The 81,627-nt window shown below is 42.6% G+C and carries 70 protein-coding genes and 5 pseudogenes (1 of these 75 cut by a window edge); 9 read left to right on the top strand and 66 right to left on the bottom strand.

Annotated elements, in window-relative coordinates; all coding sequences use genetic code 11:
• Positions 1–396: 396 nt before the first annotated feature.
• Positions 397–753 carry a DUF1516 family protein gene (locus ACE4RR_RS11075; protein ID WP_375535482.1) on the top strand — a complete coding sequence of 119 codons (357 nt, stop codon included), beginning with the start codon at positions 397–399 and terminating at the stop codon, positions 751–753.
• Positions 754–758: 5 nt separating this feature from the next.
• Here ACE4RR_RS11075 and ACE4RR_RS11070 read toward each other — a convergent pair.
• The 4 genes and pseudogenes from ACE4RR_RS11070 to xylA all read right to left on the bottom strand — a co-directional run.
• A pseudogene (locus tag ACE4RR_RS11070) lies at positions 759–878 on the bottom strand (carbohydrate ABC transporter permease); the annotation flags it as partial.
• Positions 879–1,091: 213 nt separating this feature from the next.
• Positions 1,092–1,796 carry an SDR family NAD(P)-dependent oxidoreductase gene (locus ACE4RR_RS11065; RefSeq protein WP_375535481.1) on the bottom strand — a complete coding sequence of 235 codons (705 nt, stop codon included), beginning with the start codon at positions 1,794–1,796 and terminating at the stop codon, positions 1,092–1,094.
• Between the two features lie 23 nt (positions 1,797–1,819).
• Positions 1,820–3,316, bottom strand: a complete 1,497-nt coding sequence (gene xylB / locus ACE4RR_RS11060; RefSeq protein ID WP_375535480.1) for a xylulokinase — start codon at positions 3,314–3,316, stop codon at positions 1,820–1,822.
• A gap of 65 nt (positions 3,317–3,381) precedes the next feature.
• A complete protein-coding gene (gene xylA / locus ACE4RR_RS11055) occupies positions 3,382–4,710 on the bottom strand; it encodes a xylose isomerase (protein WP_375535479.1) in 1,329 nt (442 codons plus the stop codon).
• A gap of 273 nt (positions 4,711–4,983) precedes the next feature.
• Between xylA and ACE4RR_RS11050 the strand changes: the two genes are divergently transcribed.
• The 5 genes from ACE4RR_RS11050 (at position 4,984) to ACE4RR_RS11030 (ending at position 12,313) form a co-directional block, all read left to right on the top strand.
• The gene (locus tag ACE4RR_RS11050) at positions 4,984–6,156 is read left to right on the top strand and encodes an ROK family protein (RefSeq protein ID WP_375535478.1); all 1,173 of its coding nucleotides are present in this window, start codon (positions 4,984–4,986) and stop codon (positions 6,154–6,156) included.
• A 1,379-nt stretch (positions 6,157–7,535) separates the two neighbouring features.
• On the top strand, positions 7,536–8,846 hold the full coding sequence (locus tag ACE4RR_RS11045; protein WP_375535477.1) for an extracellular solute-binding protein: 1,311 nt from the start codon (positions 7,536–7,538) through the stop codon (positions 8,844–8,846).
• A gap of 67 nt (positions 8,847–8,913) precedes the next feature.
• The gene (locus ACE4RR_RS11040; RefSeq protein WP_375535476.1) at positions 8,914–9,867 is read left to right on the top strand and encodes a carbohydrate ABC transporter permease; all 954 of its coding nucleotides are present in this window, start codon (positions 8,914–8,916) and stop codon (positions 9,865–9,867) included.
• A 1-nt stretch (position 9,868) separates the two neighbouring features.
• Complete coding sequence (locus ACE4RR_RS11035) at positions 9,869–10,699, top strand: carbohydrate ABC transporter permease (protein ID WP_375535475.1); 831 nt, start codon at positions 9,869–9,871, stop codon at positions 10,697–10,699.
• A 42-nt stretch (positions 10,700–10,741) separates the two neighbouring features.
• Positions 10,742–12,313, top strand: coding sequence for a glycoside hydrolase family 43 protein (locus ACE4RR_RS11030; RefSeq protein ID WP_375535474.1), 1,572 nt, complete (start codon positions 10,742–10,744; stop codon positions 12,311–12,313).
• 496 nt (positions 12,314–12,809) lie between these two features.
• Here the strand turns inward: ACE4RR_RS11030 and ACE4RR_RS11025 are convergent, their stop codons facing one another.
• The 33 genes and pseudogenes from ACE4RR_RS11025 to ACE4RR_RS10865 form a co-directional block, all read right to left on the bottom strand.
• Positions 12,810–13,856 (bottom strand): NAD(P)-dependent alcohol dehydrogenase, encoded by a 1,047-nt coding sequence (locus ACE4RR_RS11025; RefSeq protein ID WP_375535473.1) that lies wholly within the window; start codon positions 13,854–13,856, stop codon positions 12,810–12,812.
• 169 nt (positions 13,857–14,025) lie between these two features.
• Positions 14,026–16,107 (bottom strand): annotated as a pseudogene (locus ACE4RR_RS11020) (alpha-glucuronidase family glycosyl hydrolase).
• A 74-nt stretch (positions 16,108–16,181) separates the two neighbouring features.
• Positions 16,182–18,301, bottom strand: a pseudogene (locus tag ACE4RR_RS11015) (glycoside hydrolase family 52 protein).
• An 8-nt stretch (positions 18,302–18,309) separates the two neighbouring features.
• Positions 18,310–19,203, bottom strand: a complete 894-nt coding sequence (locus ACE4RR_RS11010) for a carbohydrate ABC transporter permease (RefSeq protein ID WP_375535472.1) — start codon at positions 19,201–19,203, stop codon at positions 18,310–18,312.
• 18 nt (positions 19,204–19,221) lie between these two features.
• Positions 19,222–20,151 carry an ABC transporter permease gene (locus ACE4RR_RS11005; protein ID WP_375535488.1) on the bottom strand — a complete coding sequence of 310 codons (930 nt, stop codon included), beginning with the start codon at positions 20,149–20,151 and terminating at the stop codon, positions 19,222–19,224.
• 162 nt (positions 20,152–20,313) lie between these two features.
• Positions 20,314–21,981 (bottom strand): extracellular solute-binding protein, encoded by a 1,668-nt coding sequence (locus ACE4RR_RS11000; protein ID WP_375535471.1) that lies wholly within the window; start codon positions 21,979–21,981, stop codon positions 20,314–20,316.
• Between the two features lie 86 nt (positions 21,982–22,067).
• Positions 22,068–22,757, bottom strand: coding sequence for a GntR family transcriptional regulator (locus ACE4RR_RS10995; RefSeq protein ID WP_375535470.1), 690 nt, complete (start codon positions 22,755–22,757; stop codon positions 22,068–22,070).
• A gap of 63 nt (positions 22,758–22,820) precedes the next feature.
• A complete protein-coding gene (locus ACE4RR_RS10990) occupies positions 22,821–23,453 on the bottom strand; it encodes a YesL family protein (RefSeq protein WP_375535469.1) in 633 nt (210 codons plus the stop codon).
• Between the two features lie 419 nt (positions 23,454–23,872).
• Positions 23,873–24,075 (bottom strand): annotated as a pseudogene (locus ACE4RR_RS10985) (mannonate dehydratase); the annotation flags it as partial.
• Between the two features lie 15 nt (positions 24,076–24,090).
• Entirely contained in the window at positions 24,091–25,167 is a 1,077-nt protein-coding gene (locus ACE4RR_RS10980) for a Gfo/Idh/MocA family protein (protein WP_375535468.1), read from the bottom strand.
• A gap of 28 nt (positions 25,168–25,195) precedes the next feature.
• Positions 25,196–26,350 carry a Gfo/Idh/MocA family protein gene (locus ACE4RR_RS10975; protein WP_375535467.1) on the bottom strand — a complete coding sequence of 385 codons (1,155 nt, stop codon included), beginning with the start codon at positions 26,348–26,350 and terminating at the stop codon, positions 25,196–25,198.
• 38 nt (positions 26,351–26,388) lie between these two features.
• Positions 26,389–27,243, bottom strand: a complete 855-nt coding sequence (locus ACE4RR_RS10970; RefSeq protein WP_375535466.1) for a carbohydrate ABC transporter permease — start codon at positions 27,241–27,243, stop codon at positions 26,389–26,391.
• 15 nt (positions 27,244–27,258) lie between these two features.
• Complete coding sequence (locus ACE4RR_RS10965; protein ID WP_375535465.1) at positions 27,259–28,125, bottom strand: carbohydrate ABC transporter permease; 867 nt, start codon at positions 28,123–28,125, stop codon at positions 27,259–27,261.
• A 66-nt stretch (positions 28,126–28,191) separates the two neighbouring features.
• Positions 28,192–29,502, bottom strand: coding sequence for an ABC transporter substrate-binding protein (locus ACE4RR_RS10960; protein ID WP_375535464.1), 1,311 nt, complete (start codon positions 29,500–29,502; stop codon positions 28,192–28,194).
• A gap of 486 nt (positions 29,503–29,988) precedes the next feature.
• Positions 29,989–30,603, bottom strand: coding sequence for a YesL family protein (locus tag ACE4RR_RS10955; RefSeq protein WP_375535463.1), 615 nt, complete (start codon positions 30,601–30,603; stop codon positions 29,989–29,991).
• A gap of 424 nt (positions 30,604–31,027) precedes the next feature.
• A complete protein-coding gene (locus ACE4RR_RS10950; protein WP_375535462.1) occupies positions 31,028–31,858 on the bottom strand; it encodes a sugar phosphate isomerase/epimerase family protein in 831 nt (276 codons plus the stop codon).
• Positions 31,859–31,873: 15 nt separating this feature from the next.
• The gene (locus ACE4RR_RS10945; RefSeq protein WP_375535461.1) at positions 31,874–32,950 is read right to left on the bottom strand and encodes a Gfo/Idh/MocA family protein; all 1,077 of its coding nucleotides are present in this window, start codon (positions 32,948–32,950) and stop codon (positions 31,874–31,876) included.
• A 2-nt stretch (positions 32,951–32,952) separates the two neighbouring features.
• Complete coding sequence (locus ACE4RR_RS10940) at positions 32,953–34,116, bottom strand: Gfo/Idh/MocA family protein (RefSeq protein WP_375535460.1); 1,164 nt, start codon at positions 34,114–34,116, stop codon at positions 32,953–32,955.
• 20 nt (positions 34,117–34,136) lie between these two features.
• Positions 34,137–35,141: a LacI family DNA-binding transcriptional regulator gene (locus tag ACE4RR_RS10935; RefSeq protein ID WP_375535459.1), complete on the bottom strand. Its 1,005-nt coding sequence runs from the start codon at positions 35,139–35,141 to the stop codon at positions 34,137–34,139.
• Between the two features lie 116 nt (positions 35,142–35,257).
• Positions 35,258–36,211: a C40 family peptidase gene (locus tag ACE4RR_RS10930; RefSeq protein WP_375535458.1), complete on the bottom strand. Its 954-nt coding sequence runs from the start codon at positions 36,209–36,211 to the stop codon at positions 35,258–35,260.
• Between the two features lie 441 nt (positions 36,212–36,652).
• Positions 36,653–37,303, bottom strand: a complete 651-nt coding sequence (locus ACE4RR_RS10925; protein WP_375535457.1) for a hypothetical protein — start codon at positions 37,301–37,303, stop codon at positions 36,653–36,655.
• 216 nt (positions 37,304–37,519) lie between these two features.
• On the bottom strand, positions 37,520–37,693 hold the full coding sequence (locus tag ACE4RR_RS10920; protein ID WP_375535456.1) for a hypothetical protein: 174 nt from the start codon (positions 37,691–37,693) through the stop codon (positions 37,520–37,522).
• 145 nt (positions 37,694–37,838) lie between these two features.
• On the bottom strand, positions 37,839–38,216 hold the full coding sequence (locus ACE4RR_RS10915; protein WP_375535487.1) for a Na-translocating system protein MpsC family protein: 378 nt from the start codon (positions 38,214–38,216) through the stop codon (positions 37,839–37,841).
• Positions 38,217–38,255: 39 nt separating this feature from the next.
• Positions 38,256–38,470 (bottom strand): annotated as a pseudogene (locus ACE4RR_RS10910) (Na-translocating system protein MpsC family protein); the annotation flags it as partial.
• Between the two features lie 467 nt (positions 38,471–38,937).
• Positions 38,938–39,672: a glucosamine-6-phosphate deaminase gene (nagB, locus tag ACE4RR_RS10905; RefSeq protein WP_375535455.1), complete on the bottom strand. Its 735-nt coding sequence runs from the start codon at positions 39,670–39,672 to the stop codon at positions 38,938–38,940.
• Between the two features lie 13 nt (positions 39,673–39,685).
• Complete coding sequence (gene nagA, locus ACE4RR_RS10900; RefSeq protein WP_375535454.1) at positions 39,686–40,882, bottom strand: N-acetylglucosamine-6-phosphate deacetylase; 1,197 nt, start codon at positions 40,880–40,882, stop codon at positions 39,686–39,688.
• 13 nt (positions 40,883–40,895) lie between these two features.
• On the bottom strand, positions 40,896–41,222 hold the full coding sequence (locus ACE4RR_RS10895) for an ROK family protein (protein ID WP_375535453.1): 327 nt from the start codon (positions 41,220–41,222) through the stop codon (positions 40,896–40,898).
• A gap of 38 nt (positions 41,223–41,260) precedes the next feature.
• The gene (locus ACE4RR_RS10890; protein ID WP_375535452.1) at positions 41,261–42,238 is read right to left on the bottom strand and encodes a Gfo/Idh/MocA family protein; all 978 of its coding nucleotides are present in this window, start codon (positions 42,236–42,238) and stop codon (positions 41,261–41,263) included.
• Positions 42,235–43,236, bottom strand: coding sequence for a Gfo/Idh/MocA family protein (locus ACE4RR_RS10885; RefSeq protein ID WP_375535451.1), 1,002 nt, complete (start codon positions 43,234–43,236; stop codon positions 42,235–42,237). The genes ACE4RR_RS10890 and ACE4RR_RS10885 overlap by 4 nt, the downstream gene beginning before the upstream one ends.
• A 27-nt stretch (positions 43,237–43,263) precedes the next feature.
• Entirely contained in the window at positions 43,264–44,097 is an 834-nt protein-coding gene (locus ACE4RR_RS10880) for a carbohydrate ABC transporter permease (RefSeq protein WP_375535450.1), read from the bottom strand.
• 21 nt (positions 44,098–44,118) lie between these two features.
• On the bottom strand, positions 44,119–45,018 hold the full coding sequence (locus tag ACE4RR_RS10875) for a carbohydrate ABC transporter permease (RefSeq protein ID WP_375535449.1): 900 nt from the start codon (positions 45,016–45,018) through the stop codon (positions 44,119–44,121).
• Between the two features lie 157 nt (positions 45,019–45,175).
• Positions 45,176–46,450 carry an ABC transporter substrate-binding protein gene (locus ACE4RR_RS10870; protein ID WP_375535448.1) on the bottom strand — a complete coding sequence of 425 codons (1,275 nt, stop codon included), beginning with the start codon at positions 46,448–46,450 and terminating at the stop codon, positions 45,176–45,178.
• A 77-nt stretch (positions 46,451–46,527) separates the two neighbouring features.
• Positions 46,528–47,739, bottom strand: a complete 1,212-nt coding sequence (locus ACE4RR_RS10865) for an ROK family transcriptional regulator (RefSeq protein ID WP_375535447.1) — start codon at positions 47,737–47,739, stop codon at positions 46,528–46,530.
• 201 nt (positions 47,740–47,940) lie between these two features.
• On the opposite strand from ACE4RR_RS10865, the gene larC2 reads away from it, so the two are divergent.
• Positions 47,941–48,408, top strand: coding sequence for a nickel pincer cofactor biosynthesis protein LarC2 (gene larC2, locus ACE4RR_RS10860; protein ID WP_375535446.1), 468 nt, complete (start codon positions 47,941–47,943; stop codon positions 48,406–48,408).
• Between the two features lie 35 nt (positions 48,409–48,443).
• On the opposite strand, the gene larC is transcribed toward larC2, so the two are convergent.
• The 3 genes from larC to ACE4RR_RS10845 form a co-directional block, all read right to left on the bottom strand.
• Positions 48,444–49,175 (bottom strand): nickel pincer cofactor biosynthesis protein LarC, encoded by a 732-nt coding sequence (gene larC / locus ACE4RR_RS10855; protein WP_375535445.1) that lies wholly within the window; start codon positions 49,173–49,175, stop codon positions 48,444–48,446.
• Positions 49,172–49,930, bottom strand: coding sequence for a nickel pincer cofactor biosynthesis protein LarB (larB, locus tag ACE4RR_RS10850; protein ID WP_375535444.1), 759 nt, complete (start codon positions 49,928–49,930; stop codon positions 49,172–49,174). The genes larC and larB overlap by 4 nt, the downstream gene beginning before the upstream one ends.
• Before the next feature lie 63 nt (positions 49,931–49,993).
• On the bottom strand, positions 49,994–50,881 hold the full coding sequence (locus ACE4RR_RS10845) for an AraC family transcriptional regulator (protein WP_375535443.1): 888 nt from the start codon (positions 50,879–50,881) through the stop codon (positions 49,994–49,996).
• Positions 50,882–50,997: 116 nt separating this feature from the next.
• Here ACE4RR_RS10845 and melA point away from each other — a divergent pair, with 116 nt between their 5' ends.
• A complete protein-coding gene (gene melA, locus ACE4RR_RS10840; RefSeq protein ID WP_375535442.1) occupies positions 50,998–52,299 on the top strand; it encodes an alpha-glucosidase/alpha-galactosidase in 1,302 nt (433 codons plus the stop codon).
• 96 nt (positions 52,300–52,395) lie between these two features.
• On the opposite strand, the gene ACE4RR_RS10835 is transcribed toward melA, so the two are convergent.
• The 9 genes from ACE4RR_RS10835 to ACE4RR_RS10795 form a co-directional block, all read right to left on the bottom strand.
• Positions 52,396–53,241 carry a carbohydrate ABC transporter permease gene (locus ACE4RR_RS10835; protein WP_375535441.1) on the bottom strand — a complete coding sequence of 282 codons (846 nt, stop codon included), beginning with the start codon at positions 53,239–53,241 and terminating at the stop codon, positions 52,396–52,398.
• Entirely contained in the window at positions 53,231–54,103 is an 873-nt protein-coding gene (locus ACE4RR_RS10830) for a carbohydrate ABC transporter permease (RefSeq protein WP_375535440.1), read from the bottom strand. Before ACE4RR_RS10830 ends, ACE4RR_RS10835 begins: the two co-directional genes overlap by 11 nt.
• 51 nt (positions 54,104–54,154) lie before the next feature.
• Positions 54,155–55,468: an ABC transporter substrate-binding protein gene (locus tag ACE4RR_RS10825; RefSeq protein WP_375535439.1), complete on the bottom strand. Its 1,314-nt coding sequence runs from the start codon at positions 55,466–55,468 to the stop codon at positions 54,155–54,157.
• Between the two features lie 166 nt (positions 55,469–55,634).
• Positions 55,635–56,675, bottom strand: a complete 1,041-nt coding sequence (locus ACE4RR_RS10820; protein WP_375535438.1) for a LacI family DNA-binding transcriptional regulator — start codon at positions 56,673–56,675, stop codon at positions 55,635–55,637.
• 458 nt (positions 56,676–57,133) lie between these two features.
• Positions 57,134–59,335: an alpha-galactosidase gene (locus ACE4RR_RS10815; RefSeq protein WP_375535437.1), complete on the bottom strand. Its 2,202-nt coding sequence runs from the start codon at positions 59,333–59,335 to the stop codon at positions 57,134–57,136.
• Positions 59,336–59,353: 18 nt separating this feature from the next.
• A complete protein-coding gene (locus ACE4RR_RS10810; protein WP_375535486.1) occupies positions 59,354–60,166 on the bottom strand; it encodes a carbohydrate ABC transporter permease in 813 nt (270 codons plus the stop codon).
• Between the two features lie 14 nt (positions 60,167–60,180).
• Positions 60,181–61,107, bottom strand: coding sequence for a carbohydrate ABC transporter permease (locus tag ACE4RR_RS10805; protein WP_375535436.1), 927 nt, complete (start codon positions 61,105–61,107; stop codon positions 60,181–60,183).
• 79 nt (positions 61,108–61,186) lie between these two features.
• The gene (locus ACE4RR_RS10800) at positions 61,187–62,494 is read right to left on the bottom strand and encodes an ABC transporter substrate-binding protein (protein WP_375535435.1); all 1,308 of its coding nucleotides are present in this window, start codon (positions 62,492–62,494) and stop codon (positions 61,187–61,189) included.
• A gap of 100 nt (positions 62,495–62,594) precedes the next feature.
• On the bottom strand, positions 62,595–63,635 hold the full coding sequence (locus tag ACE4RR_RS10795; protein WP_375535434.1) for a LacI family DNA-binding transcriptional regulator: 1,041 nt from the start codon (positions 63,633–63,635) through the stop codon (positions 62,595–62,597).
• 310 nt (positions 63,636–63,945) lie between these two features.
• Between ACE4RR_RS10795 and ACE4RR_RS10790 the strand changes: the two genes are divergently transcribed.
• Complete coding sequence (locus ACE4RR_RS10790; protein WP_375535433.1) at positions 63,946–64,077, top strand: hypothetical protein; 132 nt, start codon at positions 63,946–63,948, stop codon at positions 64,075–64,077.
• Between the two features lie 140 nt (positions 64,078–64,217).
• Here the strand turns inward: ACE4RR_RS10790 and ACE4RR_RS10785 are convergent, their stop codons facing one another.
• The 17 genes from ACE4RR_RS10785 to gucD form a co-directional block, all read right to left on the bottom strand.
• Complete coding sequence (locus ACE4RR_RS10785) at positions 64,218–65,420, bottom strand: iron-containing alcohol dehydrogenase (RefSeq protein WP_375535432.1); 1,203 nt, start codon at positions 65,418–65,420, stop codon at positions 64,218–64,220.
• A 17-nt stretch (positions 65,421–65,437) separates the two neighbouring features.
• Positions 65,438–66,874, bottom strand: a complete 1,437-nt coding sequence (locus ACE4RR_RS10780; protein ID WP_375535431.1) for an aldehyde dehydrogenase family protein — start codon at positions 66,872–66,874, stop codon at positions 65,438–65,440.
• A 36-nt stretch (positions 66,875–66,910) separates the two neighbouring features.
• A complete protein-coding gene (locus ACE4RR_RS10775) occupies positions 66,911–68,413 on the bottom strand; it encodes a tripartite tricarboxylate transporter permease (RefSeq protein WP_375535430.1) in 1,503 nt (500 codons plus the stop codon).
• A 28-nt stretch (positions 68,414–68,441) separates the two neighbouring features.
• Positions 68,442–68,981, bottom strand: coding sequence for a tripartite tricarboxylate transporter TctB family protein (locus ACE4RR_RS10770; protein ID WP_375535429.1), 540 nt, complete (start codon positions 68,979–68,981; stop codon positions 68,442–68,444).
• A gap of 61 nt (positions 68,982–69,042) precedes the next feature.
• The gene (locus tag ACE4RR_RS10765) at positions 69,043–70,095 is read right to left on the bottom strand and encodes a tripartite tricarboxylate transporter substrate binding protein (protein WP_375535428.1); all 1,053 of its coding nucleotides are present in this window, start codon (positions 70,093–70,095) and stop codon (positions 69,043–69,045) included.
• Between the two features lies 1 nt (position 70,096).
• Positions 70,097–71,110, bottom strand: a complete 1,014-nt coding sequence (locus tag ACE4RR_RS10760) for a 4-hydroxythreonine-4-phosphate dehydrogenase PdxA (RefSeq protein WP_375535427.1) — start codon at positions 71,108–71,110, stop codon at positions 70,097–70,099.
• A 149-nt stretch (positions 71,111–71,259) separates the two neighbouring features.
• The gene (locus ACE4RR_RS10755) at positions 71,260–72,444 is read right to left on the bottom strand and encodes a CaiB/BaiF CoA transferase family protein (protein ID WP_375535426.1); all 1,185 of its coding nucleotides are present in this window, start codon (positions 72,442–72,444) and stop codon (positions 71,260–71,262) included.
• A 26-nt stretch (positions 72,445–72,470) separates the two neighbouring features.
• Positions 72,471–72,983, bottom strand: coding sequence for a gamma carbonic anhydrase family protein (locus ACE4RR_RS10750; protein WP_375535425.1), 513 nt, complete (start codon positions 72,981–72,983; stop codon positions 72,471–72,473).
• Positions 72,984–72,997: 14 nt separating this feature from the next.
• Entirely contained in the window at positions 72,998–73,795 is a 798-nt protein-coding gene (locus tag ACE4RR_RS10745) for an enoyl-CoA hydratase-related protein (protein WP_375535424.1), read from the bottom strand.
• A 12-nt stretch (positions 73,796–73,807) separates the two neighbouring features.
• Positions 73,808–74,992, bottom strand: coding sequence for a CaiB/BaiF CoA transferase family protein (locus ACE4RR_RS10740; RefSeq protein ID WP_375535423.1), 1,185 nt, complete (start codon positions 74,990–74,992; stop codon positions 73,808–73,810).
• A 19-nt stretch (positions 74,993–75,011) separates the two neighbouring features.
• Entirely contained in the window at positions 75,012–75,671 is a 660-nt protein-coding gene (locus ACE4RR_RS10735) for a GntR family transcriptional regulator (RefSeq protein WP_375535422.1), read from the bottom strand.
• Between the two features lie 663 nt (positions 75,672–76,334).
• Entirely contained in the window at positions 76,335–76,976 is a 642-nt protein-coding gene (locus ACE4RR_RS10730) for a bifunctional 4-hydroxy-2-oxoglutarate aldolase/2-dehydro-3-deoxy-phosphogluconate aldolase (protein ID WP_375535421.1), read from the bottom strand.
• A 22-nt stretch (positions 76,977–76,998) separates the two neighbouring features.
• Entirely contained in the window at positions 76,999–77,949 is a 951-nt protein-coding gene (locus ACE4RR_RS10725) for a sugar kinase (protein ID WP_375535420.1), read from the bottom strand.
• Between the two features lie 162 nt (positions 77,950–78,111).
• Positions 78,112–79,188: a TRAP transporter substrate-binding protein gene (locus ACE4RR_RS10720; protein WP_375535419.1), complete on the bottom strand. Its 1,077-nt coding sequence runs from the start codon at positions 79,186–79,188 to the stop codon at positions 78,112–78,114.
• 90 nt (positions 79,189–79,278) lie between these two features.
• Positions 79,279–79,440 (bottom strand): hypothetical protein, encoded by a 162-nt coding sequence (locus ACE4RR_RS10715; protein WP_375535418.1) that lies wholly within the window; start codon positions 79,438–79,440, stop codon positions 79,279–79,281.
• Between the two features lie 133 nt (positions 79,441–79,573).
• Positions 79,574–80,455, bottom strand: a complete 882-nt coding sequence (locus ACE4RR_RS10710; RefSeq protein WP_375535417.1) for a fumarylacetoacetate hydrolase family protein — start codon at positions 80,453–80,455, stop codon at positions 79,574–79,576.
• Positions 80,456–80,518: 63 nt separating this feature from the next.
• Positions 80,519–81,627 carry the 3' portion of an alpha-ketoglutaric semialdehyde dehydrogenase GucD gene (gucD, locus tag ACE4RR_RS10705; protein ID WP_375535416.1) on the bottom strand. It continues 340 nt past the right edge of the window, so the window shows 1,109 of its 1,449 coding nt (coding positions 341–1,449); the start codon falls outside the window, past its right edge; it ends in the stop codon at positions 80,519–80,521.

Genomic DNA, 81,627 nt, shown 5'->3' with positions numbered 1-81,627 from the left:
CGGGCTGGGCTTGACGCTTCTGCGAGATCATCTACGATTGAAACATAGGGAAGAATGATCTGTAGCTGTCACCATCGCATCATTCCTATTCTGTTAAAGGGTGTCCACTTTCTTGACAGAGGTCCATGAGATCCGTTATTCTATCAAAATATGTTATTTTCGAGAGGTTGGCGGACATCAGATACCCTACTTGCCTGAATCACTTGTAATTTGGTCTGCTTTTCGGCCGATAACGGAATCGGTGTCCGGAGAAATGGCCGCGGCTGGCTTGCCGCAGCTCAACACAACTAAGGTGAAGATGTAAGAAGGTGCGGCAACTGTCCGCAGCCTTCTTTTTTTACTTCGGCTTTTCTCGTAAAATAAAAGTACGCCATAATACTAAGCCGGGGGAAAGTTATGATTATTCAGTTACATCTATACGCCATTATCGCAGCAATTCTTCTGTTTCTCACCGTAATTCTTCTAAAAAAATATCGAATAAAAATAGCAGCAATCATCTATCACCAATTGCTGCGGCTGCTGTATTTATTTATTGCATTGACGGGAGTCATGCTGCTTGGCTTAGTGCCGGTCAACCTGGGTGGGCTTTTTAAGATAGTCCTTGGAATCTCTACCATTGCAGTGATGGAAATATATTTTGTTCAGCAATCAAAGCACCATGTTCCTGCCTATATGAAAATTATCGCCTTTTCCATGATCGGCTTGACCGTAGTAACCGGTCTGCTGCTCCCACAGGGGATATCATTACCATAAAATTATTATTCTTTCACCGAACCAAGCGTTATTCCATGTATAAAGAAACGCTGTAAAAAAGGATATACCACTAATACTGGAATCATCGCAATAAATAGTTTGGCAGCATCAAGAGTTCTATTGGACTTTTGTTGATGGAATGGACGATCGTGACATTCCGGTGTAAAAATTTTATTGAATAATCCTATTTCCAGGTATACCATCACTTTATAATAACTAAGGAGGCGCTTCAAAAGCTCTAACTCAACCCCCCGCTCTAAATGATAGAGTGGGGGTTCCCTAGTTTTATTGATTCAAAATAGTTATAAGAAAGAACCCTTTTTCATTTCTGTTATTAATTAAAGGTCCATATGTTCTCCTCGATGATTAACTAATATATGTGCAATGTCATGCACTATCCCTTTTTCAATTAATTTATATATGGATGAGGCTGCTTCCTGGGGATCCATGGCAGCTTCACTCCCCCCCATATCCGTTCTCATCCAGCCGGGATGAACCGCAAGTACACTAATCCCTTCGTTTTGCAGCTCTTTTCTTAATTTGATTGTAAACATATTGAGAGCAGACTTTGAGATGCCATAAGGGTAGTCTCTATCAAACGGCTTAGATAAACTCGCCGCATCTGAAGAAATATTTATTATTGATGATTGGCCGCTATCTTTATTTAATAAAGGCAAAAAATATTTGACCACACGCATTGGCCCGAAAGTATTTACATTAACTATGGTTTCAAGGTCTTCAATGATGAGGTCGGTAATGCTGCTTTCTCTTCCCTTAATTGCACCAGCGTTATTTATAATACAATCAAGTTTAATATGCAGTCCGGCCAGCTTTGCGGAAGCCTTCTTTACTAATTCCTCATCCTTCACATCTATGTGGAGGATGTTTAATGTTTCTGGATAGTTTTCTTGAAGATTGACTAACTCTTGATTTTTTTCTTCCACATTCCTGATTGAAACAAACACGCGGTGACCAGCTTTTAATACAATATCCACAAGGCATAATCCCAGGCCCCGGTTCCCTCCGGTGATAAGATAGTTCATTGACTGCCCCCCTCCCTATTTATCTACCTGAATTGACTCAGAGCTTCCGTTATATCTTTCGTCTGCTGATAAACATTTTTATATAATGGAAAAAGCTTTTGATAGACTTCAACATTTTCCTCGATAGGCTTTACGCCATCACCAGTTTCCACGAAAGCCCGGGCTGCCTCTTGAAGAGAGGAAAACCAGCCGCAGCCGTATGCTGCAATAATCGCTGCTCCCATGGCAGGACCCTGCTCGTTTTTCAGGCTGATTACTTCTTTTCCGAAGATGTCAGCTTGAAGCTGTAGCCACTCTCTGGATTTGGCTCCCCCTCCAATAGCGATGACAGTATCCACCGCCATCCCATTTTCTTCAATAATGTCAAGGGATTCCTTCAAGGAAAAAGTTATACCTTCCATGACGGCTTTCACAAAATCTGCTGCTGTATGCGAAGCATCCATGCCGATAAAAGAGCCCCTGGCGAAGGCATCACTGTGAGGCGTTCTTTCGCCGGCAATGTACGGTGTAAATAACAGTCCGCGGGACCCAGCCGGCACCTCTGTTACTGATTTGATCATTTCATCGAATTTTTTATCTTTTAAAAAAGTATCCTTGAACCATTGCAGACTGTAACCCGCTGCCAGCGTAACTCCCATGGCGTAATACGTATTATCAGCCGCATGATTGAAAAAATGAAGCTTCCCATCAAAATGACGTTTCTGGTCTCCGGCATAAGTAAGCATGACACCAGATGTGCCGATGCTGCACATCGTCTTTCCCTGTTCAAGGATGCCTGCCCCCACAGCGCCGCATGCATTATCAGCGCCTCCTGCAAATACTTTGGTTTCAGCGGGACAGCCGGTTTCTTCAGCGACTTCATTCAACAGCGTTCCGCAGGCTTTTGTTGCTGGAAAAACTGGGGGACATATGTCGAGGGGCACGCCGCACGTCTCTAGAATTTCCTCGCTCCATTCATTATTGTTTAAATCAAGCATTAATGTTCCAGCGGCATCGGAAAAGTCTATTCCAATATGCCCGGTCAACCGGTAGCGTACATAGTCCTTGGGAAGTAAGAATACGTCAGCTTTTTCAAAGGTTGCTGGTTCATGCTTTTTCACCCACAAAACCTTGGGCAGCGTGAAGCCTTCCAACGGATTGTTTTTTGTGATCTCCCATACTCTTTCCAGACCAGCGGCTTCTGCAATATCTTTCGTTTCTGTGCTGGTTCTTGTATCATTCCATAGAATCGCTCTTCGCAGCGGCAATTTCTCTTTATCCAGCAGTACGAGTCCGTGCATCTGTCCGGAAAAGCTGATCCCTTTTATATTTGCTTTATCTAAATTGTCCTTATGAGCGATTTTTGAAAGTACAGCTTTTGTCTGGCGCACCCAGTCCTCCGGGTCCTGTTCGCTGTACCCGTTCTCATCATGATAAATTGGATAGCTCTCTGCAGCCTCATCTGCCACACGTCCGTTTCTATCGATAAGCAGTGCTTTCACTCCGCTTGTCCCAAGATCGATTCCGATGATATATTCCATTGATCTGCCTCTCCTTCGCTTATTGTTAAAAAGGGACTGCTCATTCAAGCAGTCCCTCCACTGTATTACACTCTCGCTGTTACTCCCGCTCCTAAAATATATTGATTCAATATTCCTTTGATCATTTCCTGGCGCCCGGATTCAACTTTGATCGTATTTTCTTTTGCATATGCTTCGAGCTCACGGAAAGAAGTTTTTCCTTCAATAATTGCCTGGCCGATACCGGAATTGTAGCTCTCATAACGTTTTTCAACGATATCTTCAAGGACACGGTCCTCAATCATCCGCTGAGCTGCCCTGCAGCCGAGAGCAAAAGTGTCCATGCCGACAATATGGCCGTGTACGAGGTCAATCGGCTCAAAGGACGGCCGGCGCACCTTCGCGTCAAAGTTCAAGCCTCCTTTTTCCAGTCCGCCATTTTTCAATATTTCATACATCGCCAGTGTGGCATTATAGATGTCAGATGGAAATTCATCAGTGTCCCAGCCGAGAAGCATATCCCCCTGGTTGGCATCGACAGAACCAAGAATTCCGTGCTCTCTTGCATAGCGGAGCTCATGCTCAAACGTGTGGCCGGCAAGTGTTGCATGGTTGGCTTCAATATTCACTTTAAAGTGATCAGCAAGATCATAATTCTGTAAAAAAGCATAAGTAGTAGCTGTATCAAAATCATATTGATGCTTAGTCGGCTCCTTAGGCTTTGGCTCAATTAAGAATTGACCGTCGAACCCAATTTCCTTTGCGTAGTCAAGTGCCATATGGTAAAAACGGGCAAGATTATCAAGCTCAAGCTTCGTATCGGTGTAAAGAAGTGATTCATAGCCTTCACGTCCGCCCCAGAACACATAGTTGGAAGCATTGAGTTCCTTTGCGATTACCAGCTGTTTCTTCACCTTCGCTGCTGCATGAGCAAACACATCGGCATTGTTGGAGGTCGCCGCGCCGAACATAAAACGAGGATGATGGAACATATTCGAGGTATTCCATAGTAAGGAAACGTTTTGGGCCTGCATATGTTTTTTCAGCCTTGCTACAATATCATCAAGGTTATCACTGTACTCCTGCAGATTATTTCCTTCCGGAGCAATGTCAACATCATGAAAAGCAAAATAATCCAGACCGAGCTTATCTATAAATTCAAAGTTTGCTTCTACTCTGGCACGTGCCTGCTCCATCCCTGCATACTGATCCCACGGCCGTTCCATTGTCGGAAGACCGAACGGATCGGAACCATCCATTGTAAACGTGTGCCAGTAGGCTACAGAAAATTTCATCCAGTCCCGTAGAGATTTCCCTCCGATTGTTTCATCAGCATTGTAATATTTAAATGCCAGCGGATTGCGGCTGTCACTTCCTTCATATTTAATTTTTTCAACACCCGTAAAATATGCCATTCCCACTCCACCTTTTCTTCAGAATTAAATGATTGCGCTTTCATAAGTCAACTGATTAAATTTTCTTTCCTTCAATAATTCGCCTTTCATGACTCAATGTCATAGAATTTTAATGAATCTTAGTTTTTCTATTAAATTAAGTATATTTTCAATCAATTACCATGTCAATACATTTTCATTTATTCTTCGGAATAATTATGGAATAATAAATATAGACAAACAGAAAGTGCTTTTGATATGTTTAACGAACAAACTAAATGTGGAGGAACTTAGATGAAAACTGGCGATCAGATTCTTGTAAAAAAAATAAATAAATCCATAGTCCTAAATAAAATCCAAACGAACAGTCCCATTTCCCGAGCACAGATTTCAAAAGTCACCGGCTTGAATAAAGCTACTGTATCCAGTCTGGTGAGCGAACTAATTGAAGAGGATTTTGTCGACGAAATCGGGGCAGGCCTTTCAAGTGGAGGCCGCAAGCCGATGATGCTCTTTTTCAATAAAGGGGCAGGCTACTCAATTGGTGTAGATCTCGGCGTAAATTATCTGCTTGGTGTGCTTACTGATCTGCAGGGAAACATAATGGAAAAAACGGAAATCAGCATCACCGACACGGATACCGAGGTGGTCTTTCCTATGCTGAAGGAGCTGATTGATGAGTTAATAAAGAAAGCTCCGGCCAGCCGTTACGGGATTGTCGGAATCGGCATCGGTGTTCCCGGCATGATTAACAACGACGGTCTCATCCTTTTTGCACCCAACCTTGACTGGCATGGTGTTCAATTAAAACAATATCTCGAAGATCAGTTCCATCTCCCGATCACGATTGAAAATGAAGCGAAAGCGGGTGCTCACGGAGAAAAAATTTACGGTGCCGGTCAAAATGTCTCTAATTTAATTTATGTCAGCATGGGTGTCGGGATCGGTTCAGGGATAATTATTGAAGATAAGCTTTATAAAGGAGCGCTGGGTATATCCGGTGAAATCGGCCACTTTTCTATTGAATCAAATGGTAAAAAGTGCCGCTGTGGTAATAAAGGCTGCTGGGAGCTCTACAGCTCGGAAGGAGCACTTATAGAAAAGACGGCTCCGCTGTTTTCAGCAGAGCAGGAAGTGACTCTCGAATTTCTTATAGAACAAGCGCGCTCCGGTAATCCTCATATCATTAATGCGTTTGACCAAATCGGTGAATACATTGGAATCGGCCTGGCAAATATCATTAATACCTTCAATCCGGAGCAGATTATTATAGGGAACCGTTTTGCAGATTTGGAGAAATGGCTCCGCAATCCGATTCAGCGTGTATTACAGCAGCGGCTTCTCCCCTATTATCATGATTCTGTAGATTTAACATTTTCTGACCACGGTATTTTTTCCTGTGCACTCGGGTCCTCCGCTTTTTCAATAGAGAAATTTTTCGCTACCAACAAAGTGACAGTCGTCTAAAGAAAAACTTGGCTTCTCGCAAGATTCAAATAGCGAAAGCCAAGTTTTTCTTTTACTTTGATTCTATTTTAATTTTCGCTTCTGGCAGTCGCTTTCCGCGGGCATGGCCTCAGCCCTCTTTCGAACAGCCTTGCAGAAACGTTCGACGGGGTCTTCGACTCATGCTATTCCCGCAGGAGTCGACTGCCTCCGCTTCAATCTATGATCAGCTCATAAAATATTACCTTTTATTATGGATTACACCATACGAGAGCAGGAAATAAGCGAAGATTCCTTCGAAGATGTTTCAGTGCAAACTCGTGGAAAGCGAAAGGTACACGGAGCGATAAGGAGAGTCGCAGCAATTATTTTAACCGAAATAGTTGTTCCCTCGTCAGGACTTGCAAAGAAGGAGCTGTCATTTGAATTCAAGAGCCAAAAAGGATGGGTGCTTTACCTAACGTCTCATTATACGAAAGTTTAATTAATGAGATTAAAATTTTCTAAGTGTAAAGAAATACTTGGCGTCACGTTTGCCCCGCTCTGATCAACCATATCTTTCTATCCGTGTAGTGCTAGGGTGGCAGATTTAAAGGTGCTGTATCATAAATGATACTCGCCCTTTTTGCATGGGAAAAAAAAAGCAGGGGACAAGTCCTTCGCTTTCCGTGGGCAGCGCTTCAGCTAACCGGGCGAAACCCGCGCCCGGCGGATCTTCAGCCGCTGCTCTTCCCACTGGAGTCTTCGGACTTGTCCCCTGCTATTTAGGATACTACTTTTTCTATAAAAAGGGGCATTTGCTACAGCCCCATAACTTGTTTTGGTGGGAATGAAACCACCAGAGCAGGGACTAAAATTTTTTGAAAAGTCTTTTAATACAGCCCCTTTATTTATGTTTCAGCGTAAGGGGTCCAGAAGAAATATCTGCCGGTAACCACCGCCGGTTCTCCGGACACTGTCCGCCAGCCATTCGAAAAGGGCGGAATTTGATAAATTAACGGAACTCCTGTCCGCATAAGGTACCGAAAATCATTTAATTGGAATCAGCTTCTGCAGGATGTCCTCCTTCCTTTGATGAAAAGCCGGTAAAAGGATGTTTTAAATCCGAGGTTTTATTTATCTTATAAACAAAGATAATCGACTATATTCAAAAGTTATTTTTTCTTTATTTGTTTATTTTTTAGATATTTCCTCGAAAATTGTTTTATATTAACAAATTTTTTGAAAACTGCTTGCCATCTAAATAGCTTTAGGATACTATGTTATTACAAACTTAGTTCGTTCATCCGATGAACAAACTTACTATCTGATTTTGAAGAGGTGGTGCATTTTCGGCTGCAGGTTCCAATCTTTTTTTTTATGAATGTAAGCGTTAACAAAAAATGGGGGAGTTGATTTTTTTGAAAAAATATTTACTTATCGGCTCATTATCAGTGGTTCTTATGGCTGCCGGCTGTAATTCTTCATCGGATGATGATGCTTCGGGCTCCGGTGATGAATCCGGCGGGAGCCAGAGTCTTACGCTCTGGCATATTGAAACGGGAGAATCAGAAAAAGCACTTGAGGATGCAGTCTCTCGATTCGAGGAAGACAATGAAGGCGTCAGTGTAGAGTTAGTCCAGCAGGAAAATGATCCCTATAAATCGAAGCTCAGCGTCGCTATGGGCGGCGGAGCACCGCCGGATGTGTTTCATTCCTGGGGAGGCGGCTGGCTCGAAAAGTTTGTGGACTCCGGCCAAGTTATGGATTTGACGGAGGAAATTGACACAGAGAATTATCTCGAAGCAGCGATTAGTCCAGCGACCTTTGATGAAAAAGTGTACGGAGCTCCGCTTGCGATGGATGTGGTTCCTGTCTGGTACAACAGTGAGATGTTTGAAGAGCTCGGCCTTGAAGCTCCGCAGACCTATGAGGAGCTGCTGGAGGTTGTTGAAACGCTCGAATCTAATGATATTATTCCATTTTCACTTGCCAATCAGTCCAAATGGCCCGGAGCTTTTTATTTGATGTATTTTGCTGAACGATACGGCGGAGAAGAATTATTCAACGAAGCCTTCAATCGGGAAGGAAGAACCTTTGATGATGAAGCGTACGTAAAGGCTGGGGAAAGAATTCAGGAATTAGTGGAAATGAATGCATTTCCAGAGGGCATGAACGGAATGAACTTTGATACCGGACAGTCCCGCCAGCTTTTATATTCTGAAAAGGCAGGCATGGAGGTAATGGGGAACTGGATGCTCGGAACAACCAGAGACGATATGCCTGAGTTTGAAGAGAAACTTGATTTCTTTATGTTCCCATCTATTAAAGGCGGCGATGGGGAATCCAATCACGTCGTAGGCGGTGTCAGCCCGGTATTTTCTGTGTCTGAATCAAGTGAAGAAAAAGAACTTGCGGCTGCACTTGTAAACGAGTTGACCAGCAAGGAAACAGCTGAACAGCTTGCGAATAACGACGGGGCTTTATCCGCTGTTGAAGGCGTGGAATACGAGGATGAATACGTTCAGCGCATCAACGATGTTTTAGAGGAAGCAGATTATCTGCAGACATTTTATGACCAGACACTTCCTCCTGAGTTAGCAGAAGTTCACCTGGATACGACACAAGCGCTATTCGGCATGTCCATTACACCAGAAGAGGCAGCTGCAGAAATGGAAGCGGCTGCAGAAGAAATTCTGGCTGAGCAGGACGAGGAAATGGAAGAAGAATAGCTAAAAGGCTGCACCAGGAGAGTCCTATCGCCTGGTGCAGCCTTCTTAAAAAAAGAGGTGAAAAGAGATGTCAAAGAACGCTGAAAGCACTGCCCAGCTCTCTCGTGACCTGCAGGCGAAAGCGAAATCACAGTCTAAGAAAAAAAGAAATAAGGAAATCCTGGTCATACTGGGCTTTATGGCTCCTGCCCTTGTAGTGTACGGCCTGTACGTGGTCTACTCCATCGGCATGACGTTTTATTACAGTCTTTTTCAATGGACCGGAATTGACGCGAATTTGACCTTTATCGGCCTTCAAAATTATATTAACCTCATTCAGGATAATGTATTTTGGACAGCCTTCAGCAATAACACGTTACTCGTAGCGGCTTCTCTGCTGACACAGCTTCCATTAGGTTTAATTATGGCACTGCTGTTATTCAGCCCGGTAAAAGGAATGAGATTTTTCCGCTCCGTATTCTTTATGCCGTTTTTAATGTCCACCGTGGCAATCGGTATATTATTTACTTATATTTTTGATGCGAACTTTGGAATGGTAAACGAAGTGCTTGGTGCCGTCGGGCTTGAATCGTGGCAGCGAGGCTGGCTCGGAGATGAATCAACCGCAATCTGGGCCGTCATCGCAACGATCTGCTGGCAGTTCGCTCCATTTTATATGATCCTGTTCCGGGCAGCTATTGTCGGCATTCCTGAAGAGCTCTATGAAGCAGCTGACATAGATGGTGCAAACAAGTGGAACCGTTTTTCAAAAATTACGTTCCCGTTATTAATTCCGATTATTGTAACGTCCGCTATCCTGTCTATTATCGGCGCTTTAAAATACTTTGATCTTATTTATATAATGACAAACGGCGGTCCAAACAATTCTACGGAACTGATGGCTACTTATATGTATGACCAGACGTTTACAAACTTTAATATGGGCTACGGCAGCTCCGTTTCCTTTATGATGTTTATCATTGCCTTTATCGTTACAATCGTTATCATTACACTCGATTCAAAAAGAAAAGAGGCGCTTTAATATGAATACGATACTTAAAAAATTAAACCAGGCGCCGCTGTATCTTGTTGCAATTGTTCTGCTTTTATTTACAGGCCTTCCATTTTTTATTATGGTGAATACCTCCTTTAAGGGACAGATGGAATTTTCTTCTTCACCATGGGCCCTGCCGGAGAGCTTCTCATTTGAAAATTACGGACTGCTTTTTCAGACGGACTTCTTTCGTTTTTTCGGGAACAGCTTATTCGTTTCTATCATTTCAGTCGTACTTGTTATCGTTTTATCTGCAATGGCAAGCTACCCGCTTGCACGATTGAAATTTAAACTGAACCGCCCCTTGTTTTTATTATTTATGGTAGGAATGATGATCCCTATTCACACGACTTTGATTCCTATCTTTCTGCTGACAAGAAGCATGGGACTCTATGACACGGTCTGGGCACTCATCGGCCCTTATGTCGCCTTTGCCCTGCCTGTTTCAGTTGTGATATTCACTCAATTTATGAAAGAGCTTCCGAAAGAATTAGAAGAATCGGCAAAAATTGATGGCTGCGGTCATTTCCGCTTATTCTGGAAAATCATCTTCCCTCTGCTGACTCCAGCCATTTCCACTGTTGCTATCTACAACTTTATTCATATTTGGAATGAATTCGTATTCGCCCTAGTGCTGACGAATTCCAGTGAAAATGCCACCCTGCCTCTCGGACTTCGTGAATTTTATGGAGAGTTTTCCGTTAATGTTCCAGGCATTATGGCAGCGTTAACTTTAGGAAGTCTACCGCTTCTGCTTGTGTATTTTATCGCCCAGGAAAAGATAGTAAAGGGACTTGCAGCAGGGTCAGTCAAAGGATAATAATAGCAGGAATTAAAAGAAAAAAAGAAAGGAAGATTTGCTGTGGAAACGATTAATAACCCTATTCTGAGAGGATTCAACCCCGATCCTTCTATTTTAAGAGTCGGTGAGGATTATTATATTGCCACCTCTACCTTTGAGTGGTGGCCGGGTGTGCAGCTCCACCATTCCAAGGATCTCGTAAACTGGGAACAGCTCCCATCTCCTTTAACCCGCCTGTCCCAGCTTAACATGATTGGAAATATTGATTCTGGAGGAGTCTGGGCTCCATGCCTCAGCTATTCCGATGGACTATATTATCTTATTTATACGGATGTTAAAAGCAGACTCGGAGCTTACAAGGATACTCATAATTATATGGTAACCGCAGAAGATATCCGCGGCCCATGGTCCGAACCAATATACCTGAATTCCAGCGGTTTTGATCCGTCTCTATTCCACGACGAGGACGGCCGCAAGTGGCTTTTAAATATGCTGTGGGATTATCGAAAAGGAAAAAACCCGTTTGCAGGTATCGTTATCCAGGAATATTCCCCGGAAGAAAAACGACTGATCGGACCAGTGAAAAATATATTTAAGGGAACCGACTTACGATTAACGGAAGGACCTCATGTATATAAGAAAAATGGATATTATTATTTGCTGACCGCTGAAGGCGGCACCGGTTACGAACATGCCGTCACGATGGCCCGTTCCACTTCCCTTCACGGACCGTATGAGGTTGATCCTGTCAATCCCATATTGACCTCTCACGGAAAGGATCACTTGTCGCTGCAAAAAGCCGGGCACGGCAGCCTGGTTGAAACTCAGACTGGAGAATGGTATCTTGCCCACTTATGCGGCAGGCCGGTAAAAGACGACCGCTGCATTCTCGGTCGCGAAACCGCCATTCAAAAATGCTATTGGACAGAGGACGACTGGATTAGAGTGGAAGGAGAAGGAAGTCCTCAGGACGTGGTGCCGGCTCCCAGCCTGCCAGAAGTAACAGCGGTTCAAGAATCCGATGAGGATGATTTCCAAAGCAAAGAGCTCAAACTTTACTGGAGTTCCTTGCGGCAGCCATTTTCTGAAGACTGGGTTTCCTTGAACGAGCGAAAAGGATACTTGCGGCTGAAAGGCGGAGAGTCGCTTCTCTCTACAAGCCGGCAGAGCATAGTTGCCAGACGTCTGGATACATTCCACGCAGAAATATCCACTATCGTGGAGTTCGAGCCGGAGCATTTCCAGCAGCTTGGAGGCCTCCTTTTCTATTACGATATCCAGGATCACGTCTATCTGCACATCAGTCATGATGAGGAGCTCGGGAAAATCCTTAGTATTATTCATACCAAGCATCAGAAGCATGATGAGCCGCTCTCAAGACCTATTCCACTGCCCGCAGATACCCCAGTACATTTACAAGGAGTGCTGGAAAGAGAGTGGCTTCAGTTCAGCTATTCTCTTGATGGAAACACTTGGACCAACGTCGGAGAAAGGATTGACATTAGTCATTTATCAGATGACAGTGCTGATGATATCCGTTTTACCGGCACCTTTGTCGGTATGTGCTGTCAGGATTTAAGTGGTACGAAGCATCCTTGTGATTTTAGTTCCTTCCGTTATGTCAGACGTTAGAAAAATTAATTTTGAATTGTACGTATGTACACAATTCAAGTGTCTTTTACCCCGGGACTGTATCAAAAGACGTATTAAAAAAATTTTAGTCCCCCTTTGGTGGTTTCATTCCCACCAAAACAAGTTATGGGGCTGTAGCAAATGCCCCTTTTTATAGAAAAAGTAGTATCCTAAATAGCAGGGGACAAGTCCGAAGACTCCAGTGGGAAGAGCAGCGGCTGAAGATCCGCCGGGCGCGGGTTTCGCCCGGTTAGCTGAAGCGCTGCCCACGGAAAGCGAAGGACTTGTCCCCTGCTTTTTTTACCATACAAAAGGGGCGAGTATCATTTATGATACAGCCCCATTATTTTTGGGAAGACGTCCACTGTTTTTACCCTCTTGATACAGACCTTTTTTCTACAGTATTCAGGAGGTGATTCGTGTTTCATGATTAAATTTCGAAGAAAGCCGCCGACACCGAGTTGAATAACCTTCAAAACAGACGTTGCTCCTACCTTTACGGATAAATCATAATTTTTATGCTTGAATTTTTTTGGGTGGTAGCCACTTCAAGAGCCTGGTTTATATTTTCGAGTGAAAAGCTGTGGGTGATTACTTTTTTGACATCGACAAGTGGATTATCGAGCCCCTGGATCGCTTTTGGATACGTATTGGCATACCGGAACACTCCAAAGACATCGAATTCTGAGTCAACGAGGTGAAGCATATCGATCGGTACTTCATTTTCTACCGGGAGGCCGACAAAGACAAGCCTGCCGCCGCGTTCCACCATGTGTATGCTGCTTGTCACAGCACGGGCGTTCCCCGAGGTCTCCACCAGAACATTAGGAAGAGTGTCACCTGTCAGGGATAGCAATGTGTTTTTCATGTCTTCTTTCGAAGGGTCGATTACACCGGCAGCCCCCATTTCGAGAGCAAGCTCGCGCCGGTTTGCGACCACGTCACTTCCATAAATCTCGGTAACCCCATACATTTTTGCTGCTTCAATGGCCAGCAGGCCAACCGGGCCAAGTCCGGTCACGAGCAGGCAGTCGCCGGGTCCTATACTTCCGCGTGTCATTGCATGAACTCCTACGGAAAGCGGCTCTAATAAGGCACCCTCTTCAAAGCTCACATGATCAGGAAGGGTATGCAGGAAATCACTTTTCACTGCCACGAATTCTGCCCAGGCCCCGTCGATCGGAGGGGTAGCCATAAACTCCACATCCGGACATAAATTATAGCGTCCTCCTTTGCAGTATTTACACTCTCCGCACGGAATACCGGGTTCAACAGCAACCCTGTCGCCAATCTTCACATCAGTCACACCCTCACCAATCTCTACAACTTCACCAGCCAGCTCGTGGCCTAATATGATAGGCTTTTTCACCACATAGTTCCCTATTTTCCCATGTTCATAATAATGAATATCGGAACCACAGATTCCAATGCAATGAACCTTGACGAGTGCTTCATTTCTTTTGGGAGTCGGTATTTCCAGCATTTGAATGTTTATGTCTCCCGGCTTATTCATGACAGCTGCATTCATTCGTGTTGCAATCATCGAAAGTCTCCTTTTCTATTAGGAAGTTTTACTCTACTAATTAGATTCCCCATATTCACTCCGTTTCCTTTCTTATTTCAGAAAATTCTGTGTCAAGTATTTAGAAATGAGAAATAACTTCATTAGAGTTAGAAAAGCACCGTCCATTCTCCACAAACGGTGCTGCAGACTAATATATTTTACGATTCTTTTCATCCTCAATCCCTGACTTACGGTAAAAATACGTATTGATCTTATCGCGCCAGTCCTTTGCGTTCTGGAGCTGTTTCTTCAGTCTTTTTTCAACATTTTCATAAAATTTGTTATGAACACGGCCGCGAAGCTGCTGCCAGCGGGCAAGAAACTCCTTCACCTTCTCCACCCCGGCAAAATGGGTATTGTAAATATGCTGGATAACGGTATCACCTGATGTAAGCACATGCGTATAAGGCACATGATGGAAAAACAATAGTAATTCCTCCGGACAACTTTCCAGTTCTTCATACATTTCTGCATTTGGTGTATAATATTGCCCGGTGTAGCCGGTGCCCGTCCGCATCGTCCTATCTACCCCAATTCCCTTCCAGTCAGCAAAATGATACGTGCCCCAAAGAGAGTATTCATATCCTTCGATATTCGGTCCGTAATGATGACCTGGATTAATCATCCATCCGACCCCGAGCGGCGCCGTATAATCTTCATACGCTTCATGAGAAGTATGCAATATATAGGAGAGGGTTTCGCTGACTACCCTGTCTTCTCCGAATGTTAATGCGATCCACTCGTCTGCAATTTCACTGCTCGTGCGCTCCGGGTTCCAGATGAGTCTTCCATACCCAAAGAAATTAACCTGGGCCAGTCCGTGGCCTGTCCAATTGGAATCAGAGCCAATGTTCGCTACAGCTGCAACGCCATTGGTGATGTTCGAATAAAGTGCTCCGCTTACCACCTGCTTTACTGTTGAGCCTTTTCCTTTCGCATACGTATCAAAATCCAGTACTTCCTTCTATTGCGGAATGAGGTAGAAGACATCAATCTGCTGGCCGGTATATTCCTGGGTTACTTGAAATTCCATTAATTGGTCTGTCTTTTCCATAGCCCCGAACAATGGAGAAACTGGTTCTCTGACTTGAAAATCCATCGGGCCGTTTTTAATCTGCAAAATAGCATTGTCCATAAACTGTCCATCAAGCTCGATAAAATGATCATAAGCGGCCCGCGCTCTATCTGTTGAACGATCGCGCCAGTCCTGATGGCAGTCATAGACGAAGCACCGCCAGATCACTACCCCGCCAAATGGTTTTAAGGCACCAGCCAGCATGTTCGCTCCCTCTGCATGATTGCGGCCGTAAGTAAACGGTCCCGGCCGGTTTTCAGAATCAGCTTTAACTAAAAAACCGCCGAAATCAGGAATGTAGTCATAGATGAGCGCTGTCTGTTTTTTCCACCAGGCCTGCACTTCAGGATCAAGCGGATCAGCGGACCCAATACTTGTCAGTTTCACGGTACTTGCATAATTAATACTTAGATACAAGGTAATGCCGTATGCTCGGAAAATATCTGCCAGCCATGCGACGTCAGGTAAGTATTTTTCCGTGATTAGATAGGTTTCTTCTCTATGGACATTTACATTATTAATAGAAATACTGTTAATTCCAATCGAAGCCATATAGCGACAGTAATCAGTAATTCTTTCTGAGTCCTTTGTAATAACATAGTCCTTAAAAAATATTGAGCTGCCTGCATAGCCTCGTTCAATACTTCCATCCATATTATCCCAATGATTCAGCATCCGCATATCATTTACCGGCTGTTCTACGACATATATCTGCTGCAGGCTCTCCCGGCGCTGCATGAAAGAAAGAAGGTGAAATACTCCATAAAGCAGTCCTCGCTCAGCTTCTGCACCGATCACAAGCAGGTCCCTGCCTTCTGTTTTCACAGTCTTCAGGATATAGCCTTCCTTCCCGACAGGTTCATCCACCCGGACTCCTTTTTCATTGAGCCTGTCAAATGTACCAAGCAGAATTCCATGTTTAGTAGAGTCGACGGCAGCAATTGGTTGAAAAGGCAGATTCAGCATGGATACAAAAGCTCGATCGAGCTCTTTTTCAATAGAATCTATTAACAACGAGCGCTGCTGAAGTATTTGGATATTGGCTGCCGTTTCACGATAGCTGTTTCGTTGAAATTTATCAGAAATATAATGATATGGCAGCCAGCAGTGATAGCTTTGATCTGTTTTCTTTAACTTATCCGTTGTCAAACTCATATGATCACTCCTAAACCACTGTTTATTCAACGCTTTTTAAGATTCATTATTTCATAAAGGGGCCTGGTTTCTGATTATTTCTCTGTTTCAAGCAGCCATAATATACTCGTTACTCCACGAGGGTAATATTTACTGGCTGATATCTTTCCTTCGATGATCTGGTCACTCCAGCTCCAATAGGATAGTTCAGGATGAGTCAGCCACTGCACGTGGGCGTGATCGGCTTTTTTTCCTGCTTCACCCCATGGCAGTCCAAGAATTTCCCGGTACACAAATTGACAGAGATAGATTTTACTGAGCCACGAATTATTGCTTGTGGAGGAGAGTTTCCAGCCGCCGTCGGCAAATAAACAAACGTTTGATTGAACGACATTAGTAATATGTTTCGTTAACGACTGGAGAAACGGACCAAACTTTCCGTCCGGGTCGAGAACGTCCTGACGGTTCGTAAAATAAGGGAAAATCAGTCCTTCAATGACCGGAATGATTCTTGATTCATTGCCTTCTGAAATTACTGCAGGAATAAACCCTTCGTCTGTCATGGCACCAGCTATAGAAGCCGCTCCTCTTTCTGCCTGAAGTGCCGTTTCTTCAGCAAGATCACTGCGGCCTAAATGTACAAAAAGCTGTTCGAGGGCGGTATAAACTCCCCAGCATTTCGTTGCAATATAAATATTATTTCTCGCCTGTCCGAGCGACACATCAAGGCTGTCGTAGGTCGTAATCTCCGCTCCACCTTTTGTCAGGGAGCTGTCGAGTGCCATTAATCCATTGCGCTGCTCCGGATCGGGGTGATCTCGATTCAGCATGCTCTGAAAGGCACGCTCGATCACGTCAAGGTGCCGGTGTGCAAATGCTTCATCCTTTGTATATTCAATGTACACAACTGCCAGCAGATCCAGTTTACCAGCTCTTCGTGTGTCATAAATGAAAAGCAGTTCGATATGCCTGCAAATTCATAAGCGGAATGGCCGGGTCTTGAGAAAATGTTGGCAACTCCCATATCATGAGTAAAGCTGATGCCGCCGGGATACTCTTTTTCGTCGTTCGGAAAACGAACATTATCCTCATAGCTGTAACGCTCCACGAACATTTCCAGCTCGTTTTTGACAGTCCATGGATTCATTTTCAATTCATAAAACAATTGATCAACGGTTAGATCAAATGTATTCATCATCCGATATTCTCCTTCGTTGACATTCCAGAAGGCATTTCCATCATGGTCCATCATCTGCGTGTTCCCATAATAGCTTCGTATCGAATGAGCCATCATAAAGCGCTGGTCCTGCGATAGGGACGGTTTACTCAAAAGAGCATTTGCTTCTTCATAATTCTGTGCAAGCCTGGAAAAATGATCGAGAGCGTAGTGTGCCGTCTCTTCAATGGAAGAATAATAGTTTGTGTAATAATATTTCATATCCATACCGGTCGTAACGAAGCCGCCTCGATAAAAACAAATCGCAAAGGAGTAGGTTTTCACTTCTCCTGCCGGCACTTCCATAATAAGACCGCCTGTGCGCCCGAGTCCGAACCCTAAATTTTCCTCGTGCTTTAGGGTAAGTATCTTATCCATCGAAAATCCCGTTCCGGCTTTTACTCCGCTGTCTTTTGTTACAATGGCCGTCTGCCTCCCCTGTCCGACACCAGTCAGCTCATTAGCGGTTGTATCAGCAAGTCTTCTCATTCCGGAATACGGATCACTTCCCGTATAGCCGAGAAATGCTTTTTTTGTCCGGCCGCTGTTACTGTTATCAATAGTCATTTCTGCCAGCACGGCTGGCAGCAGCGCCTCTTTTAACGCGTTTTCGTCCGCAGAGGACGGATCAGGCACACTTTTGGCCGGAGAATATATTTTAAATTGAATATTTTTCGCTGACCAGGTGTCTGTACCAAGCTGAAACTCTCTTGAAATTTCATCTTCGGAAAATGCTCTGATTAAAGACGCGCCGTAATGCGGGGCTTTATTTTCCACATCATAGCGTTCACTTTCATCGCTGTAGGAGCCAAAGAAAGGGAACGCTTTAAATTCGTTGACTTCCTCCGTTTCCACACCGATGTATATACTTTCCTCCGCAGGCTTATCGAGCTCGAGGCCGAGCCCTCCATTTGCTCCTTTAAATCCAAGGGTAAAGCTTGCAAAAGCACCGATTGGCGAGTGGTGCGCATTAAAAAAAATATTGTCCACTTCATCCACTCCTCTCTCTATTCTTTTTCTGAGCCGAGTACGATCCCTTTTACAAAATACTTCTGTAAAAATGGATAAACAATCAGCATCGGCAGGGCGGCGATAAAGATTTGGGCTGATTCCACTGTCCGCTGATTCAGGTTACGGACGGTAGCTGCATCCATATCCATCGAGCTGTAATCCTGCTGGACGATAATTGTCTGCAGGAAGGTCGAGAGCGGATAGCGGCTCGCATCATTCATATAAATCAGTCCGTCAAACCAGGAATTCCAATGGAAGACCATTGTGAAAAGAGAAATCGTCGCGATCGCCGGCAGGGAAACGGGCAGATAAATACGCATGAATATATTAAAATGATTTGCTCCGTCGATAGTTGCCGCTTCATCGAGCGATTTCGGCACGGATGTCCGGAAAAAGTTCATGAGCAGCACAAGGTTAAATGCGTTAATAGCGACCGGAAGCACCAGTGCCCAAATTGAATTGGAAAGCCCTAAGCTGGTGACAACGATATAGGTAGGAACGAGCCCGCCATTAAACAGCATCGTGAATACAAAAAACCATGTGTAAAAATTCCGTCCGCGGAATTCCTGTTCATTTTTTGAAATCGCGTAGGCTGCACATAACAGCAGCCCCATCGAAACAGCGGTCCCAAGAACAACTCTCAATATACCGTTGCGGAGAGCATCAAGGAAGTTGCGGTTTCCTAAGGTTTCCATATACGCTTCAGTTGTAAAGTTGACAGGAAGCAGGCTGACCGCCCCGGCACTCGCTGCAGCACTTCCGCTCAATGAAACAGCAAGCAGGTGTATCATTGGAAGAATACATACAAGCGCAGCTAAACCGAGAAATATATAGTTGAAAACCTTAAAAGTTTTATAGGATTTTGTCTGATACCTTTGTAAATGATCCATTCAACATCTCTGCCTTTCTTAAAAAATCCGGTAGTCTGCGTATTTGTAGGCAAGTCTGTAACCGGCCACGACGAGCACTAAACTGATCAGTGATTTAAATAAACCGACAGCAGTACCATAGCTGAAGTCACCATTCAGCAGTCCGACACGGTATACGTAAGTATCAATGATATCGCCTGTTTCATAGACGAGCGGGTTATACAGGTTGAATATCTGGTCAAAGCCTGCATTTAGTATATTTCCAAGAGAAAGAGTGGCAACTACGATAATAATAGGAAGCATCGCCGGGATGGTAATACGAAGTGTCTGCTTCCAGCGGTTCGCTCCATCAATAACTGCCGCTTCATATAATTGCGGATTAACGGCAGTGATTGCTGCTAAGAAAACTATCGTGTTAAAGCCAAAATCCTTCCAAATATCACTAATGATAACGACAGGCCGGAACCAATCGTTGCTGCCGAGAAAAAAGATCGGCTCAATACCAAACAATCCCACCAGCATCTGGTTTACGATCCCTGTTTCAGGAGAAAGCATATCAAGGAGAATCCCGCCTAAGATAACCCATGACAAGAAGTGCGGTAAATAAACGATCGTCTGCACCGTACGTTTATACGTCATGTGGTACACTTCATTTAACAGCAGGGCAAACGTCAGCGGTACCAGTACTTGAAAGATAATTTTCAATATAGAAATTACAAAAGTATTCCAAATAACCTGTCGGGCATCATCATACGTAAACATCGTCCGAAAATGCTCAAGTCCCACCCATTCAGAATTTAAAAAACCAAGCCATGGTTCATAATCCTGAAATGCCATTACCAGACCGGCCATGGGAAGGTACTGAAATAGCAATGCGACGATAACTGCCGGAAGGACCAGTGCATGCAGCTGCCAATTCCGCTGAAGGTTCCATTTTGGTTTTTGTTTTTTCTTTTTAAGCTTATTGATTTTTTTTACCTGCTCTTCTGTTTTATATACTTCTGAATCGTACAACTCTTTACGTTCAGCTTGAACACTCAACCATTATTTCCTCCCTTACGGTCATATTATTTAAGGGGGAGGGCCGGAATTTTATCAGCAGTCCGGCCCTTATCATTAGTCCCTTCTTACTTACTCTGCCTCCTGCACACCTGAATACCATTCATTTACTTCTTCGGTAATAGCTTCACCGCCGCCCTCGTTCCACTCTTCTACGAACTCATCAAAGGCATCGACAGGAAGAGTTCCATTAATAATTTTTGCAACCACTTCCAATTCTCTTGTTTCGAGCTGATCCCAGCGTTTTTCCATCGTATCGGTCGGCGGTCCGTCAAACCTATTCTCTACCCGGTGCTCGTTTTGCTGATTGAGAATATCAGCTGCTTCAAGATAATTTTCTCCTCTGGCCTGCAGGAGTCGTTCGTATCCGTTTTCCGGTTCACGTTCTTCATTGTAGAATTCACTGGCTTTTTCATATTCTTGATATGGGTACGTTGGAATAGCTCCGGTAAGGAAATACCTTCCTGGATCTATCACCCCGCCCGGAACGTTATCATCACCGTATACAGGCTCACCTTCTTCCATTACATAGTCGTAGCCCTCAAACAATCCATCTTCAAAATATTCTGAATCTCCAAGCAGTGCCCCGTACGTTTCATCCCAATACTTAAAGAAAGCATCCATATGTTCAAAATCTTTATTAAAAAGAAAGACGCCTGTTAATAATTGCTCTCCACGCCGTCCGATATCACCATCTGGCCCTTCCGGCAATGGGATTGGAACCACTTCGGCACCTTCATTATTTTCCATTGTGTCGTTTGCCGGGAAATTATAACCCCATGGCGGTACAGCGATTACACCTGATCTTCCGGCAACAAACCCTTCTGCAGCCTGTGTTTCATCTAGAATGGTTACTTCACTGTCCAGATAGCCGTTCTCATACCATTCATTCAGCTTTGTTAAACCATCTTTAATATTCGGCTGAACTGAACCGTACTTTAAGCTGCCGTCTTCTGATTCACTCCAATTTCCTGGAACATAATCACCATAGGCACCAAACACCCAGCTCCCGTCTGCCTGCCAAGTATTTAATCCATTAGCCGAGGCCATAGAGAGACCAAATGTATTATCCTCTCCATCTCCGTCCGGGTCCTCTGTCGTAAACGCTTCCAATACTTCATCTAATTCATCCATCGTTTCTGGAATCTCAAGTCCAACATTATCGAGCCAGTCCTGGCGGATCCAAAGTAGTGGATCAGATCCGTTACCACCGGAAAACCTCGGCAGCCCGTACCTCTCTCCGTCCACAGTCCCTCGATAGAAAGCTTCAGAGTATTCCTCAAAAATTTCTTTTAAGCGCGGAGATGCGTGCTGTTCAATCGCCTCATCAATCGGCATCACCTCTCCGGATTTAATCAAATCATTAATTAAATTAGAATCAGAGACTTGAAACACATCCGGTATTTCCTCCCCTGAAGAGAGGGATAAGCGAATTCGATTATCATAAGCATCATCTTCATTTACTGTCCATAAATATTCAAAATCAACACCAAGCTCTTCCCGCGCCCACTCCGTATGAACGTTATTATTAATATCTTCTCCATCCTTAAATTTTACATCGTTAGTATTAATGGTGCGGACCGTCGTAATCGGTACAGCGGGATCAAACTTCCCCTCTTCATTTGTTTTCTCTTCTGTCTCTTCTGCTGTCGGTACGTTTGCCTCTGGTTCATTCGAGCAGCCGATGAGTCCCGCACATAACAAAGTAAAACCAAACCATGTTAACGGTTTTTTCAGCATACACATTGCCCTCCCTATTTTTTCTTAAAAATCCCCAGTACCACGAGTGATGTACTTTTGCATCCTTTCCTTAATCACCTCCGCTCTTAATTAAAATAATTGGGATAATTCCTTTCAAGCTCGCCTTTTTCTGCAATAACAAGCTTTAAATGCTCGCTGATCACTTTTTCTACGTTGTCTTTATCTTTTGTCTTGATATATTCTACAATTTGCTTGTGCTGAGAAATAATGACTTCCCAATTTAAAATGACAGCCAGTCTCAGCATGCGCAGGCGGTTAAAGTGAGATGCCATCTGCTGAACCATGTTCCACGTCCGCCTTTTTCCGCAGCTTAGATAGAGAACCTGGTGAAACTGCTCATCAAGTTCAAACAGCTGAGAGACATTATTTTTTTCGGCACACATTTCCTGCATTTTAAGGTTCGTTTCAAGCTGAAATAGTCCTTCCTCTGTCAGCACGTCACACGCTTCTCTCACTACTGCTTTTTCGAGGTTTTCCCGTACGAACCTGGCTTCTTCCACCTGGGATAAGCTGATCTTTGAAACAAAGGTTCCACTTTGAGGATATATCTCGAGAAGCTCCTCCTGAGAAAGCTTTAAAAAAGCTTCCCGTACAGGCGTTCTGCTCACTTTCAACTGCTCGGAAATGTCTTTTTCCGAAATTTTTGTTGCCGGCCCCAGCTCCAAATTCAATATCTTATTCTTTAATGTCTTGTACGTATAGTCTCTCGTAGATCCAAGACTTCTTGCCGGCCTGGAAGAAGATATATTTTCCATAAATTCCCTCCTAACTTCTATTCTAGTTATACTACCATTTCAGTTTAGACAAAAAATAATATATCATCCTGTTTCGGCCGCGGCTTTCTTTTTCACCTTGTTGAAAGCTTGATATGAGATCCACGTGATGGCAAAAGCGATGGCACTTCCGCTGAAAAAAAGAATTAACGCTGGAAATTTCAAAATGAAATTCCAATGAATAATAAACAGTATGAGGATGAATACTGACCGGAACGGATGCAAAATTGTTATCCAGAGGGTCTGTTGAAAATATTGAAGCATGTTTAAATCATAATGGACAAAGACTGGTGGAAAATATAAACAGAGGAGTCCCCAAACGATAAACGCAAGTACTAATACAATATACAATGGTTCTGAAAAGGCAGCTTCGAGGTTCATCACATATCGAATGTCTAAGTATAATAGAATGCCTGTCCCGGTTAATATACTGCCGAGAACATTGCTTTGGACCCAGCTTTTCTTGTAAGTTGTCCAGAAGGTACGGAATACAGGGATGTCTGTATGCTGCCTTATCCACTTCCGCGTCACTGCATACATCGCGATTGTAGCGGGCCATATCCCCAGCACAATTCCACCACAGAGGATGAATAGGATCCATAATAAATTCAAGTAAGTCAGCCTCATGATCCAATCCATCATAATAAATAGACCGCTCTTCCAGCTGCCAGCCTGCACAATCACCCCTCCTCCTAAAACCAGCATTCAAATGAAGCGCTTTCATTAAATATCTTAGTTTAAAGGATATACTATAATGAATTTTTTGAAAACCCTAAAAATACAATTTCTATAAAATATTTATAGGCTGAGGGTGAAATTATTGGTAAATGATCGATGGATAAGTGAAGTTAACTCTAAATAATCGAAATAATTCATTCGGGGATAAATAAGACCTTCTTGCTTTCCAGGTAAATTTTTCTTGCGATATTATTATACACTTCGTTTATTGAGTAAATTTTATGAAGAAGGAAGGTAGTATCATTGACGAGCGTGATCACTGTAATAGATCTTATTAAAATTTCGGCAATTCCAACTATAAATTGAGCATAATAGAAACACCGTCCATTTAATGAACGGTGTTTCAGGTTAGTACCACATTACTTTTCCTTTCTTCTTCTTTCTAAAGAATCCCATATACTTAATAAATACATAATTCCCAATGCCCTGTCATATAAACCATAACCAGGACGACCTTTTCCCCCCATATATGTCTTCCATGATCAGGTCTTAAGTATCCTTGAAATTGATTCTCATGATAAGCTTTTACTATTCCATAAATATCAACTGTTCCATCAGATGTTCTGTGGGAGGTGGATTATTTATCTATTTTTATAGCCATTTCCTGAGCTTTCACACATAAAGAAGCAGCTTTAAAAGCATGCTTTTGAGTCATCGCATTCTCTGTGCCATTTAAGCAGTCTAAAATAAACTCTCCGAAAAAAGGGTATCCAACTTTACCGGATAATGAAAAATGTTTTTCTCCTTCTTCATTAACTAAATATAAATGATCAGAAGTATTTTCTCTGGCAATATCAATATATTTCCTAACTTCAATATATCCTTTCGTACCTAATATAAACACCCGGCCATCCCCCCACGTACCCAGTCCATCAGGAGTAAGCCAGTCCACTCGAAAATAAAAACTAGCTCCATTATCTGCTATGAGAGTAGCATCACCAAAGTCTTGAAATAACGGATAATCTTTCATAGAATAATTGGCAACTTTACTATGCAGAACTTCGGCGTCCTGCGCTCCACTGTAAGATAGAAATTGTTCTATTTGATGACTTCCTATATCACATAAAATGCCTCCATACTTTTCTGGATCAAAGAACCAATCAGGCCGAGCCTTTGCATTTGCCCGGTGAGGGCCTGTGCCAATCACTTGTACAACCTTTCCAACAGCGTTTTCTTGTATTAATTGCCCTGCAAAAACAGCACTTTCCACATGAAGCCTTTCACTGTAATAAATGCCCCACTTTAACCCCGTTTTTGAGGTCAGCATTTCTGCCTGCTCAATATGCTCCAGTTTTGTAAATGCTGGTTTATCCACAAAATAATGCTTACCTGCTTCAAGCACTTTTACACCTAAACCAAAACGATCAGATGGAATATTAGCACTTGCCACAAGATTTATTGTTTGATCTTTTAATATCTCTGCTTCAGACTTTGCTTGATTAACCTCTTGAAATTGCTCACAAAACTTATCAACTTTTTCTTGATCAGGATCAAATACAGCCACCAGCTCTCCCCCGGCTTCAATTAATCCATTACACATTCCATTAATATGCCCATGATCAAGACCAATTGCCGCAAACTTAAACTCACCGCTCTTTACAACCCGGTTAACTTTTCCTTTTGGAGCATAATTCATCCCATCTTTTTTATTCATTTAATTAATCCTTTCTACTAAAAACAAATTATTTATAATTTCCGCCAGTTGTAATTTCATTTTCCTCAAAATCTTGTATATTGTTTTTCTTTTCATAAAAATAAGTCGCATTCTTTAATATTTTTTCGCGAGTGTAAAAAGGGCTGTCGCTATCCAAAGGGAGCTTTACTGTTTCTTGAAGGGTCGCTGATTGATAGATTGCAGTAATAAGCTCAAGAGTTTTGCGTCCTTGTTCTCCATTTACTAGCACATCGCTATTATTTTCGACAGCCATTAAAACATCATTGATCTGTCCAGTGTGCCCTTCATGCGAGAGATTTGGCTGAGTATCATAAACTTTTTGAATTGTAGAAGTTAATTCTTTATCATCTTCCGGAAAGCCGTTTTGTTTTGATCTTGATGCCTTTATTTTCCAGGGTACTGAAACACGGGCATTTTTTCCTTGAAATATTAATTGTTGTTCTTCTCCATGGTGCACTACTGAACTTGTTATTTGAGCTAAACTACCGTTTTTATAACGACCTATTGCTACAGAAAGATCTTCAATTTCTGCGTTGTCATGAGAGGTATTGCTTGTCACCGCTGTTATTTCTGAAGGCATACCATTCATCCACTGAAAAATATCTATATGGTGTACGGCATGATTTAAGGTGCACCCTCCGCCTTCTTTTTCCCAAGTTCCTCTCCACCACAAGTCATAATAGCTATGTCCTCTCCACCAAAAAGAGTCTACTTGAGTGTGCACAATAGGTCCCATTAATTTTGTTTCTAAGACCTTTTTAAGACTCATCATCTCAGTTTTAAATCGATTTTGAGCTACAATAGATAATTGTTTACCACTTTTTCTTGCTGCCTCATTCATCGCATCACATTCTTTTAGAGATGAAGCCATGGGTTTTTCAACGAGAACGTGTTTTCCGGAATTTAATAGAGCTATAGAGACTTCTGCGTGTGTGTACGGTGGTGTACAAACTGATACTAAATCGATATCATCACGATCAAGTAACTTCTTATAATTGTCTACGATATCAACTTCGAGATTATATTCTTTTGCCTTTTGTTGAGCCTTCTCAGGAGTAATATCACAAAAAGCTTTGATTCTACTTTTATCGGAAAACTGCATATAACCTTCTATATGAGAGGGACTTATAGCTCCCAGCCCAATTATTGCAACGTTTAACATAAAATCTCTCCTCTTTTATAAATAATTTATTATCTTGTTTAACCTTTAACTGCTCCATCAGCCATGCCCTTAATAATTTGCTCTTGAAAAATAACATATACTATTAACACAGGAATAATGGACAATATCACACCTGAAGCAATCAGCCCATATTCACTTAACTGTGATGATTGGAAACTCGCTAATCCTAAGGGTAATGTTTTTGTTGCATCTGAAGAAATTAGTACACTAGCGAATACATATTCGTTCCAAGCCGCTATAAAAACTAGTATTCCAACTGTGGCAAGACCAGGTTTACTCATGGGCAGGATAATTTTAAAAAATACGGACCAATAACTGCATCCATCAATAATAGCTGCCTCTTCCATTTCTTTAGGTAAGCCTTTCATAAATCCTACTAGTAAAAAAACGGTTTTTGGTAAATTCAAAGCAGTATACACAATAATAAGACCGATCAGTGTATCTCTGATTCCAAGTGTATGCATCTTAAAAAACATTGGAAAAATTAGTGATTGTAAAGGTATTGTGAGTCCGATAATAAATAAAATATATAATAGTAAATTACCACGGAAGTTAAACCTGGCTAGTGCGTATGAAATTGTGGTACCGAGAAAAAAACATAATAATACTGTAGAAACTGATACTATTAAACTGTTCCACAGATACAAACCCATATTTACATTTGTTAATGCAAAAATGTAGTTATTGAATTCTAAGGAGCTTGGGAGGCCAAATGGAGATGAAAAAATTTCTCTATTATCCTTAAAAGAGGTCATCAATACCCAGAAAAACAGCCCAAACGTTATAAAAAAGTAGCCCCATACAAATAAATATTTAAAAATTCTAGCCATAATATTTTTTTTATTTTTAGACTTATCCTGATTAGCACTCAAATTTTTTCACCCCTCTTAATCCTTAGGCTTTAATACTTTATTAATAACTAGAGTTATACCAATTACGATCACCATCATTGTGACTGCAATAGCATTTCCGTAGCCATAATCACTTTGTTCAAACCCTTGTTTATACATGTAAGTACCTGTCACTTCTGTTAAGTGCACCGGTCCTCCGTTTGTCAGAAGCAGGACATAATCAAATTGTTTGAATGCATAGGAAATACCTAATACTAAACAAATAAGAAGTACATTTCTAATTGATGGTAAAATAATATAAATTATTTTCTGGAGTGCATTAACTCCATCGATCTCTCCGGCTTCTAATAATTCATCAGGCACTGACTGTAGACCCGCAAATAATATAACCATCATTAATCCTATATAATTAAATACAAATGGTAACGAAACAGCGGTCATTGCAGTTAGAGGATCGGTGAGCCATGCTTTAGTTAAATTGTCCAGGCCTACCATGCGTAAGAAGGAATTTAAAATTCCAAAATTGGCCTCATATATAAATGAAAATGCTAGAGAAATCGCAACTGACGAGGTAATGACCGGAATAAAGTAAACGGTCCGTAAGAATTTATATCCTTTAACTCTTTGATAAATAAAATAAGCCAGAAAAAATCCGATAGGAATTTGTAAGAATATAACTAGAAAAACCCAATAGAAAGTATTTAATAATGATTTGTAAAAGATAGGATCCTGAAGCAAAGTTATGTAGTTCTCAAAAAATATGAATACTTTCTCTGAAATTCCATCCCATTCATGAAAACTATCTATAAAGGTGCTCGCTACTGGATTTAAAAAAAAGTAAGTATAAAAGAGCAGGGTAGGTAATATAAATGCTATCAGGATCCAACGCTGCTGTTGTACCATCTGACTAATCCCTCACTTTGTTTTAGAAGCGAAGGGTTTAAAGGACCCTTCGCACCTAATCATCACTTATTCAAATTGGACACTTGGATGTTCCTTAATAAGTTCATTCATTCCTTTTACATATTCATCAGGTGCTAAATCTTGTTGTAACAATGCATCTGTCATAGACCAATAATCACTCTCTACATCTTGAGAGAATAATTGTTCATCATAGGAAGGTACAACATTTTCTTCATTTTCGATCAATTCCATAATTTGATTCATTATAGGACTAACCTCGGAAGGATCGTAGTCTACATTAACAGCTGTTGGATTTGAAATATCTTCTACGAAACCTTTCCCCACTTCCGGACCTGCAATTTCTTTAATTAATTCCCAAGCTGCTTCCCGCTTTTCAGGATCTTCGTAAGCTTCTTTGCTCATGTAAGCAAAATGGCCTGTTCCTGCTATTGTGGTCGAAGTTGAATCTTGATCACCTAGCGGAAAAGGTATTACTTCATATTTCTCTTCCATTTCCGGGTCAATCTCCCCAGCCGTCCAACTATGTTGATAAAACATTGGAGATTGCTCTTGATTAAAAAGTTCGAAAGACTGAGCTGTCTCTAAAGATTGATATCCCTCCGGAAACGCCCCCATTGCTGATAGTCCAGCTACTTTTGCTGCAGCATCTTCTAAATCTTCTCCAAATGGTTCTTCAGCAGTAGCGTAACTAATCATACTTTGTGTATCATTTTTTTGAGCAAACCAAGTTAACATCATATAACGAGCGCTATGATTATTTGCAGCAAATGGTATGAGCCCTGCTTCTTTAAATTGCTCCACCGCTGCCACCAACTCGTCATATGTAGTAGGTATATCTACATTGTGCTCTTCAAAAAGGTCCTTATTAATCATCATGTAATAACTGTATGCTTGAAATGGGAGGCCATATACGCCGCCCTGGTACTCTACAGGATTGTAAGCGTCTTCAATATATCGATCAGTCATTTCATCATCTTCTTCGATCATGTCTGACAAATCAGGTATTAAATCATTTTTGATATAATTTTCCACTCTTCTCATACCCCAGTGAGTAAATACATCAGGTGGATCTCCCGCAGACATTTCAGTTCGAAGTTGATCTAAAATATCATTGCCTGGAGCTGTCTGAATATCCAATGAAACATTTTCATTTTCTTCATCAAACTGTTCTAGAGTCGGTTCAATAACTGGAGCTTGTGGTTGACTGCCAGAAAAACTGTGTAAAACTCTTAAGTTCACTTCATTTCCTGAGTCCTGATTTTCTCCATTAGAATCTTCTCCTTGACTACAACCAGCAATTAGTAGAATAAATAACATTAAAAATACAAAACTAAAAATTGATTTTTGTTTACCCACTCTTTTTCCCTCCATAAATTAAAATTCTAAATTGAAAATGTCATTTACCACCGCCAATTTAATATATAAAGTGCTTTCAGAAATATTTACAGGATACTAATATACTTGTATACTAGCATCCTGATTTTTTTTTGTCAATTCAAAATATTTAATTGAAAAACAAGGGGCTGTAGCAAAAGCCCCTTTTTATAGAAAAAGTAGTATCCTAAATAGAAGATAGCAGGGGACAAGTCCGAAGACTCCAGTGGGAAGAGCAGCGGCTGAAGATCCGCCGGGCGCGGGTTTCGCCCGGTTAGCTGAAGCGCTGCCCACGGAAAGCGAAGGACTTGTCCATTGCTTTTTTTACCATACAAAAGGGGCAAGTATCATTTATGATACAGCCCCTTGAACGATAAGATATTAAATTCATCTCTTATTTGTGTCTACTTTTGCAAAATATTAGGTTATTGTTTGATTAAATCATGCAAATCAAACGAATGAATTGGATTACTTCCCACACTCTCCAACCAAATCTTTAAATATCACTTTTGAGACTATATAAGCTACTACACTACCCCCAAAAAATATAAATGAGGCTGGAAAGAGATAAATCAAATATATTACAATCAAAATGGCGAACACCATACCACACGTGTGTATGGGTTTTAATAGAAAAATGATTATAACTTGTTTAAAATAATCTTTTATTTTTAAATCATAATAAACGATGGCAGCTGGAAGGTATAGTACCTGGATAAACCAAACTAATAATGTCATTCCAAGAGCAAATTGCCCAGCATTCGAAAGAATTCCATTAAAAGATAGTATATATGTAAGATTAATATATATAACCAGACCTGTAACCAGCATCACCCCTCCTATAAAATTACTAGTTTTCCATTCATTTTTATAAACTTCCCAAAATATATTAAAGGTCTTAACTTCGTTATTCCCTCTGTCCCAACGTCTAATAACGGCATACATTGCAACTGTTGACGGCCAAAAACCAAATAACACAAATCCAAATATTGTAAATATCATCCACAAAAAATTTAAATAAGCCAGTCTAAGAACCAATTCTGAGAATGCAATAAACTTATTACCGCTGGATGATTCATTCATTCACTTCCTCCTACAATGTTTGTTGTTGAATACAACAATTTTATATTATGCCTGTTTACGTTATAAATATCCATAAAGTATTCTTCTAATTTTATTAAATTAAATTCATAAGAACTTTTCTGAGTAAAATCACGACATTTCGATTGTAACGTAAGACGACGACTCCAGCCGCAGGAGTTTGATGCTGAGAAAACTGTAGCCCAGCCCCGGAACAGCAATCGCCTGGAGCAGAATCGAATGATAGAGTGAACATGACTGTTACAATTCGAATATATTACATAAATTGAGTTATGAAAATCATTCAGTTATCTGACAAATACAGGTAAAATAAAAAGAAAATCCCTAAAGTATAATACTATCAAATTCAAAAGAATTAGTATTATCTACTTTAGGGATATATTTTATAAATTACGTTTTCATTCTTCTACAGTGTTAACTTTAACTCGTTTGTTACAAACTCACGGCAAGTTTTCAAACTTTGATAAGGAGTGCTCGTTGATTTATCTATTTCAACTGTCATCCAGCCGTCATAGCCTGTGTCTTTTAAGTAGGAAGTGACTTCTTTCAAAGAAGATGGAAGGGTTCCCAGTCCCAGTTCACAGAATATCGGCATCGCTTCATTTCCGGAGAGAATGGGAAAGTCCTCAGCACTTGCCTGGTCCGGTGAAATGTCCTTTAAATGGACGTATTCGATACGGCTGCGGTATCTCTTTATCACCTCGAGCGGGTCCATGCCTGCTTTTGCGAGATGGGCGGTGTCCGGACAGAAATAAACATAATCCGGGTCTGTCATCTCCATGATGGCATCAAGTTCATTTTCATTTTGTATTTCTGTTCCCAAATGCGGATGTACACAAGCCTTGACGCCCAGGTCGTGGCAGCTTTTGGCTGCTTCGTTGATTGCTTCGGCCGCAGCCTTTAATTCATCAAGCGTAGTTCCGCCTTCACTGCGGGGACCCTGCGGACCAAATACAATTCGGTCGCTTCCGTTTGCCGCAAGAAATTTTGCCACTCTCGTGTTTTCCTCAACAATAGCAGCTTTTTTGGCCGGCTCACTGAATCTGCCGCCGCCATACAGCGCTGACAATTGAAATCCATGTTCGTTTAATAATGCTTGGAATGTTTCCAAATCATTTTCATAGTTCATAGCCAGATGGGTAAATGTTTCACAGCCGCGGTACCCGAGCTCAGAGGCTTCCTTCATCCCTGTTAATAAGTTCTCGCCCCATGTAATTAAATGACAGGACACTTTCATATTTTCACTCTCCTATTAAAAAGTTTTTATAGATTCCAGCCGTGCTGGCTTTTCAGTAGTGCTTGAGACATTATAATGCGTGCCTTCCTCCGATGATATGTGAAATGCATGCATGAGCTCAAGCACGTGATATAACAGGTTTCCATTGGCGCGGTGCGGACGTTCTTCTAAAATTGCCTCTGCCATATCAGCCAGGCCGATGCCTCTGCTGTTTTCTATGCTGCCATGCGTGAGCGGCACCTCCTTAAAGGTTTCGTCCCCCATCTTTTTAAGGCGTACCGTGCCGCCGAAATGATTCGGATCAGGTACAGAAAGTGTTCCTCTTTCTCCATAAATTTCGATCCTCGGCAGATTGTTTCCGAACGTATCAAAGCTCGTTACGATCGTACCGACTGCACCATTTTCAAAATCGAGCACACCGGAAATATGGGTAGGAATTTCTACTGGTATCTCCCGCCCTTCCGGTGTCCGACGGACAGCAAAAGATCGCTGGGCTGAGCCTGTTACTCTTTTCACAGGTCCTATCATTGCAATCAGAGCGGTTAAATAATACGGCCCCATATCAAACATCGGGCCTCCCCCCTCCTGATAATAAAAATCGGGGTTAGGATGCCAGCTCTCTACCCCACCGCTCATAAAAAATGCGCTTGCCGCAACCGGTCTGCCAATTTCGCCGTCTTCAACCAGCTGCAGGCAGGTCTGCAGGCCGCCCCCAAGAAAGGTGTCCGGTGCTCCGCCTACATACAATCCCTTTTGTTCAGCCGTATCAAGAATTATTTTGGCATCCTGTAAGGATATCGATAATGGCTTTTCGACATAAACATGCTTACCTGAATCAAGCGCCGAGAGACAAACCTCTGCATGAGCGGCCGGTATGGTTAAATTGAGAACAATATCAATCTCATTGTCCTGCAGCAGCTCCGGTACAGTATACGCCTTCGGGATATTAAACTTCTCTGCCTTCGCCTGGGCTCGTTCAATTTCCAGGTCCGCACACGCCACAACTTCTAATGATTGAAATCTCTGACAGTTCTTTAAGTAGATATCACTAATTACTCCGCATCCAATAAGTCCCGCTTTTAATTTTTTCATCGTTAACGACCTCCAACTGTTATCCATTGCCTGGTTTCGGCAGATTTTACTATTGCTGCTAAAATTTGCTGATTTTTTACCCCATCTACAAAGTTAGGGGAAGGGGAAAAACCTTCTTTAATACCGTCCATCAATTCAGCAAGCAGGTTAATAAAGGTGTGCTCATAGCCAATAATATGTCCGGCCGGCCAGTAAGCTCCTGCATACGGGTGTTCCTCTTCCGTGCAATGAATTTTTCTAAAGCCCTGCAGGCCTGTTTCATCATCGTGAAAATACACATCAAGATTATTCATATTTTCCATATCCCAGCGGACCGACCCCTTTGAGCCGTTAATTTCAAAACGGTTGCCATTTCTGTTGCCTCCGGCAAACCTAGTGGCTTCGAATACACCTACGGCGCCATTTTCAAAATGAGCAAGAAACGCAGAGGTGTCATCCACCTCGACATTACCGACTTTATCCTTACTGCCCATGCCGGATAAGCCTCCGCTGGCTTCAGCCGCAGGACGCTCTTTAATAAAGGTTTTCATTGTTGAAACAACCTCTGCAATGTCTCCCACTAAAAAACGGGCTAAATCTATACTATGAGCTCCAATATCCCCGAGCGCTCCGGTTCCTGATACCTCTTTTGAAAGTCTCCATACGAGTGGAAATGCCGGGTCCATAATCCAATCCTGTAAGTAAGTTGCGCGCATATGATAGATTTCTCCCAAACGCCCTTCTTCGATGAGCCGTTTCGCATATGCAACAGCCGGCACGAAACGGTAATTATGAGAGATCATATGAACAACTTTATTTCGTTCGACAGCTTCGGCCATGCGTTCTGCCTGTTCTACCGTAAGTGACAATGGCTTCTCGCAGATAACATGTTTACCGGCTTCTGCAGCTGCTACAGCGATTTCTTCATGCGTATTGTTAGGGGTAACGATGTCAATTAAATCAATGTCATCTCTTTCGATAAGCCGCCGCCAATCAGTTTCATAGGAGTTCCACCCCATTTTTTCTGCAGCCTGCCTGACGTTTTCCTCGTTTCGACCAGCAATTGCCTGCATTACCGGTTCCACCTCTTTGTCAAAATAAAACGGTAAATCACGGTATGCATGACTGTGTGCCTTCCCCATAAACTGGTAACCTATCATTCCAACACGAACCTTAGACGAACCCATCGTCATCACTCCTTTTTGAATTATGAGGTGGAAGAGCTTCTTATCTGCAGCACAGCAGGAAGCATGTTCCTATTAATAGCCGGTTCCCTGTTTATTTGCTTTAACAGTTGATCTACGGCGAGCTTGCCCATTTCATAAAAAGGTACCTGTACTGATGAGAGCGGGGGATCAATATATTCAGCCATTTCTGAATCGTCATATCCGATAATAGCAATATCATTTCCCGGCCTGATGTTTTTTTCCTTGAGCCGTTGAATTATTCCGATGGCCATCCGGTCATTGGCAGCAAAAATAGCAGTTGGACGGGGGCGCATCGTTAAAATTTTGTCTGTCGCCTCATATCCGCTTTTTTTACTGTAATTTCCTGTGATAACAGGGATAGGATCGATCGATAATCTTCGGCAGGCTTTTTCAACTCCTTCCCGCCGTTGCTGACTGTTGGCAAATCGTTCTTCTCCATTTAAAAACACGATTTCACGGTGTCCCTGCGCAGCCAGGTGCTCTATCGCCTCGCAGCTCCCCTGCACGTGATCGGCATCAATGGAAGATGGATCTTTCTCATGTAAAGAGTTACTGATCAGTACATAAGGATAACCTTCTTTTTTCACCTCCATTAAATGTTCTCTTTCAGAAACCAGTGTCCCTAGAAAAAGAGCCCCGTCAATTTTTTTATTTTGGTAATATGTTCGATAGTCCACGTTTTGTTTCCTTGCATCCCTGTAAAAAAGCACGATATCATAGCCGGACTGGTTCGCGGCAATACTTGCTCCATTTAGAATTTCTGCAAAATAATCGGAAGAAAGTGTTCTGGCTTTCGGAATATATGGAAGCACAACACCGATATTCATGCTTTTCTTCTTGGCAAAGCTCTGAGCAAGAGCATTAGGATAATAATCGAGCTCCCTCGCTGCCTGCTCTACCTTTTCCCTTGTGACAGCGTTTACAATGCCCGGCTCATTAAAAACTCGTGACACAGTTGCTTCTGAAACGCCAGCTTTTGCCGCTACTTCCTTTCTTGTTGACATTTTATTTCTCCTTCATTATGTACGCGCGTTCATTTCCATTTTATTTTACATCCATAATCTGACTTCGTCAATAAAAACAACATCCCTTTTGAAATTATCAAAAGGGATGCCGCCACCTATATTCTTCCGGATTCCATATATTTTTTTCCCCAATTGGAATCACCTAGATTCGAGACGGTAACACCCGCCCGCTCATCGGCGTGAATGAATTTACCTCCGCCCAGAAAAAGGCCTGCATGTGATACGGCCTCCTCCTGCTGAAAAAACACAATATCTCCCGGCTGTGGTTTATCCGAGGGAGTGGTTCTAACATACATATCTGAGAGATCGGCGGGTATCATTTTACCAGCTTCGGCGAAAACATAATGCAGAAATCCGCCGCTGTCAAACCCGCCTGGTGTATCTCCATTCTTATGATAAGGAGTTCCGCTGTAGCTTCTTGCAATATCAATCACATTTTCAGAAAAATTAACAGCTGCATCGGCTGCTTGCGTTTGTGATTCATTATTGTTTTCTGGTGCTGCTTTCACTACGCCTATTTCCAGCGCCGAAAAAGTCTGGGGGCCGTAAATACCATCTTCCTGCAGCCCATTTTCCTGCTGATAGGAACGAACAGCTCTGGCAGTATCCGCGCCGAACACTCCATCAAGGGCAGATTTATAAATGCCTCGATTCTCCAGGATCATTTGAAGATCTCGAACGTCATTGCCGCGCATTCCCTGGCGCAGAGATCGTGAAACAGCTTCAGTTTTTACTGACGGGGGTGCAGCCTGCACCTTAGCTTCACTGACGCTGATTGCACCAAAGGTCTGCGGGCCGGCAATGCCATCAGCTCCTATTCCAATGGCGTCCTGGTACGTTTTCAACGCTTTTTCTGTCAGGGGACCAAAAATGCCGTCTATCTGATCCTCTAAATAGCCGTTCGATTTAAGCCAATCCTGAAGTTCAGAAACGTCCGCATCTTTCATCCCCTGTTTAAGTGTCTGATCCCCTGCCACTGCATCTGAGGCGATCGGTGAAAACAGAAGCGCTGCTGATAATAGTGTGGTCAAAACATACTTTCTCACCATGATTGCTTCGCCATTATTTTAATCAATTATTGGAATGAAGGTATCGGTAAAAGCAGGAGCGAATGGCGAATTTTCACCTCCTGAATCACATCATTTATTCTGGTCAATGTTGTTTGTTTGAAAACTTTGATTTACCCACTAGTATTATAGGCAGGTAATAAAGAAGCATCAATATGTAAGCTCACATTGATAAATGATTGTAATGAGATGTAATAAACAGCTCTATTAATTTGAACAATGGCCATACTGGATGCGGACAGGAGATGCGTTATTATTTTGACCAGCTGCCATCGCTAATAGTCCTTCTTACGCGCATGTTTTTCTTTGTACTACATGAAGTTTTATCTTCTGAAAAGTTTGGAGTATATGAAAAGCGTGAAGGAAAAGCCGGGGACTCTTTAACCGAATCCCCGGCTTATATGTACGTACATTTCTTTTTACCTATAATTCAAGGACCTTTTGATCGGTAATATAGTTGATCAGTTTGGTCGTATCAAAATCTTCGTTAACGACATATCGACTGCGCTGATTTGGCTCAGGTTTTTTTATAATCTCGAGCTTCACACTGAAACGGAAAAGTAGTGTAATGAACTGCCTCATAGTGGAGGCCTGGTAAGTAGAATGTTTTTCAAGGCTGGCTGTGAAATGTTCATAATAATCCTTCGAAGAAAAAGGATCCACGCCTTTCCAGAAGGAAAGATTTTCAAGAAAGGTTTGAAAGAATTCAAGGCTTACCGCGTATGTCTGAGGAGATTTTTTAAACTTCAACAAATTTTCCGCTTCGATATAGTATAAGTAGAGTGTATCACGCTTAGCTGCTGATGCATTTTGACTATTCACCTGGTGGTTTAGTGAAGCTTGTACTGGAGCAGATTTTTTTGCGACAGGCGCAAGTAAATCATTAGTAGCTTCCTGATTAACAGAAAGATCTACTTGTCGCAGACCTGCTCTTATTTCTGAACCATGGATAAATGCTTCCATATCAGAAAGGGCTTTTAAATGAGCGACTGCTTCCTCCGCCCGTGTAAAATTCTTATGCTGAATGGCCTCATGAAGAGCATTCTGCAATTGCTGATTTAAATCAGATAGCATACGTATAGAAACTCCTTTCATTATTTTGCGGTGATCACAAGAACAGTATTCAAATCAGTTAATAAAAGCGTTTTCTATTGTGAACACTGTTTGATCATGCCGACCACTATTTTATTATACACAAGATACACACGTTGCGAGCACTTTTTTTACACGAGAAAAAGCTGCGGCAGGACCACCCGCAGCAGTTTGTGGTAAAAATTTAAGAGAGACCGTTTATTTGCAATAATCGCAGCGCTCGTATTTCTTTTCTTTAATCAATTTATTAATATAACTTTCGTCGTGAGAGCCTTCCCTCTGCAGTAAAGGAGTTTCTTGAAAATTGCAAAGGTCCCCTGCATATGGTGTTCGATGAATAAGCTGCATAGAGTGGTCAATAATAAATTTCATGCAAGATACCTCTTTTCTTAAGTTCCATGGAAATCAAATGTACAAGCATTTTCAAGAGACAGTTTTTTCCATTAAAAAAACCGAAAAAGATCGCGGAGATCTCTTTCGGCTTATGTCCAGCTTTAATATCCGGCTCATTTCCACCTTAACGGGGAGGTTGTAATATGAATATGAAATAGCTTTTATCCAGCTGGAAGTCCCAATCTACAAATGTATCTAAAACACCTGTTTGAAGGATCTTTTCAAGGTTCTGGTTGTTGATGAGGCCCTTTTCCAGGTGGCGTTTAGTGAGCTTTAAATTTTCTTCAAAGCCCGCTCGTATTAATTCCTTTTCAATACGAACGAGGATGCCCTTGCGGAGTACAATTAATGTCCGCTCATTCAACAAATAAGAATCGACATGAGTCGGTGTCTTTTCTGCCTGCTGACTCGCCCATACAACTTCATTATGAAGCTGTTTTCTACCTGTATACTCATCAGGGAGTTGATCCGCATCTCCTTCATGAAGCACCGCCAGGACCATACCTGAGCGGTTAGACAGCGACCAGTCATAATACATTTCTTTCACGTCGAGACCGGAAGCTCTCAGCGTCGCTCGCATTTCCGGAAGAAGCTCCTCCATTAAAAGATCTCTTGTTTCCTCTATCTTCTGCCCTTTATTTTGATCCAGCAGCACACGCTCCATCGGTGCAAGGAATCTCTCAGATAGATCGAAACAAAAGGCCTTTTAATCGTAACATAGACGGAAGAAGGGCCTTTACCAAAGTTATCTCTCAATAGCTTGCCAGTGTAGCTGGCTATTTCTGCTTGAAGTGAATTTTTTTCCAATGGGATACATCCTTTTTTATAAGACGGGACTTTATTTTCCAGTCTCTTAGATTATTGTATCAGAAGTATGTAGGAGGAAAAAAGCATCGCACCACTTATTCCATGTTTTTTTACAATTGTACCACTTTTTCATAGATAACATTTATTTTGTCCAGGGCAGTTTGAATTATCCATTATAACATGAATTAAAACAATGATTATCCGGTGTTTTCCTATAGCCTCTGCATGGCCGTTTCCCCTGTCTAAATGAGTTATCGTATTAATAAACTGTAAAAATTGATTGTACACTATTAAACATTCTGCCTCGTACTAATATAGCCGAGGATGGAGCTGAATTGTTCTCAGAATGGGAAATCAATAAAATGGAGGCTTTAGAACCATAAATGCTGAAGCACAGGAAATCTCAAGTCATGAATTTATCTGTGCCCAGAGGAGGCTGTGGAGAGTGCTGAGTTATCGGCAATGATCGTAACTCTAGGATGTTCACGAAGAATGGAGGCTGGGAAGCTTTCATGAATCTCTCCTGTAAGCAGCTTTTCGAGAGCTTTCGATTTTTTGGGCCCAGATGCAAGCAGAACAATCCAGCTGCTGCTCATGATGGTTGCAATGCCTGCTGTAATAGCTCGATCAGGAACAAGGTCAGGCTGCTTGAAATATCGGGCATTCGCTTCTCTTGTGGAGGACTTTAGCGTAACAAGATGAGTGCGAGAAGTGAAAGATGTGCCCGGCTCATTAAATCCAATATGACCATTTTCTCCGATACCGAGAAGCTGCAGATCGATATAGCCGTAATCTTTGATAAGCTGTTCATAACGCCTGCATTCCGCTTCGAGATCATGGGCATCGCCACGGGGCAGGTTGGTTTGTGCTCTGCTGAGCCCGAGCGGGTCGAACACATACCTTTTCATATAAGCATAATAACTCTGCGGATGATGAGGAGGCAGACCCTCATATTCATCTAAATTAAAAGTGGTCACGCGGCTTGCGTCGAATTGGTTCTTTAATGCAGCAAGTTGACGATACATCCCCACGGGAGTGCCGCCTGTCGCAAGGCCGAGTACTGCCTGTGGGTTTGATTTAATATAATAGGCAAAAAGGCCTGCCGCCCGCAGACTCATTTCTTTGTAATTTTTCACTTGAATGATTTCCAACGGTCTCCACCCCCTATTCCTTGTCATAAGCGAGCGTTCCCATGCACCAGGTTTTTTCTACCTCAAAGGAATCATTTAGAAGAGTAAAATCAGCATCCATTCTAGGTGCAATCCTTCCCTTACGGTGATCCTCACCTAATTCGCGAGCTGCGTTCCATGACGTCATAGCCACCGCTTCCTCCGGCAGACATTTAGTAAATGTCATTAAGTTTCGCATCGCTTCGTTCATTTTTAATACACTTCCAGCAAGAGTTCCATCCGGAAGCAGCGGCTTCGCTCCTTCCATGATGACTTCCTGTCCACCAAGCTTAAAGCTGACATTCTTCATACATTTTGCCCGAATCGAATCGGTAATCATTGTCAGTCCCGAGGCCCCTTTCATTTCATACGCAAGTTTTACCATTGCAGGATGTACATGGATGGCGTCGGCAATGATCTCAGCCTGAAGATGTTTATTAAGCAATGCAGCAGCAGCCAGCCCCGGTTCGCGGTGGTTAAGGCCGCTCATTCCATTATAAAGATGTGTTACACGTGAAACACCTTGGTGTACAGCTTCGGTTATTTGTTCAATTCCTGCATTTGAGTGGCCGGCAGAAACAATTACTCCCGTTTCTCTTAAGTAGCGGATTAACCGATGTCCCCTGTCTCTTTCAGGGTCTAGAGAAACCAGGCGGATAAGGCCATCCGCCGCTTCCTGCCATTTTTGAAACAGATCTACATCTGCGTCTCTTAAAAATTCCCTCGGCTGCGCTCCAGCTTTTTCTTCCGAAAAAAATGGGCCTTCAAGGTGGATGCCTAGCAGCTCTGCCCCTTTATACTGCTTTCCTTTCCTTACCGCTGCTGCGTTTTGGAGCGAGTTTGTGATCGCTTCCTCATTGGAAGTCAGGGTAGTGGCCAGGAAGGAAGTAGTGCCTTCAGCCGGTAGAGCTCCCGCTATTACTTCCAGCGCCTCCGGTGTGGCGTCCATCGTATCCGAGTTGCTCGTTCCGTGAATATGCATATCGATCATTCCCGGAACGAGCCGTGTGCCTGGTTTCACTTGATGCTGAACTGGAATTTGCTGTTCCTCCAGTGAAAGCTCCTGCTCAATATTATTTTCATATCCCACTGCTTTAATTTTGTTCTCTTCTACTAAAATGAAGGCATCGTCCATCGTGAAATCGTGATTTACTACGGACACATGCCTAAGTAAAAAGGAGTTGTTTTTCATCCTCTTCTCCTTTCTATTTTTCACCAATTAAATTATGGTTGACTACATCACTCTGTAATAACCCAACCGCACCAACTGCGCGATACGTCTTTTTATTATAACCCCAATGACACTCAGCTAGAGCCGCAGCAATTACGTCATTGCAGATTTTTACGGGCAGAAGAAACCTCTTTGTTAGAATCTCTCTAATCTTTACGTAGCGTGTATTTAAATTTTGAGCATATATAATTTTATTATTTTTTGTATCAAGAAGTCCAGCAGAAGCCACTCCAATACCTTCTAGTTGGGACGTTGGGAATAAGCACGTTTGGAGTAAGTCCTCTAAATGTCTTGAAGTCATATCAATCGCCTCCCTTGATACTGACCTGTGTATTAGTTCTATGAAATCGTGACGCTTTTCCCTTTAGTCGAAGATTTATTAGCCGCAATAGCGACATTTAATGCTTGCATTCCATCAAATGCAGTGACTGGAGAAGTATTTCCAGCCATCGACCTCTCTGTAAAATCCTTAATCATTGCTTTGTCCATGTTATCTCCCCAGTGTTCCCAGGACACACCTTGTTCGTTAGAGTACACATGAAGACGCTGCCCGAATGCATCTATTTTTAAATTTCCTTTTGTTCCAACTATCTCAATCATGACATCTCCCCACGTTGGAAACTTTTTATTTCGGGACCAGCTTACATCCAGTGAGGCAAAAGCTCCCGTTTCAAATTCCATCGTTATAAGGCCGCAGTCTTCCGTTTCATGATTATGAAGAAGGTTTCCCGTTTCTGCATAAACTTCCGATACCTCGGAATCAGTGTACCAGCGTAAAATATCAGCAACGTGAACGGTATGGTCCATCAAGGCACCTCCGCCGGCTAATTCTTTATCAGTAAACCAGCTGCCTGGATTCACTCCCCTGTTGGTTCCTTTCAGCGCCAGAATTTCTCCGACTGCACCTTGTTCTAGTGCTTTTTTCGCCTCCCTTATCGGGGTATTGTACCGCACAGGAAATGCTGTTTGAAAATAAATACCCTCATCTTCGCAAAGCTTTACTATAAACTCTGCATCTTCCTTATTTGTCGCAATCGGCTTCTCGCAGAGAATGGCTTTCCCGGCTTCAGCCGCCATTTCTACATGCTTTCTGTGACGTACATTTTCAGAAGTAATGATAACTCCATCAATATCGGAGTCTAATAATTTTTTTACAGAGGAATAAAAAGTGGTTTGAAACCTATTAGCTGCCGCTTTTCCTAAATATTCATCTTCTTCGTAGGCAATACCAGATAATTCTATATTCGGCAGCTCTTTTATCACATTGGCATATCCTTCTGCATGCACATGAGCAAAGCTGATTATTCCCAGCTTCATTTTAATTCCTCCCCAATATATACAGGCTTTTTCTGTCGAGCTGATTCCAGGGCGGCTAAGGAAATTCTTATCGCTTCTGCGGCATCCCTGGCGTTTACTATTGGTTCTGCTCCTGTTTGGAAGCAATCCAGAAAATGCCGAAGCTCCAAATAATACGGGCTGTCTTCTACTGCACTTGCAGGCACTTCCACCCCTCCGCCGTTCTTTGTTACGCATTTTTGCTGCAATATTAATGATTTATCGCGGCTGCTGTCAAAATCAATAATGCCTTCTTTACCTGCAGCTTCAAAAGCGGTGTTAAAACCTTCATGTGCCCAGCTTCCTTCCACGTGTGCCAGTATACCGTTTTTGAATTTCAACGTGACGAGGGCGTAATCCATCTTATCCTTTAATCTATCAGTCAGACTTCTCGCATACACCCGCTCAACCTCTCCAAAACACCAGCGCAAAAAGTCAAAATCGTGAATAATCATATCTAGAATCAGACCACCGCTTTTTTCAACATCTGCATACCAATTATTCATTCCTTCCGGAAATGCTCCGCCCCGAAATGTCCGAACAACACCCGGCATGCCGATCTCTCCGTTATCCAACCGGTCTTTTATACTGACGTATTCATGAAAAAAACGAAGAACGTGCCCTACGAATAAGGTGGTACGCTTGTTTTCACAATAAGTAATTAGTTCCTCCGCTTCTTCTAAAGATCTGGCGAGAGGTTTTTCACATATAACCGCTGCGCCGTAATCAGCTGATATTTTCACTGCATCTCCGTGTTTATCCGTAGCAAGGCAGATGTCTACGATATCCACTTCTTCCAAGGAAGCCAACGCTTCTGAAAGTTCCTTAAACGGAGCCGCTCCGAGCTTGGCAGCAAGCTCTCTTCTTCTGTCCTCGCTCCAATCAGCCACACCAATAACCTCTGCATCCTTCATTTTCATATAGGCTTCAGCGTGAACCTCTCCCATCGTCCCCGCTCCTACCAACAGAACTTTTATCACACATATCACCTTTTTCGTTAAATTGTATTATCCTTTGATTGCACCTGCGGTAAATCCTTGTACAAAATACTTCTGTACAAACGCAAACATAATAGCAATTGGAATGGTGGAAATAATGCTGGCTGCCATCATTTCGTGCCAGTAGATTGTATTTTGTCCGGCAAAGTCAGTCAAAGCAAGACTGACAGGACGCAGGGAAGATTCAGTGATATAGATCAGCGGGATCAGCAGGTCATTCCAGCTCCAAATAAACGCATAGATTCCAGCCATGGCAATTCCTGGAGCCGACAGCGGCAGAATAACCTTAATAATTCCTCTTACCCTTGAGCATCCATCTACGGCAGCCGCTTCTTCAATATCAACCGGAACACTTTTCATGAAGCCGTGAAGAAGCCAAACAGCCAATGGAATCGTAAAGGCACAGTTAGTCAGAATAACACCAGAAAGAGTGTTTAATAGTTGGTAAACCTGAATTTGCTGATACAGGCCGACGATGAGTACTACTGGAGAAAACATTTGGGTCATCAATACAATAAACAGCAGGCTTCCACGGCCGACAAACGTAAACCTTGTTAAGGCATAGGCGGCCGGAAAAGCGAATATTATTGTGATAAGTGATGTCATCCCACCGATAATCAAGCTATTAATAAATGGCCCGCTGAATTCATATCTTCCGCTCCATACTTCCACGTAATTTATCCACTGCGGGTTTTCAGGTATAAACGAAGGCGGCCACGAAAGCGCTCCTCGAAATGTCTCCAATGAAGTAGAAAAAGTCACAAAAATGGGAAGCATCAATAAGGAGAATATTACGATTAACGTAAGATGCACGAGACCATTTTTCCATTTTTTATTTTTCATGGGGTTTCTTCGCTCCTCTTTTTACCATTGCTCTTGTTTCAATAATAATCTGCGGTAAACAATTGTGGAGAGCATTAAAAACACGAAAATCACAACAGCAATCGCTGCACCCATACCAAGATCAAAGGAGCCAAACGATTGTACATATGCTTCTACAACAAGAGTTGTTGTGGCATCGACCGGGCCGCCCCTGGTCATTGGCCAAATAACTCCGAATGAATTAAAAGTCCAAATGGTTGATAACGTAGTTGCTACCAGGATGATCGGCTTCATCATCGGTAAAATGATATGCCTGAGCACCTGCATGCCATTTGCTCCGTCAATATTTGCTGATTCTTTTAATTCTTTTGGTATAGACTGCAGGCCAGCGAGAAACATCAATACCATAAATGGAAGGCCGAGCCACATATCTACAATGGCTGTTGCCATAAATGCGTTCGCTGCTTTTCCCAGCCACTGGATGTTGCTTTCTATGAGGTTGATACTTCGCAGGATATAGTTCAACGTGCCGAATTCCCCATCGTAGATCCACCGAAAGGAAACTGCTGCTACCACCATCGGTGTCACCCACGGAACCATTAATAAAAACATGTATACCTTTTTAAACCCTATTTCTTTTGCTAGCAGCCATGCTATTCCAAAGCCTGCTGCAACTTTTAATATTACGGATAAAGAGGTCCATCCTACTGTGCGGAAAAGCGTTGCCCAAAATTCGTTGGATAGTAACAGACTCAAATAATTATCGAGCCCTACGAAATTAACTCCAAGCTCTGGCCTGGTCAGCTGATTTTCCATCAGCGATAAATAAAATACTCTCCCAATCGGAAATGCAATCATTATTCCCATAAAAAGTATCATCGGAAGTAAATACAAAAGTGGAGAACGTTCGGGAGAGAAGCTTTGTTTTAATTTATAATTCATTACCTTCACAGCTCCATCCAATAAAATTGGCTTGCCGCCAGGTCCAGAAGGCGAAAGCATTGAGAATTGATACCTTTAAAAAGGTTTATGTTTTAAAGTATAAAAAGAAGGGGCACCCGCCAAGGTGCCTTTTATGAGATTTACATACTTGAGTCATTTATTCCTGTATTGGCATTAAATCCTCTTCTTCAATTTTCTCTGCGGCTTCATCCAGAGCCTCTTGAGGATCTGTTCCTTCCATAGCATTTTGTACAGCCTCAGAGATAATGTCCTGGAATGGTTCCCATGCTGTTGGCTTTGGCGCTTCATGTCCGTATTCAATCATGTCTACATATTTAGAGAAAAACGGATCTTCATGAAATTCTTCTTCTTCCATTTCATCTTTTTGAATAGGAACCAGTCCCTGATCAAGGTCATACTGTTTCTGCTCATTCGGCTGAGTGATAAATTCAACAAAATCCCATGCTTCTTCCGGATATTCAGTCTCATTAGAAATCATAATCGAATCTGATCCAAAAATATTAGATTTAGACGCTCCCTCTGGAAGTGGTGCATTGTCATAAGGAAATTCATCATTGTCGGGTTCCTCGCCCATCATATTTCTGCCCCATGGGCCAATGACATACATGGCAATTCTCCCTTGGGAAAATAAGGTAGGAAGCTCTTCACGGTTATATTCCACAGGATTCGGTACGACTTCATGCACCCGGTATAGGTCTGTGTAAAATTGCAGAGCCTCCACGGCTTCCGGCTCATTAATGATGACATTGCCTTCTTCATCAAAAACGTCACCGTTATTCTGATAAACATAATTCAAATATTGCTCAACGGTAGAAATATGACTTGCTCCTGAAACACCAAACCCATAAATATCTTCATTATTCTCCTGCACCTCTACTGCTGTATCTACCAGCTCTTCCCAGGTAGTCGGTGGTTCGTCAATTAAATCCGTTCGGTAAATTAATGTTCTCGTTGAAAAACCACGTGGAATTGCATAAACTTCATCGTTAATTGTTACATTGCTCTGCAGCGGATCATGAAACAATTTAATATGCTCAGATGCTTGCTCTGTTAGAGGAAGAAGCGCATCCATAGCTGCAAAAGTCGGCACCCACCTTGTCCCTCCGAAAAAGATATCCGGTGCTGAACCCCCGCTTAAATCGGTAACAAGTTTTTGGTAGGCATCATCCCATCCTGCCGTTTCCAGTTCAATGGTGACATTTTCATTTTCACTTTCAAACCGTTCGATCATATCTTCAATTCCTTCACGGGTACCGGGCTGATCCACTCCGGGGTGAAAATAGCGGAGAGTTACTTCTTCACCACTGCTGCTTTCTGCTTCTGAACTATCTTCTTCACTGCCGCTGCCGCCTCCTGAACATGCTCCGAGAATAAACATTAAGCTTAGTATTGCCAACCAGCACTTTTTCATCTTTACAACCCCTTTTTATATTCTGTTAAAATGCACCAATTCTACTTTTTCCATCCGATGAAATAAGTGTTCAAAAATTATTTTAAAACATTCACCTGAAAAATTCTTTGTAAAATAACGGAGGCAGCACCAATCAGTTCGTAATCCTCTCCTAAAGCGGAAGCCTGGATATTTAAATCTCTCGTAAGAACTTCCATGCCTTTTCTTCTAATTTTTTCATCAATCAGCTTTAATAAATAGTCATTTTTATAAATCAGGTCACCTCCTAAAATAATAAGTGACGGGTTATATAGACTCACTATATTGGCAAGTCCAGTAGAAAGATAACTAGCTACATCGTTTGCAATTTCGAGACATAGCTCGTCCTCCATCGCAATTCCTTGAACAAAAAGCTCAGGTGTTATATTATCAACTGCCCCTATTTTCCTCAAAAGACTTTTTCTGCCCCGTTTAAGTGCAATTCCAATCCTTCCGGAAATAGTAGGCCAGCTGACGTAGGATTCTAAACAGCCGTTGTTACCACATTCACATTTCATCCCGTTTTTATCAACACTAGTGTGCCCAAATTCTCCGGCTCCGCCATTGTGCCCTCTGAAAATTTTGTCATTTAGAATGGCACCTGCACCAACGCCATCACTCAGCTTCACGAAGACCAGATTAGATGAAGTATAATTCCCGAATTCTTTCTCAGCCAAAGCCAACGCATTAACATCGTTTTCTAAAAGGGTTTCTTTGTTAAAAACCTCCTGGACAGTGGAAGTTATATCAACATCATGCAGTTCTAACTGAGAGTTATATAAGATTGTTCCTTTTACAGAATCAACTATACCCGGTGCAATAATCGTAATTCCTAGATAATCAAGGGGTTCAACATGAGCACTTATAAAATCCTTCAATGAGGAAATCAAGTGTTCAATTACGTTCACACTGTAAAAATTGGCAAAGCTGTAATGTTTTTTTTCTTTAATCTCCGCAGCCATATTCACGAGCCCAATTGTGAGATCTGTGTTCGTAATCGATACAGCTATAATGAAGTTTCCGTCTGGATTAAATTCAAGCATAATAGGCTTGCGGCCACCGCTTGAATATCCCGAACCTCCTTCTTTGACAAAACCAGCTTTGATTAGTTCTGACACCGCCGTTGATACAGTAGTGGGGCTTATCGAAAGATTTTTTGCTACCCCGCTTTTTGAAATAGGCTCGTGCTTCCGAATTGTATTTAGAATAATCGATCGATTTAATTCTTGAATAAGCTTTAAATTGCCTGTTCGCGTAATTTCTCCTGCCATAAACGTTCCTTCCTAACTATAATTATGCAGCTGCGGCACCTTACTTTTTTCAATGATTGGAATAAGTTAATTTGATAATATACGAATTTTCTGAAAATGTCAACAGCTGAATTGTGTAATTTTTGGCGGGGCCTGGCCCCCAAAAAAAGTGGCTCCAATACGAGAAAATGCTACAATGGTTGGTGAGAGGAGGGCCAGGCCATGCCAGAATTTAACCACCGTTATGAACATATTGATGACAACATGTTTAAAGTAGAAATCAATTTAGATGATATGACCCCGGAAATGATCGGACATTTAATGGACCGACTATTTGCGGTTGGCGCAAACGATGTATATTACACTCCGATCTACATGAAGAAAAACCGCCCTGCCGTGCTTCTTACACTGCTGTGCAGTGCAGACGTGCTCCCTGTTGTGAAAAAGCATCTGTTTGTGGAAACGACAACGTTCGGACTCCGTTATTATCCAATTTCTGTACACCGCCTTGAACGCTCCTTTATCTCCCTATCCACTCCATGGGGAGACATTACTGTCAAACAAGCGTTTCACCAGGGGAAGCTTGTTGAACAGTCACCGGAATTTGAGGAGTGTGCCAGAGCGGCCCAGGCAGCAGATATACCGCTCAAGGACATTTATCAGTATATCTGGGCAGCTCTGCAGAACTGAACGGGCAGGAATCATCAGAAAAAAAATAATTTTTATTACACTTTCCGCTTCTCTCCAAGTACAGCCCTCAGAACGTTCGGGTGATCAGGAAAATCCTTCGTTCCTGCGCCGTAACCGACCTCTATAACCTCCATCGAGGGCATCGTACCGTAACGAGAGGCAAGCCCTTTTATTAAGCCGGCCCCTGTAGGAGTAGTCAGCTCGCCGCGGACATCAATTTCCTGAACAGGGATTCCCTTCATCATCTCCATTGTTGCAGGAGCAGGAATCGGATACATGCCGTGTGCCATCTTTATTTTTCCATTACCGAGCACAACAGCTGATGCTTGTACATCTTCTATTTCAAGCTGGTCAAGTGCGATCCCTGCCCCGACCACGTCCACGATGGAATCAACTGCGCCGACTTCATGAAAATGAACCTCATCCACCGTCGTATGGTGAATAGCCGCTTCCGCGGCGGCGATCGGTTCAAAAATCTGCAGACTGAAAGCCTTGGCCTTTTCACTAAGAGCTGATTCTACTATCATCTTACGAATTGATGAGTAATGCCGGTGATGGTAAGGTTCTTCTTCTGGTACAACATCTACCTTCGAAGCGTATATGCCTTTCTTAACCACTCCTGAAATATTTAAAGAAAATGCTTCCATCGGAAACTGCTTTAATTGTTTTTCGATTTCTTCCATATCCGCCCCTAGAGCATGCAGTGCTCCAAGCATCATATCACCGCTGATCCCGGAAATAGAACAATCGAGGTAAAGTATTCTCATCTGCCGTTCTCCCTCCATCCAATTCGGTTCATAAGAGTAGCGCTGTATGCAGCACCAAAGCCATTATCAATATTGACTACCGTAATCCCAGAAGAGCAGGAATTCAGCATCCCAAGTAGCGTGGCCAGGCCCTCCATATTTGCTCCGTAGCCGACGCTTGTTGGAACGGCGATCAGCGGCTGAGGGGCCAGTCCGCCGACGACACTTGGAAGTGCGCCCTCCATCCCCGCTACGACAATCAGCACATCACATGCATCTATCTCAGGGAGCGCATCAAGCAGACGGTGCAGTCCGGCAACTCCGACATCATAGATTCGATGAACTTCATTCCCCATCACATCAGCGGTTACAGCAGCTTCTTCTGCTACACGAAGATCGGATGTGCCGGCACACAACACCCCGACTCGACGTCCGGTCGAAACCACATCCCCTTGTCGATAATAGAGGAGTCTGGAGACCGGATCATACGTGATCTCGTTATGAAAGGCCTGTACTCTGGCAGCCTTTTCTTCTGAAATTCTTGTGGCAAGTACGGAACGACCGTCCTTCATAATAGTGGCTGTGATTTCCACGAGCTGCTCTGCAGTTTTACCACCGCCATAAACCACCTCAGGGAACCCTTTTCGTTTGGACCTTGCCGAATCGACTCTGGCATACCCGAGATTTTCATAGCCTTTCAGCTCATCATGCGCTTCCCTGCTGGTCATCTTCCCTTCTTCAACCGCTTTCAAAATACTTTGTAAAGATTCTCTCATATGCTTTTTATTCCTCACTCTCTACCTCATTTAACAGTCCGCCGCTGATTAACGGCCTCCCTTTTATTGTAGGATCACATGATCAATTGGAATTTCATACTTTCCTTCCCGCAGCTGACCGGCTGAAGTCCCAACCATTTTCCGGAACACTTTGTTAAAATAATTTGCATTGGAATAGCCGACTTTTTCAGCAATCTCATGAATAGGAAAATTCGTACTTCTTAATAGCTCGACTGCTTTTTCAATCCGTAATTTCGTCATATACTGCGTTGGTGTTGTGCCGGTACTTTCCCGGAAACGCTGGATAAAATAATATTTGGACAGCCCTGCCGCAGCAGCAATTTCTTCCACTCCGACTGCCTCATTGTAGTGAAGCTCAATGTAATTTACTGCTTTAGAAACTGCATCCGGCAGCCTATCCTGAAGTGTATCCTTTTCTTTTAAAAAACGAAAGCATTCCATCAAAAATGTATAAGCACGCGCAGAAGCAAGGTAAGAATCTGTAATCGCTTTATCCGCCACCTGCTGAAAAGTAGCCAGCAGTACTTGAATCATGGATGCATCTCCCGGCACTGTCACAACGCTTCCTTTTTCCTTCCATACCGATTCCCAGCAGGCAGCAGCTTCTTCCCCGTACAGCGTTATATATACAAAGGTCCATTCCTCGGAGCCTTTTGGAAAATAATAGCGGTGATCACTTGGAATTTTAACAAAAAACCCTTTCCCCGTCGGGAGGTCATATGTCCTTCCTTCTATTTCAATAGCTCCGCGCCCGGAGAGTGTATATTGAAAGATAAAATGATCTTTTCCCTGGCGCTTCATACCATCCCAGTAATAATTCTCTGAAGTCTGGGTCTCCCAGCCGATGGACCAGATATTCGCAGCACGCAGCCTCTCTTTTTTCTGAAAACGCAGCCCATAGGAGCCAAATTTATGCTCTTCTATCAGCAATATTTTACCCTCCTATCGCAGTTAATTACCATTGTATTCTGACAATTTCTATCATAAGATAATAGTACTTACTAAGATAATACCGCAACAATTTACTATTTGCCAGGAGGTTTATGATGAAACGAATTACATTTATCGGCGCAGGAAGCACTGTATTCGCGAAAAATATTCTTGGAGATTGCATGCTCACCCCACGCCTGCAGGAGTTCGAATTCGCACTCTTTGATATTGATCACGAACGTCTGAAAGACTCTGAAAATATGCTGAAAAATTTAAAGGAATCTACCGGCAGTACCGTTACAGTAAAAGCATATACCGACAGAAAAAAAGCACTGGCCGGCGCGTCCTACATCATTAATGCTATTCAGGTAGGAGGTTACGATCCAGCAACCATCACTGACTTTGAAATACCAAAAAAATACGGACTGCGCCAGACGATAGCGGATACGATTGGTGTGGGCGGACTTTTTCGAAGTCTTCGTACAATTCCGGTCATGTTTGATATCGCTGAAGATATTGAAGAGGTGTGCCCGGATGCCTGGCTTTTCAATTATACAAATCCGATGGCTCCGATAACCGGGGCGATGCTCCACCACACCGGAGTAAAAACAGTCGGGCTGTGCCATAGTGTGCAGGCTTGTGTGCCAGAGCTCTTCAAAGCACTTGACATGTCAAGCGAGGGCGTACAATCAAAGATCGCCGGGATTAATCATATGGCCTGGCTCCTCGAAGTTACACGTGACGGGGAAGATCTCTACCCTGAAATAAAACGGCGTGCTCAGGAAAAACAGAAAGAAAAGCACGGAGATATGGTTCGGTTTGAATTAATGCAGCGCTTTGGCGCATACGTAACGGAATCATCCGAGCATAACGCAGAATATCATCCTTATTTTATCAAAAGTAAATATCCTGAGCTGATTGAGCGATTTAATATTCCTCTCGATGAATACCCGCGCCGCTGTGTAGAGCAGATTGAAAAATGGAAGTCAATGCGCGAAGAAGTTGTCCACAATCAAAACCTGGCACACGAGCGTTCCCGTGAATATGCCTCTCACATGATTGAAGCTATGGAAACCGATCAGCCATACCGGATCGGAGGTAATGTCTTAAATACAGGCGGACTCATCAGCAACCTGCCTGAAAAAGCATGCGTTGAAGTTCCATGTCTTGTTGATAGAAACGGGGTCCGGCCAACGTATATCGGAGATCTGCCTGAGCAGCTGGCCGGCTTGAACCGGACGAATATTAATACACAGCTTTTAACAATTGAGGCAGCCGTCACACAAAAGAAGGAGCATATATATCAAGCTGCTATGCTGGACCCTCACACGTCAGCGGAGCTTTCTATTGACGACATAGTCTCTCTCTGCGACGAATTGATTGAGGCTCACGGAGATTGGCTCCCTGCATTCAAATAATATCGTCGTCTGTATAGCCTCTCCCTCTACTTATGATAGATTCTATATATGAAAAAGGTGACAGTGGCCAGCCGGGTGGCGTGTCACCTTTTCTTTCTATCCTTTCGTTCCTGTCAATGCAATCCCTTCAATAATTTGTTTCTGAGCTATGATGTAAACAATCAGCACCGGCAAAACAGAAATGGTCGCCCCTGCCATCATCTGCGGCCAGTTTGTAGCATATTGAGAGCTGAAAAACTGAAGCATTAATGGAACAGTTGCCAATTCGGTTGAATATAGGAAAACGAGCGGCTGCAAAAAATTGTTCCACATGCTGACAAACGCAAAAATACCAAACGCAGCAAGCGGAGGACGAACGAGCGGAAGCATTATCTTCCAATAGATCTGCAGTGGATTCGCTCCGTCAACAATTGCCGCTTCCTCCATTGAATCCGGGATAGTCATCATAAACTGCCTCAGGAGAAACACCCCTAATGCATTAAAAAGTGCGTTCGGCAGTATGATCGATAAATGATTATCAAGCAGCCCCAGCGAGCTCATAATAAGATATAACGGAATAATCGTTACTTGAATCGGAATCATCATTGTTGCTAAAAAGAACACAAATAACACGTTGTTTCCTGGAAATTTAATTTTTGCGAAAGCATACGCAGCCATTGAGGCTGTGATCATTTGTGCTAAAACGATAATCGTTGTGATGTAAAAGCTGTTAAAGTATGCACGTCCAAAAGGCAGGGCCTGTAACGATTCAATAAAATTTGTCCAGACGATCGGCCTTGGAATAAATTCTGGAGGAACCGCAAACATTTGATCCAATGTTTTAAAGGAGCTTGTTACCATCCAGATAAAGGGGGCAGCCATAACAATGGCACCTATAATAATAATCAAATGCAGCAATAATCGGGACCAGTGCAGTTCTCTGCGTAATTGACTAGTTTTCATAGTGCACCCACTTTCTTGAATAGTGCAATTGAATCAATGTAAACGTCAGAATTATGATGAACAGAAGCATCGTCGCAGCCGAGCTTGTGCCAAATTCAAAATACTCAAAAGCACGCTCATAAATATGATAAACTACCGTATAGCTCGCTTTTCCGGGACCGCCTTCTGTAATAACGAACGCTTGATCAAAAACCTGGAAGGAGCTAATCACTGCCATTACTGTGACAAAAAATATGGTCGGTGTCAGCAGCGGTAATGTTATGTTATAAAACTTTCTAAATGGAGAGGCCCCATCAATTTCTGCAGCTTCATAGAAGGTAGCTGGTATACTCTGCAGTCCGGCTAAAAAAATAATCATATTAAACCCAAGCTGCCACCAAATACTAAGTATTGCAATAGATACAAGCACCCAGGCCGAATCCGTCAGCCAATCAGGTCCATTTATGCCGAAGACCGCTAAAATTTGATTTACAAAACCTACATTTGAATCAAGTAAAAACATCCAGATAACACCAACTGCTACAGAGCTCGTAACAACTGGCGCGAAATAGAAAAAGCGGTAAAAATTTCTCCCTTTTATCTTATGAAGCGCTAACGCAACAAACAAACCTGCTACCACTGACCCCGGTATATAAATAAGTGAAAATATTAACGTATTCAAAAGTGCTGTTCGAAAAATAGGGCTTGTAAACTGATCGATATAATTTTGAAACCCAACAAATTCCCGCGTCCCAAACCCATTCCATTCAGTGAAACTTAAGCCGAACACAAAAATAAATGGAAGCAATGAGAAAGCAATTAACCCAATCATCTGAGGGGCGATAAGTAAGTATCCCCACCATTTTCTGCTTCGGTGATGCACGGTAACATCCTCCTCGCTTTACATAGTGAAATGATAGATCCGTTTGTCTTATTAATCCTCCACATATTCATTACGCAGAAGCCGGGCTGATTCTGCGGATTCATTGAGCATTTCCTCTGCGCTCATTTGACCTGTCATAAACAGCTCATAAAAATCCATCATTTCTGTATCAAGTCCTGGAACGGAGGCTTGAGAGCTATTTACCACTCCTATTTCTCGTGCATCGATTAAATATTCAACATGGTCCGGCTCATCCGCTTCTGTAACAACCTCATCAATCCCTTTTACGGAAGGAACTGCATTACCTGTACCACTGAGACGCACATCCTGAGAGGATTCCGACACATAATAGCTCAAAAATTTTAAAGCTTCTTCTTTATGTTCAGAATCTTTATTTGCCACCATGTATGCGCTCCCAATTCCGGCAGGCTCCATTTTGTTTCCAGTGTTTGTGGGGTACGGAATAAAATCATAGTCCAGTTCTTCTACCTGGCTTAAACTAGGTACAAACCAGCGTCCGCCTGAAATCATACCATTCACCTCGGACACAAACAGGGTATCCTCTCCCTGACCGCTGGTGAGGCCGCCGCCATATGTTATTAAATCATCGTTAATCATATCTTCTATAAATTCCATCGCTTCTTGCGTTTTGGGGTCTTTATCCATAACCGGCTCTCCTTCGTCATTATAAAGTTCCCCTCCATTGGAAAAGACCCAGCTCGCTACCTGATCCCAGTTTGCCTGCAGTACCAGGCCGCCGTGCCCATTGGCCTGCAGTTCTTCCGACACCTCTCTGAATGAATCCCAATTCCAATCATCTTCCTCATAATATTCCTGCGGTGTTTTTATCCCTAACTCGTTGAGCAGTCCCCGGTTATAATAAATAAGCAATGGATTGTTATCTACCGGAGCACCGAAAATCTGCCCATTTACCCTTGAGGCACCCCAAAGCCCATCGGCAAATTCCTCCGGGTGAGCATAGGATTCATCAGAATTCATAAAATCATCAAGAGGTTCAATTGTATTTGTATCTACTAATATACTCATCATCTGCGGCTGGGCATAAAAAATATCCGGTGCTTCTCCTCCCTGAAGCTGGGTCATCAGCCGCTGCTGATAAGTATCTGATGGTGTAGGCGTCAGGTTCACGTGAATATTCGGGTGTTCCTCATTAAAAGCGTCTACTGCTTTTTGATACACTTCCAGCTCTGCTGTGTCCCCCCAGGCAGTCATCTCCAGTGTAATTCCTTCAGCTTCCTCATTTTCCTCCTCACCGCATGCACTCAGGAAAATGACAGCGCAGAAAATGAAATAAACTAGCCAATTTCTATTGACGGTCCGGGCTGCCACACTACTACTTTTCATGAAGGCATCTTCCCCCTTAGATTTTTCAATTTTTCGAAAAATAAAAACGAGTATTTTACTTCATGATAACTTCTCCAGCAAGTAATCAATGGAAGATTACCGTCGCGATAAAATGGCGGCAGCCTTCCCTTTTCTAATACTCGTTTCCTGATTCTTCTTTTTGCACTTAGTTGTCAGCTGTGCCGGACGAAAGACCGCAGCTTTCTCTAATAACCAACTGAGTGGGAACTGTTACTTTTAAAGGCAGGGTTCTTCCATTCAATCTCTCAACCAGCAGCCGCACTCCCGCTTTACCCATTTCTTCTGTAGGAATCCGTATCGTAGTGAGCGGCGGGTTACTAAACGCAGCCATTTCTACATCATCAAAGCCTATAATCGCTAAATCTTCGGGCACTCGAATATCTGCTTCCTTTAACGCCCGCAGTGCTCCAATGGCCATCGGGTCACTTCCTATAAAAAATGCTTCCGGCAGCGGTCCAGCTTCTATTGCTTTCTTCATTAACTCGTACCCATCCGAAAAAGAGTAGTTGCCCAGCCACATGTGCTGCGGCTGAAAAACTCCTTCATTTTTTAGCCGCTTTTCAAAGGTAGTCTTTCTTACATCTTCTATTTCTACTTTTCTATCAGAATAATGATCAAATTCTCTTCCGGCAAGATAACCGATATTTCGCAAACCATGCTCAAGCAAATGATCTAGAGCTAAATTAGTGGCTCTCTCAAAATCAAGCACGACAGAGTCAAATCTATCGACATCCGGTGAACTATTGATAAAAACGACTGGTATATTTTCCATTGACAGCTCCTGTATGTGGTCTGTATTAATACCTCCAATCACCAGAAGTCCATCCAATTGCGAAATTAACTGCTGAAAGTTTTGATCCGAAAAGCGGATTAATTGAGGCTGCCCCATTCCCTGAATGGTAATTTCCTTCTCCACTCCATGACGGATCGGAAGAAAATAAGGATCATTCATTTCCTCCGCCTGGGACTGTAAGATAAGTACTCCTATATGGGCCTGTCCACTCGTCTGTTGTTTTCGCTCACTCCTCCTTTTTTTCACTGTTTTGTAATGAAGCTTTTCCGCTTCCTCCAGAATTCTTCTCCTCGTTTCCTCGGCTACTGAAAGTGATGAATCCTTGTTTAACACTCTTGAAACTGTAGCACTGGAAACCTTTGCCCTTTTCGCAATATCTTTTATCGTCGCCATGTTAGCCGCTTCCTTTTAGTGGATTCTATTTTTACCTAATTTTTTAGTAATCGTTAACTAAATTATCATAATATTAAAACGCTTTCAATGGAAAGCAGAATAAATCATTAAATGTACCCAATCAATCCATTTCCAAATAATATTGGTTTTTTGCCAGAGATAACTAGAGTCACGAATACCCTGAGCAAACTCGCCTGTCCGCTCTAATCAACCATCTACTTCTCTACACATGTAGAGGAGGAATCATACATAATACCAGTCGGTAGTTTTACTTTTTCAGAAGCCTTGCCTGCGGTAAAAAAACTAGGTTTGCGATGCGTCGCCGGAGCAAAGCGGCCCAAGCTTTTCATTCACCATCTAACTATCTTTAGAGAAGTATTTTTAGCAGAATTAGTGCGAAGGTACCTCTATATAACAACGAAAAAAGCTGACACATAAATATGCCAGCTTTCGTACGGTCATTCTTTCACTTGAATTAATTTCAATACGAGAGATTCAAAGTCACCCTGGACGGGAAGATAGTTTTCCACGAGCAGCCCCGCATTCATCAGTTCATCACCATAAAACGCATCTCGATAGCCTTCAATCCGGTACAAACGGGTTTCATCAAGTCCTTTCAGCTTTAAACGGTGATACCCGTCATTTGCCCGGGCAAGTGTGAGATAGCGGCCGACAAGCACCTCTGCCTGATCCTTTGAGACAATATTCCAGCTCGTAACATTTCCTTCAAATGGACTTTCGATCCGATAAAATGTTCCTCTTTGAACAAGACCGCGATTCTCTTTATAGAAAGCAACCTGGCTGCTGATGCAGTCGAGCTCCTCCTGAGTCATGGTCGTAATATCAAGCTCGTACCCAAACATGCCGAAGTAAGCCACATTCGCCCGGGTTTTTAGGCTAGTTACACGATTCACCTGATGATTTGGCACCTCCGAAACGTGTGCGCCCATCGTACTTAATGGATATACCATCGAGGTGCCGTATTGAATTTTCAAACGTTCTACCGCATCAGTATTATCGCTCGTCCACGTCTGCGGTGCGTAATAAAGCATACCCGGATCAAAACGGCAGCCTCCGCTTGCACACGATTCAAACAATACCCTTGGAAACTCGGAAGTCAGCCTGTCGTATAGATCATAAACACCCATCACATAGCGGTGCGCCGTTTCCTGCTGCCTATCATGCGGAAGTGCGAGGGAGCCTATTTCGGTCATCGCCCGGTTCATATCCCATTTTACATATGTTATCGGAGCCTCCCGCAAAATTTCCGCCATCATCGAAAAAATATAATCGACAACTTCTCTGCGGGAAAAATCAAGAATAAATTGATGTCTTCCGTGTGACAGCCGCCGGTCCGGAACTTGAAGAAGCCAGTCAGGATGTTCATCATACAAGCGGCTGATTTTTGATATCATTTCCGGTTCGAACCAAAGGCCAAAATCAAGACCGAGATCATTCACCTTTTCTGCCAGTCCGGTAATTCCATTAGGAAGCTTTTCTTTATCAACAAACCAGTCACCAAGTGAAGTTGTATCATCATCGCGTTTGCCGAACCAGCCATCGTCGAGTACAAACAGTTCGACTCCGACCTTTTTAGCCGCTTCAGCCATCTGAAGTATTTTTTCTTCATTGAAATCAAAATACGTTCCTTCCCAGTTGTTCATGAGCACCGGACGTTCCTTGTCCTTCCAGAATCCCCGCACCAGATGATTCTGAAACAAGCGGTGAAAAATCTGGCTCATCCCATTCAGACCGTCATCAGAACGGACCATCACCACCTCAGGGGTTTGAAATTCCTCTCCACTTTCAAGAACCCACCGAAAATCAAAAGGATTTAAGCCCATGATCACTCTTGTAACATCATAATGGTCGACTTCCGCCTGGGCGAGAAAATTGCCGCTGTAAACAAAGCTGAATCCGTAAACCTCTCCCTGCTGTTCTGTTGTTTCCGGCCGCTTCAATGCCAGGAATGGATTGTGCTGAGCACCACTGATTCCGCGCGCGCTCGAAATACTCTGCACACCTGTCCTCAGCTGTCGCGCCTCCACATGCCTCTCTCTCGCCCATGAGCCTGACAGTTGCACCATTTCATAATCTGCATCGGGAAAATCTACGCTCAGGCTCATCGCACGATTAATACAAATTGATTCATCCCCGCGGTTAATAAAGCGCACATGACGGGTAATAACATTCTCTTGTTCAAAGACAGAATAAGAAAGAATAAGCTCTACGTGAGTTACAGGATCGCGCAGAATAACTTCAAGTGTAACAGCATCCTCCTCTTCTGCGTATGCTGCGGGCATAGGATGAATCAAAGGTTTTCCTTTTACTACCTTGTGATTATGATATTCAAATCCTGATATTCTGCTGCCGTTTTCCTGCGTAATTTGAAAGGCGGGATCCCGGAAATCTGTCGTTCCATAGGAAGGATATTCCTGTTTAATTAATTCAAGTGAAAACTCAAGCTCACCTTCAAAAACGGAGGTGGTATTTGAACGACTATCTATGAGAAGCATTCGGGAAAAATCATCACGGTGCCGGATTTTCTTTCCATAATAAAGGTGGCCGAGCTGGTTATTTTTTAAAACCGTGAATATATAACTCGTTTGTCCCGTCTGTAAATGAAATTCCTGAGCAGTTTGATTGTAATGAATAGGCATTGAGGATCCTCCCGCTTTTTATCCTTTTGTCGAGCCTGACGTAAGCCCGGCGATGAAATATTTTTGTAAAAATAGAAATAGTATAACCATCGGCAGCATTGCCATTAAAGCCGCCGCTGCAACAAGGTTCAGATTGCTTGTATTTTCCCCAAAGAAGCTGGATAAAGCGACTGTTAATGTGCGTACATCGGCATCCTGAAGGAAAAAGATCGCAAATTGATAATCATTCCAAATAAATACGCAGGAAATGATCAGCACCGTAGCCGTGATCGGCTGCAGCAAAGGAAATACGATACGGAAAAAGATGCCGACAGTGCTTGCCCCATCAATCCGCGCCGCTTCTTCGAGCTCCTTAGGCACTGTTGAACGGATAAATCCGGCATATAGAAAAATGGTAAGCGGCAAAAACGCAGTAACATTATTTAAAATCGCAATCAGATGGGTATTCATCAGGCCCCAGTCAACGACCATCTGATATAACGGCACTAATACAGTAAGAGGCGGCACGACCATAATCGCCAGAAACAGCATGTACACAAAATTATTTAATTTCGTCATTCGACGTGCAAGCGGGTAGGCACTCATAGAACCAATAATGATAAGCAGTACCGCTGAAAATACTGTAATGATCGTGGTGTTTATAAAGGCGCTGCCAAGCTCTGCCCGCTCCCATGCCATGCTGAAGTTTTCGAGCGAAAACTCCGAAGGCAGCGCCCATTTGGAAGAAAAGTCTCCCAATTCCTTGAAGGCGGTTGTGAACAAGATGTAAAAAGGAATGAGGTGAAACAAACTGATTAACAGGGCCAGGCCTGTCAGTACATTTTTCTTCATTGATCCGGTCTGCATTACGCCTCAACCTCCTTACTTCTGAAGTAAACGAGCGCGGCCAGGCTCAATATTAAGATAATAACAAGCATCAGGTTTCCTTGTGTTGCCGCGTAGCCGGCATCCTGACGGTCAAAATATAAAGTGTACATAAAAGTGGACATCGACTGAGAAGCATTTCCCGGACCGCCGCCGGTCAAGGCGATAATGACGTCAAACAACTTAAGCCCGCCAATAATATTGATGACCATGTTTATCGTGATGGACGGCATTAACAGCGGCAGTGTAATTTTCTTGAATTGCTGAAACGAAGAGGCTCCGTCAATGGTCGATGCTTCGTAAAAATCTTTTGATATGCTCTGCAGTCCCGCCAGGTAAATAATCATGGCAATTCCGACAAATTGATAGGTGTTCACAAACACGATAATCCATGGATTTAAGTCTGGATTGTTCAAAGCATTGATCTGTTCAAATCCGAGTGCCATGATCAAGTCATTTAAAGCTCCGTCCTGATAGGCGAAGAAAAAGTACCAGAGATATCCCATAATTAACGGGCTGATAATAACAGGCAAGTAAATGATCGTCCGCACAAGGCCTCTCATTTTGATGCTTTGATTTAATATCAATGCATACACAAGCCCTATCGCATTTTGGAAAATGGTGCTTCCCAATCCATACAATAAGGTGTTTTTAACGACCAGCCAGGTGGTCGGATCTGTCAGCATTCTTGTATACTGTTCTATCCCTACAAAGTTTTTCGTCTGCGAAAAACCATCCCAGTCCGTGAAAGAAATGCGAACGCCGTTCATAAACGGATATAAGACAAACGTAAATACTAAAATGAGAGCAGGGACATACATAATCCAGAGTGATGATTCTTTGTTCCGCTTTTTCTTCATTGTTTTCTCAGCATTAAGACTATTTCTCGCCTTCGCAAGCTCACTCATGCTTTCAACTCCTGACATTCTTAGGTAGTGGATAGACAGGAAGCATACAGCTCCCTGTCATAATCCTCTCACCCTCTGATTATTCCTCCGGCTCTTCTGCTTCCTCAATACTTTCGCCTTCTTCCACCCCTACCTCTTCTCTCAGACGCAGATACTCAGATTCCATTTCTGTAGACACTTGATTTGGCGTTAATGTGTTAGAAAGAAGCTCTTCCCCAGTTGTCTTGAATACGTCCCACATTCCGCTCGGGAGGTAGACGCGGTCAAAATATGGCTCTACTTCAATCTCCGCATAAGCATCAAAATATTCCGAATAATAATTTTCCGATTCTACTTCCTGAAAGGCTGATGGAAGAGAAGTAGCTTCAGCTATCGCTTTTGCATTTTCCTCTTCTGCCATAAATTCAAGGAATGCTTTTGCTTCCTCCGGATTCTCAGACTCTTCATTCAACGCCAGCGTGTGCCGCTCTCCGCCAATCCAGCTAGGATCATCTCCTTCATGTACGGCAGGAACAGGTATTAACCCTACCTTCACATCTTCAGCGAGCTTAGTAACATCTGCACCGAACGCGCCGCTTGCAAAAATAAAACCAATTTGGTTCTGTGCCATCAAACTTGTAGCCTGATCCCCACCGGCAGTTAATAAATCTTCATTTAAATAACCTTTTTCCTGGAATTCCTTCAGTTTTTCGGGAAGCAGGGTGTAATTGGACCAGTCAAAAGTACCGTCCATAAGTGATTCTTCATGGTTATTTTCTTCATCAGTGACAAGCAAAGGCGTTGCCATTTGATCAAAATATTGCTGGATAGAACCTGCTTCATCAGCAGTCATCCACAATGGCGTCACTTCCCCTTTGCCCTTCTCCTCGATCGTCGCAAGCGCTTCTTCAAATTCCGCAAAGGTTTCCGGAGGTTCAATGCCGTACTCTTCAAGCAGGGTGGCATTGTAACTGATTCCATCCTTCGCCTGATTCAATGGCATAGCATATAGTTTACCTTCCTCATCACGGAGTACCGGATCCATTGCTTCGTCAATATTTCCGGACCATTCTTCTTCACTTAAATCCGCAACATAATCCTTGTAGCGTGTTTTTGCCCAGCCGTGGGTATCAAATAAGTCCGGCATGTCGTTTGCAGCCATTTTCGTACGCATTAAGCTTTCATAATCCGGTCCGGGAAAGTTCATATCAATTTGTATTCCTTCATTTTCTTCTTCAAACTTTTCAATCAGTTCTTCCAAAGCTTGTTTTTCACTTTCCGTTGTAATGGTTGAAAATATTGATAATTCTGTCGAATCTCCAGATCCACCCGAGGATGAATTAGAGCACCCTGCTGCCATTAACGATAACCCAAGCACCGCTGCTGCACTTTTTTTAAAGCTTCTCATCTTTTCTACCTCCCACTATTTATACAGAACTATTACCATGGCCGGCCGACGTGATATATCCTTCTCTCTTTAAATCCCTCCCCACTGGAATAAAGCTGAACTATGGTGACATATTTCGTTTCACCCCACAGCTTTCGCGTATTTTCAAATGTGTAGGAACAATTACCTTGAGTGGAATTTTTCTACCTTTCAATCGTTCCATTAACAGTCTCACACCGGTCCGTCCCATCTCTTCGGTTGGGATACTTACCGTTGTAAGTGGCGGACTTGTAAAAGCAGCCATTTCCACATCATCGAATCCGATGACCGCCACATCCTCCGGCACCCGGAGACCGGCTTCTCTAAGCGCCCGCAAAGCTCCTATCGCCATTGGATCACTTCCAATAAAATAAGCTTCCGGCAGATCTCCTGCATTTATTGCTTCTTTCATCAGCTCGTATCCATCCGAAAAAGAATACATTCCAAGCCATACATGATCCGGATTAAATACTCCCTCTTTCTTTAGTCTCTTTTCAAAGGTGGTCCGCCTCGGGTCTTCCACCTCTACCTTTCGATTTGTAAAATGCTCAAATTCCCTGCCGGCAATGTAGCCAATACTGCGGATATTGTTTTGTAATAAATGATCCAGGGCAAGATTTGTGGCACGTTCAAAATCCACCACCACAGAATCAAACTCACTTTCATCCGGGGATTTATTAATAAAAACGACCGGGATATTCTGTTCGCTTACACTGGTGAGATTCTCGGCACTGATTCCTCCAATAACAAGAATCGCATCAAATTTAGACAGGGACTGCTGAATATCTTCCTTATTAAACCAGATTAACTGAGGCTGAACCGCTCCCTGATTCGCAAACTCCTTTTCTACACCCTGGCGTATGGGAAGGAAATACGGATCATTCATTTCTTCTTCCTGAGATTGTAAAATAAGGACTCCGATTTTCTGCTCAGTCTGGTCAGTGGTCTGTAAACGTTCACTTCTTCTTTTCTTGACTGTTTTGTAATCAAGCTTTTTCGCTTCTTCAAGAATTCGTTTACGCGTTTCACTCCCGACAGACAGCGATGTATCTTTATTTAACACTCTGGAAACCGTCGCACTCGACACTTTAGCGCGGCTGGCAATATCCTTTATCGTTGCCATAGTGAATGCTCCTCGCTGTACAATTTTCAGATATTTACTTAATATTTACTTTATATTAACTAAGTTATCATATTTATGAAGCGCTTACAACACTATATTTCATAAAGTTTACTTAATATATGTTATTATCACATTAAAAAGCAAGTAAAAACGTTGATTATGATGGTTTTATCACCCTAACGATATATATTACTAGTTATTATTTAGTAAATTTTTATCAAATCGCTAAAGCTTTTGGTCAATTGGAAGTTTTAGTTAATTACCCAGCGGGAATGGCTTTTATATCAGTCTAAGAAAGGAGGGAATATGGTTGACAATTCTCTATACGAAAGCAAGAGAAATGTTCGGGAAAGACGAGGAAAATAGACAGACACACGAAGAACAGCGGGTAACTAAGATACCGAAGCAGAAGCTGTGGATATTTAAAAAGAAAGCCAAATAAACGACCCTGAAAAAGCAGGGCAGATATAACGTCTTAAACGATGCTTTACCCGACACCTCAGCGTCAGCCCAATGATCGCTTATACGTCTTATTATATCTACCCTGCTTAAATTGCCTATATTTTGATATAACCGTACAATTTATAGAATATCCTTTAATAGTTCCTCAAAGCTTTTTTCCGTTGGAACCCTCGGATTATTTCGAATCAGCCTTTCAATCTTTAATGCTTCCCTTCCTATATATTTCAAATCTTTTTCTTCAATTCCTATCTCGGAAAGTCTAGTTGGCAAGAAAATATCCTGTAACAGTTTTTCAATACGCTCGATAAAGCAGCTGGCAGCTTCATCGACTGCAAGAGCAGCATGCAGAGGCTCAATTATACGTTCTACATAGGCTAATTTCGATGCAATGACAGCTTTATTATGCTTTAATACTGCAGGAAGTAACAGTCCGGTTAGTTCTCCATGCGGTGATTTTACGAGACCTCCTATTGGATAAGCTAATGCATGAGCCGCAGCGGTGCCTGCATTGGAAAATGCCTGTCCGGCCATTAAGCTTCCTAAAAGCATGTAGTAGCGGGCATCTCTATTCGTGCCTTGATGAACTGCGTGAGGAAGATATTTAAGAATATATTGAATAGCTTGAAGAGCATGCGCCTCGCTTATCGGATTCCCCCCTTGAAACAAAAGATCTCCTTCTGCATCAATATAGTGCGCGTCTTTTGCAGTATAGGCTTCAACTGCATGGCATAAAGCGTCAATACCAGAACATGCGGTCACATAGGATGGAAGCTTTAACGTTAATTCAGGGTCTAATAAAGCGACTTTCGGCCGAAGATAATTATCAGATATTCCTGTTTTTATATTGTTTTTTTCATCTGTCAATACCGTCACCGAGGTTACCTCTGAGCCTGTTCCGGCAGTAGTAGGAATTGCAATTAACGGCGCGATCGGTCCCGGCACTTTGTTTTCTCCAAAATAATGATGAGGCTCTCCGCCGTGTTCAAGTAAAAGTGCGGCCACCTTTGCTAAATCAATGCTGCTGCCCCCGCCCATGCCAATGATAACGTCAACAACGCTCATTCTTTCCTTAGCTTTTTCTAAGCACTTTACCGCACTGTCGACTGGAGGCTCTGGTACTGCTTCATCATACACTTCTATATGAAAAGAATCCGGTATGTTCTTTAGAACAGTATCAAGAATCCCGGCGTCCCGTATCCCTCTATCCGTAATAATCAACACATTTTGAGCATGTAAGCTGCCGCAGACCCGGGCCAGCTCTTGTATAGCCCCATGGCCGAAAATAATAGATTCTGTAGAATTAACTTTCCATGACTGTCTCATTCATTTCACCACATTCTTTAATGAGTTTTCAAAACAATTAATTTTTCATCTGTCATTTCTTCTATTGCATATTTAGGGCCTTCTTTTCCTATACCACTGTCTTTGATCCCTCCATAAGGCATCACATCTGCCCGGAAGGTGGAGACATCATTTATAATCACTCCTCCAAATTCTAATTGAGCGGCTGCATCCATTGCTAAATGAATATTGGAGGTAAACACACCTGCCTGTAAGCCGAACCTGGACTGATTCGCTTCCTTGATTGCCTCTTCAAAGTTATTATAGGATTCTACTACGATAACGGGAGCGAATACTTCTTCACAGACGACCTTCATGCTGCTTTTTACAGCAGTCAATATGGTAGGAAAATATATGGATCCCTTCCGGCGCCCGCCGGCCACTATCTCAGCTCCTTCCATGACTGCTTCATTTACCCAGCTCTCTATTCTTTCCGTAGATCTTTTATCGATCATCGGACCTACCTGAGTGTCAGCTTCCAGGGGATTGCCTACGATCATCGCTTCTGCTGCTGCTTTTGCTTCTTCTAAAAATATATCTGCCACAGAGTCGTGCACATATACCCTTTGTACGGAAATGCAGGCCTGCCCATTGTTCATCATCCCTTTTTCTACACAGGATTCAGCGATGGATTTAATATTTTCCGCATCATGATGAACGATATTAGGCGCATTACTTCCAAGCTCTAATGTCACTTTTCGAATGCCGGTATTATTTTTAATAAGCTTCCCGATATCAGGACTTCCTGTAAATGTATACATATTAACGCCTGAGTGTTTTAGTAAATGAGATCCCGTTTCATGTCCATAACCATTCACTACATTTATATATCCGGGCGGAAAGCCCGCTTCCAGAAGAATCTCTGCCATTTTCATCGCACTCACAGGTGTTTTCTCAGATGGCTTTATTACTAATGTATTTCCTGACGCAAGCGCCGGGGCGACTTTATGCGCAGTCAGATTGAATGGAAAATTAAAAGGTGTAATAGCTGCAATGACACCTACTGGCTTTCTGATAGTAAAAGCAATTCTATTTTCATTTCCAGACTGGCCGTCCACAGGCACCGTGTGTCCTGTAATTCTTTTTCCTTCTTCAGCAGCCGCAATAAACGTCTGGATGCCTCTGTCCACTTCCGCTCTCGCATCCGTAATTACTTTTCCAGCTTCCATTGTAATGGTCTCAGCCAATTCTTCTTTTCTTTCTTTAAACAGTTCAGCGGCAGTATACAACAACTCTGCTCTCTTCGCAGGTGTTAACTTCGTCGTGTTGAATGCCTCCCTGGCGGCCTGCACGGCAAGGTTCACTTCTGTCTCCGTTCCATTTGAAATGGTAGCCAATGCAGAGTTTAGATATTTATCCTGCACGATAATTTTTTCTGTTCCTTCATACTGTTTCTCCCCGATAAAATGAGGATAATGAATAAGTGTTTCTTTCATGTCTCTCACCTGCTAATCTTTATATTATCAATGTTCTTAGCTGTTTGCTGAGGAATTATTTGTTTTCATCGCTTTAAGAGGTGTCTTCAGCATCGGTCCAACAAGCAGTAACAGCGCAATAATAAGTAATGATAAGCTGATAGGTCTTGTGAAAAAGACCGAAATATCACCGCCGGACATCTGTAGAGCTCTTCTCAGTTCACTTTCTGCGATCGGACCCAGTACCAGCCCTAAAATCACAGTAGCCATAGGAAATTTCGCTTTTTCAAAAAAGTACCCTATCAAACCAAACGCCAGCATTATCCATACATCAAAAAGTGAATTACGCACAGCATATGTTCCAATAAAACAAAATACGATAATAATCGGCCCCAAAATAGTGTAAGGGATTTTCATTAATACCATAAAGGAGGAAATAAACGGCTTTGCAAAGAGAATAATCATAATGTTTAGAAATAAAACTCCCACAAAGATGGAGTACACGAGCTCGCTGTTTGAATTCATTAAGTTTGGCCCCGGCTGCAGACCATGTAATACAAACGCTCCTAATATAACAGCTGTTGTGGCACTCCCCGGTATTCCAAGAGCTAACAATGGTACCAGTGCACCCATCGCAGCTGCATTGTTTGCTGATTCAGGTGCAGCTATGCCTTCTGGGGCACCTTTTCCAAAACGTTCAGGTTTTTTTGACCACCTTACGGATTCACTGTAACTGAGCATAGATGCCGTAGTTGCACCTATACCAGGCAATATACCAATAAATGTTCCTAATAAGGAGGAACGGCCGACTGTAGGCCCTATTTGTTTTAGAATGCTCGAATCAAAGATTTTCGTTTTGATCTTTTTAATTGATTCTTTTGGTGTATGATCTTCCCTGGATTTTTTTAAGATCTCTGATAAGGCAAACAAACCGATTAACACAGGTATGAGCTCCACGCCTGTCCGTAAATTAGAAACATTAAAATCAAAGCGGGAAGTTCCAGATAATGGGTCCATCCCAATGGTAGCTATGAATAGTCCAAAGGCAACACCGATATAGCCTTTTATTTTGTTTTTACCACTAAGAGACGCTACTACCGTTAGACCTAAAAATGCCAATGCAAAAAATTCCGGCGAAGAAAATTCGAGCGCCACACTGGCTAGGAGCGGGGTTAGGAATATTAAAACGAGCGTCCCAAAAATCCCGCCTGCAGCAGAACTGAGAACTCCTATTCCTAAAGCCTGACCGGCCTTCCCCTGCTGCGCCATTGGATAACCATCAAAAACAGTGGCCACCGCTTCCGGCGTTCCTGGTGTTCTAAATAAAATCGCTGTTATTAACCCGGAAAACACGGTCGCACCATAGATTCCTGTCAGCATTAGAAACGCACTTGTCGTATCCATCGTGTAAGTGACTGGAAGAAGTATAATAACCAGCATCGTTCCACTGATTCCAGGTAATGCCCCTCCCCAGAAACCGATGACTACAGCCAAAAACAAAATAAAAAGGTGAAATGGTTCTATGACTGATAAAAAGCCTGTCATTAACCCGTCGAGCATGGCAATACCTCCCATGTAACCTATTTTACTAATAAAATAGGAAACTTAATTCTCTGAAAAAAGCGATTCCTCTAGGCAGAGGTATATTTAACAACGTTCCAAACATTGCTACGAAAACAACAGTACTTGTCACACCGATAATCGCAGCATTGATTTTTCTTTTAATTCCAAAAATCAGAATAACGATTGTCACAAAAAAAGCATTCGCTAATGTAAATCCAACAAAACCCATGATATACGTGTATATTACAAGGCTTGCCAGGATCCACCAATGTTTATTTTTATATACTGCTTCATTCTCAATCAATTCTGTTTCTACACTTTCATTTGAAGAAACCTCTTCTTCTTTCTTTGTATCATCAGCCTTTTTTTGTGTAAGAATGGTTTTAATTAAAAGACATACTCCCATAAACAACATGAGAAACAGCACAATGATCGGCCAATCCTTGGGACCTAAAGTGGTGGCATAGCTTCGTCCCTCCGGCAGCTGATAGGCGATAAAGAGAAAAAATGTTGAAAACAATATAGTAAGAAGAGACAGGGCATAATTGTAAAAAATAACAAACACCTCTTTCTTTCAGAGAGTAGAAGGGGCAAAAGGGTGGATACCCCTTCTGTTTGCGGTCTATTTAATTGCTTTCCAGATTTTCTGCCGCCTCACGATATAATTCGATATCCTGCTCCAGCTTGTCTCTGTAGTCTTCTGAATTTAACCAGCCTTCTCTGTAATGAAGATACTGTGCCTCTTCATGTTCTTTGTATTCTTCACTGTCATAAACATTTTTCATTGCCTCTTCTAACTGATCAATAATCTCCTGGGGCGTATCCGTATGGATCGCAAATCCACGCTCCACCCCTTCTGTCATCTCCCAGCCTTGTTCAACAGAAGTTGGAACATCGGAAAAATCCTCTAAACGTTCTTCAGTAAAAAATACGAGAGGGTGTAAATCGCCTGAATCCATATAATCTAAAGTCGGACCAATTTCTTCAAATACGGCATCTACGTTCCCGCTCAACAGTGCTGCCACTGCATCTCCAGAACCATCAAATGGGACATAGGAAACATCGAGGCCGCTTTCTTGCACAAAACGCTGAGTAGTGATTTCATCTATACTGCCGGTGCTGACGCCTCCGATAGTCAGCTCCCCTGGGTTATCCTCCGCTTCCTCAATAAAAGCATCAATATCTTCAAATTTCTCAGGATCTGCCATTAATCCAAACGTATCCGCTTGAAATCTTGCGATAGGAGTTAATACATCCAATCCTGCCGGGTTTGTTCCGAGAGCCGTACTGACCGGGAAAGAAGATATGGCTACCAGTGTATACCCGTCGGCCGGCTGATTTGCCGCTTCTTCCTTTGCAATTGTTCCTCCGGCACCTTCTCTGTTAATAACATTAAAGTTTGTTCCTAATTCATCTTCTAATTGACCTGCCACCTGACGGGCAAAAATATCCGTTCCTCCACCTGCACCATGACCTACATACACTTCAATTGTTCTTTCAGGGTAGTCTCCGTCCCCGGCGCTTTCTGATTCTTCATTGCCGCTGTCTTCACTGCCTTCTGCTTCATCACCATCGTTTTCTCCATCTGACTCTTCTTCCATATTTCCGCAGCCTGCTGCAATAATCCCTGCAAGAACCATAATAAATAGGAGCATAAATAATTTTTTCGCATTTTTCATTTTAATTCCCCCTGTTTTTATTTTTTGCCATTTGAACAGCCAATTCCATTGCGTTTTCCATCGCTCCCGCATCAGCAGTTCCAGTTCCTGCGATATCGAAGGCAGTACCATGAGCCGGTGTCGTCAGCACTACTGGCAGTCCGCCGCTCACAGTCACTCCTTTATCAAAGCCCAGCAGCTTCATCCCTGTCTGTCCCTGGTCGTGGTACATTGAAACCATGCAGTCAAACGGCTCTTTATTTCTTCGTAAAAAGATGGTGTCCGCCGGGTAGGGCCCTTCGGCATCAATGCCTTCCCTTTTTGCCTGTTTCACTGCGGGCAGAATGTCATCGATCTCCTCTGTGCCGATCATCCCCCCTTCTCCGGCATGAGGATTTAAGCCGGCGACGACTATTTTAGGATGAGTAAAACCAGCCTGCTTTAATGTCTGCTGAGCGAAATGGATAATTCTCAGGACATTTCTATAGGTGATTTGCTTACTGACCTCTTTTAATGGAATATGAGATGTAAGTCGTGTCAGCCATAAATCTTCCATGACATTCACTTCCCCAAAGCCTTCCTCTGCCATTAGTACATCCGCGAAGAAATGAATTTCGTCTGCAAAATGATGACCTCCGCGATGCAGAGCCTCCTTGTTTAACGGAGCATACACCACCCCATCCAACATAGAGTCCTGCGCGAAGCTGAGAATTTTTTTGAGCGTATTTCCGGTTATTTTTCCAGAATTTTCGGAAATAATTCCCAGCTCATAATCCTCAGGAGATAGATTTTCAATATCAACCAACCAAATATCTGATTTTTCAGGATCTGCCTCAGCGGGAGTTGACGCTTTTAAATAATCCAATGAAACGTTAGCTAACGTCATACCCTGCTTCAAAATTCTCTCATCCCCAACTATCACCCACGTTGCTTTAGAGCGGATTTTTTGGTTTTGAAGAGCCTTTACTGCTATTTCCGGACCAATCCCAGTGGCATCACCCAATGTCAGGCCCATTTTAAGTTTTTGCTGATTCATAGGCGCTCTTCTCCTTTTATCTATTAAAAACACTCAAACACTCATCAAATATAGTTACCTTGTTTAATTGTACTATAATGTAAAACTAAGTTTTGCATTATTTTAGTTATAAAAAATAAGCGTTTACATCTTTTTCTCAAATAGTTATCCTAATTTTTTACTACTTCCTCCTCTAACAGCTTTTCAATATCCTCTTCGTTTAAGTTGGTAAGATTCGTTAACACTTCTTTTGTGTGCTGTCCCAACGTCGGAGGCGCGGATGTGATCTTTCCAGGGGTTTCAGTCAGCTTGACCGGAATCCCTGTAGTTTTAATTTTTCCGGCAGTTGGATGTTCTATTTCTACCAGCTGCTCTCTGGCAAGCACTTGCTCATTGGAGTAGATTTCATCAAAATTCAATACCGGTCCGCATGGAATGCCTTCTGCTTCAAATATATCCACCCATTCTTTGGTGGTTTTTTTATATAATATTTCTTGAAGGTAATTCACTAAAATAGTTCGGTTTTCCACCCGATCCTTGTTGGAAGGGTACTGCTGTTCTAACTGTTCATCATTAATACATCTGCAAAATCGTTTCCACAGCTGGTCATTACCTACCGCCACATTAAAATAGCCATCTGAAGATTCGAATAACTGATAAGGAACAATATTAGGGTGAGCACCTCCCTGAGGCATTGGATTTTCACCGCTAGCAAAATAGTTGCCGGCCAAATAAGTCTGCCAGGAGATCATCGTGTCCAGTAATGACGTATCCACCCACTGGCCTTCACCGCACTTTTCTCTGGCTAATAATGCACATTGAATACCAATAACTGCCCACATTCCTGTTCCTATGTCTGCAATTGAAAACCCTGCCTTAACTGGGGGCTTTCCAGGTTCACCAGTCACACTAGTGAGTCCGCCAATTCCTTGGGCAATTACATCGTAGCCCGGTTTTTGAGCATATGGGCCCGTTTGTCCATAACCAGATATAGATGCGAGAATTATTTGAGAATTTTTTGCTTTTAGAACTTCATAGCTTAACCCTAAGCGGGCAAGAGTGCCGGGCCGAAAATTTTCAACGACCACATCTGCGTTTTCAACCATGCTTAGAAATAGCTGCTTCCCTTTCTCTTCTTTCAAATTTATGACGAGGCTTTTTTTTCCCCTGTTCACACTCAGGAAGTAAGCGCTCTCATCATGTACAAAAGGAGGTCCCCATTTTCTTGTGTCATCTCCTCCCGGCGGCTCAATCTTGATTACTTCTGCGCCCATATCAGCGAGGGTCATTGTGCAATAGGGGCCGCTCAAAATCCTAGTTAAATCAAGTACTCTAATGCCTTGTAATGCCTGCATTAATAACAGCCCTCCTCTGAATTTTTTTACACATTGCTGTCCTTATAGGTCTTTCCTTTCAATACATAATCTTCTGCCCCTTCTTTTAACCTGGCTCTATTGCCTTCAGATAACGTTTTAATCTGTTTTGCCGGGACACCTGCATAAATTGTATTGGATTTCACTTCGGTTCCTTCCCCCACTACTGCTCCGGCAGCTATGAGCGCTCCTTCCCCGATAACCGCTCCATTTAACACTGTAGCTCCCATTCCTATGAGCGCTCCTTCTTTCACAGTACAGCCATGCAATATCGCATTATGACCAACTGTTACATTTTCTCCTACCTCCACTGGTTGTTCAGGATCTGCATGAATAATCGCTCCATCCTGGATATTAGTGCCTTCTTTGATTTTTATTTGGTCATTGTCTCCCCTAATCACCGCATTAAACCAGATAGTTACATTTTTATCTGCGGTTATATTTCCGATAAGCCTTGCCCCTGGGGCGATATATACAGTTGGATGAAGCTTGGGGAAGTTATTTTTATATGGATATAACACAACGTTCACCTCTTTTACACTTCTTTAAATTCCGGCTTTCTTTTTTCTAAGAAGGCATTGACCCCTTCCTTATAATCACTGGAGTCAAATGATTCCAGAATCAGCCTGGCTATTTCCTCCGATTCCTCCTGCTCTCCTTTGACGACTTCATTAATGATTGTTTTTGAGCCTTTCACCGCTCTCTGCGCTCTCTCCCCAACTTCCAGCGCATATTCATATGTCTTATTGACTACATCTTCGTCTTCATATACTCTCTCAATTAATCCAAATTCATATGCTTCCTGGGCTTTTAATAATCGGCCAGAAAACAAGATGTCTTTTGCTCTTCCTGGTCCGACTAAATCTACTAAATTCTTTGTGGGCTTTAGATTGTATATCAGACCCAGTTTAGCGGGAGTTATCGCAAACAATCCGGAAGTGGAGCTGAACCGCATATCACACGCCAGTGCCAGTTCTAATCCCCCGCCCACACAATATCTTTGTATCATTGCAATTGTCGGTTTCGGAAAATCTTTCAGCTTTTCTTCCACCTCCATTACTTTGGAATTGTATTTTCTTGCTCCTTCTGCTGTATATCGGATCGTTTGAAATTCACTAATATCTGCACCAGCTGCAAAAGAAGTTTCATCTACGCCCCGAATAATTAATACTTTGATGTGGTTATCCGCTTTCAGATCATCAATACTATTACCAATGGCTTCCCACATATCAATATGAAATGCATTTCTTTTCTCAGGCCGATTTAAGAATAGCGTTGCTACACTTTTCTCTTTTTCTACGAAAACGTCCGGCTTATCCATTACTTTCGCCACAATAATCCTCCTTTAGATAATATGTTTGTTTTTTAACTCTTCAATTTCTTCATCGCTGATTTCTAATGTCTTCAGCACTTCTTTCGTATGCTGACCGAGAGTTGGAGCAGATGCTCTGACTTTTCCAGGCGTTTCAGAAAATTTAGCCGGAACCCCTAATACTTTCATTTTTCCAGCGATGGGATGCTCCACTTCTTCCACCATATTGCGTGCCAGTACATGTTCATTTTGGAGGGTTTCCTCATAGCTTAAAATGGGGCCTCCAGGAACACCGCACTTCTCCATTTTTGCTGTCCAATAGTGCGTCGCCTCTGCCTGAAAGATGTCTTCAATCATTGCTTCTAGATCTTCGATATGCTGCTGGCGGGTGTAATTACTTAAAAACCTTTCATCCTTAATCCATTCCGGCTTCTCAACAACATTTTCACAGAACTTTTCCCATAACTTTTGGTTTGCTGCTCCGACCAGCACATATCCGTCTTTTGTTTTTATTCCTTGGTATGGAGCACTGATGCGGTGCCGTGACCCAGTTTTCTTAGGTATTTCCCCTGCACCGAAATATGCAGCAGCTTCCCAGGTCGTTAACGCTAACCCGGAATCTACCAATGAAATATCGATATATTGGCCGTTTCCACTTTCCAGTCTGTGAATATATGCTGCTAAAATGCTGTTTACTGCGGTAAGAGCTGCCGCCAGATCGTGGATGGCAATGCCCACTTTTGCCGGTCGGCTGTCCGGCTCTCCAGTCATGCTCATAATTCCGGATAAGCCCTGAGCCATAATATCGAATCCGCCTTTATGACTGTAAGGACCCGTCTGCCCGTATCCAGAAATAGAACAATAAATCAGCTTGGGGTTTATTTCTTTAAGAGTTTCATAGTCAATTCCCAGTTTTTTAACCACCCCCGGCCTGAAATTTTCTACAAGCACATCTCCTTCTTTGATTAATTTTTTAAAAACTTCCTTTCCTTCCGGCTCTTTTAAATTAAGTCTAATGCCTTTTTTGTTGCGATTTATCATCATGTAACAGTAACTTTCACCATTTTCATACGGGCCCATCTCCCGTGTATCATCCCCGTTTGGGTATTTTTCTACTTTAATAACCTCAGCTCCCATGTCCGCAAGAGACATCGTACAATATGGACCGGCCATAACCTGGGAGAGATCTATAACCTTCAAATTTTTAAGCGCTTTCATTAATTTCATCACCTCATTTTTATCTTGATCTATCCTTGAAAAACTCCTTACCTCTTTCCAGGTCATTATCTAGATGGTGCTCAATCGCTTTCACAGCCGCCTCTTCATCTCTTTTACATAAGTAGTTATATATTTGTCTGTGCTCTTTAACCGTTTTACTTTGGTCTGTCTCCTTTACGATTTTTGCACGATAGATTAATAAAAATGCCCTTGTTCTTTCCAATAGTTCGATGAGCCGTTTATTTTCACATGAAAGAATAATTTTCTCGTGAAATTCTGTATTCAACCTTAAGACTTCTAAATCATCTTCTGTGTTTACCGCTTCCTCCGACTGATCCAAAATTACTTTTATTTCTTCGAGGGTATCGTTTGTAATACACCTGATAGCTTCTTGAATAATTTCTTTTTCCAGAATCCTTCTACAAAAGCAGAGTTCTATAAAATCTTTTTCATCCAGGTCAATAATGGAGATTGTTCCATTTGTTTGAAACTTTATTAATCCATCATTCTGTAACTGCCTCAACGCTTCACGCAAAGGTGTACGGCTTACTTCATATTCTTCTGCAAGCTGCCCTACGACAATTTTAGAGCCTGGCTCCAGGCTTCCATTTAAAATAGAACGCTTTACTTGGATGTAAGCCTGTTGGTATAACGGAATTCCGTGCTTTATTCCATTCATAAACATATCTCCTTACTCTTAAATTTTCTGAATATTCACACGATATGCAGGATCCCGGATATCCTTAGAAATTATTGTAATCCCTTTATTCAGAAAAATCAATGATTTTTAATATTTAATTAAAAAAATAGTTTTTTTGCTCGAAAAATGTGGATGCTATCAGGGAAATCCTGGTAGAACGTGGATTGCTGGCAAGGAGAATAGGAGATAGTTTTAGCAATTTTCCTTAAAGAGCACAAAAAAAGGCAGATAATAAATCTAGCCCGTTTGAAACAATTTGACATTTGCAGCGATTTTTTCGGATTATCGCTGATGAACTTTTGATTTTCGCTGATGATTCTCGATTTTCCGCCGATAATTTTCAATTTTTCGCTGATACTGCTCGATTTTTCGCTGATACTGCTCGATTTTCCGCCGATCCCCCTATCAAATCAAGACAATTTCCATAGCATTACCAAAAGCATACTGCCAGTCTGCCTATCATAACTATACATATATCGACATTTCCCGGGAAATACAGTTCCTATTTTCAACAAAATAGTATAATAGGGACGCTTATCAACCTGCTAAAGCTTCCAACTATCTTTCAGCTTAACTATTTCAAAAATCAAAAAAACCTGAGAGATATTAAATCTCAACAGGCTTTATTTTGTAAAACTATCTTTATACTTGAATGGCCGATTGATACGCCTGCACGAAAGCAGCAGCACGCAGCTCCAGTGCATTTTTCTCTTCCTTATTCCACTCATTCTTGGAATTGACAAGAGCACTTCCGATTCCGACAGCCACAGCGCCGGCCTTGACGTAGTCATGTACATTTTCGGTTGTGATGCCTCCTGTCGGCATAAGCGGAATGTATGGAAGAGGTCCGTGTACATCTTTTAGATATTTTGGACCGAACAGGTTGGCAGGAAATACTTTAATTACGTCTGCTCCGTTTTCATAAGCAGTCAAAATTTCAGTTGGTGTTAAAGCGCCGGGTATGCTCGTGACTCCATAACGCTTTGTCATTTTAATCGTCTCGGTGTTTACTGTTGGGGAAAAAATAAACTGGGAGCCCGCCATAATAGCCGACCTTGCCGTTTCCGGGTCAAGGACTGTTCCTGCCCCGACTATTAGATCGTCCTTATACACCGTGCGCAGTTTTTCAATTGCCGCAAGGACATTTGGTGTTTCCATCGTTATTTCGAGGGTGCGCACTCCACCGTTAAGAAGTGCTTCTGCTACTTCTTCAATATTTTCGGCTTTTGCTCCTCGGATTATGGCCACAACACCGTTTTCTTTAATAGATTCAATGACAGACATAATTGTTTCTCTCCTTTTCTCTTTATCTTGTAACGTCTTCACCTTCCGAGCTCATAAAACGCATGACTTCTTCTTTTTCCGGCAGACCTTCGACGTCTCCATTTACCTGAGTAACAAGAGCACCGACTGCGTTACCCCTGAGAATGGCGTCATTGACGGAGAGCTCGTCCAGCAGACCAGAAACATAGCCGGCTGCAAACCCGTCACCCGCTCCTACTGGATCTATGACGTTCGCTACTTGAAAGGCGGGGACGAACATAGAGTCATTTTTTGAATAATAGTAGGTTCCCTTTTCCCCTGCCTTCAGCACGACTTCCTTCGCTCCCTTTTCGAGGAAAAGTCTGCCCAGCTCCTCAGGATCCTCGGTTCCAAACAAAAATTCACCCTCTGCGATCCCGGGAAGTACAATATCTGCCAGTGCAGAAATTTCCAGCAGAGTGGTGCGGGCTTCCTCTTCGCTCCATAAGGATTTACGCAAATTTGGATCAAACACAATCGTCACACCATGTGACCGGGCGACTTGAATCGCTTTTAAAACAGCCTGCCTGCAAGTCGTGCTCAACGCTGGAGTAATACCGGTAATATGTAAATACCTGGCTTTTTTTATATAGGCTTCATCAGCATCCTCTTCATTCATCAAGCTGGCTGCAGAGCCTTTTCGGTAATATTGGACCCTGATTTCTCCTTCCCGACGGAACTCTTTAAAATATAATCCAGTCGGTGCTTTGTCTTCAAGCTTTACGTTATCCACGTTGACACCTTCGCCGCGGACAAACTGCAGCATTGCTTTGCCCAGTTCATCGTTTCCTACCCGGCTGATCCAGCCTGTCTGATGCCCTAGTCTCGTCAATCCGATAGCAAAATTAGATTCGGCTCCCCCGAATTTTCGAGAATACATGTGCGCGTATCTCATCATGCCATTTTGCTCCGGTGAAAATAACGCCATTGTCTCTCCCATCGTAATTACATCCATTTGTAATTAATTCACCTCAACGTATGTTTTACATTATAAAATATTGTTTGTTCATTATATAACTAATCATAATATAGTGCAGGTAACAGGTCAAACTGACTACCCATAAAAAATCCGGAAGCAGATACTGCTCCGCCCCCGGATTTCGATTAGATTATTCTTTTACTCATGCTTTTCAATTTCTGCTAAATACTCCTCCACAATGTCTTCGCCAATTGTACTTTTGTGTTTTTCAATAATAGGCTGCACGGTTTCACGGAAACGCTCCATTTCTTCGTCTGTTACTTCTGTGTACTCCATGCTTTCCTTCAGCTCTTCAAGGCTTTCATCAGCCACTTCACGATTCCGCTCACGGTTAAATTCACCTGCTTCCACAGCGGCTTCTTGAATGATTTGCTGTTGTTCATCATCCAGACCTTCCCATAGATCTTTGCCCATGAGGAAGATAAACGGTGTATAGACATGATTGGTTCCAGAAACATAGTCCTGAACCTCATAGTAATTACTGGATTCGATCGTAGGATATGGATTCTCCTGCCCATCTACTGTGCCCTGCTGCATAGCGCTGAACAATTCAGTAAACGCCATCGGAGTTGGGTTTGCCCCCATTTCACTCCATGCATCCAAGTGGACGTCGTTTTCCATAGTACGGATCTTCAGTCCGTTCAGATCATCTACGGAACCAACCGCTCGGGTATTATTCGTCAGATTACGAAAGCCGTTTTCCCACCAGGCAAGTCCAACTAGACCCTGGTCATCCAGCATATCAATCATCTTGTCTCCGAATTCTCCGTCCAGTAATTTATCCGCAACTTCTTCGTTTGGAATCGTAAATGGCAGGTCAAATACGCCGTATTCCGGAATGAAGTTTACCATTGGTGAGGTAGAAGGTATTGTAATTTCCAGCGTTCCCATTTGCAGCATCTCTACGGCTGCGCGGTCATCGGCAATCTGTCCTGAATGGTACACTTCTACTTCAAAATCATCACTCTGCTCTTCGACAAGTTCCTTAAACTTCATGGCACCTTCATACTCAGGATGATCATTATTTACACCAATACTCACTCGAAGCGTCTGAGCATCGCCCGATCCTTCATCTGATGCACCTTCATCACCGGATTCATCACCGCCATCAGCGGCTGCATCTTCATCTTCCCCATCTGATGATCCTCCACAGGCTGCTAATACTAAAATAAGTACAAATACAAGCATCATCATAAACCATTTTTTGTTATTCACTTTTATTCCTCCCCTTAATGTTCAAACTAACCTTGGTAATAATAGACTGCTTCTCACCTCCAGCCATCATTAAGTTTTATAATACAAAACTTAGTTTTCACTATATAAAATAAAAATAGTACAAATATCGCTGATCACTATCGATTTTCCGCCTGACTGATGGCGTCCTAAATGATACAGCCCACAGTCTCCGCTGATTTTCTTGACGCCGTTTATTAATTCATCCGATGGAACCATAAGTAACCAGGTCACTGATAAATCCGCACATTATAAAAAAGCGCTTACAAATTGTTTTGTATTATAAAACTATGTTTTAAATGTCTCTATGAAATTAATTTTAGTCTAAAAGTCGTAAGAAATCAATAATTTTTCAAAATTTTATAAATCATTTCTTAATGAACTGATTTTCCAGGATGCCTAGCTTTTCAATTTCAATAGTAACGGTATCCTGATTCTTCAGCCATACCTGTTTTTCCGTTGGATAACCCATAATTACTCCTTCAGGTGTTCCTGTAAGAATCAGATCACCCGGCTTCAGCGTCATAAATCGAGATACAAAGCTGACGATCTCTTCACAGCTGAATATCATATCAGACGTGTTGGACTGCTGACGCACTTCTCCGTTTACGTAAGCTTTAATCTCCAGGCGGCCCGGATCATCAATCTCATCACTCGTCACCAGCTCCGGTCCGACCGGGCAGAAGCCGTCGCAGCTTTTTCCAAGCAGCCATTGCGGGGATTTAAATTGGAAGTCACGGGCAGACACATCATTGGAAACGGTAAAGCCATACATGTAATCACGTGCATCTTTTACTTCAATTTCACTTGCTTCTTTTCCTATAACAATCGCAAGCTCTGCTTCATAATCTACTTTATTTGATCCAGGAGGAAGGGTAATCGGCTGTTTGTGGGCTGCAAGCGCATTCGCAAATTTATTAAAAACGATCGGCTCCTTCGGTTCATCCATGCCGCTTTCCTTTGCGTGACGGGCATAATTCAAGCCGATGCATATGATTTTTTCAGCATCAGTAACACTCGGAGCAGCAGTAACTGATTCTTTTTCTACATAATATGTATCTTCGTTTTTATGAGTTTCATAGATTCGTTGGATTTCTGCTTTCCCTTCCTCGCCCTGTTTAATTACTTCGAGCATCGTTGCCGGCGCGAATTCTTCTCCACGGGCTGCGGATGTAACATCGAATATAGCATGTTCTTCAGCAATTCCTACATGAATGGCTCCATTTCGAAAAAATTGAGTTAGTCTCATGCTTATCATCTCCTATTTAATTTATGGAAAGAAAGCGCCGGTATGACCGGCGCCTCATGTAAATTAACCTTTGACAAATACCGTTTTGATCGACGTAAAGAATTCGATGGCTGCTTCCCCCTGCTCACGTGAGTGAGAGCTTGATTTCTTCATTCCTCCGAACGGAGCCTGCAGTTCAACTCCGGCACTTTCAGCATTAACACGGACCAATCCAGCTTCCATATCGTCAATAAAGCTGAGCATGTTTTGAATATTGGTCGTAAAAATCGATGCACTGAGTCCAAATTCCACATCATTTGCTAGTTTAATAGCATCTTCCATGCTGGAGGTTTTCATTAACGCAAGCACCGGACCAAAAATCTCTTCCTGTGCAATGGCCATGTCGGTGGTGACGCCGTCAAATACCGTCGGCTGCACAAAGAAGCCTTTATCAAGACCATCTTCCGTTACACGGCTGCCGCCGTACACTAATTCTGCTCCTTCTGATTTCCCTTTTTCAATATAGGAAAGCACCGTATTGAGCTGCCCTTCACTCGAGCACGGCCCCATCCAGATACCTTCCTTCATTCCGTCTCCTACAGAAATGTCTTTTACCTTATCAAGCAGCTTCTCTTTGAATTCATCATATATTTCTTCTGCCACGATAACCCGGCTTGTGGCTGTACATTTTTGGCCGGTGGATTTTAATCCGCCGCTGATGGTAGCATCTACTGCGAGGTCAAGGTCTGCATCCTTAGCAACGATAACAGGATTTTTGCCGCCCATTTCAAGCTGATACTTCCCTCCGCGGGCAAGTGCGCTTTGTCCAACCTGTTTTCCGACCGTATCCGATCCGGTAAAAGTAATACCTGCAACATCAGGATGATCAGCAAGCCCTTGTCCGATTACAGAACCAGAGCCAGTGACAAAGTTTAGTACGCCAGCCGGAAAGCCGGCTTCCTCCAGGCACTCAACGACCTTGGCTGCTGTAACTGCAGCTTCACTTGCCGGTTTCAGCACTACTGCATTTCCATAAGCAAGCGCAGGTGCCATTTTCCAAATTGGTATTGCAACCGGGAAATTCCACGGTGTAATTACTCCAACCACACCAAGCGGAGCACGGGTAGTAAACATTAGAGCATCCTTATCAGTAGAAGGAATCACATCGCCGACCTTACGCATGCCTTCCCCTG

The sequence above is a fragment of the Alteribacillus sp. HJP-4 genome (genome assembly GCF_042139015.1).
Classification (GTDB): Bacteria; Bacillota; Bacilli; order Bacillales; family Marinococcaceae; genus JBHIKY01.
This window is presented reverse-complemented; position numbering and strand designations above follow the sequence as displayed.

Coding starts and splice junctions, on each gene's coding strand:
- ACE4RR_RS11075 (WP_375535482.1), top strand. CDS start 397: ATGATTATTCAGTTACATCTATACGCCATTATCGCAGCAATTCTTCTG.
- ACE4RR_RS11065 (WP_375535481.1), bottom strand. CDS start 1,796: ATGAACTATCTTATCACCGGAGGGAACCGGGGCCTGGGATTATGCCTT.
- xylB (WP_375535480.1), bottom strand. CDS start 3,316: ATGGAATATATCATCGGAATCGATCTTGGGACAAGCGGAGTGAAAGCA.
- xylA (WP_375535479.1), bottom strand. CDS start 4,710: ATGGCATATTTTACGGGTGTTGAAAAAATTAAATATGAAGGAAGTGAC.
- ACE4RR_RS11050 (WP_375535478.1), top strand. CDS start 4,984: ATGAAAACTGGCGATCAGATTCTTGTAAAAAAAATAAATAAATCCATA.
- ACE4RR_RS11040 (WP_375535476.1), top strand. CDS start 8,914: ATGTCAAAGAACGCTGAAAGCACTGCCCAGCTCTCTCGTGACCTGCAG.
- ACE4RR_RS11035 (WP_375535475.1), top strand. CDS start 9,869: ATGAATACGATACTTAAAAAATTAAACCAGGCGCCGCTGTATCTTGTT.
- ACE4RR_RS11025 (WP_375535473.1), bottom strand. CDS start 13,856: ATGATTGCAACACGAATGAATGCAGCTGTCATGAATAAGCCGGGAGAC.
- ACE4RR_RS11010 (WP_375535472.1), bottom strand. CDS start 19,203: ATGGATCATTTACAAAGGTATCAGACAAAATCCTATAAAACTTTTAAG.
- ACE4RR_RS11000 (WP_375535471.1), bottom strand. CDS start 21,981: ATGCTGAAAAAACCGTTAACATGGTTTGGTTTTACTTTGTTATGTGCG.
- ACE4RR_RS10995 (WP_375535470.1), bottom strand. CDS start 22,757: ATGGAAAATATATCTTCTTCCAGGCCGGCAAGAAGTCTTGGATCTACG.
- ACE4RR_RS10980 (WP_375535468.1), bottom strand. CDS start 25,167: ATGAATAAAAAAGATGGGATGAATTATGCTCCAAAAGGAAAAGTTAAC.
- ACE4RR_RS10975 (WP_375535467.1), bottom strand. CDS start 26,350: ATGTTAAACGTTGCAATAATTGGGCTGGGAGCTATAAGTCCCTCTCAT.
- ACE4RR_RS10965 (WP_375535465.1), bottom strand. CDS start 28,125: ATGGTACAACAGCAGCGTTGGATCCTGATAGCATTTATATTACCTACC.
- ACE4RR_RS10955 (WP_375535463.1), bottom strand. CDS start 30,603: ATGAATGAATCATCCAGCGGTAATAAGTTTATTGCATTCTCAGAATTG.
- ACE4RR_RS10950 (WP_375535462.1), bottom strand. CDS start 31,858: ATGAAAGTGTCCTGTCATTTAATTACATGGGGCGAGAACTTATTAACA.
- ACE4RR_RS10945 (WP_375535461.1), bottom strand. CDS start 32,950: ATGAAAAAATTAAAAGCGGGACTTATTGGATGCGGAGTAATTAGTGAT.
- ACE4RR_RS10940 (WP_375535460.1), bottom strand. CDS start 34,116: ATGGGTTCGTCTAAGGTTCGTGTTGGAATGATAGGTTACCAGTTTATG.
- ACE4RR_RS10935 (WP_375535459.1), bottom strand. CDS start 35,141: ATGTCAACAAGAAAGGAAGTAGCGGCAAAAGCTGGCGTTTCAGAAGCA.
- ACE4RR_RS10930 (WP_375535458.1), bottom strand. CDS start 36,211: ATGGTGAGAAAGTATGTTTTGACCACACTATTATCAGCAGCGCTTCTG.
- ACE4RR_RS10925 (WP_375535457.1), bottom strand. CDS start 37,303: ATGCTATCTGATTTAAATCAGCAATTGCAGAATGCTCTTCATGAGGCC.
- ACE4RR_RS10920 (WP_375535456.1), bottom strand. CDS start 37,693: ATGAAATTTATTATTGACCACTCTATGCAGCTTATTCATCGAACACCA.
- ACE4RR_RS10915 (WP_375535487.1), bottom strand. CDS start 38,216: ATGGTCCTGGCGGTGCTTCATGAAGGAGATGCGGATCAACTCCCTGAT.
- nagA (WP_375535454.1), bottom strand. CDS start 40,882: ATGAAAAACAACTCCTTTTTACTTAGGCATGTGTCCGTAGTAAATCAC.
- ACE4RR_RS10895 (WP_375535453.1), bottom strand. CDS start 41,222: ATGACTTCAAGACATTTAGAGGACTTACTCCAAACGTGCTTATTCCCA.
- ACE4RR_RS10890 (WP_375535452.1), bottom strand. CDS start 42,238: ATGAAGCTGGGAATAATCAGCTTTGCTCATGTGCATGCAGAAGGATAT.
- ACE4RR_RS10880 (WP_375535450.1), bottom strand. CDS start 44,097: ATGAAAAATAAAAAATGGAAAAATGGTCTCGTGCATCTTACGTTAATC.
- ACE4RR_RS10875 (WP_375535449.1), bottom strand. CDS start 45,018: ATGAATTATAAATTAAAACAAAGCTTCTCTCCCGAACGTTCTCCACTT.
- ACE4RR_RS10870 (WP_375535448.1), bottom strand. CDS start 46,450: ATGAAAAAGTGCTGGTTGGCAATACTAAGCTTAATGTTTATTCTCGGA.
- ACE4RR_RS10865 (WP_375535447.1), bottom strand. CDS start 47,739: ATGGCAGGAGAAATTACGCGAACAGGCAATTTAAAGCTTATTCAAGAA.
- larC2 (WP_375535446.1), top strand. CDS start 47,941: ATGCCAGAATTTAACCACCGTTATGAACATATTGATGACAACATGTTT.
- larC (WP_375535445.1), bottom strand. CDS start 49,175: ATGAGAATACTTTACCTCGATTGTTCTATTTCCGGGATCAGCGGTGAT.
- larB (WP_375535444.1), bottom strand. CDS start 49,930: ATGAGAGAATCTTTACAAAGTATTTTGAAAGCGGTTGAAGAAGGGAAG.
- melA (WP_375535442.1), top strand. CDS start 50,998: ATGAAACGAATTACATTTATCGGCGCAGGAAGCACTGTATTCGCGAAA.
- ACE4RR_RS10835 (WP_375535441.1), bottom strand. CDS start 53,241: ATGAAAACTAGTCAATTACGCAGAGAACTGCACTGGTCCCGATTATTG.
- ACE4RR_RS10825 (WP_375535439.1), bottom strand. CDS start 55,468: ATGAAAAGTAGTAGTGTGGCAGCCCGGACCGTCAATAGAAATTGGCTA.
- ACE4RR_RS10820 (WP_375535438.1), bottom strand. CDS start 56,675: ATGGCGACGATAAAAGATATTGCGAAAAGGGCAAAGGTTTCCAGTGCT.
- ACE4RR_RS10815 (WP_375535437.1), bottom strand. CDS start 59,335: ATGCCTATTCATTACAATCAAACTGCTCAGGAATTTCATTTACAGACG.
- ACE4RR_RS10810 (WP_375535486.1), bottom strand. CDS start 60,166: ATGAAGAAAAATGTACTGACAGGCCTGGCCCTGTTAATCAGTTTGTTT.
- ACE4RR_RS10805 (WP_375535436.1), bottom strand. CDS start 61,107: ATGAGTGAGCTTGCGAAGGCGAGAAATAGTCTTAATGCTGAGAAAACA.
- ACE4RR_RS10800 (WP_375535435.1), bottom strand. CDS start 62,494: ATGAGAAGCTTTAAAAAAAGTGCAGCAGCGGTGCTTGGGTTATCGTTA.
- ACE4RR_RS10795 (WP_375535434.1), bottom strand. CDS start 63,635: ATGGCAACGATAAAGGATATTGCCAGCCGCGCTAAAGTGTCGAGTGCG.
- ACE4RR_RS10785 (WP_375535432.1), bottom strand. CDS start 65,420: ATGAGACAGTCATGGAAAGTTAATTCTACAGAATCTATTATTTTCGGC.
- ACE4RR_RS10780 (WP_375535431.1), bottom strand. CDS start 66,874: ATGAAAGAAACACTTATTCATTATCCTCATTTTATCGGGGAGAAACAG.
- ACE4RR_RS10775 (WP_375535430.1), bottom strand. CDS start 68,413: ATGCTCGACGGGTTAATGACAGGCTTTTTATCAGTCATAGAACCATTT.
- ACE4RR_RS10765 (WP_375535428.1), bottom strand. CDS start 70,095: ATGAAAAATGCGAAAAAATTATTTATGCTCCTATTTATTATGGTTCTT.
- ACE4RR_RS10760 (WP_375535427.1), bottom strand. CDS start 71,110: ATGAATCAGCAAAAACTTAAAATGGGCCTGACATTGGGTGATGCCACT.
- ACE4RR_RS10755 (WP_375535426.1), bottom strand. CDS start 72,444: ATGCAGGCATTACAAGGCATTAGAGTACTTGATTTAACTAGGATTTTG.
- ACE4RR_RS10740 (WP_375535423.1), bottom strand. CDS start 74,992: ATGAAAGCGCTTAAAAATTTGAAGGTTATAGATCTCTCCCAGGTTATG.
- ACE4RR_RS10735 (WP_375535422.1), bottom strand. CDS start 75,671: ATGAATGGAATAAAGCACGGAATTCCGTTATACCAACAGGCTTACATC.
- ACE4RR_RS10730 (WP_375535421.1), bottom strand. CDS start 76,976: ATGTCTGTCATTGAATCTATTAAAGAAAACGGTGTTGTGGCCATAATC.
- ACE4RR_RS10725 (WP_375535420.1), bottom strand. CDS start 77,949: ATGGATGTAATTACGATGGGAGAGACAATGGCGTTATTTTCACCGGAG.
- ACE4RR_RS10710 (WP_375535417.1), bottom strand. CDS start 80,455: ATGAGACTAACTCAATTTTTTCGAAATGGAGCCATTCATGTAGGAATT.